Origin of the sequence: Proteus hauseri ATCC 700826 (assembly GCF_001654965.1) — a bacterium.
GTDB classification, from domain to species: Bacteria; Pseudomonadota; Gammaproteobacteria; order Enterobacterales; family Enterobacteriaceae; genus Proteus; species Proteus hauseri.
In genome coordinates this window covers 1-115,343 of the sequence record NZ_LXEV01000011.1, presented here as the reverse complement: position 1 = coordinate 115,343, position 115,343 = coordinate 1, and the positions used below count along the sequence as shown (strand labels likewise).

Annotated in this window: 100 protein-coding genes, 8 tRNA genes and 1 pseudogene (1 of these 109 running past the window's edge); 32 read left to right on the top strand and 77 right to left on the bottom strand. The window is 39.3% G+C overall.

Annotated elements, in window-relative coordinates:
• The 3 genes from cgtA to rplU form a co-directional block, all read right to left on the bottom strand.
• Positions 1–676 carry the 5' portion of an Obg family GTPase CgtA gene (cgtA, locus tag M997_RS03010; protein WP_064718624.1) on the bottom strand. The gene continues 497 nt to the left of window position 1, outside the view, so the window shows 676 of its 1,173 coding nt (coding positions 1–676); it begins with the start codon at positions 674–676; its stop codon lies beyond the left edge, outside the window.
• Positions 677–807: 131 nt separating this feature from the next.
• Complete coding sequence (rpmA, locus tag M997_RS03005) at positions 808–1,065, bottom strand: 50S ribosomal protein L27 (protein ID WP_064718623.1); 258 nt, start codon at positions 1,063–1,065, stop codon at positions 808–810.
• Between the two features lie 19 nt (positions 1,066–1,084).
• On the bottom strand, positions 1,085–1,393 hold the full coding sequence (gene rplU / locus M997_RS03000; protein WP_064718622.1) for a 50S ribosomal protein L21: 309 nt from the start codon (positions 1,391–1,393) through the stop codon (positions 1,085–1,087).
• A gap of 262 nt (positions 1,394–1,655) precedes the next feature.
• On the opposite strand from rplU, the gene ispB reads away from it, so the two are divergent.
• Positions 1,656–2,627: an octaprenyl diphosphate synthase gene (ispB, locus tag M997_RS02995; RefSeq protein WP_064718621.1), complete on the top strand. Its 972-nt coding sequence runs from the start codon at positions 1,656–1,658 to the stop codon at positions 2,625–2,627.
• Between the two features lie 47 nt (positions 2,628–2,674).
• Here the strand turns inward: ispB and M997_RS02990 are convergent, their stop codons facing one another.
• The gene (locus M997_RS02990) at positions 2,675–3,091 is read right to left on the bottom strand and encodes a DNA-binding protein (protein ID WP_064718620.1); all 417 of its coding nucleotides are present in this window, start codon (positions 3,089–3,091) and stop codon (positions 2,675–2,677) included.
• A 77-nt stretch (positions 3,092–3,168) separates the two neighbouring features.
• A complete protein-coding gene (locus tag M997_RS02985; protein WP_064718619.1) occupies positions 3,169–3,519 on the bottom strand; it encodes a DNA-binding protein in 351 nt (116 codons plus the stop codon).
• Between the two features lie 186 nt (positions 3,520–3,705).
• Here M997_RS02985 and M997_RS02980 point away from each other — a divergent pair, with 186 nt between their 5' ends.
• Positions 3,706–3,972, top strand: a complete 267-nt coding sequence (locus tag M997_RS02980) for a helix-turn-helix domain-containing protein (RefSeq protein ID WP_064718618.1) — start codon at positions 3,706–3,708, stop codon at positions 3,970–3,972.
• 101 nt (positions 3,973–4,073) lie between these two features.
• Here the strand turns inward: M997_RS02980 and mdh are convergent, their stop codons facing one another.
• Complete coding sequence (mdh, locus tag M997_RS02975; protein WP_064718617.1) at positions 4,074–5,012, bottom strand: malate dehydrogenase; 939 nt, start codon at positions 5,010–5,012, stop codon at positions 4,074–4,076.
• Between the two features lie 448 nt (positions 5,013–5,460).
• On the opposite strand from mdh, the gene argR reads away from it, so the two are divergent.
• The gene (argR, locus tag M997_RS02970) at positions 5,461–5,931 is read left to right on the top strand and encodes a transcriptional regulator ArgR (protein WP_064718616.1); all 471 of its coding nucleotides are present in this window, start codon (positions 5,461–5,463) and stop codon (positions 5,929–5,931) included.
• Positions 5,932–6,002: 71 nt separating this feature from the next.
• On the opposite strand, the gene mpl is transcribed toward argR, so the two are convergent.
• On the bottom strand, positions 6,003–7,382 hold the full coding sequence (gene mpl / locus M997_RS02965; protein WP_064718615.1) for a UDP-N-acetylmuramate:L-alanyl-gamma-D-glutamyl-meso-diaminopimelate ligase: 1,380 nt from the start codon (positions 7,380–7,382) through the stop codon (positions 6,003–6,005).
• A gap of 164 nt (positions 7,383–7,546) precedes the next feature.
• On the opposite strand from mpl, the gene fbp reads away from it, so the two are divergent.
• The gene (fbp, locus tag M997_RS02960; protein WP_064718614.1) at positions 7,547–8,554 is read left to right on the top strand and encodes a class 1 fructose-bisphosphatase; all 1,008 of its coding nucleotides are present in this window, start codon (positions 7,547–7,549) and stop codon (positions 8,552–8,554) included.
• Positions 8,555–8,753: 199 nt separating this feature from the next.
• A complete protein-coding gene (gene ppa / locus M997_RS02955) occupies positions 8,754–9,281 on the top strand; it encodes an inorganic diphosphatase (protein ID WP_064718613.1) in 528 nt (175 codons plus the stop codon).
• Between the two features lie 354 nt (positions 9,282–9,635).
• Here the strand turns inward: ppa and M997_RS02950 are convergent, their stop codons facing one another.
• The 3 genes from M997_RS02950 to tamA are packed head-to-tail and all read right to left on the bottom strand — an operon-like array spanning position 9,636 to position 15,551.
• A complete protein-coding gene (locus tag M997_RS02950; RefSeq protein ID WP_064718612.1) occupies positions 9,636–9,983 on the bottom strand; it encodes a gamma-glutamylcyclotransferase family protein in 348 nt (115 codons plus the stop codon).
• A 4-nt stretch (positions 9,984–9,987) separates the two neighbouring features.
• Positions 9,988–13,812, bottom strand: a complete 3,825-nt coding sequence (gene tamB, locus M997_RS02945) for an autotransporter assembly complex protein TamB (protein WP_064718611.1) — start codon at positions 13,810–13,812, stop codon at positions 9,988–9,990.
• Positions 13,809–15,551, bottom strand: coding sequence for an autotransporter assembly complex protein TamA (gene tamA, locus M997_RS02940; protein ID WP_064718610.1), 1,743 nt, complete (start codon positions 15,549–15,551; stop codon positions 13,809–13,811). Before tamA ends, tamB begins: the two co-directional genes overlap by 4 nt.
• A gap of 126 nt (positions 15,552–15,677) precedes the next feature.
• Between tamA and msrA the strand changes: the two genes are divergently transcribed.
• The gene (msrA, locus tag M997_RS02935; RefSeq protein ID WP_064718609.1) at positions 15,678–16,316 is read left to right on the top strand and encodes a peptide-methionine (S)-S-oxide reductase MsrA; all 639 of its coding nucleotides are present in this window, start codon (positions 15,678–15,680) and stop codon (positions 16,314–16,316) included.
• A 162-nt stretch (positions 16,317–16,478) separates the two neighbouring features.
• A pseudogene (gene paeA / locus M997_RS02930) lies at positions 16,479–17,849 on the top strand (polyamine export protein PaeA); the annotation flags it as partial.
• Between the two features lie 183 nt (positions 17,850–18,032).
• Here paeA and M997_RS02925 read toward each other — a convergent pair.
• Positions 18,033–18,239 (bottom strand): DUF1107 domain-containing protein, encoded by a 207-nt coding sequence (locus M997_RS02925; protein WP_036939412.1) that lies wholly within the window; start codon positions 18,237–18,239, stop codon positions 18,033–18,035.
• A gap of 283 nt (positions 18,240–18,522) precedes the next feature.
• Between M997_RS02925 and M997_RS02920 the strand changes: the two genes are divergently transcribed.
• Positions 18,523–19,083 carry a YtfJ family protein gene (locus tag M997_RS02920; RefSeq protein WP_064718608.1) on the top strand — a complete coding sequence of 187 codons (561 nt, stop codon included), beginning with the start codon at positions 18,523–18,525 and terminating at the stop codon, positions 19,081–19,083.
• 58 nt (positions 19,084–19,141) lie between these two features.
• On the opposite strand, the gene cysQ is transcribed toward M997_RS02920, so the two are convergent.
• Both cysQ and bamJ read right to left on the bottom strand, forming a co-directional pair.
• Positions 19,142–19,882 (bottom strand): 3'(2'),5'-bisphosphate nucleotidase CysQ, encoded by a 741-nt coding sequence (cysQ, locus tag M997_RS02915; protein WP_064718607.1) that lies wholly within the window; start codon positions 19,880–19,882, stop codon positions 19,142–19,144.
• Positions 19,883–20,032: 150 nt separating this feature from the next.
• On the bottom strand, positions 20,033–20,653 hold the full coding sequence (gene bamJ, locus M997_RS02910; RefSeq protein ID WP_064718606.1) for a BamJ family beta-barrel-assembly machinery protein: 621 nt from the start codon (positions 20,651–20,653) through the stop codon (positions 20,033–20,035).
• A gap of 272 nt (positions 20,654–20,925) precedes the next feature.
• Here bamJ and M997_RS02905 point away from each other — a divergent pair, with 272 nt between their 5' ends.
• Positions 20,926–22,374, top strand: coding sequence for an NAD-dependent succinate-semialdehyde dehydrogenase (locus M997_RS02905; protein WP_064718605.1), 1,449 nt, complete (start codon positions 20,926–20,928; stop codon positions 22,372–22,374).
• Positions 22,375–22,474: 100 nt separating this feature from the next.
• Here the strand turns inward: M997_RS02905 and zinT are convergent, their stop codons facing one another.
• From zinT to M997_RS02890, 3 genes are read right to left on the bottom strand one after another with little or no spacing between them, the layout of a single operon-like run.
• On the bottom strand, positions 22,475–23,122 hold the full coding sequence (gene zinT / locus M997_RS02900; RefSeq protein WP_082918378.1) for a metal-binding protein ZinT: 648 nt from the start codon (positions 23,120–23,122) through the stop codon (positions 22,475–22,477).
• Between the two features lie 4 nt (positions 23,123–23,126).
• A complete protein-coding gene (gene ykgO, locus M997_RS02895) occupies positions 23,127–23,252 on the bottom strand; it encodes a type B 50S ribosomal protein L36 (RefSeq protein WP_064718603.1) in 126 nt (41 codons plus the stop codon).
• 18 nt (positions 23,253–23,270) lie between these two features.
• Positions 23,271–23,519, bottom strand: coding sequence for a type B 50S ribosomal protein L31 (locus tag M997_RS02890; RefSeq protein WP_064718602.1), 249 nt, complete (start codon positions 23,517–23,519; stop codon positions 23,271–23,273).
• Between the two features lie 239 nt (positions 23,520–23,758).
• Here M997_RS02890 and M997_RS02885 point away from each other — a divergent pair, with 239 nt between their 5' ends.
• Both M997_RS02885 and M997_RS02880 read left to right on the top strand, forming a co-directional pair.
• Complete coding sequence (locus tag M997_RS02885) at positions 23,759–25,447, top strand: hypothetical protein (RefSeq protein WP_064718601.1); 1,689 nt, start codon at positions 23,759–23,761, stop codon at positions 25,445–25,447.
• Positions 25,448–25,507: 60 nt separating this feature from the next.
• Entirely contained in the window at positions 25,508–26,170 is a 663-nt protein-coding gene (locus tag M997_RS02880) for a LysM-like peptidoglycan-binding domain-containing protein (RefSeq protein ID WP_064718600.1), read from the top strand.
• A gap of 87 nt (positions 26,171–26,257) precedes the next feature.
• Here the strand turns inward: M997_RS02880 and rplI are convergent, their stop codons facing one another.
• The 16 genes from rplI to tsaE all read right to left on the bottom strand — a co-directional run bounded on the left by rplI (position 26,258) and on the right by tsaE (position 42,801).
• Positions 26,258–26,707, bottom strand: coding sequence for a 50S ribosomal protein L9 (gene rplI / locus M997_RS02875; protein WP_023583606.1), 450 nt, complete (start codon positions 26,705–26,707; stop codon positions 26,258–26,260).
• A gap of 40 nt (positions 26,708–26,747) precedes the next feature.
• On the bottom strand, positions 26,748–26,975 hold the full coding sequence (rpsR, locus tag M997_RS02870; RefSeq protein WP_000135199.1) for a 30S ribosomal protein S18: 228 nt from the start codon (positions 26,973–26,975) through the stop codon (positions 26,748–26,750).
• Positions 26,976–26,979: 4 nt separating this feature from the next.
• Positions 26,980–27,297, bottom strand: coding sequence for a primosomal replication protein N (gene priB, locus M997_RS02865; protein WP_064718599.1), 318 nt, complete (start codon positions 27,295–27,297; stop codon positions 26,980–26,982).
• An 8-nt stretch (positions 27,298–27,305) separates the two neighbouring features.
• The gene (gene rpsF, locus M997_RS02860) at positions 27,306–27,701 is read right to left on the bottom strand and encodes a 30S ribosomal protein S6 (protein WP_064718598.1); all 396 of its coding nucleotides are present in this window, start codon (positions 27,699–27,701) and stop codon (positions 27,306–27,308) included.
• Between the two features lie 163 nt (positions 27,702–27,864).
• Positions 27,865–28,608, bottom strand: coding sequence for a 23S rRNA (guanosine(2251)-2'-O)-methyltransferase RlmB (gene rlmB / locus M997_RS02855; RefSeq protein WP_064718597.1), 744 nt, complete (start codon positions 28,606–28,608; stop codon positions 27,865–27,867).
• 102 nt (positions 28,609–28,710) lie between these two features.
• Positions 28,711–31,242 carry a ribonuclease R gene (gene rnr, locus M997_RS02850; protein ID WP_064718596.1) on the bottom strand — a complete coding sequence of 844 codons (2,532 nt, stop codon included), beginning with the start codon at positions 31,240–31,242 and terminating at the stop codon, positions 28,711–28,713.
• Between the two features lie 39 nt (positions 31,243–31,281).
• The gene (gene nsrR, locus M997_RS02845; RefSeq protein ID WP_064718595.1) at positions 31,282–31,710 is read right to left on the bottom strand and encodes a nitric oxide-sensing transcriptional repressor NsrR; all 429 of its coding nucleotides are present in this window, start codon (positions 31,708–31,710) and stop codon (positions 31,282–31,284) included.
• A gap of 418 nt (positions 31,711–32,128) precedes the next feature.
• Positions 32,129–33,427 (bottom strand): adenylosuccinate synthase, encoded by a 1,299-nt coding sequence (locus M997_RS02840; protein WP_064718750.1) that lies wholly within the window; start codon positions 33,425–33,427, stop codon positions 32,129–32,131.
• 457 nt (positions 33,428–33,884) lie between these two features.
• Entirely contained in the window at positions 33,885–34,892 is a 1,008-nt protein-coding gene (hflC, locus tag M997_RS02835; RefSeq protein WP_064718594.1) for a protease modulator HflC, read from the bottom strand.
• Between the two features lie 2 nt (positions 34,893–34,894).
• Positions 34,895–36,181, bottom strand: a complete 1,287-nt coding sequence (hflK, locus tag M997_RS02830; RefSeq protein ID WP_064718593.1) for an FtsH protease activity modulator HflK — start codon at positions 36,179–36,181, stop codon at positions 34,895–34,897.
• Between the two features lie 91 nt (positions 36,182–36,272).
• Complete coding sequence (gene hflX, locus M997_RS02825; RefSeq protein ID WP_064718592.1) at positions 36,273–37,562, bottom strand: ribosome rescue GTPase HflX; 1,290 nt, start codon at positions 37,560–37,562, stop codon at positions 36,273–36,275.
• A gap of 94 nt (positions 37,563–37,656) precedes the next feature.
• Entirely contained in the window at positions 37,657–37,947 is a 291-nt protein-coding gene (hfq, locus tag M997_RS02820) for an RNA chaperone Hfq (protein WP_064718591.1), read from the bottom strand.
• Positions 37,948–38,056: 109 nt separating this feature from the next.
• Positions 38,057–38,998 carry a tRNA (adenosine(37)-N6)-dimethylallyltransferase MiaA gene (gene miaA, locus M997_RS02815; protein ID WP_064718590.1) on the bottom strand — a complete coding sequence of 314 codons (942 nt, stop codon included), beginning with the start codon at positions 38,996–38,998 and terminating at the stop codon, positions 38,057–38,059.
• Positions 38,967–40,991, bottom strand: coding sequence for a DNA mismatch repair endonuclease MutL (mutL, locus tag M997_RS02810; protein WP_064718589.1), 2,025 nt, complete (start codon positions 40,989–40,991; stop codon positions 38,967–38,969). Before mutL ends, miaA begins: the two co-directional genes overlap by 32 nt.
• A gap of 15 nt (positions 40,992–41,006) precedes the next feature.
• Positions 41,007–42,320, bottom strand: a complete 1,314-nt coding sequence (locus tag M997_RS02805; protein WP_064718588.1) for an N-acetylmuramoyl-L-alanine amidase — start codon at positions 42,318–42,320, stop codon at positions 41,007–41,009.
• Positions 42,321–42,333: 13 nt separating this feature from the next.
• Positions 42,334–42,801: a tRNA (adenosine(37)-N6)-threonylcarbamoyltransferase complex ATPase subunit type 1 TsaE gene (tsaE, locus tag M997_RS02800; RefSeq protein ID WP_064718749.1), complete on the bottom strand. Its 468-nt coding sequence runs from the start codon at positions 42,799–42,801 to the stop codon at positions 42,334–42,336.
• A gap of 223 nt (positions 42,802–43,024) precedes the next feature.
• Between tsaE and queG the strand changes: the two genes are divergently transcribed.
• Positions 43,025–44,179: a tRNA epoxyqueuosine(34) reductase QueG gene (gene queG / locus M997_RS02795; protein WP_064718587.1), complete on the top strand. Its 1,155-nt coding sequence runs from the start codon at positions 43,025–43,027 to the stop codon at positions 44,177–44,179.
• 718 nt (positions 44,180–44,897) lie between these two features.
• Here the strand turns inward: queG and M997_RS02790 are convergent.
• The 4 genes from M997_RS02790 to orn form a co-directional block, all read right to left on the bottom strand.
• Positions 44,898–44,973: transfer RNA gene (locus M997_RS02790), tRNA-Gly, on the bottom strand.
• Between the two features lie 38 nt (positions 44,974–45,011).
• Positions 45,012–45,087, bottom strand: a tRNA-Gly gene (locus tag M997_RS02785).
• A gap of 33 nt (positions 45,088–45,120) precedes the next feature.
• Positions 45,121–45,196, bottom strand: a tRNA-Gly gene (locus M997_RS02780).
• A 166-nt stretch (positions 45,197–45,362) separates the two neighbouring features.
• Positions 45,363–45,908 (bottom strand): oligoribonuclease, encoded by a 546-nt coding sequence (orn, locus tag M997_RS02775; RefSeq protein WP_064718586.1) that lies wholly within the window; start codon positions 45,906–45,908, stop codon positions 45,363–45,365.
• Positions 45,909–46,022: 114 nt separating this feature from the next.
• On the opposite strand from orn, the gene rsgA reads away from it, so the two are divergent.
• From rsgA to M997_RS02735, 8 genes are all read left to right on the top strand, one after another.
• Positions 46,023–47,081, top strand: a complete 1,059-nt coding sequence (gene rsgA / locus M997_RS02770) for a small ribosomal subunit biogenesis GTPase RsgA (RefSeq protein WP_064718585.1) — start codon at positions 46,023–46,025, stop codon at positions 47,079–47,081.
• Between the two features lie 85 nt (positions 47,082–47,166).
• Entirely contained in the window at positions 47,167–48,066 is a 900-nt protein-coding gene (gene asd / locus M997_RS02765; RefSeq protein ID WP_064718584.1) for an archaetidylserine decarboxylase, read from the top strand.
• A gap of 23 nt (positions 48,067–48,089) precedes the next feature.
• The gene (mscM, locus tag M997_RS02760; protein WP_064718583.1) at positions 48,090–51,428 is read left to right on the top strand and encodes a miniconductance mechanosensitive channel MscM; all 3,339 of its coding nucleotides are present in this window, start codon (positions 48,090–48,092) and stop codon (positions 51,426–51,428) included.
• Positions 51,429–52,742: 1,314 nt separating this feature from the next.
• Positions 52,743–53,603 carry a LysR family transcriptional regulator gene (locus M997_RS02755; RefSeq protein ID WP_064718582.1) on the top strand — a complete coding sequence of 287 codons (861 nt, stop codon included), beginning with the start codon at positions 52,743–52,745 and terminating at the stop codon, positions 53,601–53,603.
• A 217-nt stretch (positions 53,604–53,820) separates the two neighbouring features.
• Positions 53,821–54,342, top strand: a complete 522-nt coding sequence (locus tag M997_RS02750) for a fimbrial protein (RefSeq protein ID WP_064718581.1) — start codon at positions 53,821–53,823, stop codon at positions 54,340–54,342.
• A 61-nt stretch (positions 54,343–54,403) separates the two neighbouring features.
• A complete protein-coding gene (locus tag M997_RS02745) occupies positions 54,404–55,063 on the top strand; it encodes a fimbrial biogenesis chaperone (protein WP_064718580.1) in 660 nt (219 codons plus the stop codon).
• A gap of 27 nt (positions 55,064–55,090) precedes the next feature.
• Positions 55,091–57,595: a fimbria/pilus outer membrane usher protein gene (locus M997_RS02740; RefSeq protein WP_420874846.1), complete on the top strand. Its 2,505-nt coding sequence runs from the start codon at positions 55,091–55,093 to the stop codon at positions 57,593–57,595.
• Positions 57,596–57,604: 9 nt separating this feature from the next.
• Positions 57,605–58,624, top strand: a complete 1,020-nt coding sequence (locus tag M997_RS02735; protein ID WP_064718578.1) for a fimbrial protein — start codon at positions 57,605–57,607, stop codon at positions 58,622–58,624.
• An 87-nt stretch (positions 58,625–58,711) separates the two neighbouring features.
• On the opposite strand, the gene yigL is transcribed toward M997_RS02735, so the two are convergent.
• From yigL to pldA, 4 genes are all read right to left on the bottom strand, one after another.
• Positions 58,712–59,512 (bottom strand): sugar/pyridoxal phosphate phosphatase YigL, encoded by an 801-nt coding sequence (gene yigL, locus M997_RS02730; protein WP_064718577.1) that lies wholly within the window; start codon positions 59,510–59,512, stop codon positions 58,712–58,714.
• A gap of 12 nt (positions 59,513–59,524) precedes the next feature.
• A complete protein-coding gene (gene pldB, locus M997_RS02725; RefSeq protein ID WP_064718576.1) occupies positions 59,525–60,529 on the bottom strand; it encodes a lysophospholipase L2 in 1,005 nt (334 codons plus the stop codon).
• Positions 60,530–60,546: 17 nt separating this feature from the next.
• On the bottom strand, positions 60,547–62,376 hold the full coding sequence (gene recQ, locus M997_RS02720; RefSeq protein WP_064718575.1) for an ATP-dependent DNA helicase RecQ: 1,830 nt from the start codon (positions 62,374–62,376) through the stop codon (positions 60,547–60,549).
• A gap of 107 nt (positions 62,377–62,483) precedes the next feature.
• Positions 62,484–63,356, bottom strand: coding sequence for a phospholipase A (gene pldA / locus M997_RS02715; protein WP_064718574.1), 873 nt, complete (start codon positions 63,354–63,356; stop codon positions 62,484–62,486).
• 233 nt (positions 63,357–63,589) lie between these two features.
• Here pldA and M997_RS02710 point away from each other — a divergent pair, with 233 nt between their 5' ends.
• Positions 63,590–64,057, top strand: a complete 468-nt coding sequence (locus tag M997_RS02710; RefSeq protein ID WP_064718573.1) for a thioesterase family protein — start codon at positions 63,590–63,592, stop codon at positions 64,055–64,057.
• A 145-nt stretch (positions 64,058–64,202) separates the two neighbouring features.
• Positions 64,203–65,096 carry an EamA family transporter RarD gene (gene rarD / locus M997_RS02705; protein ID WP_064718572.1) on the top strand — a complete coding sequence of 298 codons (894 nt, stop codon included), beginning with the start codon at positions 64,203–64,205 and terminating at the stop codon, positions 65,094–65,096.
• A gap of 11 nt (positions 65,097–65,107) precedes the next feature.
• Here the strand turns inward: rarD and M997_RS02700 are convergent, their stop codons facing one another.
• From M997_RS02700 to lptM, 7 genes are all read right to left on the bottom strand, one after another.
• Positions 65,108–65,521, bottom strand: coding sequence for a hypothetical protein (locus M997_RS02700; protein ID WP_064718571.1), 414 nt, complete (start codon positions 65,519–65,521; stop codon positions 65,108–65,110).
• Between the two features lie 144 nt (positions 65,522–65,665).
• Positions 65,666–67,822, bottom strand: a complete 2,157-nt coding sequence (uvrD, locus tag M997_RS02695; protein WP_064718570.1) for a DNA helicase II — start codon at positions 67,820–67,822, stop codon at positions 65,666–65,668.
• Between the two features lie 144 nt (positions 67,823–67,966).
• Complete coding sequence (gene yigB / locus M997_RS02690) at positions 67,967–68,683, bottom strand: 5-amino-6-(5-phospho-D-ribitylamino)uracil phosphatase YigB (protein WP_064718569.1); 717 nt, start codon at positions 68,681–68,683, stop codon at positions 67,967–67,969.
• On the bottom strand, positions 68,683–69,606 hold the full coding sequence (xerC, locus tag M997_RS02685; protein ID WP_064718568.1) for a tyrosine recombinase XerC: 924 nt from the start codon (positions 69,604–69,606) through the stop codon (positions 68,683–68,685). The genes yigB and xerC overlap by 1 nt, the downstream gene beginning before the upstream one ends.
• Positions 69,603–70,313, bottom strand: coding sequence for a DUF484 domain-containing protein (locus M997_RS02680; RefSeq protein ID WP_064718567.1), 711 nt, complete (start codon positions 70,311–70,313; stop codon positions 69,603–69,605). Before M997_RS02680 ends, xerC begins: the two co-directional genes overlap by 4 nt.
• 25 nt (positions 70,314–70,338) lie before the next feature.
• Positions 70,339–71,163 (bottom strand): diaminopimelate epimerase, encoded by an 825-nt coding sequence (gene dapF, locus M997_RS02675; RefSeq protein ID WP_064718566.1) that lies wholly within the window; start codon positions 71,161–71,163, stop codon positions 70,339–70,341.
• A gap of 40 nt (positions 71,164–71,203) precedes the next feature.
• Positions 71,204–71,371 (bottom strand): LPS translocon maturation chaperone LptM, encoded by a 168-nt coding sequence (gene lptM, locus M997_RS17120; protein WP_074379330.1) that lies wholly within the window; start codon positions 71,369–71,371, stop codon positions 71,204–71,206.
• A 79-nt stretch (positions 71,372–71,450) separates the two neighbouring features.
• Between lptM and cyaY the strand changes: the two genes are divergently transcribed.
• On the top strand, positions 71,451–71,768 hold the full coding sequence (cyaY, locus tag M997_RS02670) for an iron donor protein CyaY (RefSeq protein ID WP_064718565.1): 318 nt from the start codon (positions 71,451–71,453) through the stop codon (positions 71,766–71,768).
• Positions 71,769–71,845: 77 nt separating this feature from the next.
• On the opposite strand, the gene M997_RS02665 is transcribed toward cyaY, so the two are convergent.
• Entirely contained in the window at positions 71,846–74,446 is a 2,601-nt protein-coding gene (locus tag M997_RS02665; protein WP_064718564.1) for a class I adenylate cyclase, read from the bottom strand.
• Positions 74,447–75,451: 1,005 nt separating this feature from the next.
• On the opposite strand from M997_RS02665, the gene hemC reads away from it, so the two are divergent.
• From hemC to hemY, 4 genes are read left to right on the top strand one after another with little or no spacing between them, the layout of a single operon-like run.
• The gene (gene hemC, locus M997_RS02660) at positions 75,452–76,393 is read left to right on the top strand and encodes a hydroxymethylbilane synthase (protein ID WP_064718563.1); all 942 of its coding nucleotides are present in this window, start codon (positions 75,452–75,454) and stop codon (positions 76,391–76,393) included.
• Positions 76,390–77,127 carry a uroporphyrinogen-III synthase gene (hemD, locus tag M997_RS02655; protein WP_064718562.1) on the top strand — a complete coding sequence of 246 codons (738 nt, stop codon included), beginning with the start codon at positions 76,390–76,392 and terminating at the stop codon, positions 77,125–77,127. Before hemC ends, hemD begins: the two co-directional genes overlap by 4 nt.
• Before the next feature lie 20 nt (positions 77,128–77,147).
• Entirely contained in the window at positions 77,148–78,398 is a 1,251-nt protein-coding gene (gene hemX, locus M997_RS02650) for a uroporphyrinogen-III C-methyltransferase (RefSeq protein WP_064718561.1), read from the top strand.
• Between the two features lie 4 nt (positions 78,399–78,402).
• On the top strand, positions 78,403–79,623 hold the full coding sequence (hemY, locus tag M997_RS02645) for a protoheme IX biogenesis protein HemY (protein WP_064718560.1): 1,221 nt from the start codon (positions 78,403–78,405) through the stop codon (positions 79,621–79,623).
• Positions 79,624–79,689: 66 nt separating this feature from the next.
• Here hemY and M997_RS17665 read toward each other — a convergent pair whose 3' ends face one another.
• The 19 genes from M997_RS17665 to trxA all read right to left on the bottom strand — a co-directional run bounded on the left by M997_RS17665 (position 79,690) and on the right by trxA (position 97,186).
• Positions 79,690–79,881, bottom strand: a complete 192-nt coding sequence (locus tag M997_RS17665) for a hypothetical protein (protein ID WP_239994691.1) — start codon at positions 79,879–79,881, stop codon at positions 79,690–79,692.
• A gap of 1,182 nt (positions 79,882–81,063) precedes the next feature.
• Positions 81,064–81,140, bottom strand: a tRNA-Pro gene (locus M997_RS02635).
• 27 nt (positions 81,141–81,167) lie between these two features.
• Positions 81,168–81,254: transfer RNA gene (locus M997_RS02630), tRNA-Leu, on the bottom strand.
• Between the two features lie 22 nt (positions 81,255–81,276).
• Positions 81,277–81,352 (bottom strand) — tRNA-His (locus M997_RS02625).
• Between the two features lie 66 nt (positions 81,353–81,418).
• Positions 81,419–81,495, bottom strand: a tRNA-Arg gene (locus M997_RS02620).
• A 226-nt stretch (positions 81,496–81,721) separates the two neighbouring features.
• Positions 81,722–82,459 carry a lipopolysaccharide N-acetylmannosaminouronosyltransferase gene (gene wecG, locus M997_RS02615; protein WP_064718559.1) on the bottom strand — a complete coding sequence of 246 codons (738 nt, stop codon included), beginning with the start codon at positions 82,457–82,459 and terminating at the stop codon, positions 81,722–81,724.
• Positions 82,459–83,823 (bottom strand): ECA oligosaccharide polymerase, encoded by a 1,365-nt coding sequence (wzyE, locus tag M997_RS02610; protein WP_064718558.1) that lies wholly within the window; start codon positions 83,821–83,823, stop codon positions 82,459–82,461. Before wzyE ends, wecG begins: the two co-directional genes overlap by 1 nt.
• Positions 83,820–84,905 carry a TDP-N-acetylfucosamine:lipid II N-acetylfucosaminyltransferase gene (locus tag M997_RS02605; protein ID WP_064718557.1) on the bottom strand — a complete coding sequence of 362 codons (1,086 nt, stop codon included), beginning with the start codon at positions 84,903–84,905 and terminating at the stop codon, positions 83,820–83,822. The genes wzyE and M997_RS02605 overlap by 4 nt, the downstream gene beginning before the upstream one ends.
• Positions 84,902–86,158 carry a lipid III flippase WzxE gene (wzxE, locus tag M997_RS02600; protein WP_064718556.1) on the bottom strand — a complete coding sequence of 419 codons (1,257 nt, stop codon included), beginning with the start codon at positions 86,156–86,158 and terminating at the stop codon, positions 84,902–84,904. The genes M997_RS02605 and wzxE overlap by 4 nt, the downstream gene beginning before the upstream one ends.
• Position 86,159: 1 nt before the next feature.
• Positions 86,160–87,290, bottom strand: coding sequence for a dTDP-4-amino-4,6-dideoxygalactose transaminase (gene rffA, locus M997_RS02595; RefSeq protein WP_064718555.1), 1,131 nt, complete (start codon positions 87,288–87,290; stop codon positions 86,160–86,162).
• A gap of 1 nt (position 87,291) precedes the next feature.
• Positions 87,292–88,023 (bottom strand): dTDP-4-amino-4,6-dideoxy-D-galactose acyltransferase, encoded by a 732-nt coding sequence (gene rffC, locus M997_RS02590; RefSeq protein WP_064718554.1) that lies wholly within the window; start codon positions 88,021–88,023, stop codon positions 87,292–87,294.
• Entirely contained in the window at positions 88,001–88,882 is an 882-nt protein-coding gene (gene rfbA, locus M997_RS02585; protein WP_064718553.1) for a glucose-1-phosphate thymidylyltransferase RfbA, read from the bottom strand. The genes rffC and rfbA overlap by 23 nt, the downstream gene beginning before the upstream one ends.
• Positions 88,883–88,902: 20 nt before the next feature.
• A complete protein-coding gene (gene rffG / locus M997_RS02580; protein WP_192876373.1) occupies positions 88,903–89,976 on the bottom strand; it encodes a dTDP-glucose 4,6-dehydratase in 1,074 nt (357 codons plus the stop codon).
• On the bottom strand, positions 89,967–91,229 hold the full coding sequence (gene wecC, locus M997_RS02575) for a UDP-N-acetyl-D-mannosamine dehydrogenase (RefSeq protein ID WP_064718551.1): 1,263 nt from the start codon (positions 91,227–91,229) through the stop codon (positions 89,967–89,969). The genes rffG and wecC overlap by 10 nt, the downstream gene beginning before the upstream one ends.
• Positions 91,226–92,356, bottom strand: a complete 1,131-nt coding sequence (gene wecB / locus M997_RS02570) for a non-hydrolyzing UDP-N-acetylglucosamine 2-epimerase (protein WP_064718550.1) — start codon at positions 92,354–92,356, stop codon at positions 91,226–91,228. Before wecB ends, wecC begins: the two co-directional genes overlap by 4 nt.
• 117 nt (positions 92,357–92,473) lie before the next feature.
• Positions 92,474–93,538, bottom strand: coding sequence for an ECA polysaccharide chain length modulation protein (gene wzzE, locus M997_RS02565; protein ID WP_082918370.1), 1,065 nt, complete (start codon positions 93,536–93,538; stop codon positions 92,474–92,476).
• Between the two features lie 22 nt (positions 93,539–93,560).
• Positions 93,561–94,652, bottom strand: coding sequence for a UDP-N-acetylglucosamine--undecaprenyl-phosphate N-acetylglucosaminephosphotransferase (gene wecA / locus M997_RS02560; RefSeq protein ID WP_064718548.1), 1,092 nt, complete (start codon positions 94,650–94,652; stop codon positions 93,561–93,563).
• Positions 94,653–95,049: 397 nt separating this feature from the next.
• Positions 95,050–96,309 carry a transcription termination factor Rho gene (gene rho / locus M997_RS02555; RefSeq protein ID WP_064718547.1) on the bottom strand — a complete coding sequence of 420 codons (1,260 nt, stop codon included), beginning with the start codon at positions 96,307–96,309 and terminating at the stop codon, positions 95,050–95,052.
• A 550-nt stretch (positions 96,310–96,859) separates the two neighbouring features.
• The gene (gene trxA / locus M997_RS02550; protein ID WP_064718546.1) at positions 96,860–97,186 is read right to left on the bottom strand and encodes a thioredoxin TrxA; all 327 of its coding nucleotides are present in this window, start codon (positions 97,184–97,186) and stop codon (positions 96,860–96,862) included.
• A 119-nt stretch (positions 97,187–97,305) separates the two neighbouring features.
• On the opposite strand from trxA, the gene rhlB reads away from it, so the two are divergent.
• Complete coding sequence (gene rhlB, locus M997_RS02545) at positions 97,306–98,604, top strand: ATP-dependent RNA helicase RhlB (protein ID WP_064718545.1); 1,299 nt, start codon at positions 97,306–97,308, stop codon at positions 98,602–98,604.
• A 3-nt stretch (positions 98,605–98,607) separates the two neighbouring features.
• Positions 98,608–100,116, top strand: coding sequence for a guanosine-5'-triphosphate,3'-diphosphate diphosphatase (gene gppA, locus M997_RS02540; RefSeq protein ID WP_064718544.1), 1,509 nt, complete (start codon positions 98,608–98,610; stop codon positions 100,114–100,116).
• Between the two features lie 129 nt (positions 100,117–100,245).
• Here gppA and rep read toward each other — a convergent pair whose 3' ends face one another.
• Entirely contained in the window at positions 100,246–102,267 is a 2,022-nt protein-coding gene (gene rep, locus M997_RS02535; RefSeq protein WP_064718543.1) for a DNA helicase Rep, read from the bottom strand.
• A 296-nt stretch (positions 102,268–102,563) separates the two neighbouring features.
• Entirely contained in the window at positions 102,564–104,039 is a 1,476-nt protein-coding gene (gene ilvC / locus M997_RS02530) for a ketol-acid reductoisomerase (protein ID WP_064718542.1), read from the bottom strand.
• Between the two features lie 172 nt (positions 104,040–104,211).
• On the opposite strand from ilvC, the gene ilvY reads away from it, so the two are divergent.
• On the top strand, positions 104,212–105,099 hold the full coding sequence (gene ilvY, locus M997_RS02525; RefSeq protein ID WP_064718541.1) for an HTH-type transcriptional activator IlvY: 888 nt from the start codon (positions 104,212–104,214) through the stop codon (positions 105,097–105,099).
• Here the strand turns inward: ilvY and ilvA are convergent.
• The 6 genes from ilvA to ilvL form a co-directional block, all read right to left on the bottom strand.
• Complete coding sequence (ilvA, locus tag M997_RS02520; RefSeq protein ID WP_064718540.1) at positions 105,085–106,659, bottom strand: threonine ammonia-lyase, biosynthetic; 1,575 nt, start codon at positions 106,657–106,659, stop codon at positions 105,085–105,087. The genes ilvY and ilvA overlap by 15 nt on opposite strands.
• 2 nt (positions 106,660–106,661) lie before the next feature.
• Entirely contained in the window at positions 106,662–108,512 is a 1,851-nt protein-coding gene (gene ilvD, locus M997_RS02515; RefSeq protein ID WP_064718539.1) for a dihydroxy-acid dehydratase, read from the bottom strand.
• A 73-nt stretch (positions 108,513–108,585) separates the two neighbouring features.
• Positions 108,586–109,512 (bottom strand): branched-chain-amino-acid transaminase, encoded by a 927-nt coding sequence (ilvE, locus tag M997_RS02510; protein ID WP_064718538.1) that lies wholly within the window; start codon positions 109,510–109,512, stop codon positions 108,586–108,588.
• Positions 109,513–109,522: 10 nt separating this feature from the next.
• Entirely contained in the window at positions 109,523–109,804 is a 282-nt protein-coding gene (gene ilvM / locus M997_RS02505) for an acetolactate synthase 2 small subunit (RefSeq protein ID WP_064718537.1), read from the bottom strand.
• Entirely contained in the window at positions 109,801–111,450 is a 1,650-nt protein-coding gene (gene ilvG / locus M997_RS02500) for an acetolactate synthase 2 catalytic subunit (RefSeq protein WP_064718536.1), read from the bottom strand. Before ilvG ends, ilvM begins: the two co-directional genes overlap by 4 nt.
• A gap of 127 nt (positions 111,451–111,577) precedes the next feature.
• Positions 111,578–111,679, bottom strand: a complete 102-nt coding sequence (gene ilvL / locus M997_RS17115) for an ilv operon leader peptide (protein ID WP_074379329.1) — start codon at positions 111,677–111,679, stop codon at positions 111,578–111,580.
• A gap of 451 nt (positions 111,680–112,130) precedes the next feature.
• Between ilvL and M997_RS02495 the strand changes: the two genes are divergently transcribed.
• Positions 112,131–113,663 carry a YifB family Mg chelatase-like AAA ATPase gene (locus M997_RS02495; RefSeq protein WP_064718535.1) on the top strand — a complete coding sequence of 511 codons (1,533 nt, stop codon included), beginning with the start codon at positions 112,131–112,133 and terminating at the stop codon, positions 113,661–113,663.
• Between the two features lie 45 nt (positions 113,664–113,708).
• Here the strand turns inward: M997_RS02495 and M997_RS02490 are convergent, their stop codons facing one another.
• On the bottom strand, positions 113,709–114,047 hold the full coding sequence (locus M997_RS02490) for a MaoP family protein (protein ID WP_064718534.1): 339 nt from the start codon (positions 114,045–114,047) through the stop codon (positions 113,709–113,711).
• Positions 114,048–114,162: 115 nt separating this feature from the next.
• On the opposite strand from M997_RS02490, the gene hdfR reads away from it, so the two are divergent.
• A complete protein-coding gene (gene hdfR / locus M997_RS02485) occupies positions 114,163–114,984 on the top strand; it encodes an HTH-type transcriptional regulator HdfR (RefSeq protein WP_064718533.1) in 822 nt (273 codons plus the stop codon).
• A 278-nt stretch (positions 114,985–115,262) separates the two neighbouring features.
• Here hdfR and M997_RS02480 read toward each other — a convergent pair.
• A tRNA-Trp gene (locus M997_RS02480) sits at positions 115,263–115,338 on the bottom strand.
• Positions 115,339–115,343: the final 5 nt, after the last annotated feature.

The following is a 115,343-nucleotide window of genomic DNA, read 5'->3' as shown; positions in this document are numbered from 1 at the left end:
CAGCACCATCAGCAGCACCTTCAATAAGACCTGGAATGTCTGCAACTACAAAGCTCTGATGATTGTCCATACGCACAACACCTAAGCTAGGTACTAATGTGGTAAATGGATAATCAGCGACTTTTGGTTTTGCTGCTGAAACAGCGCGAATAAAGGTTGATTTACCCGCATTTGGCATGCCTAACATGCCAACATCCGCTAATAACATAAGCTCGAGCAGTACTTCACGTTCTTCACCAGGTGTTCCCATTGTGCGCTGACGTGGCGCTCGGTTAACTGATGATTTAAAACGTGTATTACCTAAGCCATGGAAACCGCCTTTAGCGACCATTTGCTTTTGACCATGAACCGTTAAGTCGGCAATGATCTCATTAGTTGCCAGATCACGAACTCGAGTTCCGACGGGTACGCTAATGGTAATATCTTGACCACGCTTACCAGTACAATCACGGCTATGGCCGTTTTCGCCTCGTTCAGCACGATAAGATTTAGTAAAACGGTAATCGATAAGGGTATTGAGGTTTTCGTCCGCAATCATGTAGACATCACCACCATCACCACCATCACCACCGTCAGGTCCTCCATTAGGGATATATTTTTCGCGACGAAAGCTTACACAGCCATTACCACCATCGCCAGCGACGATTAGGATCTTGGCCTCATCAACAAATTTCATGATTTTACTCCGTATGATAGCCATTAACGTGCTGGATGGCCGAAATTACCCAGAGATGGCCTTTTTTAAATATAAAAAGCCCCGCAACAGACTGTGCAGGGCTTTTAACTCGGTATTTAAAGGACCGGTAATTATTCAGCGTCGATGCTGATAAATTTACGGTTGTTTGGACCTTTAATTTCGAATTTAACTTTTCCGTCAGCTAATGCAAACAGTGTGTGGTCACGACCACAACCAACGTTAGTACCTGCATGGAATTTAGTACCACGTTGACGAACGATGATGCTACCTGCTAATACAGCTTCACCACCGAAACGTTTTACACCTAGACGTTTTGCTTCGGAATCACGACCGTTACGAGTCGAGCCGCCAGCCTTTTTATGTGCCATTGAACTACTCTCCTAAACCTTAAGCGATACCAGTGATTTTAACATCAGTAAACCACTGACGGTGGCCCTGTTGTTTACGGCTGTGTTTACGACGACGGAACTTAACAATCTTAACTTTCTCGCCGCGACCGTGAGCAACCACTTCCGCTTTAACTTTAACGCCCGCAATGATAGGAGCGCCAATTTGAATGTTGTCGCCATCAGCGACCATCATAACGGTGTCAAACTCAATAGTTTCGCCAGTTGCTACTTCGAGCTTCTCTAAACGAATAGTTTGACCTTCGCTGACTCGGTGTTGTTTACCACCACTTTGGAAAACCGCGTACATATAAACTCCGCTTTCCGTGCACTCTCAATATGATAATCTGAGCGCACAATTAAAATATTCACATAGGGCGCGAATTCTACGCAACTTTAATGTCGATGACAAGTACAGATCGCAAACTACCGTTAAAAAAAAGAGTTTTTTACACGATATTTATTTCAGCAATTTTTAAAGTACAATCTAAATTATAAGAGAGTAAAATCTGTGGCATGATAATTTTTTATTAATAATAACGCGCTCATTGGCGAGCCAAAGTCGAAAAAACATGAATTTAGAATCTATTATAAAACTGACATCCACTGATATGACGGCGGTAAATGAGGCAATTCTTTACCAACTGAATTCAGATGTTTCTCTGATAAACCAGCTCGGCTACTACATCATTAGCGGTGGAGGAAAAAGGATCCGCCCAATGATCGCAGTACTTACTGGCAGAGCTTTAGGTTATCAAGGGGACAAACATATCTCGGTTGCTGCACTTATCGAGTTCATTCACACCGCAACATTATTACATGACGATGTTGTTGATGAATCAGATATGCGTCGAGGAAAACAAACGGCAAATGCGGTATTTGGTAACGCTGCCAGCGTATTAGTCGGTGATTTTATCTATACACGATCCTTTCAGATGATGACGGATCTCGATTCAATGCGTGTATTAAGATTAATGTCTAGCGCAACAAACGTGATTGCTGAAGGTGAAGTTTTACAATTAATGAATTGTAACGATCCTGATATTACTGAAGAAGACTATATGCAGGTTATCTACAGTAAAACAGCCCGTTTATTTGAAGCCGCATCTCATGCATCGGCTATACTTTCGGGCGCAACGCCTGAGCAAGAAAAAGCATTCCAAGATTATGGTCGTTATCTTGGTACCGCTTTTCAGCTCATTGACGATCTGCTTGATTATGATGCAGATAATAGTCAGTTAGGTAAAAATACGGGTGATGATCTTGATGAAGGGAAACCAACATTACCACTGTTACATGCAATGCATAATGGCAATGAAGAAGAATCTCTACTCATTCGCCAAGCAATTGAACAAGGCAATGGTCGTCATCTGCTCGATACTGTTTTAGCTACCATGAAACAGTGTGGCTCTTTGGAATATACCCGCCAAAAAGCAGAAGAAGAAGCTGACAAAGCCATTGAGGCCTTATCTATTATTCCTGACTCATCTTATAAAGATGCGCTAATTGGGCTTGCACACGTTGCTGTACAACGCCAATCTTAATCGTAATGAAAGAGTATTAAGCATTACTTAGAAGCCCTCCAGAGCGACTATGTCGATTCTGGAGGACTTTTTAATTTTCGCAGCACTTCTTCATTTTCACGTTCTATCGCGTCTTGATTATCGGCATCGATATAACTAATCAATTTTGACAGCCCTTCGCGTAAAACAAACTTTACAATTTTCTCACGCTCAGATTTTGTTAACTGGTAATAGGCTTCAACCCAAATAAGAAAAGCATCCTGTCGCTTAGATAAATATTCTGCAGGAGGTTCATGAGCTGCTAAGACACCAATAACCTCATCAGGTAGGCTTTTTATCGAGTATTCGACGGCTTTACCCTGCACCCCACGTTTGCGACGATTTTCCCATCCTTCACGGCGAGCCATCAAGTTAACCCCTTGCGGTGAATTGGGTAATCCCGCAAGCCCCACTAATTCTTTTGCTGTATACCATTCTTTTTTCATGATCTCATCTCACATTCAACTAAGAGGTTAGTCAGATATCTGTTGCGGATAACGCAATAATCATTCTTTAAAATCGCTCAATCATTGACGACTTTTTCTAAAAAACTCCTAATACCATCTCGCAATATCAGCTCTGTTAATGTTTTTTGTTCACCATCATTTAGTTGTTGGAATGCTTTCACCCAGATAACGAGTGGCTCCTCTTTATTTAGTTTGTAATGTGCTAATGGTTCATAAAGTTCCAAAGCAATTAAAGTTTTTTCTGGGAAACAAGAATAATGATATTCAACTCCACTACCTTGTTTATTATTCACTTTCTTTTGTTTCAACCAAGACTCACGTTTTGCTTTCGCATTAACACCCTGTGGCGATTTAGGTAATCCACCTATACCCGTCAATTCCATTGCCGTATACCACTCTTTTTTCATTACGTTTCTCTAAAATTGTTATCAACTTCAAAAAAGAAATTATTAAGAAAAAAATCAGAAATCTTTTTAGAAAAATAATGTTATTTTATTTTCTAAATAATCAGTTTAAATGCTTTTAGGCATTTCTAATAAACTGTTATTTATACCACTAACACAGCATTCAATTTTATAGAAAAAGGATTAAAAATGATTTCAAGGAAATCTGATTGGCATCCTGCCGATATTATTGCCGCACTCAGAAAAAGAGGAACAACACTTGCAGCCATCTCTCGCCAAGCTGGGCTAAGCTCATCAACACTGGCTAATGCTCTGTCACGACCTTGGCCAAAAGGTGAAAAAATTATTGCTGATTATTTAGGTATAGAACCTTCCGAAATTTGGCCAAGCCGTTATTTCCATCCTGAAACGGGAGAATTACTTGAACGAAAGATTCGTGACAAAACTAATAATTAACTAATAATTACATACATTATAATTAATAAAAAAAACCGCTGATATAGTACCAGCGGTTTTTATTTAATTTTGCATTATTTTTATAGCAAAAAAAGTATTTCTTATTTATTAATAAATTCTTCGCCGAGGATTATATCTTTTTTCAATACATCCAACATGCCATTAAGAGCTTGTTTTTCAAAATCGCTTAATTTACCAATAGATAAATATTCTTCTACACCATTTTTACCTAAAAGAATAGGTTGAGCAAAGAAACGGGCATATTCCCCATCACCTTCAGTGTAAGTACATTCAATAACATTTTTTTCGCCATTTAATGCACGAATTAATGAAAGACCAAAACGTGCTGCTGCTTGTCCCATTGATAATGTCGCGGATCCGCCACCAGCTTTAGCCTCTACAACTTCGGTTCCTGCATTTTGGATACGATGTGTTAATGCTGCAATTTCATCATTGGTCAATGAGACATCAGCAACTTGTGACAACAGAGGAAGGATAGTAACACCAGAGTGTCCGCCAATAACAGGAACATTGGTTTTCTGAGGATCTTTACCTTTTAGCTCAGCAACAAAGGTATTTGCACGAATAATATCAAGAGTGGTGATACCAAACAGGCGTCGTTTATCGTAAACACCTGCTTTTTTGAGAACTTCAGCAGCAATAGCGACAGTAGTATTGACAGGATTAGTAATGATACCGATTAATGCCTTAGGACAATTTTGTGCAACTTTCTCAATCAGATTACGCACAATTCCCGCATTCACATTGAATAGATCTGAACGATCCATACCAGGCTTACGAGCAACACCAGCAGAAATCAGCACAACATCTGCGCCCTTTAGAGCCGGTGAAGGATCTTCGCCCGCAAAACCTTTTACAGTGACTTGAGTCGGGATATGACTTAAGTCTGCTGCAACACCCGGTGTGACCGGAGCGATATCATATAAAGAGAGTTCACTACCAGCTGGAAGCTGATTTTTAAGAAGAAGTGCCAGTGCCTGACCAATACCACCTGCTGCACCGAGAACTGCTACTTTCATTCTGATACTCCTTAGTTACGAGATAGTGGAACGCCTTTGATGTATTCACTATTACGCAATCCGCCTTGAAAAAAAACAATTATTTAACAGCAATATTGCATAATAAGGCATTTACATTAAAAAATAATACTTCGGTTATTTTAAACAAATTGCTTATCTGTTAATGAGATAGCGGGCACTCTTTTGATAAATAATTCCAATAAATATAGTAAAGTGTTAAGTGTACCACTCTACTTACTCAAATCATTTAAGATTATCATTTGGTTAACAAATGTTTTACCTCATCTGAATTATCGCATTCAGCCCAAATAAATAAAACTCTTTTGTAAGGCATCACATTGTGAAAATATTTAGAGATAAATCATCTTTCTAACGCGATGTTATGTTGCATAAAAATTCACTCCTCTGCATAATGCAGGAGTTATTGATAACTCACTAAAGGTGAACTATGCGCGTTCCTTCTAAGCAAGAAGACTTGGTTAAAGCGTTTAAAGCCCTACTGAAAGAAGAAAAATTCAGTTCACAAGGCGAGATCGTGACAGCATTACAAGAAGCTGGTTTTGATAATATCAACCAATCTAAAATTTCTCGTATGCTAACAAAATTTGGGGCAGTAAGAACTCGCAATGCCAAAATGGAAATGGTTTATTGTCTTCCTACAGAAATGGGCGTTCCTACCGCAAGTAGCCCACTCAAAAACTTGGTGCTAGATATTGACCATAACCATTCTGTTGTGGTGATAAGAACCAGCCCAGGCGCCGCACAGCTTATTGCTCGCCTATTAGATTCATTAGGAAAAGCCGAAGGAATACTTGGGAGTATTGCGGGTGATGATACTATTTTTTCAACCCCCGCACCGGGTTTCTCTACTGAAGAACTTCGTGATGCAATTTTAAACCTGTTTGATCAGGAATTATAATCCTACACTAACGAAGTTAAAAATGATAAGCCACTGAAATTGTATTATTTTTTCAGTGGCTTTTTTTTATTCTAGTACTGATTTTCAGTCTGCTTAGGTTTAGCGAGTTCTGTTAATAATTTTTCGTGTATCCCGCCAAAACCACCATTACTCATCACCAATATATGATCTCCGGGTTGCGCTTCTTTCACTATCATATCAACTAACGTATCTAAATCTGTACTCCAGCGAGCTGGCTGTACACAGCGTTCCGCAATTTCGCTCACTAACCATTGGATATTCGGTGGCTGAAATAAAAATACTTCATCCGCGCGACCTAATGCCGGTGCGATATCGTCTTTACTAATCCCCATCTTCATCGTATTTGAACGTGGTTCTAATACTGCAATAATCCTCGCTGTTCCGCCAACTTTGCTGCGTAACGCTTCAAGTGTTGCTAAAATTGCAGTTGGATGATGCGCAAAATCGTCATATACACTGATATTGTTGACTTCACCGCGTAACTCTAAACGACGTCGCGCATTAACAAATTTATTAAGCGCTTCACAAGCGTCTGCGGGTAATACGCCTACATGATGAGCAGCCACAATAGCCATCAAGCCATTTTGCATATTATGTTCACCAGAAAGCCCCCAGCAAACTTCACCAACACACTCACCTTTGTGATAAACCTCAAAATGACTACTGTCATTATTGAGTTTTTTGGCCTGCCAATTACCCGTTTCGCCTGTATATTCTTGCTCACTCCAACATCCCATGCCAATAGTATGTTTTAGATTCATATCATTATCAGGCATGATAATTTTGCCACTTGCTGGCACGATGCGAACTAAGTGATGGAACTGTTTTTGGATAGCAGCAAGATCTTCAAAAATATCCGCGTGATCAAACTCTAAATTATTAAGGATTAATGTGCGTGGCGAGTAGTGAACGAATTTAGAACGCTTATCAAAAAACGCACTGTCGTATTCATCTGCTTCAATAACGAAGAAAGGACTTTCTCCTAATTGCGCGGACACCTGAAAGTTTCCGGGCACACCACCAATTAAAAAGCCTGGCTTATAACCACAATCTTCTAAAACCCAAGCCAACATACCTGCTGTTGTTGTTTTACCATGAGTACCTGCAACCGCTAAAACCCAGCGTTCTGGTAAAATATAATCGTGTAACCACTGAGGGCCTGAAGTGTAAGGTAATCCTTTTTCAAGCACAGCTTCAACACAAGGGTTGCCCCGTGTCATTGCATTGCCAATAATCACCATATCAGGAGCAGGTTCTAATTGTTTTGGATCATACCCCTCAATAAGTTCTATGCCTTGGTTTTCCAGCAATGTGCTCATTGGTGGATAAACGTTAGCATCCGAGCCTGTAACTTTATATCCCTGAGCTCTAGCAAGGATAGCAAGGCTTCCCATAAAGGTGCCGCAAATACCAAGAATATGAATGTGCATGAATTTCTGTCCAATAGCATGAAGTTGGTCACTATTCTAACCATCAAAAAGCAGATTAGGAACGGATTAACCTTTGAATCATCCGATTCTTTGGCTAAACTTGCCACCACCAAGGGGATTTTTCTCCTTTTTTACTTTACCCACTCACATTCAGGACCTGCGTCATGAAAACATTAGGCGAATTTATCGTCGAGAAACAACAAGATTTTCCCCATGCTACTGGCGAATTAACAGCACTGCTTTCGGCAATTAAGTTAGGGGCAAAAATTATTCATCGTGATATTAACAAAGCAGGGTTAGTCGATATCCTTGGTACCAATGGTGTTTCTAATGTTCAGGGCGAAGCCCAGATGAAACTGGATCTTTACGCCAATGAGAAGCTAAAAGCGGCGCTTAAGGCTCGAGGAGAAGTTGCTGGTATCGGTTCAGAAGAAGAAGATGATATTGTTATCTTTGAAGGTGACCGTGCAGAGAACGCTAAGTATGTTGTGCTAATGGATCCTTTAGACGGTTCTTCGAATATTGATGTAAACGTTTCCGTCGGTACAATTTTCTCTATTTATCACAGAATTACCCCTGTTGGGCAATCTGTCACTCTTGATGACTTTTTACAACCAGGTAATCGTCAAGTGGCTGCAGGTTATGTCGTTTATGGTTCATCAACCATGTTAGTTTATACAACAGGTTGTGGTGTTCATGCCTTTACTTACGATCCCTCTTTGGGTGTTTTCTGTTTATCTCATGAAAGCGTACATTTTCCACCAACAGGAAACATGTACTCAATCAACGAAGGCAACTATATTAAATTCCCATTAGGGGTTAAAAAATATATTAAGTATTGCCAAGAACAAGATACTGCAACTAACCGCCCTTACACGACTCGTTACATTGGTTCTTTAGTTGCCGATTTCCACCGTAATTTATTAAAAGGTGGTATTTATATTTACCCAAGTACAGCAAGCCATCCAACAGGTAAATTACGTTTACTGTATGAGTGCAATCCAATGGCATTTTTAGCGGAACAAGCTGGCGGTAAAGCAAGTAACGGTAAAGATCGTATTCTTGATATTGAGCCTAAAGAACTTCATCAGCGTATGCCTTTCTTTGTTGGTACCAAATCGATGGTCGAACAAGCAGAAAGCTTTATGGCGCAATATCCAGACGAAGAATAATTCATTGATCTAACATCAATATAGATAAACCGGGCTTGCGACTCGTCCGGTTTTTTCATCTTTTAAAATCGCCCTTCTATTTATGTACTGCTTATTTTTACATCAGAACACAACAGCTTCGGCAAAAAACGGGTATTGTTAAAAACTTTTCGCTATACTACAGGCCACGTAAAATTAATTTTTTAATAGGAAATTTTTTATGAGCCTGAATCATGTTCCTGCTGGTAAAGAACTGCCAGAAGATATCTATGTTGTTATTGAAATCCCAGCAAATGCTGATCCAATTAAATACGAAGTTGACAAAGAAAGTGGCGCTCTGTTCGTTGACCGTTTTATGTCAACAGCAATGTTCTACCCATGCAACTACGGTTACATCAATAACACCTTATCTTTAGATGGTGACCCAGTAGACGTTCTGGTTCCAACTCCATACCCATTACAACCTGGTTCAGTTATTCGTTGCCGTCCCGTTGGCGTACTGAAAATGACTGACGAATCAGGTGAAGATGCGAAACTGGTTGCTGTTCCTCATACTAAACTAAGCAAAGAATATGATCACATTAAAGATGTGACAGACTTGCCAGAACTGTTAAAAGCACAGATCAAACACTTCTTTGAACACTACAAAGATTTAGAATCTGGTAAATGGGTGAAAGTTGACGGTTGGGAAGGCGTAGAAGCAGCTAAAGCTGAAATTCTGTCTTCTTTCGAACGCGCTAAAAAATAATTCTGAGTTAATCAGAGTTCATAAGGTAAGTTGTTTATAAACAAATAATTCATCTTAAAAATATAAGCCCTTTATCTTTATTGAAGGGCTTATATTAATAATCCAGCCTATAAATTTTAATCTACTGTTTTATCTTCTTTTTCTTTCTATCTCTCATGAATAAAATAATAAAAATAAGCAAAGCAGTAATAATATCTATCTCTATAAATAGGTAAAACCGGCTTATTATTAATAATAAAAAATAAATCTAGAGAATAAATAAGTAAATGTTTTTATATAGCTTTATGCGTAAAAAAGGCCCGATATCACTATCGAGCCGTTTTATATAACTTGCAGTAAGGAGTAAATAACCTTTTACTCTTCTTCGTGACGTTTTAGCCAATCACCGCATTTTATCTCGCGCAAACCATCAACAGACTTTTGATAAAGATAGATCCAAGCACTGCCATAAGGTGTCGAAATCAGTTGTCGCTTGTAATCTTGATCATTCTTTTTCAATTCATCAAGTTCTGTCAATATAGAAGGTGTTATTCGATAGACTTCACATTCTATTTCGCCATCACCTTCAACAACCGCAGGGTAAAACCCCAAATCATAGAGTTTATACCCAACTAATTTATGCTCACCTAATAGTTGTGCATAGGTCATCCAGTGATGGTTACCTTGATTTTGCCGTAAACTACCATAAACAATAATTCGCATATAATTAAAACTCAAATTGATAAAGCAGATCTATTGCCTGATTCATACCAGACACGGCTTGTAAATACAACCTAGGCATCAAGCGATAACGTAGAGTTAACGTCGCTAGCGAATCAAAGATACCCACACCATATTTCACTTGTAGATCATTGGTTATCCTACCACTGACCACAACTTGTGAGTTGTCACCCACACCTTGTGTATCCAGCGCTAAATCTGAAACACCAAAGGTTTCACCAATGCGCCCGACAAGTTGACCACTTTGACCAACACCTAATCCTATCAGCATTGCTGTCATTTGTGCTGAATCTGCATCACCACTTTTATCTAATCCTTCACCTCTTAACAAGTAAGATAATGCCTCTTGTTGAGTAAATGCAGGTTCAGAGAAAATTTCAACCTTGGGTTTATCAGCAAGCCCTGTTACTCGAACTCCAGCAATAACATTATTTGCGGTATTCTCAGGATTACGAATAGCTTCAATATTTAAGTAAGGCTGATCAACAGGCCCAGAGAATAAGATTTGCCCCTTACGTACTTGTAAATCTTGTCCATAAGCTTTGAATTCCCCTTTAGGAATATCAATTTGGCCATTCAAACCAAGCCCTTGTTTACTTTGATCGACTTTAAGTATACCTGTCAATCTAGCTTTAAGTCCAAATGCGTCCAATGTCACATCATCACCAATATTAATCGCTAAATTGCTTTGAATTGGAATCGATGTTTCTTTGGGTGCAATAGGTTGTAAATCATCATTTAGCATGACTTCGTCTGAAGAAGCCGATACTGCAGATTCAGGTAGGTCTTGAACAACAATTCTAGCCCAAGGGATATCAATACGACCGTCTAGTTTAAGTAAATGTGGACCTGCTTCAAAAACTAAATCAGGATTCACATCAATACGTACCATAGGTGGTAGCGATACTCGTAATTTATTGCCATTAGCAGCAACAACCGCTCGCCATTCATCTAATTTACGCCAGTCAGCATTACCAGTAAGGTTTAAGTAACCTTCAGGTGTTTCAATTCTACCGCCTAAATCAGAGGTTGCACCATTAAAGCTGATATCAACATTTCCTTTAGTGATATCAAACGGGATCCAGTGCCCAGCTACTTTCAATTGATTGATGCCAAATTGGCCAAATAATAATGGTGATTGTGCACTACCACCTAAACGTAATTGAGCACCAATACTTCCTTGTGCAATTTCACCTTTACCTAAGAAAGGCTTAATTAAGTCTAAAGTTAAGTTATCAATATCTACATTACCGGATAACTGGCGTTTATGTTCAAGGTCTGAGACATGCACATTCCCTTTAAAATCACCATTGCCCACAATACTAATAAGCCACTGGAGTGATGCTTTACCATTATTAATGTCAGCATTAAGTGTGATTGCATCAAAATCTATTGGTAAAATAGTCCCTTCTAGATTTTGCTTTAATGCAACACCTTGCCCTTTAAGATTGACAGAGGCTTTAGGTAACCCACCTTTAGAATTCCACGTTGCCGTTGCATCTCCCGTAAACACACCTTTAAGTGATGTTTCTGGCGGTAAGAAGGGTTTTATCATGGCTAAATCAAAGCGTGTTAGCGTGATTGCAGCAGAGCCACTTTCGCCAACAGTAATCGCTTTAGGTACACACAACTGTGCATTTGGATTAACCCAGCAATGAGAACCAATGGTGACTTCTTGTTTTTCAGCTAACAAGTTAAGAGCCATTGCTTTATTTAAACGCCATTCACCTACGGGTGTATCAAATGCCGTGTTGTTTAAAGTTCCTTTCCATTGCTGTTTTTCTTTATCAAATGAACCTGCCAGTGTCAGCCCACCAGAAACGGGTTCACCTTCTACTTTTAGCGTTAATTTATGCTGTTTTTCAGTACCTGATGCGTTTAAAGCTAAATTTCTTATAATTAAATCAGCCTGTCTTAGCTGGCGAGCTGTAATAGCAAGTTTGCCACCAATCTCTTTATCAGAGGTGACATCACCTTTTATTGTGACTGATTCAACGCTAACTTGGTCTTGCCATTGAATGCCTTGTGCATTTATGTCAGCAATAATTTTAGGTGTATTAATATCACCACGAATATTCACTTTACCTTTGATAACACCCGCTAAACCCGGAACTAAGCCATTTAAACCGGGTGCGTTGATATTAGCGTCTAACGCCCATTTATCCCCTAAATGCCCTTCAATATCGAGGTTATTTTTACCTAAAATAAGTTTTAATTGGGGGATATTCCACTGACCAGAGTCATTACCATAAGCATTACCTCGAGCTTTAATTATGTTATTTTTAACACTGCCATCTAAGGTAATTTCAGGAACTCGTAGTTGCCAACTTCCACCATACAGGCTTCCAGTTGTTGCTATACGACCATCGAGCTTAGCGGGAATATCTGGGTATTGTTTTACTGTATTAATTCCTGAAATGGTTAATAACGCATTCCAGCTAATGGCTTTGCTCCAATCCGCAACCCCGGTGATATCGGCATGGCCTTGCAAGGCAGCTAAACGTAGGCGTGTTAACTCTATTTTCTCTTCATTACCTTTCGCATCCAGTGTTAATTTGGCTGGCGGTATATCTTGTCCTTGAATATCCGAACGTAATGAAAGATCGTAATTATCTGTCTGACCATTAAGACGTAGCCTTGTGCCATCAAGTTGATATTGCACATCACCTGTTAATGGCCAGCGTACCTTTTCACTTTCAAGGGTAAGTTTTAATGGTAAATGAGGCTTGGCTAATTCAGCTTGAGCATCAAGCGTTGCCGTCACTACGCCCGTTAATGAAAGAGCCAGTTTTAATTCGTCTAGAATAGCACCTTGTAAAGATAAGGTGATTTTCTGATCTTTAAAATCTTCAAGTCCAGCCACATCACGAATAGCACCATTAATATCAAGATTAACAGGCCACTGCTTATCCAATGTAATACCACCAGATAAAGTGATTTCACCCTCTGGAGCATCAACCGTAAATTGAGTAAGAGATATGTGTTTGTCTTGAGTCTCAGCTTGCAGAACCAACTGATTAATAGTAACCGGTGTATCACCTGTAACTTGAAGTTGTTTTCCTTCAATACCTTCAATTTTCACATCAACAGGGATAATAATTTCAGGTAATTCAGCGAGTAATGGTTTTGCGAAAATCTCTTTAATCGTGTCTGCTAAGGCTTTTTCTTTCTCTTCTTGTGTCGTTGGTTCAGCTTTAGGTTCAGCGGTTGCTACCTGTTTTACCTCTTGTGCTACCGCCTCTATACTGCCTTCTTCTGGCGTTTTAGGTAACGCCACCAGCAAATTGTCAATAAGGGTAGATTTTAAGGTAACTTGGCGCCCTTCCCACTGAGCTGCGGTTTTAAAATCGCTCAACGATATCGCCATATCGTCAATTTTAACGTGGGTATTTTCTAATGAAAGTGAATTTAAGAAAATCGGTAGGGGTGCATTAAGCTCCGTTAAAGGTTCTGATGGCGGCGTTTCTTCAGAAGGAGGAAATGCACTGGTATCGACATTCACCACAACATCTTTTGTGCCTAAATTATCAATACAAACCTGTTTATCAGTTAGACACGCTAAACGTAACCCAAGTGATAATTCGCCGACATTAACGTTAATGCCCGGCATTTGGTATTCAACACCCGTTAAGTGCAGATCTTTCCAACCACCATTAACATCTTGAATTTCTAAACCTGGAACCCAACGAGCTGCGCTGTTAATTGCAAAGTGTAAGCCTGACTGTGTGCCTAAAATCCACGCTATAGCGCCGAAAGTAAGCAGAATAATGATAAGGAGTGTAAGCGCAATCCATTTCAACCACTTCATCATAACTCTGCCCCTAATCCGATATAAAACTGGAGTCTACGTTTATCCACATCACTAACAGGTAATGCTAAATCAAATTTAATTGGACCAACAGGCGATGCCCAGCGAACACCCGCACCCGCACCTGTTTTAAAATCGCTTCGTGTGAAATCATTAACAGCTTCACCACTATCAATAAATACCGCACTCCACCAGTTTCCAGTAACGTTATATTGATATTCCACTGAGCCGACTAACATTCTTGATGCACCCGTTAAATTACCTTTACCATCTTCAGGTGAAATACTTTGATATTTAAAGCCACGAACGCTTCTATCCCCCCCGGCGAAGAAACGTAATTCAGGAGGAACTCGCTCAAAAGCATTGGTTTCAATCCAACCGAAGTGACCTCGGACTACAAAACGATGTCCTTCCCACGGTGTGCGGATCCAAACTTGTTGTGCTTGAAATGCAGCGAATTCAACATCAGAACCCCAAATTTTATTTGAGTAATCAAGCGAATAACGTTGGCTATCCCCCCAATATGGCATCATACCACCTCGTTGACGAACCCGACTGGCATTAACGCCTGGATATAACAGCATGGTGGTATTAGTAACGTCACCTTGAGTAAAGTGGCTCAGGCTCCAACGCGTATTAATGCTGTATTGCCATCCTGTAGACATATCCCAGTTACGAGAAACATTCAGCGTTGTGGTATCAGAACGAGTATCGTTCAAATCAGTACGTTTAAAACCACCTTGAACACCATAATATTGTTCTAATGGGTTTACTTTAAGTGGGATCTTATAATTTGCACCAATAGATTGCTCAGGTTGAGACAGGCTAATATTGGATGTCAGACTATGGCCGCGAGAATTCATCCACGGTTTATCCCACTGCATATTAAGTCGAGGACCAACATCAGTTGCAAAACCACCACCAAGTTCAACATAGTTTCGAGAACGTGGTGTGACTGTGGCATTCATGGGTAAAAGGTATGAACCTTCGCTCCGTGCTTTAGCGATATCTGGCGTTACCATTGCAGAATTAAACCAGCCAGTTGCAGCTAAGCGTCGATTGAACTCAGCTAATTCTTCAGAAGAGTAATAATCACCTTCTTTAAAAGGGACGATATTTTGTAAGTAGTCTTCTCGTATTTGAGATCCGGTATAGTTCACTGTGCCAAAACGATAACGTTCACCGCTATTAAAAACGAAATCCCAATAAGAGGCATGTTGACCTAAAGAGACACCTAATTGGCTTTTTTCCATTTCTGCATCGAAATAACCACGACGAATAGCAAGTCCCGTCAATGAGCCTTTTAGCTTTTCATAATCACCGTGATTTAACACACTATCTAAAGGTGGTGTATTTTCTTTAATAACTTTAGCGTATTGCTCGTCTGTTTTTGCACCACCTTCAAGTACAATATCAACACCTTTTAGTAAAACAGGGATCCCTGGATTAACCTTCGCTGTTAACACCGAGCGTGCAGGAGGTGTATTTTCTTGGTAATCAAAAGTGATAGTAGGCTGATAGTAACCTAAAGGCCGAAGCCCTTCTTGAATTGCTTTTTCAACACGCGCACGAAAACGCCCATCTGGTGCAACTTCTTCTGTTGTTATGTTTGATAGCTGCACTCGTGCATTCTTTTCGAGTTGCCCTTCTAAACCTTCCACTTTTAAACGCAAATTTGCCCCATAGGCAACAGGTGCAGCGAAAGACAGACAGAGAACGTAGATAACGGAGTATCTCGGCACGCTTTCTCCTCAATAGTATTTAGTCGATTTGATGATTTGACGACGGTCTATTATTAGCTTTATTGTAGATTTAGTTTATAACAATATTAAACCTTTACCATACTAAAGCGTTTACAAATATAAAAAATGGAGTCTACCTTGCAACATCGAGCTTACCAACCAGAGAATGCCTTCAAAGGTAATCTGACACCATTAGACATTTCTGCTTATCATGCAGTTAATGGACATCCCATCAAGACTTCCCCTCCAAATATGGAAACCGCTTATTTTGCTATGGGCTGTTTTTGGGGTGTAGAACGTCTTTTTTGGCAACAGCCTGGAATTTATACCACTAGTGCAGGATATAGCGGCGGCGTGACCGAAAACCCAACTTATGAACAAGTTTGCCAAGGTCGTACGGGTCATGCTGAAGTGGTAAAAATCGTTTTTGATCCCAACATTATTAGCTACCAACAATTGCTCACTCTCTTTTGGGAAAATCACAATCCTGCACAAGGAATGCGTCAAGGTAATGATATTGGTAGCCAGTACCGTTCGGCAATTTATACCTGTACGGCATCTCAATATCAGCAAGCAATAGAATCAAAAAAACGTTATCAACAAGCGATGCAACAACAAGACAATCATCAAGAAATCACGACAGAAATACAACCCACAGGCCCTTTCTATTTTGCTGAGGATTACCACCAGCAATACTTATATAAGAATCCACAAGGTTATTGTGGTTTAGGGGGGATTGGTATTTGTTTACCACCTGAAAACTAAAACTAGCAGAAAATAGCAGGGCGATGATATAATCGCGCCCTCTTATCTGTCTTTGTGTCTATTTTTATTAAATAGTCTATCACAATATATTGATTTATCTTCTATTGTTAACACTCTGGTATTGCCCTTTAAATAAAATACTCCGGGTGATGTGAGCCTTATATGCTTAATAGTTTACTCATTGTGCTTTTGCTTTGTGCCATCAGCGCCTTTTTTTCGCTGTCTGAAATCTCTCTTGCAGCTTCTCGTCGTATTAAACTCAAACAACTGGTTGATGAAGGAAATATCAACGCAGCTCGCGTATTAAAAATGCAAGAAATGCCTGGTATGTTTTTTACTGTGGTACAAATTGGCCTTAATGCCGTTGCCATTTTAGCGGGTATTGTTGGTGAATCCGCATTTTCACCATCATTAAAAAGCTTTTTCTTACAATTTTTCGAAGAACCTCTTGCCCAACAATTAGGATCAATCTTCTCGTTTATTATCGTTACTTCAATGTTTATTCTTTTGGCAGACCTTACACCAAAACGAATTGGAATGATTAAACCTGAAGTTATTGCATTAAAAATTGTTAACCCAATGCGTTTTTGTCTCGCCTTCTTTCGTCCTCTTGTTTGGCTATTTAATGGTATTGCTGATCTTATCTTCAAATTATTTAAAATACCGATGGTGAGAAATGAAGATATTACTTCTGATGATATTTTTGCCATTGTAGAAGCCGGTGCTGTTGCGGGTGTTTTACGTAAACAAGAACATGAGTTAATTGAAAATGTATTTGAATTAGAGTCACGTACTGTTCCGTCAGCCATGACCCCTCGAGAAGACGTTGTCTATTTTGATCGTGAAGAAACAGAAGACGATATTAAGCATAAGATTGCGACTCAGCCTCACTCTAAATTTTTAGTTTGTGAAGGTGATATCGACCATATTATTGGTTATGTCGATTCTAAAGAGCTACTTAATCGCGTTATTAATGGACAAAGTTTAAACTTAAACGAAGGTGTTCATATTCGCAAAGCGCTAATTATTCCCGATACTTTAACACTCTCAGATATGCTAGAGAGCTTTAAAACCTCTGGTGAAGACTTTGCTATCATTCTTAATGAATATGCGATGGTAATGGGCGTCATTACACTAAATGATGTGATGACAACACTGATGGGCGATTTAATTGGCCCAGGGCAAGAAGAACAAATTGTCAGTCGTGATGAGCATTCATGGTTAGTTGAAGGCGGAACACCTATTGACGATGTGATGCGAGCACTGGATATCGATGATTTCCCTGATTCCAGCAATTACGAAACCATTGCCGGATTTATGATGTATCGCTTACGTAAAATTCCAAAACGTACAGACTATGTGAAATTCTCTGGTTATAAATTTGAAGTTGTCGATATTGATAATTATAAAATCGACCAATTGTTAGTAACTAGGGTAGACGATACTCCACCGGTTAAAGCTGTTTTACAAGGACAGATGCCTGTAACTCAAACAACCACAACAGAAGTTGAAATGAGAACAGATAAAAATAAAACAGAGCAAGGTGATGTAAGAGAAAACAGTCTCAATAAAAACAATGCAGGTGAGAACAAAGCGGAACATTAAACGCGGATAATATAAAACTAGACTTACCAAAAAGAAATAACTGAAGAAATTAATAACTGAGTCTTATCAAATTCACCCAAGATAAAGACTCAGTTATCTATCAGATAAAAGTTAGCCCATCTCTGCTTTAAGCAAAATAACCTGTTGGTTAACTTCACTCATCACATTAAAATGTAGCTTATCTTTTATTTTGGGTAGCAATATTTTGCCGTAATCGAATTCAAATGCGCCCATTCCTTTGATGTAAAACCGTCCACGAAATAATGTCTTAACGTAGAGAGCAATTTTTTCTGGGTTATAGCGGTTGAAGATTTTCATCTTTCAGTTAGTCTCCCATGCTCAGTTGTGAGTTTAATCAGTCATAAAGACCTATCAATATATATCAAATCTAAAGACCTAATTATAAGTACTAGGTTCCACTTATTTAGTTTTCTTATCTATTTTTACATTTATTGACACTAAAGCAGATAAATAGAAATAACTCTGACTCTATATTACACCTTATATGTTAAAAAAATGTATCTATAATCAGGTATTATTCGACACTACCTTCTATAATTAAATAGAAAGTAAAATCGATTTCAATAATAGGACAACGGCTATGCACAAGATAACTTTAGCTGCACTCTTACTCAGTGCATCAACATGGGCGTTTGCTCATAATATTACTGAAAACACTCAGCTTCCTGCTGTTACAGTCAGTGATAAAGGTGAATTACTTTATGACACTGCAACCGATAAGTTTAGCTACCAAAACTGGAATAGTGGTCTGCTCAGTGGAAAAGTTCGTACGGTGCAGCATATTGCTGGACGCAGCAAAGCTAAAGAAATGAATACCCCTCTTATTGATGCGATAAAACAAGCTAAATTCCCACAAGGCAGCTATCAAACCACCACCATTATTAATACTGATGATGCTGTTTTTGGTACTGGCCCTTTTGTACGAGGCAGCGTTGAAGACAGTAAAAAAGAGTTTCCTTGGTCGCAGTTTATTGTCGACGCTGATGGCGTGGCATTAAAAAACTGGGGATTACAAAAAGAGAGCTCAGCAATTGTTGTTCTTGATAAACAAGGTAAAGTGCGTTTTGTAAAAGAAGGCGTATTAAGTGGCGCTGAAATAACAACAGCAATCAATCTTATCAATGATTTAATTAAAGAATAATCGCTATTGTCATATCAGAGCCCGAATAAATTAAGGGCTCCGATTTAATCTAATAAACTCAAAAAATAGAGACTCTAAAGCCTGGATTTATCAGTGACTCTTTCGGAGAATAATCTAGCGTTACTCCTTTCCAATCAGTAACATGTGCACCAGCCGCGATGGCAACTGCATGTCCTGCAGCTGTATCCCAAGTGTGAGTAGGCCCAAAGCGAGGATAGAGCTGAGCTTTACCTTCAGCCACCAGACAAAATTTTAACGATGATCCTACTGCCACAGTTTGATGAGAGCCCAATTGAGATAAATACTCTTTTAATTCATCATCTTGATGCGAGCGGCTAATCACAATAACAGGGGGTTCAGCACGACTGGCATGAATAGGGAGCCGCTGCCCGCACACTTCTTTCCAAGCTTGTTTATTCGCGGCTGCATAAAGTACGTTTTGTACAGGCGCATAAACTACACCTAAAACAGGTATGCCATTTTCAATCAATGCAATATTGACGGTAAATTCACCATTTTTACTGATAAATTCTTTTGTTCCATCAAGTGGGTCGATAAGCCAATAACGTTGCCAATGGCGTCTAATTTCCCACTCTGGTGGATCTTCTTCAGATAACTGAGGGATCTCAGGCGCAATTATTGCAAGTCCTTGTTTAATAATTTGATGAGCAGCGAGGTCAGCTTCAGTGACAGGTGAATTATCACTTTTTTCCTCTACTTTTATTGGTGCTGACTGCTGATAAATATGCATTATTGCTACACCCGCTTGACGAGCTAATTCGCTGACTTGTTCTAACATGATGCACCTCTCTTGTTTCTATAAGAGTTAAAGTCTCCCTTATAAGAATCAATCACGCTAAATCTCTATTACCATTGTTTACTACAGTATAGAGACAAAAATAGCCGGAAAAACCGGCTATTTCTATTTGTTTTATCGTGAAAGATGAAATTATAAAATTTCGAGTAATTCCACTTCAAAAACTAATGTTGCGAATGGAGGAATAGCCGCACCAGCACCGCGTTCGCCATAAGCTAATTGGTAAGGAATATATAATTCCCATTTTGAACCTACTGGCATTAAAGTTAATGCTTCAATCCAGCCAGCAATAACGCCATTTACTGGGAATTCAGCGGGTTGGCCACGTTGTACTGAACTATCGAACACTGTGCCATCAATTAAACGACCGGTGTAATGAACACGAACGTGATCAGTTTTTGCAGGAATTGCACCTTCTCCCGCGTTCAGTACTTTATACTGTAAACCTGATTCCGTTACGTTAACACCTTCGTTTTTCACATTTTCTTCTAAGAAAATTTTACCTGCATCAGCAAGTTCTGCTTGGCGTTCTTGACGAACAGCTTCGGCACGCTCATGCATAGTACGTAATGCGTTATGTAGCGTTTCAACAGGTACAGAAGGTGCATTCCCTTCTAATGCATCGGTCAAGCCAGCTAACAGCGCTGCAGGCTCTAATCCTTGAAGACCTGACTCAGTTAGTTGTTGCCCAACTTGCAGACCAATACCGTAACTTGCTTGTGATTCAATAGAATCAAATGATGGTTTTGACATGAAAAATACCTGTTTTTTATGGATGTTAATGCCAAGAATAACAGTGGGAAGGTACAGCGTAAACCGCCAGCCTAAACTTATAACGGTTATTCATCGAAAACAGGGGTATTTTCTTCGCTTTATCACGTTTTTTAATACTTTTAGCCGAAAAATTTCACTCTTTTTTTCACAACATTAAAACACCGGCATATAATTACAAGCAGGCATAAAACTACGTAGTCCTGTTAATTCAGTGCTAAATATCAATATATAAGTGTTCAAAGAGGTATTAAGTGAAGATAACTGCAAATCCCTATTTCCGTGAACAAGGTTATATTGATGGTCTTTGGTGTGATGCCAACAATAAAGACAAGGTAAATGTTATTGACCCTGCAACAGGTGCTCTTCTTGGTACTGTGCCAAATATGGCAACAGAAGAAGCAAAAGCCGCTGTCGATGCTGCACAAAAAGCATTACCTAAATGGCGCGCATTAACTGCTCATCAACGAGCAATCTTGTTGCAAAATTGGTTTAGATTAATCAGTGAAAATAAACGCACACTAGCTGAACTAATGACTTTTGAGCAAGGTAAACCCGTTTCTGAAGCAGAAGGTGAAATCACCTATGCCGCTTCTTTTATTGAATGGTTTGCAGAACAAGGTAAAAGAACAAACGGTGAGATAATTCCATCACCTTCTGCGGATAAGCGTTTAATGGTGATAAAACAAGGCATTGGTGTTTGTGCAGCTATCACACCGTGGAACTTCCCTGCGGCCATGATCACCAGAAAAGCAGCTCCAGCATTAGCGGCAGGTTGTACTATGGTGATAAAACCTGCCAACGAAACTCCCTATACCGCATTAGCATTAGCAGAATTAGCCTCTCAAGCAGGTATTCCTGCTGGGGTAATTAATATTGTTACAGGTGATGCCGTTAAAATTGGTGAAATATTCACCTCTGATAATCGTGTTCGCAAATTAAGCTTTACAGGTTCAACTGGGGTTGGTCGCTTATTAATGCGTCAATGTTCTGATAGCGTAAAAAAAGTTTCTCTTGAATTAGGTGGCAACGCACCTTTTATCGTTTTTGACGACGCGGATATTGATAAAGCCGTTGAAGGTGCGATGGGAGCTAAATTCCGTAATGCAGGGCAAACCTGCGTTTGTGCTAATCGTTTTTATATTCATAAAGATGTATATGCCCAATTCAGTGAACGCCTTGTCGCGGCCGTTAAAAAGCTCAAAGTTGGTAATGGCTTTGAAGATGGCGTGACTATTGGACCTTTAATTAATCGTAAAGCAGTTGAAAAATCACGATCTTTACTTGCTGATACCTTAAAACGTGGTGCAACATTACTTTGTGGTGGTGAAGCGCATGCTGCGGGTGAAAATTTCTTTCAACCAACGGTTGTAGGCAATGTTCCTGCCGATAGTCACATTCTTGAAGAAGAGATTTTTGGGCCTGTTGCACCCTTAGTTATTTTTGAACATGAAGATGAAGTGGTGCATTTAGCCAATAATACTATTTATGGTCTCGCCGCTTATTTTTATAGTGAAAATCCACAACGTATTTGGCGTGTAGCTGAAAATTTAGAATATGGTATGGTTGGTATAAATACCGGATTAATTTCCAATGAAGTTGCCCCTTTTGGTGGAATTAAACAATCAGGTTTAGGCCGCGAAGGCTCAGAACACGGAATTGAAGATTACATGGAAATGAAATATCTTTGCCAAGGGCTATAACTCGTTTTTACTAAAAAATCCCTCGATATTTTCATCGAGGGATTGAATATTAGCCCATCCCTTTTTAAATGCTTCACAATACTATAATCATCATATTTTATTAATGATGTAGCATTTCATGCACAATATCGTCCCCTTTCATTGAATAAGGATAATACGTTGGCCAATGAGTCAGCTCTTTGAGTAATTCATCTTGTGAGATATTCCCCATATAAAGATGAAAATGTTCTGCTTTTTCAGGCGCGATAATATGGTCGCTAAATTGAATAAACTTAGGTGCTTGGCTTTTCGAGTCATCACATCTAAAGAGATAACGTACCCCTTTTTTACCTGATGTATAATTTAAAATACGATAACCATCATAATGATATTCACAACTTGCGACATTTTCACCACGATGAAACTCAATGATGTTATTTTCAATACCAATCATATCTACATCTGATTTATAACCTTGTGCATAATAAGCACGATACTCTTCTACAGTTTTATCCTTTTTAGCTTCGGCTTTAGCTTGTAAAACAACATCTAGTTCGCCGCTACGTAAATAAGGCTCAACAGATTGCCATACACCTTCCCAATCACTTAATTGGCGATCAAGAACATCCTTGTCCTCAAAAATTCCATTAGCAGCATCACGTTGAGCTTGAGTTTTTTGCTTTTCATGATGATGTCCATGAGCCAACACCGACATTGTCGAACCCAGTAATCCCATAATTAATACACAAGAAAGAAATGGTTTTTGCATCATCTCACCCCTGAACGGCTTTAAAACGAGGATTAGATTTACAAATGACATAAATACGACCACGACGGCGTACTACTTTGCAATCCGGATGACGCTGCTTAGCACTTCTTAGTGAACTTAATACCTGCATGTTTTTTCCCTGCTCTAATTAATTAATAAAACGACCAAAACGCTTGTTAAAGCGAGCCACATTACCCTCTTGAGAATGTGTTTTTTGTTTTCCGGTATAAAACGGATGTGATTGAGAAGAGACATCAAGCGTAATGTAAGGGTAAGTTTGCCCTTCATATTCAATAGTTTTTTCCGTTTTAATCGTTGAGCCCACTTTAAAATAAGCGTCAGCGCTTGTGTCATGAAAGATGACAGTACGATATTGTGGATGGATACCTGATTTCATTATCAATCTCTCTTATATTTTATGTAATGTTATAATATAACAATATGGAGTTGCGATAATGTAGCGCTTTTTTATTTTGATGACTAGTTTTTTTGAAGAAATTTTTATATCTCATCTCTATGATGATCTTTTTTGATGTTATTTTTTAGCGATGCTCTACTTTTTCTGCCTTATTTTTATCCATCTTGTCTATTTTCCACTAAAGTTATACTAAGAGGACGAAATGAATAGGACATATTATGGCTAATTGGCTCGATAAAATTTTTGGTAACTCATCTGTGCCAATTGCGTTTACTCTCGATTTTCCTGAGATCTCCTCATTATTAGTTCCTTCGCTTTTCTCGCGTTTACAACCTTATGAAATAGGCGATTCACCATTGCCCGATGCGTTAAATTTATTATCAGAAGCACCAAAAAAGCCTGATAAATACAACGCTTCTGTTGCTTTTAGTTGGTCGGCAGGTGCAAGAGAAGGTCTTATTTTGCATCAGCGTATTGGCCGCTCAATAGAACAGTACCCTTCTGATAAGCATTGTGAAGAATTTGCCGATCTGATTTATAACGCAATTAAACAAGCGATTGTTTTACCTGATAAAGATAATCTCTCATTTTTTTATACTATGCTTTGCCAAGATAAATTAGCACCTATCACTTATCTTCCTCTACTCATACTCAAACTAGAACAAGACAATAATATTGCTAAAAACGATATTTATTATCAATTATTCTTGTGGATCTTAACTAAAAGCCCAGATCAAAATCCGATTAAAATTGCCCTTGCACTATTAAGTCATTTTTCTGATAGCCTTTCTCAACGCCTATTAATGCTTTTTATGCTACATCCTGAATTTACGCTTTACTCAATTATCTCACTGAAAAAGCGTCTTTCTTATGATGAATTTCACCCATTTTTATTACCTATTGGACAACGTACAAAGGGATGGGGAAGAATTCAATATATCGAGCATTTACCTCAAGCTCTTACTGTTGAACATTGTTACTGGATACTAACTCAAGGCTATAAAAACAATGTGATGACAGAGTATGTTGCTTATGATTGCGCAGTAAAAGGGACAATGTTAGCAATGCTCAACACACAACCTTTAAATACAGCGTTACTATTAGGTTGTAGTGATATTTTGCGTGCCTTACTAAATGGTGGGCCGGCAAAAGATATTTATGATTACCAGCAAGGTGCAGAAACATGTAAAGTCTTTATTTCACAAGTCAATGCTATGCCAGCAAAAGAATTAAAACTGCTCTATTGTGTCTGTGAAATAACTGATTTTGTACAAAATAGTGGTGAAGACTGGATATTGTTAGAAACATTAGGGTGGAATGATCGTTGCCAACAACAAATTATGGCATTGTCACAACAGGTTATTCAAAAGCCAGAATGGGCGAACCTGATTATTGGCGCATTACAAAGCACTTCGCGTCATCAAAATTATCAAGCAAGTCTTGTCGCAAAATCCCTTCGCCTTGATATCTGGGAGCTTCTCTTTTCATTACAAAAAGATAAACCTCATTCAGATTGGTGGTATCAATTAATGCAAACAGACTCTTCTCATAAAATAGAACGAGTAGTCAAACTTGCAGAGCAACAAATTGATTTAACAGCATTAAACAGCAGAGATGAACCATTAATAACACCCCCCCCTGAATATAAACTCCATCATGCCGTTGAATATATAATGCAAGATCTTGGTGGTTTTCCTGGTATAGGTTGGTCGCTGATAAAAAGACAGTTACGCAGTTCAACACTACGTGACAGAAATATGGCTCTTAACGCGCTTTCCTCTTGGTCTGAGGTGTTATTGCCTCATGATTTCTATAGTGAATTGAGTAATGCATTAACCATAGAAACCAATAACGATACCTATCAGCGTATTAAGCAATTTTTAGTTCATTATCAGGATGGTAAATAATATAGTCAGTCAAAAATGGATAGATAATTCTGAAAAGAAATCAGGGAGCGAGTTAGGATCATGGTTCGTGCTAGTATGGCTACAAGAAATAAAACAGAAGTTACAACAAATAATACCAATGTGCAGTCTAGTCATGAGGTGAATATGGGCAAATTCCCTGGTTTACATCGTAAAGCAATACTTGCTATTGCTGCTATTTTGCTGGTCGTATACTTCTTACCGACAAGTGAAGATAACAATTCGACACCTCAAACACCGTCTTTAACACAGGATCTTCCTGTTCCTATTGCTCCTTCAGTGAACAATCTTAACGATCAAACCACATTACCCACAGCTCCAGATAGCTTAAATGAGGATCAAGGTTCAGCCAATATTAATGTTCCATCCACTAGTGATAACAATACAGCCAATGATGTGACAACGCCACCAACACAGCCATCTGAAGAGCCAACCACTGTTGAACCATGGAAAACCTATACCATTCGAGAAGGACAAACACTGGCTCAATTGTTTAGAGATAACCAACTTCCCGTAAATGATGCGTTTGCAATGGCGAAATCAGAAGATCAACAAAAATCACTTAGCCAACTGCGTGCTGGTCAAACAATTCGTTTACAACGTAATCCACAGGGAGATATCAGCATGTTAGAAGTAACAAATAGTGCAGGTACAGCGATTACATTTACACGTTTAAGTGATGGTAGCTATTACCGTACACCATAGATATTAATTAGTTAAGTTTGCACCAAAAGAAAAACGCCAGCTAAGCTGGCGTTTTTTCTATCAACATCAAACTCAATAATCTAAAGATTATTCAGCAACGATGATGACATTCAGTTCAGCGAATACATCACTGTGAACTTGGAAGTGAACTTCGTGGTCACCAGTAGTACGCAGAACGCCATTTGGTAGGCGAACTTCGCTCTTACACATTTCAACGCCAGCTGCAGTTACTGCATCAGCAATGTCACGTGTACCGATAGAACCAAACAGTTTACCTTCGTCACCCGCTTTAGAGCTGATGGTGACTGAACCCAGTGCATTGATTTTCGCTGCACGAGCTTCAGCTGCTGCTAAAGTTTCAGCTAATTTAGCTTCTAACTCAGCACGACGCGCTTCGAAAAACTCAATGTTTTTCTTAGTCGCAGAAACAGCTTTACCTTGTGGGATTAAATAGTTACGAGCATAGCCCGATTTTACGTTAACCTGATCACCCAGGCTACCCAGATTCGCTACTTTATCAAGCAGAATAATTTGCATTACCTTATCCTCTATAAGTCATTAATGGACTATATACCTATTACTGATGACGATCAGTATAAGGTAATAAAGACAGGTAGCGCGCGCGCTTGATAGCACGAGCCAGCTGACGCTGGTATTTTGCGCGAGTACCGGTGATACGGCTAGGTACAATTTTACCACTTTCAGTGATATAGTTTTTCAGCGTAGCGATGTCTTTATAATCGATCTCTTGTACGCCTTCCGCTGTGAAACGGCAGAACTTACGACGACGGAAATAACGTGCCATATGGCTAGTCTCCAGAATCTATCAATTCAATCTGTTCGGCATGAAGCACCAGTTTAAACAATCCATTTCGCGCCTGATGGCTACTAATGAATCCTGAAACGGTGATTGTGCTGCCGACCGTTATACTGTGAGTATCAGCTTGTAACGCTTTCCCGCTGGCAATTATGGGCATTCGACACCATGATTGTCTTTTTAATCCCGCCTCTTCTTGTATCGAACGATGTTCAATAACAAATTGACAATGCGGGATCCCAGCAGGGCTAACTTTTCGTATTAATGCTTTGCACACTGTGCCAGTAAGCACCAATCGATTAGCCGTCACAGCACTAATTACTCTTCAGAATCCTCTGCTACATCATCAACTTCTTCTTCATCGAGGTCATCAGCGATATCACGACGGCGTTCGTCTTTTGCTTTAACCATTGGTGAAGCTTCAGTTACTGCGTGTTTAGTACGCATAATCATGTTGCGGAGAACGGCATCGTTGAAACGGAAAGTAGTTTCCAGTTCATCAATCACTTCCTGCGGAGCTTCAACGTTCATCAGAACGTAGTGTGCTTTGTGCAGTTTGTTGATTGGATAAGCCAGTTGGCGACGACCCCAGTCTTCGAGACGGTGGATCTGACCATTTGCATTAGTGATAGCGGTTTTATAACGTTCGATCATACCAGGAACTTGTTCGCTCTGGTCTGGGTGAACCATAAAAACGATTTCGTAATGACGCATTTGATATTGCTCCTTACGGATTTATCAGCCTCCTGTCAGGGTCAGTCACCACCCATGGAGGCAAGGAACTTGTTTAAGTTGTGACTGAAAAAATTGACGCGTAACTATACCCCCGCTGCTAATAAAACTCAAGGGAGTATAGTGAATAAAACGCGCTAATAATTTATTTCACTGCGATTCGTTGGCGCATGGCTTCAAATAAGCAAACACCTGTCGCGACAGAGACGTTTAATGAAGAAACTGAACCTGCCATTGGAATACTAATCAGCTCATCACAATGCTCGCGAGTTAAACGACGCATACCTTCACCTTCGGCACCCATCACCAATGCCAAAGGACCTGTCAGTTTACTTTGATATAAGGTGTGATCGGCTTCACCCGCAGTGCCCACAATCCACACATTCTCTTCTTGTAGAAAACGTAATGTACGTGCAAGGTTAGTCACTTTAATTAGAGGTACGCTTTCAGCTGCACCACATGCCACTTTTTTTGCTGTGGCATTTAATTGTGCAGAACGGTCTTTAGGAACAATTACCGCATGAACACCAGCAGCATCTGCGCTACGTAAACATGCGCCTAAATTATGCGGATCTGTTACACCATCTAATATCAGTAAAAAAGGTGTTTCTACTTTTGCTAATAAATCAGGTAAGTCTTGTTCTTGATACTGACGACCTTGTTTTACTTTAGCAATAATACCTTGGTGTACAGCCCCTTCCGTTTGGCTATCAAGCCACTGACGGTTTGCGATTTGAACTAAAATACCTTGCGCTTCTAGTTCATGAATAACCGGCGTTAAACGACGATCTTCACGCCCTTTTAATACATAAACTTCTTTGAAACGCGTAGGATCACTCTCTAATAATGCTTTTACAGCATGGATCCCATAAATAATTTCTTCGCTCATAGCGTTTTCTACTCGTAAAAAATAAAAGGCACAATAACAGATAAAAGGCGGAGTTCCCGCCTTTTTTATAGATAACAACTTTCGCTAAATAGCTTACTAAACTTATTCTTTATCGCGTTTAGCCGCTCGTTTAGCTTTTAATTTTGCTTCAATCTTTTTGGTTTGTGATGAAGTCTTTTTGCGCTTACTGCTCGCTTTATCTTTAGCAACTTGGTCTTTTACTGCTTGATCTTTACCAACTGCTTTATCTTTACCAGCTGTTTTTCCTCTACCGGTAGCTTTTCCTTTATTGCCTGACGCACCTTTTTTAAATGCGCTATCAGGTTCAAAGTTTTTATCTTTGCTTGTATCACGGCGGCGTGACTTGCTACTGCTGGCATTTTTCTTGTCTTTATCCCCTTTTAACGCACGAGTTCGTGCCGTTTTTCCAGGGTTACGTGCTGTACGAGTTGTTGAAATTAACGAGAAGTCGATAGTACGTTCATCCATACTTACCGCTTCAACTTTCACTTCAACTTCATCGCCAAGACGATAGACTTGACCTGATGATTCACCAATTAAACGCTGACCAACATTATCATATTGATAATAATCATTATTTAATGTTGATACATGCACCAGGCCATCAATAAACAGATCGTTTAGTCGAACAAAGAAACCAAATCCCGTTACGCTGGTGATAATACCTGTAAATTGCTGGCCAATTTGATCCAACATAAAGTCGCATTTCAGCCAATCCGCTACATCACGAGTCGCTTCATCAGCACGACGTTCCGTCAATGAACAGTGCTCACCTAGCTGTAACATGGTATCCATATCACTATGGTAGCCACCTGTTGGTGTCCAACGTTGTGACCCATGCCCTTCTTGTTTTGCAATTTGATATTTAATTGCACGGTGTAACGCTAAATCAGGGTAACGACGAATTGGCGAGGTAAAGTGTGCATAAGATTTTAGTGCCAAGCCAAAATGACCACGATTTTCAGGATCATAAATGGCTTGTTTCATCGAACGTAAAATCATGGTTTGTAGCATTTCATGATCAGGACGCTCTTCCACTTCTTTCATAACACGAGCGTAATCAGCGGGTTCTGGCGTTAAACCACCAGGTAATGTTAAGCCTAGCTCGCTAAAGACAGAGCGTAGATTCATTACACTCTCTTCTTTTGGCTTATCATGAATACGATAAAGCGCAGGCTCTTCATTTTTCTCAACAAAACGCGCAGCCGCAATATTAGCGAGGATCATGCATTCTTCAATTAATTTATGTGCATCATTACGAACAACAGGCTCAATACGTTCAATACGACGTTCAGCATTGAAGATAAATTTCGCTTCTTCAGACTCAAAGCCTATCGCACCACGCTGTTGGCGTGCGATATCTAATGCCTGATATAACTCATACAGATGCTCAATATCTTGTACGATAGGTTTATAATGTTCACGTAACTCTTCATCACCTTGAAGGATTTTCCACACTTTGGTGTAGGTCATCCGAGCATGAGAGCTCATTACCGCTTCATAGAATTTATAAGAAGATAAACGCCCTTGCTCAGAAATCGTCATCTCACAAACCATACAGAGACGGTCAACTTGTGGATTAAGTGAACACAGACCGTTAGAAAGAACTTCTGGCAGCATCGGGACGACTTGAGAAGGGAAATAAACAGAGTTTCCTCGGCTACGCGCTTCAGTATCTAACGCCGTTTGCGGGCGAACATAATAGCTCACATCTGCAATGGCAACCCATAAACGCCAGCCGCCGCCTTTTTTGCGTTCACAATAAACCGCATCATCGAAATCGCGGGCATCTTCACCATCAATAGTAATTAATGGCAACTTACGTAAATCGACACGACCTTCTTTGGCTGATTCAGGTACTTCTTCTTTTAAATCAGCAATTTCTTTTGTTACGTGTGCTGGCCAAGTATATGGTATTTCATGGGTACGCAGGGCAATTTCTACCGCAATACCCGTTCCCATTGTTTCGCCTAAAATTTCAACGATACGCCCCACGGCCTGAGTGCGACGAGTGGGTCTTGTTGTGACTTCAACAACGACCACATTACCCATGCGCGCACCCATGATATCTTCTTTAGGGATAAGAATATCAAAGCTTAAACGACTATCATCAGGCACAACAAATCCCATACCTGACTCAATAAAATATCGACCTACAATTTGGTTGTTTCTTGGCTCAATAACACGAACTACACGACCTTCACGACGGCCTTTTCTATCCATCCCCAAAGGCTGGGCAAGAATAACATCACCGTGCATGGTTTTTTTCATTTCATCTTGTGAAAGATAAAGATCATCTTTTTGACCTTCGGCACGTAAAAAACCATATCCATCACGATGACCAATTACTTTGCCTTTCCAAAGATCAAGGCGCTCTGGTAAGGCGTAACATTGACGTCGAGTAAAGACTAACTGGCCATCACGCTCCATTGCTCTAAGACGACGACGTAAGGCTTCAAGATCTTCTTCGCCTGAAAGTTTCAACGCCTGAGCCAAGTCATCACGACTCATTGGCGCAGTACGTTTCTTCATTTCTTCTAAAATATATTCGCGACTTGCAATTGGAGAGGCGTATTTTTCTGCTTCTCTATCCTGAAAAGGATCTTTTGACATCATGACCTCCGAGCTATCAGAATCGATGAAATAGTTGACTCAAACATCTTCTAATAACAATTTATATAGTGGGCTGTTATTTTCAACTAACTCAGCCAATGTGTGACGATCCAACTCTTTCAAAAATTGTTCAATTGCCTGATTTAATACCAATTTTAATCGACAAGCAGGGGTGATATGGCAAAACTCAGCACTACAGTTAACTAATGAAAGAGGCTCTAAAGCACGAACAACATCACCAACAATAATTTGCGATGCAGGTTTCCCTAAACGGATCCCACCATTTTTTCCGCGTATCGCATCGACAAAACCAAGATGACTCAGTTGATTGATAATTTTGACCATATGATTACGTGAGACACCATAGACCTGCGTCACTTCAGTGATGCTTGTCATTTTGCCTTCAGGCAATGAAGCCATATATATCAATGCCCTCAATCCATAATCTGTAAAACTGGTTAATTGCACAATGACCTCTGAAAAGTAGGTTTCCCTATTAAATATATTAAGGGATAAATAATTAATAATGAGAATATCATTTTATTAAGCAATATTATGTTTAATGTTTGGGCATTTAGCAAAGATATACTCAAAAGTGAGCAATTCCTCACTCTCACGAAGTTATTAATAAAATAATAGCGATATCACAGACAAAGAAAAAGCGATACTGCCGTTTTTTCAACAGATCGCTTCTCTTTATGGCTTATCAAACAATAATAACGTTGTATTTTTATCTTTTGCCAAAGGCAATAAAACAGAACCGAGTGTAAACCATTTTATTGCACCTATTATTGGCATTTTTTGAACAAACTACTGACTAACAGATATGAAAAAATCGCCCCTGTCATTTTCAGGGACGATTTTCGCATCAAACCATTAATACAAATTATGCATCAAATGGATGACGGAGAATAATTGTTTCTGAACGATCTGGGCCTGTAGAAACGATATCAACAGGTACACCGGTTAACTCTTCAACACGTTTGATGTAGTTCAATGCTGCTTGTGGTAACAGTGCTCTATCTTTCACACCGAAGGTCACTTCGTTCCAACCAGGCATTGATTCATAGATAGGCTCGATACCTTCCCAATCATCAGCGGCTAAAGGTGTTGTTTCAATCACTTCACCATTCGGTAAACGGTAACCTACACACACTTTCACTTCTTTCAGACCATCTAAAACATCAAGTTTGGTCATGCAAAAGCCAGATAGTGAGTTGATTTGAACAGCGCGACGGATAGCAATAATATCTAACCAACCAGTACGACGGCTACGGCCTGTAGTAGCACCAAATTCTTGGCCTTTTTCACGTAGAAAATCACCCGTTTCGTCGAATAATTCAGTTGGGAATGGACCCGCACCAACACGTGTAGAATAAGCTTTGATGATACCCAAAACATAACCAACGTAACGAGGACCTAAGCCAGAACCTGTCGCAACACCACCTGCTGTTGTGTTAGAAGAGGTTACATATGGATAAGTACCGTGGTCGATATCTAATAAAGTGCCTTGTGCACCTTCAAACATCACCAGCTCATTATTTTGAGTTGCTTTATAAAGTAAATCAGAAACATCAACAACCATACCGGTCAGGATATCTGCTATCGCCATGATATCGTCTAAGGTTTTTTGGTAGTCTACAGGCTCAACTTTGTAGTAGTTCACCAACTGGAAGTTATGGTATTCAATAATTTCTTTCAGTTTTTGTGCGAATGCTTTTTTATCGAATAGATCGCCAACGCGCAATCCACGACGAGCAACTTTATCTTCGTAAGCAGGACCAATACCACGACCTGTTGTACCGATAGCTTTCTCGCCACGTGCTTTTTCACGCGCGTTATCTAATGCGATGTGATAAGGAAGAATTAACGGACAGGCTTCAGACAGAAGTAAACGCTCGCGAACAGGAATACCACGCGCTTCAAGCTGAGTCATTTCCTTCATCAGGGCTTCTGGCGATAAAACGACACCGTTTGCTATGATACTAATCACATTTTCACGGAGAATGCCTGATGGGATTAAATGGAGAACGGTTTTTTCACCGTCTATGACTAGAGTGTGACCTGCGTTATGGCCACCTTGATAGCGAACAACATATTTAGCGCGTTCTGTTAGCAAGTCAACAATCTTGCCCTTGCCTTCGTCACCCCACTGGGTGCCCAATACGACAACGTTATTACTCATTTCAAAATACACTCGGTTGCTTAAAAAAGGATTCTACCATCTCAGTTCAAGAGTTACAGTAGATTTTATCTAATTATGCCATCACCGCTTTTAAGCAATAGAAAATCTTGCCATAGTCAATATTTTCGCCCTAAAAACCCACAATATAAGCTAGTTGTGATTTTTATCGACAGTTCTGAATGTAAAACCAGAAAGCAGAGTGGCATAAAAGTGAAAATGGCTCAGAAGACGCCTCGGAATAGTCGAAGGATTATCTTGAAATGCAATTTTCGCTTTATACTATCTCAGCTAAAGACAATTTGGAAATCATTGTGAGTAATTTTTCAGCTTAATCGTCATATTTGGATTTTTTTCACCTATTTTTATGCAATATCCCCATGATAATAAACTAAAAAAAATCCCCTGTTTTTTATCACAGAGGATTTTATTATTTTTTGTAGCTTAAAATAACGACGACTTAATCGTCAATCATCGCTCTCGCTTTAGTTGGTGCTTTCATATAGCGTAAGAAATCGCTATCTGGGCTTAACACCATGACGTCATTGCCGTCTTTATTAAAGCTATTTTCGTAAGCACGTAAGCTACGAATGAATGCATAGAAATCAGGATCTTGGTTGAACGCATCAGCAAACAATTTAGTTGCTTGTGCATCACCTTCACCACGAAGACGCAGAGATTCACGCTCAGATTCAGCTAAGGTTTCAGTTACTGTTTTATCCGCTGCTGCGCGGATCTTCACAGCTTGTTCTTGACCTTGTGAACGGTGACGACGAGCTACAGCTTCACGTTCTGCACGCATACGTTGATAAATTGCTTCAGATACTTCCATTGGCAGGTTGATTTGCTTGATACGAACATCAATCACTTCAATCCCTAATGCCGCCATACTATTCATATTGATAGCTGGAGCTTGCCCTTTAGTTTCTTCTGCTACTTTTTTCGCAGCAATGGCAATTGCATCATCTGCAGCGCTTGTATCACGAGATGGTGTACCTTCATTCAGTGCATTACGCACATCAATGGTTAAACGACCACGTGAGTCAGTAATAATTTGGTTGACACTCATACGACCAATTTCAGAACGTAAACGGTCACTGAATTTACGACGAAGCAATGTTTCGGCTTGCGTTGTATTACCACCACCTGTCGCCAGATAGTAAGTACTGAAATCACTGATACGCCATTTCAAGTAAGAATCAACCAATAAGTCTTTATTCTCACCTGATAAGAAACGGTCTTGCTGAATATTCATTGTTTGAATACGTGCATCGAGTTTCTTAACATTCTCAATAAATGGTATTTTGAAGTGAAGACCTGGTTCGTACACAACCGGTTTATTTTCACCATCACGAACAACTTTTGCGAAGCGTAAAATAATGCCACGCTCATATTGTTGAACGACAAATACTGAAGAGTACAGTAACGCTAAAATAATAACTGCAACAACAGCGATAACTTTACGCATGATTATTGTCCTCCTTGATTAGAGCTATAAGGCTGACCATAACCGCCATAATTATTATTGTTGCTATTATTACCATACCCACCATTACCATAACCGGTTGCAGGTTTTTGAGCAGGTGCCGTGTTTGAATTCGGCGTTGGTGCTGGCATACGAGCAGGCGCTTCCATCGTACTATTTGACGATGTTGACGACTGTGGCTGCTGGCGTAACATCTGCTCTAAAGGTAGTACTAACATACTGTTACCTTTATCATTAGCAATAACTTTACGGGTTTTCGAAAGCACTTTTTCCATGGTTTCAATGTAAAGACGCTCACGAGTAATCTCCGGTGCAGCACGATACTCAGGTAAGATTTTGGCGAAACTCGCCACCTCACCTTCTGCTCTCATTACCACACTGGTTTTATAAGCAGTTGCTTCTTCAATCATGCGCTGTGCGTTACCTTTAGCTAAAGGTAAAACTTCGTTCTTGTAAGCCTCAGCTTGACGAATGGTTTTTTGCTCTTCCTCACGGGCGGCAATTACATCATCAAATGCAGCTTTTACAGCTTCTGGTGGGCGAGCAACTTGGAAGTTGACGTCCACAATAGAGATACCCATGTTATACGGTCGGATAGTCTCTTCTAATTCTTGACGCGTTTGGTCACGAATTTCTGAACGATTAGAAGTCAGAATTTTTTCCATTTCTGAACGACCAATAACACCACGAACAGCACTGTCAGTCGCCTGACCTAAACTGTTAATTGGTGTTGTTAGGTTAAACAGAAATGTTTCTGGATCTGAGACAACATACTGCACGTTTATCTCAACTTGAACCATGTTTTCATCCGACGTCAACATCATGCCACCCGTGGTTAAATCACGAATAGTTTTCACGTTGACAGGCTGAACTTCATCAACAAAAGTCGGTTTCCAGTTCAAACCAGGTTCGACGATTTGATAAAATTTACCAAAACGAGTGACAACACCTTGCTCAGCTTCTTTAATGGTATAAAAACCACTGGCAGCCCAAACAACGATAACCGCACCTAATGCGAGAGAAACCAGCAGATTTCCAGCATTACTACGAGGCCCGCCATTTTGTCCTGAAGAGGAATTACCCCCTTTTTTACCGCCGAAACCGCCAAGCTTTTCACTCAGTTTACGGAACATATCATCGAGATCTGATGCCCCGCGATTCCGACCTCCTTGATTGCCGTTGGAGTTACCATCGCCGTTATTATTACCGCCGTTCCGGTTACCCCACGGGTCGCGGTCTTGTCCGTTGTTACCGGGCTGATTCCACGCCATGTTCTAGCTCCATTATTATGATTAGATTTATCAGGCTTAAGAGCCGATTTCGTCGCCAGCTCTCAGTTTATGTTCTTTATTATGGCCGTTATCAGACCACGTAATCCAATAAATTTGGTTCCTGCTTGCAAAGGCGGAGCCAGTCTACCATAGGCATACGTATGATAAGTCCGACTTTACCGTCTTTTTCAATCCACTCTCGCTCTATTGATTGTGATTGATAAAAACGGCTACGTAAGCGCCCTGCGTCTCCATCTTCTGGCGGTAAACGTAATTCAACGTGTGCGATCTCACCTGAAAGACGCTCTGTCAACGCTTGGTATAACAGAGGAATACCTTCACCTGTTTGTGCAGAAACCCAAACCCTAACAGGTAGATTATCTTCATTTCGATCAATTCTTGGAGTGAAGTCTTCAAGAAGATCAACTTTGTTCATAACATGCAGTGTCGGTATTTCTTGAGCATCAATCTCTTCTAATACACTTTCTACTGCATGAATATTATCTTCAAAACGGCTATCCGCTGCATCAATAACATGAAGAAGTAAGGTCGCTTCTCGTGTTTCTTGCAATGTCGCTTTAAACGCTGCAACAAGATCATGAGGCAAATGTCGGATAAAACCAACAGTATCCGCTAAAACAACTGTACCCACATCATCAACTTTAATACGCCTTAATGTTGGATCTAGCGTTGCGAATAACTGATCCGCAGCATACACATCTGAACAGGTAAGGTAGTTAAATAAACTCGATTTTCCTGCGTTTGTGTAGCCAACGAGAGATAATGTTGGAATATCAGCTTTACTTCGCGCTTGTCGTCCTTGTTCACGCTGACGTTCAACTTTACCCAGTCGCATAAGTATTTGACTAATTTTACCTCTGAGTAAGCGTCGGTCTGTTTCTAGCTGAGTCTCACCTGGGCCACGCAATCCAATCCCCCCTTTTTGTCTTTCTAGGTGTGTCCACCCTCGGACTAAACGAGTTGATAAATGGCGTAACTGAGCGAGTTCAACCTGTAGTTTACCTTCATGTGTTCTTGCTCGTTGAGCAAAAATATCAAGGATAACCCCCGTGCGATCTACCACACGGCATTCACAAAGTCTTTCCAGATTTCGTTCTTGTGCAGGTGTGAGTGCATGGTTAAAAAGCACAACATCAGCACCACTTGCTTTTACAGCCTCAGCAATCTCCTCAGCTTTTCCTTCACCCACATAATATTTAGGGTGAGGTGCCTTACGATTCCCTGTAATAATTTGAACTGGTTTTACACCCGCAGATGTCACCAGTGATTCAAACTCTTGCAAATCATCAACGTCTTTTTCCTGAGAAAAAAAGACGTGCACTAAAACGGCTAACTCGCCACCTTCATAACGATCAAACAAAGGCGAAACCTCTTGGACTTTATAAAGACAGGAAAAAACATAGGTAAAGTCTCCCTACCTATGTTTTTATTATTTAAAGAATAATAAGTAATAATTATTCTGCAACATCATCCTGCTGAGTCGTGCTACCGCCATTATAGCCAGTACCTGTTTGGTTCGTGCCTGTGTTGCTATGATGAGAAACAGGACGAGAAGGTACCACGGTAGAGATAGCATGTTTATATACCATCTGACTTACTGTGTTTTTCAGCAAAATAACAAATTGGTCAAAAGATTCGATCTGACCTTGCAATTTAATGCCGTTTACCAAATAGATAGAAACGGGAACCCTTTCACGACGTAATGCGTTCAAGAAAGGATCTTGCAAAGATTGCCCCTTAGCCATTCTATGTTTTCCTTATTTTGTTGTTTTATACTAGAACCCAATTGGTCCGAAAAATGAACTACTCAAAAATTGCGCTTTGGCAACTATCAATTTTACACAAACCTACCATCTATGCACTAATAACCTGCAAAACAGTATTAAGAGAAAGGTCAGGATCTTCACTATCAAGCCAATGAATATCTTTCCAACCTCTTAACCAAGTGATTTGTCGCTTTGCTAATTGCCGGGTAGCGCAGATCCCTCGATAAACCATCTCATCATAATCGATTTCACCAGATAAATATGACCACATCTGGCGATAGCCGACACAACGTACAGAAGGTAAATCTTCATGCAGATCACCCCGCTCATATAATGTTTTTACTTCATCTTCAAATCCACAAGTCAGCATTTGCTTAAAACGAGTTTCAATACGTTGATGAAGTACATTTCTGTCTTTCGGAGCTATCGCAAACTGATAAACCGTATAAGGCAATGATTCACCGGATATTTTTGTTAATTCTGTCATTGTTTTACCTGATATCAGGTAAACTTCAAGCGCACGCGATAATCGTTGAGGATCATTAGGATGGATCCGCTGTGCAGCGACAGGGTCAACCAAAGATAACTCTCTATGAATCGCTTCCCAACCCTGTTTCATTGCTTTTTTTTCTATTTCAGCACGAATTTCAGGGTCTGCGCTGGGTAAAGGTGATAAGCCTTCAAGTAACGCTTTAAAATATAGCATAGTCCCGCCCACTAATAGTGGAATTCTCCCAGCAGAACTAATTTCATCCATTGCTTTTAATGCATCACGACGAAAATCAGCGGCTGAATAGGGTAATGCAGGATCTAAAATATCAATCAATCGATGTGGTGCAAGCGATTGCTCTTTCTCATCTGGCTTTGCCGTTCCAATATCCATACCACGATAAATCAGAGCAGAATCAACACTAATAATATCAACAGGTAATTTTTGTCTTAGCGCAATCGCCAGTGCAGTTTTACCAGAGGCAGTAGGCCCCATTAGGAAAATAGCTTTAGGTTTTTTTTGCGTGTTTACTTCGCTCATTATTTAGTGCCGCTACCACAGGTTGTAATTCTATTAATTGTAATAAGTTTTCTGGTGGCTGTCTGACATATTGAGGGCAAAGCCTTTCAATATCAGCCAATAATCCAACTGCTTGAGCTTGTGACCACGGAGCCGACTCATAGATTATTTGTTTAGCAAACCAATGTCCGAGTTGCTGTTTTGTGCATGACTTTTCAGAGGAAAGATAAGTCAGCAATGTTGTCAGCAATACTGGTAAATTTTGCTTACGCAACGGCAACGATACGGCATGTATTGTCGCTTTACCGTGGGATACCTCGATAATAATCCCAAAATCACTAATTAATGCCTGAAACTGATTAAAGGTATTTATTTCTTCTTTATTCAACACCACTTTTAATGGAACCAATAGTGGCTGAGGTTTCAATGTTTCATTTTCAGGCAATAACTGAGCACATTTTAACAGAAAATCAGCTTCTTCCAACGCTAATAGCCCAAGACCTTGAGAAGATTCAATTAACGCATATTTCTGTTGATAAATTGCCAATACTCGCCCAAAAGTATAATCATTTTGCTGTTCAGATACATTGGCAGAACGAGGCACGACAGAAACACGATTTTCTATATCACTAGTAGTATGAACGCTTTCACCTAAATTCAATGGGGTACGCTCAGGAAATAGCGGTATTTTTTCTGTTTTTTCAACCGAACTAGCACTTTCTTGCATCATTTTTTGATAAAGCATGCCCTGAGTTCGCTGGTAGCTATCACCAAATTGGCGATTACCACCACCTGAAGGCATCGATTTAGCCGTGTTTTCTCTCTCTTTACTCTGTTTTGGCTCATCTAACGATGATAAAACATTTGATGAAGTGTGATTATTACTTTGATGATCAACCGTGGTTTGGTAAGGCTGAGAAAATACATTTTCTCCTGCTACTTGGCGATTTTCAGGAAAACTAGGCGGCGTAATGAGCTCAACATCATCATAAGTTGAAAGAGATAAACTATCTTGCGTTGCTTGGCTTAAAACACTCAGTACACCTTGATAGATAAAATCATGCACTAATCGTGATTCATGAAAACGTACTTCGTGTTTTGCAGGATGTACATTCACATCAACTTGATGAGGATCAACCGTTAAATAAAGTACATATGAAGGTTGTTGTTCTCCTTGCAAATAGCCTTCATAAGCTTGGCGAATAGCGTGATTAATTAGCCTATCGCGCATCATTCTGCCATTAACATAACAATACTGAATGTCACTACTGTGTGTAGGTGAAGATGGGTGTTCAATCCAGCCTTTTATTGCTAAATCGCCGTGTTCCCATGACAACTGCATAGATTGCTCAACAAAATTATTACCACAAATAGCACTTAAGCGGCGGGTATACTGATGCTCTTCTTTTGCTGCCCGATATTGACGCATACGTTTACCGTTATGCGTTAAACTTATCGAAACATCAAAACGCGATAACGCGATACGTCGTACTACTTCATCAATATGACCAAATTCTGTTTTTTCAGTGCGCAAAAACTTACGCCTTGCAGGGGTATTATAAAATAAGTCGAGTACCTCGACGGTACTTCCCACTGGATGCGCAGCCGGTTTAACCGTCACTGCCATGTCGCGTCCTTCAGCATATGCCTGCCAAGCTTCTTCTTGAGAAGCTGTGCGTGAAGTCAACGTAAGACGAGAAACAGAGCTAATACTGGCTAATGCCTCACCACGAAATCCCATACTAATGATGGCCTCAAGATCATCAAGGCTTGATATTTTGCTTGTTGCGTGGCGAGCAAGCGCTAACTTCAAGTCGGCTTGATTAATTCCGCATCCATTATCACGAATACGAATAAGCTTAGCGCCGCCTTTATCGATATCAATATCAATCGTTGTTGCACCGGCATCTAGGCTATTTTCCAGCAACTCTTTAACGACAGATGCGGGTCTTTCAACAACCTCCCCAGCAGCTATCTGATTCGCTAACTGAGGAGGCAATAAATTTATTGCCATCACCTTGATTCCGTTTTAATTATTTGGTGCATTTTGCAATGGGTGAGCCAGAAAATATTGACGCAACCCTGCATGAATTGCAGCTGCGAGTTTTTCTTGATAAGCATCAGAGGTCAATAATTGCTCTTCAGAAGCGTGACTAATAAACCCCGTTTCAACCAAAATAGAGGGAATATCGGGTGAACGAAGTACACCTAAGCTGGCGTGTTCAGGTGTCTTTTTATGGAGTGAGCCGACTTTTCTTAATTCTGATAACACCGCAACAGCAACGTCATAGCCAACACGTTGTGAATTACCAAATTGTAAATCCAATACAGTCTGACTTAAATAAGGGTCTGCACCTTCGGCCAAAGCATCGCCAGCACCACCTAACAATTCAGATTGTTTCTCACTTTGTTCAAGCCATTTACCTAATTCACTATTTGCACGACGATTTGAAAGCACCCAGACAGAAGCGCCTCTAGCACTATGATTAGGTGCAGAATCTGCATGAATAGAAACCAACATATTTGCCCCTTGTTTACGGGCTACTTCTGAACGTCCAGCGACAGAAATAAAGTAATCGCCATTGCGGGTTAATACGGGTTTAAACATTGGGTCATTACGTAAACGTACTTCTAGTTTTTTAGCCACACTTAAAGTGACATCTTTTTCACGCATCCCTTTTTGCCCTATAGCACCGGGATCTTGCCCCCCATGCCCAGCATCAATAGCAATAATAATTTGGCGAGAACCCGTAGTAGGTTTAGAAGGTATTGAACGAGGCTCAATTTTAGCTGTTGGCGTTACAGTTTGCACTGTTGTTGGCTTGATAGGCGTCATCGGTGCCATATTCATATTTACGGCAGATGACGATAATACCACCGTGTTTACTGAAGTTTGATTACTTGAGCTTTGGCGTGAATTTAATCCTTTGAGAGTAAGTACTAACTTATAATTACTCCCCTGAGCACTAAGACTTTCTGTTACCGCAATTGGCTGAGCAAGCTCTAAAACAATACGCTGATATTGACTATCTTGCGATTGACTTGTCCGTATTTTAGTCACTAACTGACTTGCACTTAACGACATTGGTAATCCAGTAATATTAGCACTCTGCTTAAAATCGATAACTAAACGATCTGGCTTTTTAAGCGAAAAATATTTATAACCCGGCTTCCCATCACTAAAAGTAAATGTGAGGGTTGTTAATGATGCACTATTTTCCACTTTAACTTCTGTTACTGTTGCAGCCTGTGCTGATTGCACAAAGAAAAGCGAAATAAGAAACAACAAAAAGCCAACGAAATAACGCTGACTTTGGCTCACCATAGTGACGAGATTTGACATAATCAATATTCCTTTATACAGACTGAATACGGGATAAAACTGTATTCCCTCTTTGAGAAAGGGCAACAAAACGAGCCGTTCTGCCTTCATTTTCATAACTTAAATGAAGTTCTAAATCTGCACTTGGTAAAAACCCTTCGCCTTGAGAAGGCCATTCAATTAAACACAGTGCATCTTGTTCAAAATAGTCACGTATTCCCATAAATTCGAGTTCTTCAGCAGATGCTAGGCGATATAAATCAAAATGATAAACAGGATTTGGTGACAGCATATATGGCTCAACTAGCGTATACGTTGGGCTTTTAACATGTCCTTGGTGACCAAGAGCCTGCAAAAATCCTCGGCTAAAGGTTGTTTTTCCAGCGCCAAGATCACCGTATAAATAGATGATCAACCCAGCATGATCAGCGGCAATAGCAACAGAACGCCCCAGTTCTACTGTTGCAGCTTCATCTTTTAATGTAACAACCCATTCTTTCATATTCATATAATCTACTATTAGGTAATAACGGCTAAAAAAACCAGATCTTTGGTTAAAATCAAATACCAAGCTTTTTGTATTCTCTTAAGGCAAATAGCTATCTAAATCAGTGTTCAAATAACCATACCATAAATCTATTTATCACGAGGATTTTTCCTAATGCCTCTCTATGATACACTGCGCGCTCTTAGGACTCACCTCTTACCTATTTATTTGGTTTATCATGCCATTACTTGACCTCAATCTCCTCGCCCATAACATCAAATTATGGGGCACTGAACTCGGTTTTCAACAAACGGGAATATGTGATACCGACTTATCTTTAGAAGAGCCTCGCTTACAAGCATGGTTAGATAAGCAATATCATGGAGAAATGGCATGGATGGCAAAATATGGAATGACTCGCGCCAGACCTCATGAACTCGTCCCCGGCACTTTGCGCGTAATTAGTGTCAGAATGAATTATCTTCCTACTGATGCCGCTTTTGCACGAACACTTAATAATCCTGAGCAAGGCTATATCAGCCGTTATGCGCTTGGCAGAGATTATCATAAAGTTTTAAGACAACGTCTTAAAAAATTAGGGGAAAAAATTACACAATACTGCCAAGAATATGAATATCAAGATATCGTCAATTTTCGCCCATTTGTTGACTCAGCACCGATTATGGAACGCCCTTTAGCCGTTAAAGCTGGACTTGGTTGGGTTGGTAAACACTCACTAGTGCTCAACAATAAAGCGGGATCTTGGTTTTTTTTAGGTGAGTTGTTAATTGATTTACCATTGCCTGTTGATTCACCCGTTGAAGAACAATGCGGCAAATGTGTTGCTTGTATGACAACCTGCCCAACAGGTGCCATTGTTGAACCTTATACGATTGATGCTCGCCGCTGTATTTCTTATCTCACAATAGAGCTTGATGGTGCGATCCCTGAAGAATTTCGCCCTTTAATGGGTAATCGTATTTATGGATGTGATGATTGCCAACTTATTTGTCCTTGGAACCGTTTTTCATCATTAACTGATGAAGATGATTTTTCTCCTAGACGAGCACTTCACACGCCTGAACTACTGGATCTTTTCCATTGGACAGAAGAGAAATTTCTTCGTATTACGGAAGGTTCACCCATTCGCAGAATAGGCTATTTACGTTGGCTTAGGAATATTAGTGTGGCGTTAGGAAATGCACCTTATCAAGATAAAATCATACTTGCTCTACAAGAACGCTTTGGTTTGAGTGAAGTTTTAGATGAACATTTACATTGGGCAATATCACAGCAGACCGCCAAACGTAACGAAAAAGAGATAAAAATACAGACTTCGCAGCAAAAGCGTCTAGTAAGAGCTATAACCAAAGGCTTACCTAGAGATGCTTAATTTTTAATAGATTAAACCAATCTGCAACTATAGATAGTTTCGTCTGTGAATAAAATAAAAATCCCTTGCCTATCAACATGAAGAAAAAATTCAAGCGAACCAAGACACAATTTTTAAAAAAATAAAATAGACTTAAATATCAAATAGATATAAACGAACGCGATTAGAGAGTAAAAGCGAATAATATTATCGTTTTATGATAATGCCCTGTGGATAACTCTGTGCAGTAAAAAAATGAAAATGACTTAGAAGCGGTGGTTACCAGAATCTGACTGTGGATAATTCAATTTGGGAATATATTAAGAATAGTAGAATATATATCACATTTTTTTAAAGAAAAGCCCTAAAAACACTTTCCTTTACTCAAAACATTATTCAACCTGTTCTTAACAGAATAAAGACCTAAAATATAAAAATACAACTAACAACGAACACTTCCCTGAATAAGGAAAGGCGCACATTCTAGTGCTGTAAAAATAGAAAAGCAAGGAAAGATCGAAGATAGATCACAAAAAAATAGCTTGATCTTACTGAGAGTTACAATATTGATCCTTTCATATCAAAATAGCTAATCCTCTTTTCTAAAACACTAAGTAAAATCCACTAAACAAACACCATACACAGTGTAGTCGATATTTTAAAAAGCGAGAGAAAAAAGAAATTTTTTTGATGAATATTTTAAGAATTGAAATTTGATAAAAGCAGAAGAGGAAAAATTTGGAGCGGGAAACGAGACTCGAACTCGCGACCCCAACCTTGGCAAGGTTGTGCTCTACCAACTGAGCTATTCCCGCATATTTGGTAAGGTTTAGATAATTATCAAAGAAAAATTTGGAGCGGGAAACGAGACTCGAACTCGCGACCCCAACCTTGGCAAGGTTGTGCTCTACCAACTGAGCTATTCCCGCGTCGCATAATACTGATAACTATCAAAGAAAGATTGGAGCGGGAAACGAGACTCGAACTCGCGACCCCAACCTTGGCAAGGTTGTGCTCTACCAACTGAGCTATTCCCGCATCTTTCTTACACCCGTACTAACGAAATTCTTCATCGGTACGGGAAGCGCATTATACGAGAAAAATGATTAACCGCAAGCCCTTATCACCAAAAAAATACGTTTTTTTGATTACATGCCGATAAAATCAGCATAATGCTGCAAGAACAATCATCAATGCTTATTTTTTATTCTTTAATAAAAGTTTTACGATAATACGCAAGTTCAGCAATGGATTCACGAATATCGTCTAAAGCTTGATGCGTATTTTTCTTAGTAAAACCCGCTAAAACTTCTGGTTTCCAGCGACGAGCCAATTCTTTTAACGTACTCACATCAAGATAACGATAATGGAAGTATTGCTCTAACTCTGGCATATAACGGAAAAGAAAGCGCCGGTCTTGCCCCACACTATTACCACAAATAGGTGATACCCCTTGCGGTACCCACTTTTCTAAAAATTCGATAGTGGCTTTTTGTGCGGCTGCATCATCATATTCACTCGCTTTTACACGCTCAACTAAACCGCTACCTGTATGAGTACGTGTATTCCAATCATCCATTAATTCCAACTGTTCATTTGATTGATGTACAGCAATAACAGGGCCTTCTGCTAAAATATTAAGTTGAGGATCTGTCACGATAGTGGCAATTTCAATAATACGATCACGTTCAGGATCAAGCCCAGTCATTTCCAGATCTATCCAGATAAGATTGTTCTCGCTTTTTGACATAATATTTCCTAGCTGTTTCTAAGAGTGAGACATGATATTTTAACGCTATCATAACGCGTTTACTCAATAAGCACGACTGAAGAACATCTAACCGAATAACACAAGTGAGGATCGGTGACAAAACGTAAATTATCTAAGGGCCAGCAACGCCGAGTACAAGAAAATCATAAAAAGCGTTTGCACAGCAAAGAGAAAAAAAACCACGTTGAATTAGACGATACACAATTAGGTGAAGCCACTGAAGGCCTAGTTATCAGCCGTTTTGGTCAACATGCAGATATCGAAGCTGCAGACGGCACAATAACGCGATGCAATATTCGACGGACTATCTCATCATTAGTGACTGGCGATAAAGTTGTCTGGCGCCCTGCATTACAAACTCAAGAAGGTGTACGTGTTAATGGGATTGTAGAAGCAGTACATGAACGAACCTCTGTACTGACTCGCCCTGACTATTATGATGGCATAAAACCTATTGCCGCTAATATTGATCAAATCATTGTTGTTTCAGCTATTTTGCCTGAACTCTCACTCAATATTATCGACCGCTATCTTGTGGCATGTGAAACATTAGATGTCGAGCCATTAATTGTGCTCAATAAAATTGATATGTTAGATGCTGACAGTAGAAAAACAGTAAGTGAGTGGATGCAAACTTACAAAAATATTGGTTATCGTGTTATTGAAGTATCGAGTCACTCGAAAGAAGGTTTAGATGATCTGACAAAAGAGCTTATTGGCAGGATCTCTATTTTTGCGGGTCAATCGGGTGTGGGCAAATCAAGCTTACTCAATGCGCTACTGCCACCAACTGAAGAGAGCATTGTTGTCAACCAAGTTTCTGATAACTCTGGTTTAGGCCAACATACAACGACAGCATCACGCCTATATCACTTTCCTCAAGGCGGTGATGTTATTGATTCTCCCGGCGTTCGTGAGTTTGGCTTATGGCATTTAACACCCGATCAAGTTACTAAAGGTTTTATTGAATTTAGGCCTTATCTGGGTGGTTGTAAGTTCCGAGATTGCAAACATTTAGATGATCCGGGTTGTCTGATTAACGAAGCCGTTGAAAAAGGCGAAATCGATGAAACTCGTTTTGAAAATTATCATCGAATTCTAGAAAGTATGAGTCAGGTGAAAGTTCGCAAAAACTTTAATTCAGACTCTTAATAACAGATTCACTGACAACCCTATCAAGGGTAGGTACAATAGACCCCTTTTGTCTATTTTTTATCGTTCAATCCTAGAGGTTGCCATGTTGGACAAGCTAAAAATTAAACTACAGTATTTATTGCCTAAATTATGGCTAACACAGCTTGCAGGTTGGTTTGCAAATAAGAAAGCCGGTAGCATTACTCAATTTGTTATCAAGACTTTTGCCAAAACGTATAAAGTTGATATGAATGAAGCTAAAGACAGCCAATTTCAGGCTTACGCTACATTCAATGACTTTTTTATTCGTGCCCTAAAAGAAGGTGCTCGCCCTATCGTTGAAGGTGACAACCAGCTTGCTTTACCTGCCGATGGTGCAGTAAGCCAATTAGGTCTAATAAAAGATGATCAAATATTACAGGCAAAAGGACATCACTACACATTAGAAGCGCTGCTAGCAGGTAATTTTATGCTGGCAGATATGTTCCGTAATGGTCAATTTATTACAACATATCTTTCTCCACGTGATTATCACCGAGTGCATATGCCATGCAACGGTTTACTAAAAGAGATGATCTATGTACCCGGCGATCTTTTTTCTGTCAATCCATTAACCGCAGCTAATGTGCCTAACTTATTTGCTCGCAATGAACGCATTATTTGCGTTTTTGAAACTGCATTTGGCCCGATGGTACAAATTCTAGTTGGTGCAACAATAGTGGGTAGTATTGAAACTGTTTGGTGTGGCATGGTTACACCACCTCGCGAAGGTATTATTAAACGCTGGACGTATCCTCAAGCGGATAAGGCAGGCGCAATCTTCTTGAAAAAAGGCGAGGAAATGGGGCGCTTTAAACTTGGCTCAACGGTTATCAACCTTTTCCCTGAAAACAGTGTCCAATTAAATAAAGATTTAGTAAATGGCTCCGTTACATTAATGGGGGAACAATTAGGTTCCATTATTAATGTCGTTGACAATGAAAATTCCACTATCAACAAATAACATGTAATTCGGAGTATACCTTTGTGCGCCTGATAATCAGTCTGCTCTTCACGCTTTTTCTGACTGTTTCAATGACGACATCAGCATTATCCGCTGATGTAGAGAAATTACGTCAAGACATTAAACAACTTGAAGGAAGTACTAATCCTCAAGATATCGAGACGGTTCAGGCGCTACAAGGGACTATAAATTGGATTAATGATGGTGAAAAAGCACAAGCAAGTGCTGATAATTACCAAAAAGCAATTGATGATTACCCTCAAATGACACAAGAGCTTAGAACTAAGCTACTTGAAGAGAGTAATTCACTGCCCTCTATTCCTGAAAAAATCAGCATCCCTGATCTTGAACAAAAAATTATTCAAGTCAGTAGTCAGTTAATGGAGCAAGCAAGGCTCCAACAACAAGAACAAGATAAAAGTAGAGAAATAAGCGAATCATTAAACTTACTTCCTCAGCAATTATCTGAAGCGCGTCGCCTACTTAGCGATGCAACGGCACGACTTGCCTCAGCCAGCACATCAGCCACCTCACTTGCAGAGGCTCAAAACAAGTTGACGCAAGCTGAAGTGAATGCGCGCAAAGCAATGGTAAATGAACTAGAAATTGCTCAACTTTCGGCTAATAACCGTCAAGAAATTGTTCGACTTCGCCTTGAGCTATTTAAAAAACGCTACCAACGACTTGATGTACAATTACAACAACTGCGCAGTTTATTGAATATTAAACGTCAAGAAGTCGCCGATCTCGCCTTAGAAAAAACAGAAATGTTAGCAGTTCAAGGCGGTGAATTACCTGAATTTTTACGTAAACAGATTCAAACTAACCGTGAGTTATCTCAAATCCTCAATAAGCAAACGCAGGAAATGAGCCAACTAGCAGAAAAACAACGTATTACCAACCAGCAAACTCAACAAGTTCGCCAAACACTGACTACGATTAGAGAACAAGCACAATGGTTGAGTGGTTCAACAGCCTTAGGTGAAGCATTGCGAACGCAACTTGCACGCTTACCTGAAATGCCTCGTTCACAAGAATTAGATAGGGATATCATTCAATTACGTGTTGAGCGCCTTGGCTATGAAGATATGCTGGAAAACCTCAATAAAGTCCAGCCACCAGAACAAGCGACCAATGGTGCAAAACTACCAGAAGCTCAGCAGTATATTTTTGATTCTTTAATTCAAGCACGACATGAGTTACTTAACTCACTGCTATCAGGTTACGATACACAAATCCTTGAATTAACAAAACTTAAGGTCGCCACAACTCAGCTATCAGACGCATTAAGAGAAACTAAAGACGCAACAAATCGGTATATGTTCTGGGTTGCAGATGTAAGCCCGATCAAATTTAATTACCCAGTTCTATTAATTAAAGATATCACTCGCTTACTTTCATTAGATACTTTCTCACAGCTTGGTCATGCGGCAATTAACATGCTCAAAAATCAAGATACCTTCTTATACCTATTTGTGACGTTATCTATTGTTGGCTTTAGTATTCGGACAAGAAAACACTACAACGCCTTTCTTGAAAGAGTCAGTAACCGTATTGGCAAAGTGACTCAAGACCATTTTTCACTTACTGTTCGCACCGTTTTCTGGTCCATTTTAATCGCGCTTCCCTTACCACTTTTATGGTCAGCAGTGGGTTATGGTTTACAAAGTGTTGAGTGGCGTTACCCGATGGCGGGTGCTATTGGTTATGGCGTAACCGCAGCCGCACCAGTGCTATGGCTATTTATGATCAGTGCGACATTTGCTCGTCCTAATGGCCTATTTATTTCACAATTTAAATGGAAAGAGAGCCGTGTTAAAAAAGCGATGCGCTTTTATCAGCTCTCTATTTTTGTCATTGTCCCATTGATGATGTCACTTATCACTTTTGAATATTATAGTGACCGAGAATTTGCGCCTACAGTCGGACGCTTTTGCTTTTTATTACTCTGTATTGCGCTAAGTTTTATTACCTCAAGTCTGAAAAAAGCGCATGTTCCTCTCTATTTAGATAGACATGGCTCTGGCGATAACCTCATTAACAGTATTTTATGGTGGTTCTTGCTTATGGCCCCCGTTATCGCGGGATTAGCTGCCGTTTTAGGTTATCTCTCTACGTCTATTATTTTACTTGGTCGATTAGAGATGTCCGTGGCAATTTGGTTTGCCTTGCTAATTATCTACCATATTATTCAGCGTTGGATGCTTATTCAGCGCCGTAAACTGGCCTTCGAAAGGGCGAAACAAAAACGTGCTGAAATTTTAGCTCAGCGAGCAAAAGGCGAAGACGAAAATACGATAGTAAGTAGTAGTGGTGAAGGCTTAGCAGGATTAGAAATTGAAGATCAAGCTATCGACCTTGATGCAATCAGTGCACAGTCTATCGACTTAGTTCGTTCAATACTCACGATGCTCGCATTAGTTTCAATGATATTACTGTGGTCTGAATTAAATACTGCATTCTCATTCGTTGGCAATATTCGGCTGTGGGACGTCACCTCTTCGATTAATGGTGTAAACACCATTCAACCGATCACTATGGGTTCTATTCTGGTTGCAGTACTTGTCATTATTATTACCGCACAGTTAGTCAGGAACCTGCCTGCGCTGCTTGAATTAGCTATTTTACAGCACCTCGACCTGACACCAGGTACAGGCTATGCCATCACCACAATGACCAAATACAGCATCACTTTAATAGGTAGCATTGTTGGTTTCTCTTTATTAGGTATTGAGTGGTCGAAATTACAGTGGCTAGTGGCGGCTATGGGGGTTGGACTGGGTTTTGGTTTACAAGAAATTTTTGCCAACATCATTTCAGGGCTAATGATACTCTTTGAAAAACCAATTCGTATTGGCGATACCGTGACAATTCGTAATCTCACAGGGAAAATTAGTAAAATTAATACCCGAGCAACAACATTATCTGACTGGGATAGAAAAGAGATCATTGTTCCTAACAAAGCATTTATTACAGAACAGTTTATCAACTGGTCATTGTCAGATTCAATAACTCGTATTGTAATGACAATACCCGCACCAGCGGAATGCAACAGTGAACAAGTCACTAACGTGCTATTAGAAGCGGCTCAGCGTTCTACGCTTATTTTAGATAATCCAGCAGCAGAGGTTTACCTTGTCGATCTACAACAGGGTATTCAAATATTTGAATTGCGAGTATATGCCGCAGAAATGGGGCATAGAATGCCAGCTCGTCATGAGATACACCAAAACATTCTTGCTGCATTTGCGGAGCATGGTATTGCACTGCCTTTCCCACCATTCCAAGCCAGAGTTGATATGATGGGAAACACTATTCGTAGTACAACTCGAAACTCTCAACGAGAAGTGGGTGGTTTATAAACTATCCACATCGATTGTTCTGATAAAAAGCCACTATGACTTTTTAGGAAAATAAAGTTAAATAGTGGCTTTTTCTTTCATATTTCATTTTTATGCTCTCAATTTAATCTTCATATCAGCCTACCCACTTTATCGTTACCTATATCTAACTGATCTACTCTGTACAATTTAAGTACAATTTGTTTGTAAATCACTCAGATGATTATAACCAGATACACGCTTTTTTCTTTTTTTTGTTAAACAAAACTAATAGATAGTAACACGTGAAACTATTTAACTTATGTAAAAATAAGATAGTAATAAAGAGAGCATCATAAATAAATAGTTCTTGTTTTACATTTTTCCTACCAATATCTCTTTACTCAATTTATTTCACTAATAAAACGTCAATCCAAAGAAAATGAATATTGATTTACTAATGTGATTATTTCTGTTTATTGAGTTGAGTCTAGTTATAGCATCGAGATTCCACTTCCTCTTTTATTTCGCTTTAATTGGCACTCATATAAAAAAATCACTTCATTTATTGATTAAGATCATTACTGTTACGTTCTTGTACTTATTGAGCACTCATAAAATGAGTGACAATATGCTATTTTTAGAACTTAATTTTATAAATTAGAATTAAAATCACACTTTAAAACCCCTAAGCCAAATACATTACAACCTAAACTAAATATATTTAGCCTTTTCCTAACAGTCACCAACATAGCTTTACATAGCAAATTAATCCTACAAGACGAGATATAACACCTAAAACATTCTAAATTAGACTTGTTTTTTACTCTTTTACTGTTTTTATTTTTTGTCATCACCACCATGATCATTTATAAAAACAATATAACAGCAAATTTTAATGCTATTTTTATTTAAATCTATTTATTTTATTTTTATATAGCACTAATGAAAAATAAAAAAAATCGATAATAACAATAAAAATAAAAATAATTCATCACAACTTTAAAAATTAATTAAAAATAAATAAAAACCCAATAAAGATAAAAAAATATAAAAATAAAAAATAAAAAATAAAAAAACCGTCTTATTTTCTTATAATCAAAAGAAAAAAAATTAATTAAAATAAAAGAAAAACACTATTTAAAATTAATCAAATATTATAAAAAAACAAAAAATAAAAAAATAAATATTAAGCAAAAAAAAGCACATAATTAAAAAGTAGTAACACTTCTTATAATGTTAATATTTATTAAACTCAATATAAAAACCAGTATTACTACCTATTAACAATGCTAAGATATATTGCTAGCTTCATTTGTAGCGAGTAATTAATAAACAATAATAAAAGGCTCCATTATGGAAAAATCACGTACAACACTCGACCAATGGATTACCTTACAAGCCGTCGTTGATTACGGTGGATTTGCTCAAGCTGCTGAAATACTGCATAGAACCCAGTCATCAGTGAGCTATACTATTAATAAATTAGAGCAAATACTGGGAATTGAAATTCTCTCATTAGAAAAAAGGCGAGCCGTATTAACTCATGAAGGTGAGTTATTGCTTGAGCTATCAAGAGAAATCACTGAGAAAGCAATATCTCTAGAAAATAGAGCTAAAAAAATAAAACAAAACAATAAGTTAAAAATAAATTTACTTATCGACCCATTATATACATCTGACTATCTTTTAAACAAAATATCTGTTTTTATTCGAGATAATAGACACTATGATCTGAATATTAATAAGGTTTCACTCAATAAATCAGATATTTTTTCTCAAAAAGAAAACGATATTATTATTACTCATCATTATATTAAATCACTGCAACCTATTGTATTAGAAAGAATTAAAACTGTACTAGTCACACATCCAGAGCATCCACTACAACAGTATGCGGGTGATGAAATTTCTCAACAATTACAAAAGCATACCTTTGTTTCACTCTTACCTGATACTTCAGAAAATAGTAATAGTATACAAAACGTTAGCGTCGGCTCTGTGGAAACAGCGCTTAATTTAATTCAGCATAGTATTGGTTATTCACGTTTACCGTTACCACTTATTCAAGATGAACTGAATAAAAAAACAATAAAACAATTAAATATGCAACAAGAAGAAAAAGAATATAAATTCTATCTCTATATGAATAAAAATTCATTTCCAACGGAGGATATTAAAATTTTATTATCAACAATAGGTAATAAAAACGCATAGTTAATTATTAAATAACATCCAAATATATTTAATTAAAAAAACGAACATTAAATAAATTGATAGTAAAACAAAAAAACTCATGTAAATGTTTATTAACTTAACAAATAAGCAATGTTATATTTTATTCGCATACCTTCTATGCAAATAAATCTATTCTTATAAATTAATTATTAAAGACTAAAAAGTAAATTTCTTTACTTTTTATATAGGACCGACCATGAGCAAATTAAATAAATCTCTCTATTTATTAGGGATGAGTCTCTCTCTGCTTTCTGCTCCTGCTGCATTTGCTTCAGGCACAATTAACTTTACCGGAGAAATAACCGATCAAGCTTGTACTGTTGATAGTACATCTAAAAATCTAACCGTAGATTTAGGAAAAGTATCATCAAAAAGCTTAGCAACTAAAGGGGAAGTTGCTGGACTTAAAGATTTCACCATTAAACTTGTCGATTGCCCAGTAGATACAACTGTTGCAGTGCGTTTTGGTGGTACTCGTGATGCAATTGATAGCGATATTTTAGCCATTGACACTGTTGCTGGCGGCGCATCTAACGTTGGTATCGCACTGTTTGAAAAAGACGCTGTTTCTCAAATCAACCTGTATGCTGACTCAAAAGAAGTCATCATTCCTGGCACTGAAATCAATTTAGATTATGTTGCTCGTTATAAAGCAACCGCAAAAGCCACACCAGGCCCAGCTAACAGCTCTGCTGTATATAGCATCCAATACAAATAATAAAAATGGAGGGTAATCGTTATTACCCTCTTCCCCCATTTTCTCAACCTTATGGCCTCTTATGAAAAAGCATATTTTCTTAATTCTATTTTTGTTTTTTTCTCTCATAACGGTAAGCCATGCTGCTGGAATAAGTGTGGGAGGAACGCGTTTTGTTTATAACGATAGCAAACGTGAAATTAGTATTCCTATTATGAATACCGATAAAGAAAAGCCTTATTTAATTCAGAGCTGGGTTTCAGCGTATCAAGGCACAGAAAAATCGCCTTTTATTGCAACTCCGCCGCTGTTTCGTATTGAACCTGATAGCACAGGTACTGCACGAATTTCTTATACGGGAGAGCCTTTAGGCTCAAACCAAGAAGTCGTTTATTGGTTAAATATTAAATCAATTCCACCTGTTGAAAAAAGTCCTGAGAATCAACTGCAATTAGTTATTAATTCTCAGTTTAAACTTTTCTTACGTTCAAATGATATTGAACCTATGGATTTTAATAACGTTAAATTATCACAAAAATCCCAAGGTCTTATTATCAACAACAACACACCTTATCACCTGACGATTAAGCATATTTTAATTGGTGATAAACGCTATCCATTTGATGATTTTATTAATCCTCACCAAGAAACTGTATTGCTTAAAGAAAGCAATATTCACCAGAAAGTGACCGTGCAATTTATTAATGATTACGGCGCAACTGTAGATAAAGTATTAAATTAAGAGCGCATCGCTATGTCTTCATCAATAATGACTTTATCAAAAAAACAGTCTATTCCTGCGACTGAACATTACCGCTACTGCATAATTGCTATGGCTATTAGTGCAGTACTATTTCCTTATACAACACAAGCAGCACAAACCTTTAACCCAGAAGCACTCAATTTAGGTGTCGAAAATCAGGTTGCGGATATTAATAATCTTGACTACTTCTCTTATGCCGGTGGTCAACTTCCAGGTGTCTACTCTGTTGATATTTATTTAAATGAAAAATTAATCGATAACCGCCAAATTAGTTTTATCTTTGATGATGATAAAAAGGCTTTAGTTCCTGAGATCACGAAGCAAGATTTACTTAATTGGGGCGTTAAAGAAACGACAACGCCAACACTAAACCAGCTCAATAGCACTGCAACAATTACCGATATTGCAAGTGTTATTCCTAATGCCACGCATAAATATGATTTCTCACGGGCGCGTTTATCGTTTTCTATTCCTCAAATTGCTTTATACAATTATGGACAGGGCTATATTTCCCCTACAGAGTGGAACGATGGTATTAACGCCGCCTTTGTTAACTATACCTATCGCCAAAATAAATATTGGTATCAAGAGCAAAAAGATAGCAATAGTATCTTCTTGGGGCTTCGTAGTGGCGTGAATGTCGGTGCATGGCGGTTACGTAACCATAGTACTTACAATAAAAATAGCGATAATGCGTCGGAATGGAATAACCTACAAACCTACGTTGAACGTGATATTCGTAGCTTAAAAAGCCGTTTAACTATTGGGGAAACCGCATCTGATGACGGCATTCTTGAAAGTACACCTTATCGTGGTATTAAATTAGCCTCTGATGAAAGTATGCTGCCCCAAAGCCAGCGCGGTTTTGCCCCAGTAGTCAGAGGTATTGCACAAAGCAATGCCGTTGTAACCGTTCGCCAAAATAACAGCGTGATTTATCAAACATCGGTTCCTCCAGGAGAATTTGCTATATCAGACCTTTATCCCACCTCTTATAGCGGTGATTTACAGGTCACAATAGAAGAAGCAGATGGCACAACCAGAACTTTTTCTCAGCCATTTTCTGCAGTTCCCATGATGCAACGAGCGGGTAGCTTAAAATACAGTTTCGATATTGGTAAATATAACGCTGATAATGCAGCCAGAAAGCCCACTTTTTTACAAACCACGGCTATTTATGGCCTGCCTTATAATCTCTCTATTTATGGTGGTACGCTATTATCAAGCGATTACCAAGCTTATGTATTAGGTACTGGTATAAATTTAGGTTATATAGGCGCGGTATCAACAGATATCACTTATGCTCGCACTACGCTACTTGATGATACCGATGCTCAAGGGCAATCTTATCGCATACAATATTCAAAATATCTGCCAGAGACAAAAACCGGCTTTTCATTAGCATCTTATCGTTATTCAACCAAAGATTACTATGATTTTTCATCGACTAACGAACAGCTTTCACATCTAAACCATAAGAAAAAACAATTTCAGGTTTCTATTTCTCAATCATTAGGTGACATCGGTTATCTCTCGTTAAATGGTTATCAACAATATTATTGGGATAGAGACAGAGTTGATCGCAATGCGACATTAAGTTTTAACTCAAATTATCGTTCTCTCAGCTATAGCGTTTCTTATGCGTACAACAAACGCCAAGATAATGAATTAACAGATCAAATTCTATCGATAAACTTCAGCCTTACTTTTGATATTACTAATAATAACAATTGGTTAAGCTATCGCTATAATACCAGTAAGCAAGGTGATTCCATTAGTTCAGTTAGTTTAAGTGGAACCCAATTAGAAGATAACAATCTTCAATATGATATTTCACAAAACTATAATCACACCCGACAAGAATATAGTGGTTCAGTAAATAGCAACTACACCGCTTCTGGTGGAGAATTAAGCGCGGGCTATAGCTATGACAAACGCTATCAATCAGTTAATTGGAGCGCAACAGGAGCATTATTAGTCCACCAAGGTGGTGTTACACCTTCTCGTACTATTTATGATTCTGCCATTTTAATTAAAGCCGAAGATGTTGATCATTTAAAAGTCAGCAGTACGCAGAGTTTATATACCAACTCTCAAGGTTATGCCGTGATCCCAAATGTTTCACGCTATGAACGCAATAAAGTAACTGTAGATCCTGCATCTTTAACAGGTAATAACGATGTTGAATTAACATCAACAACAGTTATACCAACCAAAGGTGCCATTGTTTTAGCCGATTTCAAAGCAAGAAAAGGTGCCAGAGTACTCGTCAGTTTGCATTATAACGACGCAGTATTGCCATTTGGTACTCAAGTCGAGATTTACCAAGATGACCGCGTAATTTCTAGTGGGATCATCGCCAATGAGGGTGAAGTTTTCCTTAATGGCGTACCTGAACAGAGCCTATTACGTGCTAAATGGGGTAATAGCCAAACTGAGCAGTGCCAAGCCACATTAAAAGCGGATCTTTCATTAGAAAAAATTCAATTTTTACAACTGGATTGCAGATAGGTGATAAATATGAATAAGTATATAACGCTAGGTTGTCTGTCTGCTCTTTTGTATACATCAACCGGCTTGGCAGAATATCGAGCTGATATGACAACAAAAACAGTGACTTACTCGACACCTATTTATGTATCCAGAACCGCACCAATATTAACTGAACTTGCGACGATAGACTTAGGCTCGATGAATGCATGGACATGGTGGAATACCACCGGCACTGTTAGACCTGGGATATATTTACCAGGCAGTTTATCAGCCTCTAGCCCCAAAGTCGGTGGGGCTTATGTTAAAGAACTTGGTTCTAGCGGTGTCGGTTATACATTATATGGGTCAATCAGTGGTGGTTGCAGTGGAGCCGCTTATGTTGATGGTTTGCAGAATGTTGATGGTAACTATAGTAACCGTCTTATTTGCTCGACAGCCTCAAGCAGCAGTAATTATGCAGTATCATTAAAAATGACTCTGTACAAACTACGCAACGATGTTAAATCACAGACAATACCGACTACATGGGTCGCAATGTTGATTTTGTATAATAATGGCTTTATCACCAGTGATACTTATGGAAAGGTTGAACCTAAAATTAATCTCGCGCCATTAACTATTATTTCAAGTGGTTGTGATGTCGTGAATAATAATATTAATGTGCCGATGGGATCAGTCGCGAAGTCCAGCTTTAATGGTGTTGGCTCCGTTAGCCCTGATAGTATTAATGACTTTAATATTGATTTGAGTTGTGACCCAGTATCACCAATTAAAATTAAATTTGATGGCGTTGCGGATAGTAGCCAAACCGCAGGAACAATAACCTTAAATAATGCCAACGACACCAACACGGCAAAAGGCTATGGCATACAAGTTAAGTATCAAAATCAGCCGATAAAACTGGGTCAATTAATGACGATTAGTGAAAAAAATAACGGCGCTGGTAATTATTCTATTCCGTTAGAGGCCGGTTATATTCAGATTTCGGATACAACAACAGCAGGAAAAGCCGACGGTACATTACAATTTACGATGCAATATCACTAAATTAATTAAGTACGGCTGTCATTATCAAAAAAGGCAGAACATAAGTTCTGCCTTTTAACGTTATAGCGGGAAAACATAAATGAGTGCTTAAACCTGATATAACTTACGTAAATAATGAGGAACTGCATCATCGACATTAGAACCAATGACTTCCATATGAGGTAACAGATCTTTTAGCATTTGATGCGCATTTTGCATAATGCAGCCCTTACCTGCCATTTTCAGCATCTCTTTATCATTCATACCATCGCCAAACGCGATAGCATCATGAATTGTGTGTTGCATCAGCTCTGCTACTTTTTCAAGAGCTTCACCTTTTGATACTCCACCAGCCATTACTTCTAAGCAACTACGTAGTGAAAAACTCACATTAACCTTATTGCCCCAACGTTGGTTAATTTCACTTTCTAGTTTTAATAACAATTCATGATTTTCTGAAGTAAAGAAGACCTTACAAACATCTGTTGTCGGAAATCCTGTTTTACCAAATAATTTATAATTAAACTCAGACTCTTGAAAAAACTCACAAAATTCAGGTGTTTCTTTGTTGATATACCAGTAATCACCACAGTAGATGTTAGTTTCAACTTCAGGATGATCAAATACCATTAATGAAAGATCGTAAGCTATCTCAGGCTCAAGGTCTTGACTAAAAATCAGGTCACCATGAGTATTGTGAACTCTTGCCCCATTGGACGTTATCATATAAGCGTTAATGCCTAATCCATCACGGATTTGCGCAACATCAATATGATGACGTCCTGTTGCAAAAACAAAGTGAATGCCTTTATTAATAAGTAAATGCAAAGTTTCTTGAGTATAGGGAGTTAATAAATGATCGGGTGATAGCAGCGTGCCATCAAGATCTGAAGCGACTATCGAATACATACACGTTCCTGATTAAAATAAATGCTTATCATAAAACTCACAAATTTTACTTAATGCTTGTGAGCGTAGCTTATCTATTTCGAACAAGATTTCGTGATGTGCCCCTTCAATCACCAAGGGCAGTTTTTGCTTTTTTTCTCTTGTTCTGGACTGACTATATTGTTCACAGAAAGCCCTTAACTCCCGATTATCTACCACTTTATCTTGTTCAGCCTCTAACACCAATAAAGGGGTATCAATCTCTCCCGCATGTTCTATCAACCAATTTCCTGCTTGTAAGCTTTCCCCCATCCAATGATAGGTAGGACCACCTAATCGTAACTCAGGAAAATCAGCGTAATAACGTAAATAACGACGGTATCGTTCATGGCTATGGGTTAGCACATTAAGAATAAATGGCAATGGAAACCACTTACCTGTTGATGCCGCATAGTTATTTCTATCTGATAAATTTTGCTCTGCTCGGCTAACTAAAAAATTAGCAACCCATCGAGGTATAGGTAAATTAATACCAAACATCGGAGCGCAGAGTGCTGCTGCTTTAAAGATATGGGGTTGTCGTAGAAGATATCCTGCTAATATTGCGCCTCCCATTGAGTGCGCTAAAGCAAAGTGATGTTGATACTGATAGGGTAATACTACGCTATCAATAAAAGTTGAAAAGTCATCAATATAATCACTAAATTTTTCTACGTGTCCTTTTTGTGGATCATCAAGCATACGACCCGAAAGTCCTTGTCCTCGATGATCAAGGAGAAAAATATCATACCCCATATGGAAAAAATCAAAGGCAACTTCTGGATACTTTACATAACTTTCGCTACGACCCGAAGCAATAACTAAGGCTTTATTGTGCGAAGGTGAACGCCAGTACACATAGCGGATCATAATGCCATCGACACCAATAAATTCCCCTTCTTGCCGCTGATTCCAAAAATCTAATAAGGTGCCATTCGTAAAAGCGGCAAATTGCTTTTCACGAGATAACCACATGTATTTTAAAAGAGTGGTTGTCATTGGCTCTCCTTACTTCGTTATTCAAAGCCCTCTATATGATCGCGGATCAGCGTCATAAAAGCGGGACCAAAACGTTCAAGCTTTCGTTGCCCTACGCCATTAATTAATAACAGTTCATTGGGATAAACTGGGCACTGTTGTGCCATTTCAATCAACGTGACGTCATTAAACACAACAAATGGCGGGATATTCTCTTCATCAGCAATAGATTTACGTAATTTGCGCAATTTCGCAAATAGTTTTCTATCATACTGTCTATGGCTATGTTTTGTTTGTTGATTACGGCTTTTTGTTGGGCTAAGTAATCTTGGTACCGCTAACTGCAACGCAATTTCGCCTCGTAAAATAGGTCTTGCCGTCTCAGTTAACTGTAACGCCGAGCGATGAATAATATTTTGTGTCACCATACCTAAATGGATTAATTGGCGAATAACACTTACCCAATGCTCGTGGCTTTGCTCTTTGCCAATACCATAAACGGGTAATGTGTCATGAGCTGTATCTCTAATACGTTGATTATTAGCACCACGTAATACCTCAACAATATACCCAATGCCAAAATGTTGTCCTGTTCGATAGATACAAGATAACGCTTTTTGCGCATCAACTAAGCCATCATATTGTTTAGGTGGATCAAGACAAATATCACAGTTTCCACATGCATCTTGGCGATGCTCACCAAAATAGTTCAATAACACTAAACGTCGGCAAGTTTGCGCTTCAGCAAAAGCGCCCATTGCATTTAATTTATGAGTTTCTATTGCTTTTTGGTCGCTTTCTGGCTTTTCATCTAAGCAACGACGTAACCACGCCATATCTGCCGGATCATAAAATAATACGGCTTCAGCAGGTAATCCATCTCGTCCTGCTCGCCCTGTTTCTTGGTAATAAGATTCAATATTACGAGGGATATCAAAATGTACAACAAAACGTACATTGGGTTTATTAATTCCCATACCAAAAGCGACCGTTGCCACCACAATTTGTAAATCATCGCGTTGAAAAGCATCTTGCACTTTAGCTCGTTCAACGATTTCCATTCCTGCATGATATGCCGCAACACTTAAGCCACGTTTACCTAGCCGTTCTGCGGTTTCTTCAACCTTACTACGGCTATTGCAGTAAATAATACCTGATTTACCTTTTTGGCCGCGAATAAACAGCCAAAGTTGATCTAAAGGTTTGTACTTTTCTACTAAAGTGTAGCGGATATTTGGCCTATCGAAACTACTGACATGAATTAAAGGATCACGTAATACTAGCTGATTAATTATATCGTAACGTGTTGTGTTATCAGCCGTTGCAGTTAGTGCAATGATAGGAACATCAGGGAGATACTGACGTAATAGTCCAATACCGCGATATTCAGGCCGGAAATCATGCCCCCACTGTGAAATACAATGAGCTTCATCCACTGCTAATAATGCAGGCTGCCACTGAACTAAGTTATGAAGAAAGCTCTCCATCATTAAACGTTCAGGAGCAATATAGAGCAGTTTTATTTCACCTTGTTGACAACGCTTTTGTACATTAAATTGTTCTTCACGTGTTTGGGTCGAATTAAGATAGGCCGCTTCAATACCATGAAGACAAAGCTGGTCTACCTGATCTTTCATCAGTGAAATTAAAGGAGAAACAACGACAGTGAGTCCATCGAGCAAAAGTGCTGGAATTTGATAACAAAGAGATTTTCCACCTCCCGTTGGCATAACCACTAAACAGTCACGGCCTGTTGTAATGGTATGAATAATCTCTTGCTGACCCGGGCGAAATTGTTGATAACCAAAGGTATCACGCAAAATAACCTGAGCTGATGGCATTGAGTTAAGAACTTCTGCTGTGGACACTCGTTCCTCTGAAAAACGGATTAAAACTATAATGAAGAGCGAAAGAAAAGGCACCTGCTGGGTGCCATCATCATTTATATAACTATGCTACCCCAGAACGAGGAAAATTACAGCATATCATTAAGCATCACGCCAACACCAAAACGCGTCTGGCGGAAATCATAATCAATCATTGATTCGCCATAGCCACTAAATAATTGAGTGTAGAAACGCACATGTTTAGTTATTGGATAACTCCAGCCTAATTCGGCGGCGCCGTAACCACTATTCCAGTTATATCGCCCTGTTGCTGTTATAACACTATCCCCTAATTGGTAACCCGCTTTTAAACGGTAATAACCCATATAACGGTTAATTTCTGGATTATCATCATTATGAGCACTTTCACTAAAACGATACCAAGGTTTTAAATCGAGCTGAAAGTTACCTTTTTGCGCCATAAAACGGGCATAAACACGGTTCCAGCTGCGAGAAGTTGGGTCAGAACGACCATTTGATTCGTGGTTAAAACCCGTTTCGATTTCGCGTAATGTCCAACCCGCAAAACGGTAATCCGTGACCCAACCTAAAAAGAGTTGTGGTTCATAGTTAGTTTCACGAAAAGGTGCAGATTCTTTCTTGTTACTTAATTGCCACCAAGAACGTTGGGTATAAGAAGCAGCTAATACTGAGTTTTCGCCAGCGATGCCACGCCAAAGAGGGAACGCAAGGCTTAACTGAAATTTCACTTCATCTTTTTTAGCTTTATCACCCCAATCATAACTAGCGATAGCCTCTTTATTCATATCAGAGGTTTTCGTATAAATAATATAGTTTGATTCATAAGGATAAAGTACAAAAGGTGAGTCATATTCTTGCAATAAACCAGAAATAATACTGCCCTGAACAAGCGGTGCCGGAGAAGAAGTCAATGTTTCTGACGCTGTACCCCATGCTGGATAGAATAAAATCACCGCTAGCAAAGAACGGATGTAACGCATAGTTAATTATCCTGTATTATTGATGAATAAGAAAAAGAGTTAGCGCCAAATAGCTAATTAATTCTTTTAAATACGACTTATTACACTTAAGGCTCCATATTTTACACGTAATTTCCATTAAATCTCGTATATTTTCTCATCATTATATTTATAGCACGAATAGAAAATTACGATTTCGTCATGCATTATTAACATTATATTAACTTTAATGATGTAATATTAGAGGATTAAAAATGGAAAAGCAGTTAACGCTAGAAGAAGCACAAGCTTTAATCGGTCATGTTTTTGTGTATCAGATGCCATTTAATCAGCTTATTGGTTTAGAGCTTCTTCGTTTTGAACAAGATTACGCTGAAATTCAATTTCGCTATCAGGAAAAACTTGTTGGTAATATTGCTCAACGTATATTACATGGCGGAATGATCGCCACGGTTTTAGATGTCAGTGCAGGGCTTGTTTGTGTAGGCAATGCCTTAACTCGTTTAGCACCGATATCCCAAGAGCACCTCCAACAAAAACTCGCGAAAATGGGTACTATTGATTTACGCGTCGATTATTTACGCCCTGGCCGTGGAGAGATTTTTACTGCCAGTAGCCATATTTTGCGCAGTGGTAACAAAGTGTCCGTTGCTCGCGTTGAATTACATAACGAAAAACAAATTCATATCGCAAGTGGTACAGCAACTTATATTGTTGGCTAAATTGTTGGCTAAAACTGAGCGTGCGCTGAGATGTTTAGAATGTTATTAATTACTTGTAAAAATGCATACCTGATGACACATTAGAGATGTCATTGGGTATGATAGCCCCGTCACAATTTTCCTTTCCATCAATTCCAGAGATAGCATGAGCCAGAAAAACACGATGAAAGGCGTCTTATGTGCCTTAGGCGCCTATTTTATCTGGGGTATTGCCCCTGTCTATTTTAAAAGCATTCAAGAAGTGCCCGCCGAAGAGATCCTAACGCACCGTATCTTATGGTCTTTCTTTTTTATGTTGATTCTAATGACAGTAAGCCGTCATTGGCCTTATTTACGTCAACTTATCCGTCAACCAAAGAAAATACTCCTTTTAGCCTTAACGGCGGTGATTATCGCCAGTAACTGGCTAATTTATATTTGGGCGGTGAACCACGGATTTATGTTAGAAGCCAGCCTCGGTTATTTTATTAATCCACTGGTTAACGTACTCTTTGGGATGCTCTTTTTAGGTGAACGCTTTCGCCGTATGCAATGGATTGCTGTTGGATTAGCCTTTACTGGTGTCCTAATTCAATTATGGCAATTTGGTTCTGTTCCCGTTATTGGGCTAAGTCTTGCAGTAACATTTGGTCTTTATGGGTTATTACGTAAAAAATTAGGTGTTGATGCACAAACAGGTATGACCATTGAAACGCTTTGGTTATTCCCTATTGCGTTAATCTACATCCTATTTTTCACCCATTCTTCAACCAGCAATATGATGGAAAATAGCTGGTCATTAAATACATTGCTGATTGCAGCGGGTATTATCACCACCATCCCACTACTGTTATTTACAGAGGCGGCACAACACTTGCGCTTATCTACACTGGGTTTTTTCCAATATATTGGCCCAACGTTGATGTTTATTCTTGCCACGATGGTTTATGGCGAAAACATTGATGCCGAGCGTTTAGTCACTTTTGGTTTTATTTGGGTTGCACTTATTCTGTTCACATTAGATGCGTTATACACACAACGCCGACTAAGACGTTCTTAATTACCTCGTCTTTACTCTTCCGCCAAATTAGTTATTGCGACAAAGGCGGAAGAGGATCGTTTTCTTTTATCAGATTTTAATAATGAGCTACGCGCAATATTTTCTACATACCGATAAGCTCTTTTCATTACAAATACCGGTGAATTAAAAATACGGATGCTACGTTGCCAAGCAACATAAAATAAATTTACGTGAGGTATAAAATTACGTTGGCGCTGTAATAGTTTGATATAGGAGTCTTCGTCATTGTTTAGCTCAGAAGGACGATAAAAATCCTGTTCAATAACAGGTGGCGATAAAGTCGCTACCGGTATTGGCTCCTCCTCCAAATCAAAAGTAACATATTGATACTTATTTATTTTATTTAACGAAGTAGCCGTTTCTAAACTGGGGATGTAATAACACGCTATAGGAGCTATTTTCATAAATTAATATCCGAAATAAAATTTTATTTCGTGATTATTCAGAACTCACCCATAGCTCACAGTAAAAAAAAGCCCCTATTAGTCATTTACGCTAATAGAGGCTTATTTTTGATACTTATGCTCATCACATAACGTGAAAACGGCTTATTCTAACCGAGCAAACGCAGCCACCAGCCATTTAATTCCTTCACCTTGAAATGCAATTTGTAAGCGGCAATGTTCACCACTTCCTTCAATATTAATAATTGTACCTGCACCAAATTTAGGGTGTTTTACACGCTGACCTAAAGAATAACCTGAATCGTTACTGATAATAGGTGTACCCAATCGTTGGTGATTAACCGGGCGTGAAACCGTCGCTCTTAAGCGCACCTCTTCAACACACTCTTTAGGTAACTCACCAATAAAACGAGAAGGCCGATGGCTGACTTCTTTACCATATAAACGCCGATTTTCAGCATAAGTTAGCGTTAGCTTTTTCATCGCTCTAGTTAAACCAACGTAAGCAAGGCGGCGTTCTTCTTCTAAACGTCCCCCTTCATCCAGTGACATTTGGCTAGGGAACATTCCTTCTTCAACACCCACAATAAAGACTTGTGAAAACTCTAACCCTTTTGCTGAGTGCAATGTCATCAATTGAACTGCATCTTGATAAGCATCTGCTTGGCTTTCCCCTGATTCAAGTGCTGCATGTGAAAGGAAGGCTTGTAGCGGCATTAAATCTTCGTCTTCATCTTGATAGCTAAATTGGCGTGTTGCAGTAACGAGCTCTTCAAGGTTTTCAATACGTGCTTGGGCTTTTTCACCTTTTTCTTGCTCATACATCGCTTTTAAACCAGAATCACGAATAATACGGTCGGTTTGAACATGTAGAGGCATTTCTGAGGTTTCAGACGCTAAGGTTTCAATCAACTCTAAAAAGCGCTGTATTGCTGCGGTTGCTCTACCCGCTAGCATTTTGTGTTCAATAACCTGTAATGAACTTTCCCACAACGTGATTTGGTTATCTCTTGCGACTTGGCGAACAATATCTAATGTTCTATCGCCAATACCTCGCGTTGGGGTATTCACAACACGTTCAAAAGAAGCATCGTCATGGCGGTTGGCAGTTAATCGCATATAAGAAAGCGCATCTTTAATTTCTTGGCGTTCGAAGAAGCGCTGACCACCATAAATACGATAAGGCATAGCAGCTTGTAATAAGGCTTCTTCCATTATACGAGACTGAGCATTACTACGATAAAGGATAGCGCAATCAGAAAGTGCACCGCCCTCTTCTTGCCAACGCTTGATTCGCCCGACGACATAACGGGCTTCATCTAAATCGTTAAATGCGCAATAAAGCGAAATAGGCTCGCCTTCAACACCATCAGTCCACAGATTTTTACCTAACCTGTCACTGTTATTCGAAATTAACGCATTAGCCGCTTTCAGAATATTGCTGGTCGAACGATAGTTTTGCTCTAAACGTATAGTTTCAGCACCAGGAAATTCATTTAAGAAGTTTTGGATGTTTTCAACTTGTGCGCCGCGCCAACCATAAATGGATTGATCATCATCTCCGACAATCATCACTTTGCCGGTTTGACCCGCTAGCATTCTTATCCATGCATATTGAATGCGGTTGGTATCCTGAAACTCATCAACTAATACATTTGTAAATCGGTTTTGATAGTGTTCTAGAATTTGTGGTTTGTTTAACCAAAGCTCATGAGCTCGTAATAAAAGCTCGGCAAAATCGACTAATCCGGCACGATCACAAGCTTCTTGATAAGCCTGATAAACTTTTAACCATGTCGCTTCAACAGGATTACCATAGGTTTGAATATGTTGAGGGCGTAATCCTTCATCTTTTTTACCATTGATGTACCACGTTCCTTGCCGCGCTGGCCACTGTTTATCGTCAAGATTCATTGATTTCACAATGCGTCGAATTAAACGATATTGGTCATCGCTATCAATAATTTGAAAATCTTGAGGTAATCCTGCATCCAGGTAATGGGCGCGTAATAATCGATGTGCAAGACTATGAAAAGTACCTATCCACATACCGCCTTGGCTTGTACCAATTAAGTCTTCAATACGATGGCGCATTTCTGCTGCCGCTTTATTGGTAAAGGTCACCGCCATAATTGAGAATGGAGACGCCTGTTCAACTGATAATAACCAAGCAATACGATGTACCAGTACTCGGGTTTTACCACTACCCGCACCTGCCAGCACCAACATATTTGTTCGAGGTGCCGCAACAGCTTCACGCTGTTTATCGTTAAGGCCTTCTAGCAGAGATGAGACGTCCATAATTACCAATCATTGAGTGAAGAGAAAATACTGTGGATATATACAGAAACAATTAATCTGTAACAAACTAACAGGATTTTACGCCCTGTGCAAAGTAAAGCCTATCTTAAAGGTCTTATTAGGTTATTTTAACTTAGCGTTTATCTAGATTAACTCTGTCAGCTTGCTTAAATCTGTGATTTCAACATGTGGCATCACTCTTGTTTCACCATCTTGAAATAAACTACGGTTATCAAGATTAATCCAACAAGCTTGTAATCCACTGCGAACAGCACCTTCAACATCAGTGACAAGATGATCGCCGACATGCAAAATTTTCTGATGAGGTAAATTCAGCAAAGATGCCGCTTTATCAAACATATCAGGGTAAGGCTTAGAGCGGCCATCAGGCCCGGCTTTCAAAATATAAGAAAAATATTGTCCTAAACCACAACTTAGAGGATTTGCATTACCGTTTGTTATCGCCACTAGCGGCATTTTTTGCGCTAACTCACTGAGTACTTGATGAGTATTATTCGGCACCATAATGCGGCTACGCCAATAAGCAAAATGCGCCATTATTTCGTCGGCACCTTGCTGTGCTTTTGCTTCACTGTAGTTGTAATCTAACAACATATTTCTTGCTGCAAGCCAACGCCATTGAGTGATGTCATGAAAAATATCAGGATCTTTTTCTATCAGAGGCGTTTTATAGGCATTTACATCTTGTTCTGTAAAATGATTAAAACGCTGATCATATTGACGAATAAATGCCAGTGTTTCTTGTTCAGTTTTATCCATCACAGGGACGTTGTCATACAACGTATCATCAAGATCGAAAGTCATTGCTGCAATGGGCATCAGTGTTCGATAAAAGTGCATTATGATTTTTCTCTCTTAGCTCTAGGATGAGCAGCATCGTACACTTTAGATAAATGTTGAAAATCTAAGTGCGTATAAACTTGTGTAGTCGATAAATTAGCGTGACCTAATAATTCTTGCACTGCCCGTAAATCACCACTGGACTCCAGTAAATGGGTCGCAAAAGAATGACGTAATTTATGTGGGTTAACATGACTGCTTAAGCCTTGGCGAACACCCCAAAGTTCAAACCGTTTTTGCACACTGCGCACTGATAACCGCTTACCACTTTTGGTCGAAATAAACACCGCTTTATCTTCTGGTGCATACAATTCTCGCATGGGATACCAATGTTGTAGCCACTCAATCGCCATTCGCCCCAACGGCACTTTTCGTTCTTTACTTCCCTTACCTAATACACGAACTTCACCTTCTTTAAGGTCGATATCGGTAATATTTAACCCCGTTAATTCTGATAAACGTAATCCTGCACCATACATCACTTCTAGCATGGTTCTATCTCTTACAGAGAGAGGATCTTTCAAGTCAATATTCATCAGCTGATTTACTTCATCAACATCCATATTTTTAGGAAGGTGGCGACCTGATTTCGGCGTACGAATTCCTTTGGCGGGGTTAACCTCTAACATTCCTTGAGCAACTTGCCAATCAAGAAAACTGCGTAGCGCAGAAAAACGTAAAGCCAAACTTGTTGCTTGTAATCCACTGCGGTGACTTTTTGCTAGGAGCATACGCACATGTTGGCTTTCAAGCGATGACCATTGAATAATATTCATCGCGACCATCATTTGCGCTAATGCAGAAAGTTGGCGCTGATAATTTTCAACAGTAACAGGACTTAATCGACGTTCAACTTGGATATAACGCAAAAATTGCTCATAAGGTAATGAAAGCGTTTCGGGTATCGCCACTAAATGACTCATTGCCTTGCTACCCAACGCATTAATAATTCGGGTAATAAATGAGCGAGTTTATCAAGCATGACGGTTCCCATTCCTTGCTGGAAATGTTGATTATCTCGGCTATTAAAAATAATCACACCTAAGTCACCATAATGCCCCAATAAAGAGAGCGCAACAGAACCAGAGCGACGCACATTAGGCATTAACAGCATCATTTCTTGCCCATTTAAAGTGCCCAAATAGTGATTTTTTTCACCCATATGCTGAATTCGAAAATGCTCAAAAGACTGGCGAGATAATGCTAAATCTTGTGCATCTAAAGGGGGATTTAATTGCCAGCGGTCGGTAAATAAGCGCAACTGTACAGAGTAAAGTCCTAAACCTTTAGCCCAAAGATTTAAGCGCTCTAACATATCATTAAGCGAAGTACTGCTTGATAACTCAGAAATAAGTAGCAACAATTGACTAAATAGTGACTCATTCTCTGACGCTTGCTCTATTAGTAATCGCATATCTTCTTCAAGATAATGAATACGATTACGCTGACGAGACATAATCCATTCCACCAATGAAACAGTGCCTCTTACTGGGTGAGGAACCTGCATTTGCTCAATATAACTGGCATTGCGGATAAAAAAACCAGGGTGTTCCCTAAGATAACGAATGACCTGTTGATCATTTAACTCGTTTTTTTCTGGGTAACAAAACTGCTCATTTTTATCCGTCATACAGATAACCTCTTAAAAAGTAATATTATAGCTGAATGATCCCATCATAAATATGTGTCGCAGGGCCTGTCATATAAAGTGGGTGACCAGCACCTCGCCACTCAATGAGCAATGAACCACCAGGTAACGTCACTTTTACTTGTTTATCGAGTAAGCCTTGTGAAATACCTATCGCAACAGCAGCACAAGCCCCACTTCCACAGGCATTGGTTTCACCTGCACCGCGTTCAAAAACACGCAAATGAAGGGTATTTCTATCCACAACTTGCATAAACCCTATATTAGCACGCTCAGGAAAACGTTCATGTTGTTCTAATACTGGCCCTAATAATTCAACTTCTGCAGTTTGAATATCATCGACCTGAATAACACAATGTGGATTTCCCATAGAAACGACACCACATAATACGGTACGTTCCATCGCTCTGATAATATAGGTCTTTTCTGCCTTTTGCGCACGAAAAGGTACTTTTTGTGGATCAAACTCCGGTTCGCCCATATTGACGCAAACATCGTCATTGTCCATAACGTGCAGTGTCATTCTGCCAGATTGTGTACTCACTTTTATTTCTCTTTTATTTGTGAGCCCTTTTAATCGAACAAAGCGAGCAAAACAACGCGCACCATTACCACATTGTGCAACTTCACTTCCATCCGCATTAAAGATGCGATAATGAAAATCAAGCTCAGGATCATAAGGCGCTTCAACGACTAAGAATTGATCAAAACCCACACCTGTATGTCGATTAGCTAATCGACAAATCAGCTCTGGTGAAAAATAAACATTTTGAGTCACGGCATCAACCACCATAAAGTCGTTGCCAAGACCATGCATTTTTGAAAATTGCATTTTGCCCCTGCCTGAAACGGTGTCCCGTTCCTAATATTGACTAATTACTCTGAGTCGAGGTGCTCTCAACTTGCTGGGTTGGCTGGGATGACTGAGTCATTTTTGCCTGAGTATCTTCAGGAGGGAAATAAAGAGGGCCTTTCAAGCCACAACCAGAAAGAGAAATCAGTGTTATTATAGCAAGAGTGCAACGTAAATACGTTTTCATTCGAAATCTGCCTGTCATTAATTTGATTAATATCCTCTATAATCGCAGTTAGATCTCGAAAAGCAAATAGGAAATGAAGATGAACGACAGTGAATTTCACCAATTAGCTGATGAATTGATGTCAGCAATAGAACAAACTATCGACAACTATGAAGGTGATGCGGATATTGATTGTGAAATCAATGGTGGCGTTATGACATTAACCTTTGAAAATAATAGTAAAATTATTATCAATCGCCAAGAAGCCTTTCATCAAGTTTGGTTAGCAACGCGTTCTGGTGGCTATCATTTTGATTGGAAAAATAACCAATGGATTTGTGATAGAAGTGGCGGCGAATTCTTAACCATGTTGGCAACAGCAATAACTGAACAAAGTGGTGAAGCATTTTCATTTTAGTTAATGTATTCATGCAACAAAAACAGGAGCCTTAATTAGCTCCTGTTAATTTTTATACACTTCATTACGATACAAAATTAAGAGTGTTGAACGGCCTGATAATCAGTATAGGCACGAGATTCAACTGAGATCATATCTTGTAGCGAATCATCCCCTTTCCCCAACTCGCTTAATCGACCAAAAGATCCACCCGCAAAAGGCAACACTTGTGTTAATCCCTCTACTTTCACGATTTGATAAAATTGAGGCAAATTAAAGTTGATAAAACTTGAGCCGTAAGTAAATCGATCATGGGACGATGAATAGAAACGGCTAACATCTTTAACCAAATCTTCTTTACTTCCCTCACAATGAGAATAAATTTCTACTCGATTTGCTTCATCTAAGATATAGATATTAAAGACATTGTTATCTTCAGTGGTTTCAAAGAAGAACTGAATAATCCCTTCACAAGCGAAACCATCGATAACCGCAGGTAAATAACGCGCATCTTTGTCTAATTTAACCGGCAATCCATGTAATTTGTTGTAGGAGATAGCGCCATAAAACTCGATAGCATTCTCTAATTTTTGCACTGACACATTAAGGCGCTCAAAAAACAATCCCCATGTTTGTCCCGCAATACGCAACGCTTTAAAACGACCTGGCTCTAAACGGTTAGTTGATAAACGTAGCTCAACACATTCTGATACTAACTGTTGAACACGTGTACGAATTAGGCCACGTAAATGTTGGCTATAGCAGAATACTTCAACAGAGGCTGGAGGTGCAGCATCTTGATGCATCTTACCTAAAATCGTTTTTAACGACTCCAACATCGATTGAGTGCCACTAAAATGTAGCGTTCTGACTTCATTCCATGAATTACGATAGAGCAAATCAATGCTACCAATTAAACATTGCTCTTTTTCACCGAAACTAAATACATCAAGTTTTCTAAAATCAAAGTGAACCACTTGATCAGAAAAGCTTTCTGTAGGGTCCGTTTCTAAATTAACAATAATGGCTAAATGTCGAATTTCACAAGGACTATACAACGCTTTAGGTGTTGGTGCTGGCAAGCGTAATGGAAAGTGCCCAGACATATCTCTAACTAATTCATGCAGCTTAATTTCATCACAAGAAGATTCACCCTGATGAATATAAACCTGAGAATGACTAGTCAACAGGCCATTAAAATAAGACCATGCCACCAATTTATTTAAGTAACGGTTATATTCTAAAGGTTGATGCCCGACGATATTGGCAAAATCTGGTGCCCGATTATACAGATACCAACCACTGCGATTAGCGCGGCCTTGTGGAACATAAATAAAGGTTAAATGAGGCTCTGATAAATCAGGAGAAATTTGCGGATTAACTAACGTCACCTTACCCGGTAATGCTTCAAATGCAGCATAAAGTTTACGTGTTAATACACCAATATCCTGAGGACTCGCGCTTACGCTTAAATTATTGCGGCGAGCGAAACGAATAAGGTTACGATAACTTTGCATCATCGTATCTAATAGCTCGTTATGTGCATCACGCACACGCTCTATTTTCCAGCTGTCTCGGTTATCTAATACGGTTAAGCGCTCGTTATCCCACTGCCATTGAGTGACTAATTGAGATAATACTTGTCGCCTCCAACCGATAGGCTCACTTTCTGTGTTTTCGTTAGATAATTTTTCACAGACTTTGAGGTAGAAACAACGACGGATAAGATCAAGACGAGTTAAGTCATTTATAGAAAGCAAATAGCGAGTGACTCGCTCAAGCATCATGCAATAGGCATCTAAACCGTAGTTCACAATTTCACCACGATGTAAATGTTGTTTCATTTCTAATGCTAGCAATTTGCCATTCGGATAATCAGCAGAATAGGCTTCTAATAAAATACTCTTTAATACGGCTTTATACGGTGAATCGACGCTTTTATAAAGCTGCCATAAGCTTGCACCGAAATATTCTTCAGCAGAAAGCTCACCTAATCCCCCTAAATCTAACCACTCATTCGGTGTTAAAACACCTTGAGAATAAAGAGAGATAACATATTCATCATAATGATGTTCTTCTTCTACTGGCACCATAGTCCACAGCAAGCGTTTACCTGCTAGGCGAACCGCAGTACGGTAAAATTCGTCAAGCAAAAGGATATGCTGAGTCGAACCGCAATCTTCTCCACCCAGGCTGCCACTTGCATGATGACGAAATCTATTTTCATCGATAAGAAAAAACGTAACATCAATCCCCAGCTTACCTGCCCATTGCTCAATCAGCAGACATTTACGTTGCAAAAGTGCACGCTCATCCTGATCCAGCCAAGATTGATGACAGACCCAAATATCAATATCGGAGCTGTGACTTTGCCCAATAGAAGAAGTACTCCCCATCGAATAGATGCCAGTAATTGGCAGTTCTCCGCTGGCGTATCCATCCATTGGCTCATCACATAATGCGTTAACCAGTTTGGTTGTCCATTGACGTTGCACATCATCAGGTTCAAAGAAACATGTCCCATGAGGCACATTCCCCTGAATATAACCAGGTAACTCAGGATGGTGATAATGCAGTAAAACAGGGATCAAACCATAGACCTGTTTAAAAACATCACCCATCGATGCAAAAGCTCGTTCCAGTCTGAGTTGATTAATCGCATCCAGCCGTTGCTTCAGTGTTTCAATATAAAGATACAAGAGTTTCGCCTGAACAATACTAAGAAGATAGTAGAATCTGAGTTTATAAGTTACCGAGCTTGAATTATTCATTTATTAATAGATAAAACTTTACTAACAAAATCTCGGAAACGTGATCAATTTAACACCTTGCAAGCAAAGCGTAAAGAGGAACTAAAAATATAGCACCAAGATCTAAAAAATATATTTAGCAGCTAAATCGTTTAAAGCTACGCCTATAATGTCTTTATAATCAAAATGATATAGCATTTAATTTATAAAAATAAACCATGGAATTTAACCTCAATCCGCCGTTAACCCTGTAAAAAAGCACTGTTTCCCCATGATGAAGGGCTAAAAAAATTCTGATAAAATCTAAAAAAGTGAAAATAAACGAAAATAAACACAACTCATTGATAATAATAAATAATATTTTATAAATGCTGTTTTTTATTTTTATACCTAATAATATAAGATTATTTTTAATGAATATTAAAGATATAATTAGAGAAAAAATAAATTTAATTTATTAATTATTTTAAAAATAAATAAATATATATTTTGTTTTTTATAATATTTTTAATTATTAATTAAAATACTTTTTTGTTAAATTTTATAATGCCTTTATATTTAATCAAAAAACAAAAAACAAAATCATATAATAAAATTATTATTGCTTTATCAATACGTTCAGTGATATTCATCTCATTTATTCTTTGCATTTAAAAATAAGGTTAATGGTTATAACTAAATGTTTAAATTTTGTAAATAACCACATTCTTTATATAGGTATAAAAAGAGCAAAATATGAAATAAGAAAAATGATAAGTACTTTCTTTATTTTTTTCTTATTATTTGTTTTTTTTCTCTCAACTTTCTTTTTATTTCTCGCAATAAAAGTCCTCGTTTTTTGTATCAAAACGCTCATCTCAGATCCCTTAACTGGAAAAATGCGCGCTAAAATGTTAAAACAAAGCCTTATTTATAAACAAAAATATCGCTAATCGCTCGGAAGATAATACTATTATGTCAAAAAGTACCATCCGTATTGCAACCCGCCAGAGCCCCCTAGCTATGTGGCAGGCTCTGTATGTAAAAGAACAACTACAGCTTGCTTACCCAAGCTTAGCGGTCGAACTGGTACCGATGGTCACAAAAGGTGACATCATTTTAGATACCCCATTGGCAAAGGTTGGAGGTAAAGGACTATTCGTTAAAGAATTAGAATTAGCTTTACTAGAATCTCGTGCTGATATCGCAGTTCACTCTATGAAAGATGTGCCTATCGATTTCCCTGAAGGCTTAGGGCTAGTTACTATTTGTGAACGAGAAGACCCACGCGATGCCTTTGTTTCTAACCATTATGATTCTCTAGATGCACTGCCAGAAGGCAGCATCGTTGGAACCTCAAGTCTGCGCCGCCAATGCCAATTAAAAGCACAGCGCCCAGACCTTATTATCCGAGACTTACGTGGTAACGTAGGTACACGATTAAGTAAATTAGATAACGGCGACTATGATGCGATTATTCTTGCTGTAGCGGGACTCAAACGTCTTAACCTTGCGCAGCGTATCCGCTCACCATTGTCTGCAGAACAATCTTTACCAGCCGTAGGACAAGGTGCTGTGGGCATTGAATGTCGATTAAATGATCATGAAACGCGTAAATTATTAGATGCGCTAAACCATACTCGTACCGATATCTGTGTAAGAGCAGAACGCGCTATGAACACTCGACTCGAAGGCGGTTGTCAGGTACCTATTGGTAGTTATGCCATTTGGCAAGATGATAAAATCTGGCTACGTGCGCTTGTTGGTTCACCTGATGGTGAAACTATTTTACGAGGCGAGCGTTTAATCACACCAGAAGAAGCTGAAAAAGCAGGAATTTCCCTTGCTGAAGAGTTATTAGATAAAGGCGCTCGAGAAATTTTAACTGCTGTCTACCAAGGCAATGCACCTAAATGAGTATTCTTATCACGCGTCCAAATCCCGCAGGACAAGCACTAGTACAACGCTTAAATAATGCAGGAAAACAAGCCTTTCTAGCTCCTTTAATAAAGATAGCCGCTGGTCGAGAGCTACCTTTATTAAAAACTAAGCTAGATGAGCTTCGGCCGAGTGATTGCCTTTTTCTTCTTTCTAAAAATGCGGTGTCGTACGCAAACTGGCAGTTAAATCAATTACAACAATCATGGCCAGATACGCTATTCTATTATGGAATAGGTTCGAGTACTGCAAAAGAATTTCAAAGTTTAAGTGGTCTTACTATCAGTTACCCTGAGTATGGAGAAACGAGTGAAGACTTACTCACACTCCCTGAACTCAATCAGGTAGCAAAGAAACGAGTTTTACTACTTAGAGGGAATGGTGGCAGAGATTTACTTGCCGCCACACTACGCCAACGCGGCGCGATAGTTGATGAGTGTGAGTGCTATCAACGTCTATTTATTGATTACTCGCCAGAGACATTTAGCGCTCAGTGGCAAAACGCACAGATTGAAACACTGGTGGTGACGAGCGGCGAAATGTTGCAACAACTTTTTGATCTGGTCACTGAACCTAAAAAAGCATGGCTGTTACACTGCCGTTTGATTGTTGTAAGTAAACGATTAGCAACAATAGCAGAAACACTAGGGTGGAAAAATATCACCGTTGCTGATAGTGCCAATAATGATGCTTTATTTCGTGCATTAATATAGAACCTAAATGAGACACCGATATGACGGAACAGAAAAATATCAATGAAAATGACTTGCAAAAAGGTGCATCGAAAGCTGATGAAGATGTCCGCTATCAGGAAGTTAAACCTGTTAATAATAAACGTTCAGGTCTAATTGCTAGTGCTGTTGCGATTATCGTTATCTTAGCAATTGGTGGTGGGCTTTACTCTTACACCAACCAGCAAACATTACGTTTAAGTGATGAAAACCAATCGCTTAAAACAGATCTAGCGCAACTACAGCAATTACAAGACTCTTATCAACAGCGTTTTGATAATATCGATAGTATGTTTAATTCACAAAAGCTGACTATTGATAAGCTACAAAATGAACGCCAAATTACAGAGCGCCAACTTCAAGATCTTCAAGCTCGATTTGCCGCCATTTCAAGTGCTGACGTAAAAAGCTGGCTACTTGCTCAAGCTGATTTTATGGTAAAAATGGCAGGTCGTAAGCTTTGGAATGACCAAGATGTTGTTACTGCAGTAAGCTTATTAAAAGGCGCTGACAGCAGCTTAGCTGAAATGAATGATCCAAGTTTATTGGAAATTCGTCGTGCTATTAATGAAGATATCGGCAACCTTTCTGCATTAGCTAAAATTGATAACGATGGTATTATTTTACAGCTTAATCAATTAGCGAATCAGGTTGATAATTTACGTTTATCTGGTTTTGAACGTAATGGTGCGCCAATGGATAAAAATGATGAAGCCATTTCAGGTTCACTTTCTGACTGGAAAGAAAACCTCAGTAAGAGCTGGAAAAGCTTTATGGATGACTTTATTACCATTCGTCGCCGTGATACAGCTGCCGTTCCTTTATTAGCACCAAACCAAGATATTTATTTACGTGAAAATATTCGCTCGCGTCTATTAATTGCGTCTCAAGCTGTTCCGCGTCATCAAACTGAGATTTATCAACAATCACTTGAAGCGGTGTCTACCTGGGTTCGTTCTTATTTTGATACGACTGATCCGAATACAACGGCATTTTTAGATATGGTATCTGCCCTTGAGAAACAACCTATTACCCTAGCAATGCCTGCCGAACTAAAAAGTCCCACACTGTTAGAAAAACGTGTTGAAAAGCAAATTCGTAATTTACTCACTCAAAGTGAATATACGCAACCTGAGGCTGTTGAAGCTCAAGGTGCTCAAGTTACTGAAGCTGAAAACCCAGTTGCAGATGCTACAACGAATACGGTTACTGACAGTGCAACAACAGAAACTGTAACACCACAGGGAGAATAATCGCATGTTAAAAGTATTGCTCCTTTTTGTGGTACTGATTGCTGGCGTTATTTTTGGCCCAGTGCTAGCGGGTCATCAGGGTTATGTTCTTATACAAACCGACGATTGGGATATCGAAACCAGTGTTACCAGTGTCGTTATCATGTTTATTTTACTTCAACTGGCTTTGTTACTTATTGGTTGGGGCTATCGTCGCTTTATTGGAACGGGATCAAAAGCTTACAGCTGGTTTTCTTTTCGTCGACGCAACCGCGCACGTAAACAAACTAGTCTAGCGCTAATGAAATTAGCTGAAGGTGATTTTAAACAAGTTGAAAAACTGATGAGTCGCAATGCCGATTATGCAGAGCAACCTGTCGTGAACTACCTTCTTGCCGCAGAGGCAGCGCAACAACGGGGTGATGAATTCCGCGTTCAGCAATATCTTGAACGTGCGAGTGAACTGGCGGATACCAACCAACTCCCTGTTGATATTACCCGAGTGCGTATTTTATTAGACCAAAATGAAAATTACGCTGCTCGTACGGGTGTCGATGAGTTGTTAAATCAAGCACCTCGTCACCCTGAAGTACTGCGTTTAGCTGAAACAGCTTACACCCGCACGGCTGCATGGCAGGCATTGTTAGATATTATTCCTTCAATGCAAAAAGTTGAATTACATAGCGATGATGAATTAAACCAACTGCGCCAAAATGCTTATATCGGTATTATGGGTCAGAAAATGTCTGAAAGCGGTTGCGATGGACTGAAAAATTGGTGGAAAGCACAACCACGTAAAATTCAGCACGATAATGCATTACGCGTTGTACTCGCTGAACATCTTATTGAATGTAATGATCCTGATACCGCCCAAACGATCATTTTAGAGGGTATTAAACGTCACTATGATGAACGTCTGATCTTATTGCTTCCGCGCCTGAAAAATACAGATGCAACAGCGGTTTTAAAAGTACTCAATACACTGATAAAGCAACATGGACCAACACCTTTGTTAAACAGTACATTGGGGCAAATTTCAATGCAACAAGGCAAATGGACTGAAGCAGAAAACGCTTTTCGTAATGCATTAAAACAGCGACCTGATGTACATGATTTTGCATGGCTTGCTGATGCATTAGATAAACAGAAAAAACCAGAAGAGTCTGCGAAAGTGCGTAAAGATGCGCTATTAATGACCTTGAAAAAAGACTCTGTTATTTTTGAAGAGCCTAAAAAAAGTAAATAGCCATTTAAACCCAAATCTCCATGCCCCTCCCTAGCGAGGGGTTTTTTATTTTTAATAACAACTAAACTACGGTAGCCAAATCAAAAATAGCAAAACAATTTCAACACAAACCGCCAATAAGATATATCCCCACGCAATACGATAAAAACGACTCGGAACCTCTTTAGCATTTTCTTGCTGATAGGCTAGATAGCGTTTTCTGGCTTGATAAAAAACGCCAATATAAACTATCGCAATTCCCTGACAAACAAATAACACATTGTGAGTCCCCCTCTTTTCCACCAACGATCAAAATAATCAATGGGATCAAAAAAAATAGCAGAGGGCCAAATTTCTCAATAAGAAACAACCGTTCTTCTGCAAGGCGTGCATTTTGTTTATCGTTCATTGTGTTATGCTCTCTTCAGCAATATATCGCCGAAGGATAATAGCCTGATAATTCTATGAATACAAAAAAGGTAACTTAGTATTTGAAATGGGCAGGAATATTGCGATACACAGATTCAAAAAAACATCTATCACAAAAAAGAAGCAAAAAAAAACACCTGTATACAAAATACAGGTGCATAAATATACAATCAGGTCTACAGACGGATGGTGCCTCACTCAACGTTTCGTCCTGTTGATGATGAATGATGTTCATCGATAACGTGGACGTAGGCACCGAATAATCGGCTCTGCATCATTCCTAGGTTTATGAAGCCAATGCTGTCATAAGGAGTGGAATGAGCATCTACGAACTAATTAATGCATTTAGTGTGCCAAGTTTTCTTTGTCTGATACACAAAATAGATGCCTCAACTTATAAAAGCTAACCTACTGAATTTTGGTTACCCTATTTGCCTTTACTCATTTTTAATAACAAAAGAAGTGCTATTCATGGTTTCATTATTCTATTGCTAAATGGGAAATAAAAAATAAGGCTACCTATTCGTCTCTTTTTCACGACAACAAATGGCACTTGAATATTTAATTCTTTAAAATCATAAAGTTAAATGTCACCTATTGGAGACATAAAAATAGCCCACTGTTGGCATTTGCCGACAAATCAAATAAAATTATTATTATTCATATAGTTATAACCTTTAATTTAATATTGAGTATTCATCTTTATTTGAAGTGCGATATATGGCGGTAAAGTAAATTATCAATAACGCTTAAGTGAGAACAGTAATAAGACGCGGAAAGGTATCTTTCTCATCAATAAATAGCAATGAAGAGAGAGAGGATAAAAAATGAAAATAGCCGCTTTACTCACGTGAAAGAGGGTTCAACGAACCTAATATATAACCCACAGATTTTGTCGCTAACGTTAGCATAAATAATTTATAGATAATGGATATGGATATGGATATGGATATGCAGGACAAATCGCACAATGGCAAAATGTAAACGACAGATGCGAAAAAGCCCCGATAAAATCGGGGCTTTTTCTTAATATGGTCGGCGAGAGAGGATTCGAACCTCCGACCCACTGGTCCCAAACCAGTTGCGCTACCAGGCTGCGCTACTCGCCGTTTGAATCACTGTTCTTATCTTGTTTATGGTGCGAAGGGGGGGACTTGAACCCCCACGTCCGTTAGGACACTAACACCTGAAGCTAGCGCGTCTACCAATTCCGCCACCCTCGCATAAACAAAAACTAAGATAAGATGGGGTGGCTAATGGGACTCGAACCCACGACAACTGGAATCACAATCCAGGGCTCTACCAACTGAGCTATAGCCACCATAACAGCTATCTTATTTACTTCTACAACAACGTTCTTCACCGTAACTCTTAGCACGCTTTTTATTGGCGCGCCCGACAGGATTCGAACCTGAGACCTCTGCCTCCGGAGGGCAGCGCTCTATCCAGCTGAGCTACGGGCGCTTCACGCCGTTGCGGGAGAGGATAGTACGGATTTACGCACTGTCTGTCTAGTGCTTTTTGAAAAAAAAAATCTGTTTGACGATAGTTTGTGCATTTCGTCGATAAATGGAGCGTTTTTACGCATCTAACGCCCCATCAGTATAATATTCGAACAATCAATATACTTGTTAAATACTATTATTTCTACATTAATACATTAAACCTAATAAAAACGGGTTCTCTAGCCTTATAATTTATTGGAATAGTAGTAACCGACAAATTTTAATAGCTTAAATTGACGTTTAATCCTGCTTGGTTGTGACAATAAACGGTATAACCACTCTAAACCAAGGTTCTGCCACGCCTTAGGCGCTCTTTTAACGTGCCCAGTAAAAACATCATAAGTGCCACCAACACCCATATATAACGCATCTGGGAGAGTTTCACGACATGCGCGAATAAATAACTCTTGTTTAGGTGAACCCATCGCAATAGTAATAATTTTCGCACCAGACGCTTTTATACGCTCAAACAAAGCATCTCTATCTTGTGGTGTAAAATAACCATCCTGGCTCCCTACTATATTAACGTTCCATTGCGATTTCAGTTTATCTTCTGTTTGAGATAAAACCTCAGGCTTACCACCCACTAAAAAGACAGGCGTTCCTTCTTTACCTGCTCTTTCCATTAATGCTTCCCATAAGTCAGCACCAGCAATACGCGAAACTTGGGCTTCTGGGTATTTACGGCGAATACCTCGCACGACACTAATTCCATCAGCATAGAGATAATCAGCTTCTTTTAACTGCTCATTCAAAGAACTATTCGTCTCAGCATTAAGAATTTTTTCAGCATTAAGCGCAATGAGTGAACCAGTCTTAATTTGCGTATCCTCATAAAGATAATCCAGAAAATGTTTCATATCTCGAAATCCCCAGATGCTATGTCCGCGGATTGAATACTTCGGAATTGAATTCGATTCCATTATTTTTCCTTTTTCTCTAAACGAGGTTTATTACTCATTTGGCTTGTTACATAGTGACGGATTAATCCCGCACTCTCAAATAACCAATAGAGTAGTTTTGCAATAACTAAACATAAACCAAAAATAAGACAGAAGAAGACAACACGAGAGACAAAAGAATCAACACCTTCTCGCGCCAGCACTATCATGTTAAAAATAGCACCAAAACAAAATGCTTGTAATATGGCTGATTTGTAGCGATTGGATTCATTTACACCCTGCTGATAAAGCCAATCAAACCATTTAATGATAAGCCCAACCACAACCGCACCTAATGGAATAAATACAACCCCTCCCATCACAACGAGTGATCCGATTAAAGTCGGAGAAATCGCTAGCCCAGCATGATAATTCAACACTTCCCACGTAAAGTAGTTTGCTGAATTAAGAACAACATCAGGACGTTCTGGCCATACCCAAGAAGGAATAAAGACATAAAAATCACGAATGATAGGAGCCAAACCTTGGAACTCTATTTTGTCGTAATTATTCAGTAATAGTGCGAGGTTTTCCCAAGGTGAGAACGTATCACGCGTTAAATATAAAAAGGTATAAAATGCTTCAGCACCGCTGACATCAAGCCCATAGCGCTTTAATGCCAGCCAAAACATGCCTACAATACTCATAACACCCGCGGCAATCAGCATCCATAACGTTATCCAGCCACGAACAATGCCAATAAATAAAAACAGCGCAAAAGCGATAATAATATTAGCGCGTGTTCCACCTACAATAATGTAAGTCAGAATACCAAAACCAACGGTGGCGCATAAAAAGAAAATCCAGCGCTGTTGCGTTGGTTTTAAGAAATAGACCACCAGCATTGCAGGGATAAAGAAGTAAAAGAACCGCTTAAGCGCAACACCAGAAACCTGACTAGAAAAAATTTGGCTATAGGTTTTTAACTTAAACAGTAAGAAACCATTTTGTAAAAAGAAAATTCCTACCGTCACAAAGGCAATAAGCGCTAACAGGATCCAGGTTAGATTGGTTTCTACTCGATTCATCGTAAATAGCGGCCTAGATGGGCCACTAGTAGGTTTTCTTAGCCTAACCTTATAAGTGACATAATAAATCGCATAGAAGCTTGTAGAGGCTAATAACGCATGTAGTAACGCATCAACGGGAACAACCGCCACATCAAACTGAAAGACCAACATACAGGTAAGAGGAAAACCAAAATAGAAGGTCAATAAATAGAGCATGGAAAAAAAGACATTAAAATTAAAGCGAACCCGACGAAACTCTTGATAAGTCAGCAATAAAATAAAACCCAAGGAGATAAAATAGACAAGCGTGAGTCCGCCTAATTCCGCCAATGTCATTGCGGCTCTCCTGTGCTCATCTCAATTAATTGTTTCCAACCCTGCGTAAAATTAGGGGCGAAGAAGGTAATCTCATCACGATTTAACATTAATAATTGACGTTGGGCTTCTTCAATTAATGGCACATCAAGCTTATCACCAGAGAAAAATACGGGCACACTCTGCTCCGTTAAATCTTGCCAGAATGGGTTTTGTCTGCTGATAACAAAAGGAATGGCGAATTGGATAAGCAAACACAACGTACCAATGCCTTGCTGACGATGGAAAATAAAATAACCCAAATTACAGGTTTTCAGTAAAGCCAGGTAATCATCAAAGGCCAGTTTTTCACGTAATATCTCTACGTTACCTGTTACAAACAATTCATCAGCGGCTTGAGAAACTTCTTGGATATAGGCATCGTTATTTTCAGGATATCCCATTGGAATAATCACTTTAGCTCGTTGACCAAATTGTTCCGCTATCGCATTTAGTGCATCAATATGACGGTTAGATTTATCCCCAGAATTACCGAGCAAGATAGTCATTTGCTGCTCATCAATTCCCTTTTTCTCTGTAACCGTAAGTTTAGGATCCATTCGGGTTGGGAAATAGAGCAAACTTGCAGGAATATTCACGTTAGATTGCGCAAAATAGTTAAGGTCACCCCGTGTACCAAACACGCGCCCTACACGCTTTTGTGCCAATTTACGCAAAAGATAAAACAACTTAAATTTTAATTGTTTTGAATCTTGATAAAGATCAGCGCCCCAAATATGCCACCAAAATTGGTAGCGTTTAATTTTACCCATTAGCAACGCCATCCAAATAGGCGCATTGAATTGCCCTAAAAAGAGAAATCGCTGGGTTCTATCTGCTTTAGCTAGGGCAATGACGCGCTGTGCCACCTGCTGTTTATCTGCTAAGCATTCAATTTCTAAAGCAGGATAGTGCGCTTGAAGAGCACTATCTTTACTGGCAACGATAAAACGAGGTTTATACGTTAACGCCGCCTCAGTCACGAGGTGATCATTAAAAAAACGTAGCATTGTGCTGTTATGATGCACAATGTCTGAGCCTAGTACGTAAATCAAAGTTGTCATTTGCGCCTGCAATAAATAACGAAAACAGAACTACAGAGAAAGAAGTAAATAATGTATGTCGCCATATAGGCTTGAGCAGCGCCTAATGCACCATGCTCAGGAATTAGCCAACGGGAAAATAGCGTTAGCAAAGCAAATTGGCTTACTTCAGTGAGAATATAAAAACGCAAAGCTGCCTTTGCGATAACTAAATAACCAAATACATAGGAACCGACTTTTAAAACATCCCCAACTAATTGCCATGCAAAAAGATCACTCATTGCAGTAAATTTATCTGAAAACAGCAACCAAATAGCAAAATCGCGCAGTAACCACACCATAAAACTAGCAACAGCAACGGCAGGAAGAACAAACTTCAATGATTTAATGATTTCTTTTGCAATATCACTTTTTTGCGTTAAACGAGAAAGAGTAGGTAGCAAATAAACCGAAAAAGAAGCTGTTATAAATTGTAGATAAGCATCTGAAATACTGCTCACCCCTTGCCAAATACCGACTTCATCCCAGCTATAATTTTCAGCTAAAAGATTACGCATCATGATATAAGCAACAGGTAAGGTAATTGAGGTTAGTATTGCCATAATGGTGAATTTACCAAGATGGCTCGCTATCGCTTTATCCCAGCGTGGCCTAAGCTCACTCAACGCAAAACGCTTACGTTTTAATAATATAGCAGTAGCAGGAAAGAGTATTAACGCAGGGACTAGCGCAAGCCCAATTAACGCACCATGATAACCAGCAAAGAGATAACATAAATAGTATGCAACAACACCAATTAAACTTCCGGCGATAATCGCCAATGCATTACCCGATGCATCACGATAACCTTTTAAAATTGCTAAAAAATAGTTGGTGTAAGCAATACCCATTTGAATAAAAGCCACTGCTCTTACAATATTTTGATATTGCTGATAATCATCACCAAATAAAACTCGACTAATTGGTACTGTAAAAAGAAGAAATAAGATGGCTAAAAGCGTTGAAAACAGCAAAATCATTGATGATGAAGTACCCAACACATTTTTACGTTGAATTGCATCATCTTGATATTGTGCTATTAATTTTGTAACGCCATTAAAGATCCCCGCACCTGATAACACACCAAGTACAGTAATTAACTGACGAAAGTTACCCGCAAGCCCAACCCCTGAAGGGCCATAAGAAACCGCAAGTAATTTTACGACAAGCAGACCAACCCCAATCTTTATTAGGGTTGATCCAGCAGTCCAAATAGATGCTTTAGCTAATGACATATTAGGCAAAGAAGTCGCGAATATGACCAATAACAGTCTGCTGTTCTTCTTCTGTCATATTGTAGAACATCGGCAAACGGACTAAACGCTCACTTTCTTTTGTAGTGAAAATATCTTCACCATCAAAACGACCAAACTCCATACCTGCGGGGCTGGTATGTAATGAAACATAGTGGAATACGGTTAATACGCCATGTTCTTTCATATATTCATTAAATTCAGTACGTTGTTCGATATCTTTCAGTTTGATATAGAACATATGTGCATTGTGCTCTAATCCTTCTGGAACCACTGGCAGCGTTAATAAACCTTTGGCTGCTAATGGCGTTAATGCATCATAATAAATCTGCCAAAATGCAAGGCGGCGTTCATTAATTTTCTCGGCTTCTTCAAGTTGTGCCCATAAATAAGCTGCTTGTAAATCAGACATTAAATAACTCGAGCCAATATCGCGCCATGTGTATTTATCTACCTGACCGCGGAAAAATTGACTACGGTTAGTCCCTTTTTCACGAATAACCTCGGCACGATTAATTAAGGCTGGATCATTAATCAGGGTTGCACCACCCTCACCACCGGATGAGTAGTTTTTAGTTTCATGAAAACTATAGCAACCGATATGACCAATAGTGCCAAGTGCCTTACCTTTATAGGTAGACATCACACCCTGTGCCGCATCTTCAATCACAAACAAGTTATGTTTTTTAGCTATCGCCATAATAGTGTCCATTTCACACGCTACACCAGCATAGTGAACAGGAACTATCGCACGAGTTTTATTGGTAATTGCCGCTTCAATTTTTGTTTCATCAATATTCATGGTATCTGGACGAATATCGACAAAAACGATAGTAGCACCGCGTAATACAAAAGCATTAGAGGTCGAAACAAAGGTAAAACTAGGCATAATGACTTCATCGCCAGGCTTGATATCCAATAAGATAGCAGCCATTTCTAACGATGCAGTGCAAGATGGCGTTAACAGTGTTTTATGACAATGAAATTGTTCTTCTAACCACTTTTCACATTTTTTTGTGAAGTTGCCATCGCCACAGAGTTTGCCACTTTCCATAGCTTGTTTCATATATTCTAATTCTGTGCCGACAACGGGTGGTTTATTAAACGGAATCATATTATCCCCTGTATAACCAATAGGTGGTGCTCTCTATTAAAGCACCACTGTGTGTGTATAAACGCGAAGCTGCAATATTGCTGATCTGTGTTGCAACATACAGGGTTGATAATGCCTGCTGTTGACACCAAAACTTCGCTGCCGACATCAGTTGCTTACCGATGCCTTGTCCTGTTCTATTGGGCATTACAGCAAGTAAGCCCACTCTTGCTTCACTCTCTGAAACTCGGCGCAAAGTAACAAAACCACTGACTCTGTTATTGCTATCAATCGTCAATAAGCAGGTGTTATCAAAAGTGCCTAAAACGGCTTTTTTCACCCATAGCGCATAAAAACGACCGCTATCATCAGGTTGATACCAAGGGGTTCTAAAACGGCTTTGTACAAAAACTTCGCGAGCAGTTGTCATCAATAAATCGATATCGCTTTCATTTGCTCCTCGAAATTGTGATGTTTGCGCCGTTACTTGTTTGCAACTATTTTCTGTAGCATTTTCTGTGCCAACTGAGAGTTTGAAATCGATTTCACCTTCAGCAAATCGAAAGCCAAAGTGACCCAATTCATCAATTAGAGATAACTCATGTGATGCAACTTTGGCATGAACCACACCGAACTCATCAAGTTGTTTATGTGTTAAAACAGGCGCCTGAGGACTAAATTCAAGACGCCCAGTTTTAAGGGAAAAAAACTCACTTTCCCACTCTAAATGATTAATATTGGCGAGGACGGACATGTAATAAATCCAGTAGATAACGGCCATAGCCCGTTTTAGACAGTGATTTAGCGCTTTCTCTTACTTGCTCGTCAGTTAGCCAACCATTACGCCAAGCAATCTCTTCAAGGCAAGCCACTTTGAATCCTTGACGTTTTTCTACAGTTTGAACAAAGGTGCTAGCTTCAATTAGGCTGTCATGAGTACCTGTATCAAGCCATGCAAAACCACGGCCTAAAAGTTCAACATTTAACTCGCCACATTCCAGATACATTTGATTGATAGAGGTAATTTCAAGCTCTCCACGAATAGAGGGTTTTACTTGTTTTGCAAAATCCACCACTCGATTATCGTAGAAATAAAGCCCAGTAACAGCCCAGTTAGATTTAGGCTTTTCGGGTTTTTCTTCTATCGATAACACGCGAAAATCATCATCAAATTCAACAACACCAAATCGTTCAGGATCCATCACTTGGTAACCAAAGACCGTAGCACCGCGTTCACGCTGAGCAACTTGTTTTAGTTTTGGACTAAATCCTTGGCCAAAATAGATATTATCACCCAACACTAAACAGCAATGGTCATCACCAATGAATTCGTCACCTAAAATAAAGGCTTGGGCTAATCCATCAGGTGAAGGTTGAACTTTATAATGAAGATGAACCCCAAAAGCAGAACCATCACCCAATAAACGTTGGAATGAAGTGAGATCATCAGGTGTGGTGATAATTAAAATATCTCGAATACCTGCTAACATCAGCACAGATAATGGGTAATAGATCATTGGCTTATCATAGATAGGCAACAACTGCTTCGACACCCCTTTCGTTATTGGATGTAATCGCGTACCAGAGCCACCAGCCAGAATAATACCTTTCATCATCTATCCTTTTTACTCAATCAGTTTCCAAGCCCTAAACGTTCACCCGCATAAGAGCCATCGAGAACGCGTTGCCACCATGTCTGGTTATTTAAATACCACAGCACTGTTTTACGAATACCTGATTCAAAGGTTTCTTGTGGAACCCAACCTAATTCGGCTTCAATTTTTGCAGCATCAATGGCATAACGCAGGTCATGACCAGGTCTGTCTTTCACATATGTGATTAAATCCACGTATTTTTCAACGCCTGCGGGTTTTGTTGGATACAACTCTTCCAATAGATCACAAATTGTTTTAACCACATCAATATTACGGCGTTCGTTATGTCCGCCAATATTGTAAGTTTTACCCGGTTGTGCTGTTGTTGCGACTAAATACAGCGCACGAGCATGATCTTCAACATAGAGCCAATCACGGATCTGTTCACCTTTACCATAAACAGGTAATGGCTTGCCTGAAATCGCATTTAAAATAATTAATGGGATTAATTTTTCAGGAAAATGGTAAGGACCATAGTTATTCGAGCAGTTCGTAATGACGGTTGGTAAGCCATAAGTACGTAACCACGCACGAACTAAATGATCACTAGAGGCCTTAGATGCAGAATAAGGGCTACTTGGTGCATAAGGTGTAGTTTCAGTAAAGAAATCATCCGTGCCGTCTAAATCGCCATACACTTCATCTGTTGAGATATGGTGAAAACGGAATGCACTCTTTTTTTCTTCTGGCAAAACTTGCCAAAAGTGGCGAGCCGCTTCCAATAACGTGTAAGTACCCACAATATTGGTTTCAATAAATGCCGCAGGGCCATCAATAGAGCGATCAACATGACTTTCGGCGGCTAAATGCATCACTACATCCGGCTGATATTGCGCAAATACACGATCCAGTGCTGCTCTGTCGCAGATATCTACCTGTTCAAAAGCATAACGATCACTGGTTGCAACCGTTGTTAATGATTCAAGATTACCGGCATAAGTCAGTTTATCTACAACAACAACACTATCTGTGGTGTCATCAATAATATGTCGAACAACAGCAGAGCCGATAAAACCGGCTCCACCTGTAACTAGAATGCGTTTCAACGCCATACTCCTTTGGTATCTACAATCCATTTTTGCGTTACTTTGCTGCCCGGAATTGCTTTAAACTGTTGATGGTCGACCAGCATTAGCACAATATCAGCTTCTTTTAATGCTTGTTCAGTAGACACTAATTCTGTAATACCTTTCAGTTTAGTCGGCAATTCGTGAATATTCGGTTCAACAGCATAAGTCGTTCCACTGTGCCAATTTGCCACTTGTTGAGTAATATTCATCGCTGGGCTTTCACGTAAATCATCGATATTGGGTTTAAATGCCAAACCAAAACATGCGATTTTAATTTCGTTAGCACGTTTTCCAGTTTCAGTTAGGCAATCAGCAACCGCCGCTTTTACCTGATCAATAACCCACACTGGTTTACCGTCGTTAACTAAACGTGCAGTGTGAATTAAGCGAGATTGTTTTGGATTTTGTGACACGATAAACCAAGGGTCAACAGCGATACAGTGTCCGCCTACGCCTGGACCTGGTTGTAAAATATTTACGCGAGGATGACGGTTTGCCAAACTAACCAGTTCCCAAACATTAATATCTTGGTCAGCACAAATGAGTGATAATTCATTGGCAAATGCGATATTAACATCGCGGAAGCTATTTTCAGTTAGCTTACACATCTCTGCGGTACGCGCATTAGTGATAACACACTCACCTTCAAGGAAAATTTTATATAATTCTCTAGCCCGTTCTGACGATTTACGGTTCATACCTCCCACAACACGGTCATTACGGATAAGCTCAATCATTACTTGTCCCGGTAATACACGCTCTGGGCAATAAGCGATATCAATATCAGCATCTTCACCTTGTTGGTGTGGGAAAGTTAAATCAGGACGCGCCTGCGCTAACCATTCTGCCATTTGTTCTGTTGTGCCCACAGGTGATGTGGATTCTAAAATAATTAAATCACCTTTTTTAAGCACAGGAGCCACAGAACGCGCGGCAGATTCTACATAAGCTAAATCTGGCTCGTGATCACCTTTAAACGGGGTTGGAACCGCAATAAGATAAGCGTCCGCAGGTTGTGGTGTGGTGTAGGCTTTTAAATGACCTTCTTCCACGGCTTGTTTTACCACTTTATCAAGATCAGGCTCAACAATGTGAATTTGACCTTTGTTGATGGTATCAACAGCATGCTGATTAACATCAACACCGATGACGTTTTTCTTGCGAGAGGCAAAAGCTGCCGCAGTAGGTAAACCAATGTAGCCGAGGCCGATAACAGAAATAGTTTCAAAACTCATAATGTCACCTGATTTTTTTTCAATGCTTCAAGAATACGTTGGCAGGCATGACCATCACCATAAGGGTTTGTTGCCTTACCCATTTGGTGATACGCGTTTTCGTCTGTCAATAAAGTAGTTACTTCACTTACTATCCGTTTAGTATCAGTTCCAACTAAACGAACTGAACCTGCTTCAACTGCCTCTGGGCGTTCTGTGGTATCTCTCATCACAAGAACGGGTTTGCCTAATGAAGGTGCTTCTTCTTGGATCCCACCTGAGTCAGTTAAAATAAGATAGGCATGATTCATTAAATAAACAAATGGCAGATAATCCTGTGGCTTAATTAATTTAATATTTTCAATGCCATGCAAGATTCGTTCAACCGGTTCACTGACATTAGGGTTAAGATGGACAGGATAAACCACTTCAACATCAGGATGTGCCAACGCAATTTCAGCTAATGCTTGGCAAATACGTTCAAATCCACCACCAAAACTCTCTCTACGGTGACCCGTGACTAGGATCATTTTTTTATCTGGCTGAATAAATGGATAGTGAACCGCAAGCTCATCACGTAGCACTTGGTTTCCCATGACTCGATTACTCACCCAAAAGAGTGCATCAATCACAGTATTTCCTGTAACAAAAATATTCTTATCAGCAACGGCTTCACGAATAAGATTTTGTTTTGCTGTGTCTGTAGGAGCAAAGTGATACATTGCAAGATGTCCTGCAATTGTCCGATTTGCCTCTTCAGGCCAAGGTGAGTAAAGATTACCAGTGCGTAACCCAGCTTCAACATGACCAACTGGAATTCGTTGATAGAACGCCGCTAAGCTCGCAGCCATCGTCGTTGTTGTATCACCATGTACCAAAACAACATCGGGTTTAAATGAAGCTAAAACAGGTTTTAGCCCTTCTAAGATACGGCAAGTAATATCAGTTAAATCTTGTCCTGGTTTCATAATATTGAGATCATAATCTGGCTGGATCTCAAAAAGATTTAATACCTGATCAAGCATTTCTCGATGTTGGGCCGTAACACATACCTTTGCTTCAAACGAATTATCATTTGCTAAAGCGTGCACTAAAGGTGCCATTTTTATCGCTTCAGGGCGTGTGCCAAAAACAGTCAACACTTTCACAGTGGCTCTCTTTTTTCATTGTTATATTGCTTATTTTTGGGAAAGCAATATGCCCTTATTCTCAGCACATCAGGTGCAGATACACCTGATGCCTCGTTATTGTCATAACAGATAAAATTAATTATTATTTTTTAATGACTTACGTCTTGTCAGTGCAACACCGGCTCCGACTAAAACACCAATAGCACCCCAAAGTACCATTATAAAGGCACGACGCGGGCTATCTCGTTTCACCGGATCTTCAGGTGTACGTAAAAAACGGTAAGTTTGGAAGTTATCTTGTAATTTTGCACCAACAGCGAGGGTCGCTAACATTGCCGTATTCTGATCATAATCGCTATCAAAATCTGGCCCCGTAGCAATCAAGGTTTCTAGTTGCGACTGTAAAAGCGGAACACCTAACATAAATAACTTAGAATCAGGTAACTCATCCATAGCAATCGATGTCTGTTTTTGAGAAATTCCTTGTTTCTCAGCAATTTTCATTGATTGCTCTAATAAATTAATCTGACGTTGATAAGCAGCACGAGCTGCCATTTCTTGACGTTTAACCAATGCTTTCATCGATTGTGTTCTGGTTGCCCAAGCCGCAATCACCTCTTCATTAAGATGAGTTGAAGCGCGTTTATTAGCGAAAGCAATGTATTCGTTTAATAGTTGGCTAGCTTCTTTCGAGGTTTCAGCAATTAATTTTAGTTGATCATTAACCAACTTTTTCTCATCTGCTGGTATAAATTGAATATTGTTAATCAACTCGTCCAATAGCGCTGCATTTGCCTGCTCATCACTCTCTTTACGTTGCTTGTAGTAATCTGTTTGCAACCAAAATTCACGACGAGTATCAAAAGCGGCTATTTGAGTAATAAACTCTTGGTAAGCTTCATCTGAAATACTCAATGATGAATTAAACGTTGAAGGATTAATTTGTGTATCAAGATTACGTAAAAATTGAGACTGAGAGTAATAACTACCTAAGTTATTAACTGTCGGTTTCTCTGTCATTGCGAGAGCACTCCATTTCGGTTGCATCAAATAAGATGCACCGAGAGCCACAACAGCAAAAAGCAGAGCGAACCCTATAATCCAAATTTTTCCTGACCAAAGTGTGCAACAAAGACCCCGAATATCGAGTTCATTATCAGGTGAAACACCTTGTCGGGAAGCGTTATTTTCCGAGTTCATCACGTTACAAAACCTCTGCTTATTAATGCTTAAGTTGTGTTGCTTTACGTAGGCGACGCTTATGTCGTTTAATAAAACGAGCGACTCGCCACGCGCGTTTAATGCAGTAACCATACATTACAAATGCAAGCAAGAATAATGCCAACATTACCCATTCAGGCACAAATGATAGGTTTTCGCCAATAATACCAATTGCCGCTAATAAGGCCGCCGCTACCGTAATTAGAATGAAGGCTTGATGAGGAGTAAAACCGGCTCTCATAATAAGATGGTGTATATGTTGACGGTCTGGTGAGAAAGGGCTCATTCCTTTACGTAAACGCCGATACATAATTGCCACCATATCCATAAGAGGAATAGCAATTATCCATAACGCAGTAACCGCATTAATCGGATGAGGTTCAACTTGTGTTGATGAAACCAATAGCCAAATAATGGTAAAGCCAATAAGTGTACTACCCGCATCACCCATAAAGACTTTGAATTTTTTACCACACACGCCTAAATTTAATAAAATATAAGGTAAGATCGCGGTAATAAAGGAGAAACACCAGAATGAGAGGGCTGAGTTACCGCTTTGATATAACAAAATACCTAAAGCACCAAAAGAGACACAAGAAAGGCCTCCTAAGAGTCCATCAATACCATCAACCATATTGAAAGCATTAATTGCAGCCCAAACAGCGAAGAGAGTAACAATATAGCCAAAAGGCCCTAAATGCATATCCCAAGGACCAAACGCATGACCGAGAGAATCTAATTTCAACCCTCCCCACACCATCATGGCAATCCCCACAAATGCTTGAATTGTCGCTCTTATTTTTACACTAATATCAAAACGGTCATCTAAGGCACCAACAAAAACTAAAAGTCCCGCACATGCCAGATAAAGTTCCTTATTAGGAATATATAAATCTGAAATATAGAATGCGAAAACAATACCAAAATAGACTGATATCCCGCCTACAAGAGGGATCAATCCATGATGCCGTTTACGATAGTTAGGTTTATCCACGAGTCCAATTTTCTTTGCGATTTTACGTGCAACAAATAAAAATGCGAAAGAAAATAAGAACACATATAAAACACTTGTGCTCATTTTTAGTATATCCACAGTACTGTTCTCTATAATAAATATAGCTGGTTATTTACTCATCCATTGTTTTTTTATTCTTTTCCAGCCTGTACCACGACGAGTTAACTCAGTAACCCACCACCCTTCATCAATAATAAGTTTTCCTTAACTATTTGCATTGATGCCATCGCTATTTTTATCAAAAATAATAAACAGGCAATATATGTACCAAGTTCGAGATCTCATCTATTGCAATCAATAAATAATCCATATAAAAAAACGCCACAAAAATTTGTGGCGTTTTTATCATATCGTTATTCACACAAAGTAAACGAGCTTAACAGCATATAAATTGAGGTGATATTACTTATTTTTGTAATAGCGCACACTGTTCCATCATTTTTTCTTTATGATGATCTCGTTTTCTATATGAATATTATGAACGTTTCATAAAGTCGAAGAACTCTTCATTCGTTTTTGTCATAGCTAATTTATTAATGAGGAACTCCATTGCATCAATCTCACCCATTGGATGAATAATTTTACGCAGGATCCACATTTTTTGTAGCTCGTCTTGTGATGTGAGTAATTCTTCTTTACGCGTACCTGAGCGGTTGTAATCTATCGCTGGGAAAACACGTTTTTCAGCAATCTTACGCGACAGGTGTAACTCCATATTACCTGTGCCTTTAAACTCTTCGTAGATAACTTCATCCATTTTAGAGCCCGTATCAACCAGCGCAGTTGCAATAATGGTCAGGCTTCCACCTTCTTCAACATTACGTGCCGCGCCAAAGAAACGCTTAGGACGATGTAATGCGTTAGCATCCACACCCCCCGTTAACACTTTTCCTGAAGAAGGAACAACGGTGTTATAAGCACGCGCTAAACGCGTAATGGAGTCTAATAAAATGATAACGTCTTTTTTATGCTCAACTAAACGTTTTGCTTTTTCAATTACCATTTCAGCAACTTGCACATGACGAGAAGCAGGTTCGTCAAAGGTCGATGCAATAACTTCACCTTTAACTAAGCGCTGCATTTCTGTTACTTCTTCAGGACGTTCGTCAATAAGAAGAACCATCAATACGCAATCAGGATAGTTATGAGCGATGTTGGCTGCAATATTTTGCAGTAACATTGTTTTACCCGCTTTAGGCGGTGCAACGATAAGACCACGTTGTCCACGACCAATTGGTGCGGCTAAATCAAGCACTCGCGCGGTTAAGTCTTCTGTAGAACCATTACCACGTTCCATGCGTAAGCGATTATTAGCATGTAAAGGTGTTAAGTTTTCAAAGAGGATTTTACTGCGGGCATTTTCTGGTTTATCAAAGTTAACTTCATTAACTTTTAGGAGGGCAAAATATCGTTCACCTTCTTTAGGAGGACGAATTTTCCCTGCGATGGTATCACCAGTGCGAAGGTTAAAACGGCGAATTTGACTAGGAGAAACGTAGATATCATCGGGGCCTGCAAGGTAGGAACTGTCTCCTGAACGTAGGAAACCAAAGCCATCTTGTAGTATTTCCAGCACACCGTCACCGAAAATATCTTCTCCACTTTTAGCATGCTGCTTCAAAATAGAGAAAATAATATCCTGCTTTCTCATTCGAGCCAGATTCTCTAGCCCCATATTTTCGCCAAGTGCTATCAGTTCTGATACCGGCGTATTTTTTAATTCGGTAAGATTCATAATGGTGGGTTCTTAATAACTCGGGGTAACTCTCGAACTATGAACGTGAATAGTATAACAGCGAATCGCTGTCAGTTTCGTCATGTGTAAAATTACAGATTACTACTTTCTAACATTGGTATATAACATAAATGATAATGCTAGAGTGTATGATGATACTTTTATATAGACCAGTCAGCATCATATCCAGAAAAGTGACATCCATTGTAATAATGAAATGATTGTACTTTCAACATATGGGTTAGGAACATATTGGAAAAATTTTATATTCCTTGAATACTATAGATTATTCTAAGGCAACTTGACTGGTTAGATGAATTCAGATTGCTTATATACAGATTACTTATATTCAAATACTTGTTCAATATTTGAGATACTCAGTATTTCAGACTTATTTAATTGTGTCTAATCAAATAAACAAGAAAATCCGATGTATTATGTAAGCAAGTGGCGCTAACTTATCATGCTTCTAAGCGGACGTCTAGCGGTCAATAACAGAAATACCGACAACATCTAAACGTCCTACTTTATTTTTGTTATCTAAATCAAATTAGATATTTTCGTCTAAAAACTCTTTCAGTTGAGTTTTTGACAGTGCGCCCACTTTAGTTGCAGCAACTGCACCGTTTTTGAATAAAATCAGTGTAGGAATGCCACGAATACCGTATTTTGGTGCAGTAGCAGGGTTTTCATCGATATTTAATTTCGCTACTGTTAATTTACCTGCGTATTCTGTTGCAACTTCATCTAGAATAGGAGCAATCATTTTACACGGGCCGCACCATTCAGCCCAGAAATCAACGAGCACGGGGCCGGTTGCTTGTAATACATCAGCATCGAATTTGCTGTCAGATAAGTGAAGGATTTTATCGCTCATTGTTCTACTCCAAAGAATAATATTGACCGTACCAGTGTAACATTAAACAACAAAAGTCTGCCTGCATTTCAGCGGATAAACTTTTGTAATGCAACCCATAACTGATATTCTATTACATTATGAGCAAAACATATTTGACAGAAAAGAAGTTTTCCGACTTCGCCTTGCATCCAAAAGTGATAGAAGCCCTTGAGAAAAAAGGGTTCTCTAATTGTACACAAATTCAGGCATTGACGTTACCTATCACTGTGAAAGGTCAAGACATTGCCGGGCAAGCCCAAACAGGAACAGGAAAAACGTTGGCGTTTTTAACTTCAACGTTTCATTATCTTTTAACGCATCCAGCAAAAGAAGGTCACGTAACTAATCAACCTCGTGCCTTAATTATGGCTCCAACACGTGAGCTAGCAGTACAAATTTACTCTGATGCACAAGCGCTTGCGCAATGCACAGGCATTAAAATGGGTCTAGCCTATGGTGGTGATGGCTATGACGAACAACTTAAAGTCTTAAGTAGTGGCGTTGATATCGTTATTGGTACAACAGGCCGCCTAATTGATTATGTAAAGCAGGGCCACATCAATCTAAGTGCAATTCAAGTTGTAGTACTTGATGAAGCAGATAGAATGTATGACCTTGGTTTTATTAAAGATATTCGTTGGATTTTTCGTCGTATGCCTATCGCGGCAGAACGAATGAACATGCTATTTTCAGCGACACTCTCTTACCGTGTAAGAGAATTAGCATTTGAGCAAATGAATAATCCAGAATATGTTGAAGTTGAACCAGAACAAAAAACGGGCTTTAGCATTAAAGAAGAGCTGTTTTATCCATCAAATGAAGAAAAAATGCGTCTTCTTCAGACTCTTATTGAAGAAGAGTGGCCTGAACGCTGTATTATTTTCGCCAATACCAAGCACCGTTGTGATGATATTTGGGCGCACCTTGCAGCCGATGGACACCGCGTTGGCTTATTAACAGGTGATGTTCCACAGAAAAAACGGCTACGTATTTTAGAAGACTTTACACAAGGTAATCTTGATATTTTGGTTGCAACCGATGTTGCAGCGCGAGGATTACATATTCCTTCAGTAACTCATGTCTTCAACTATGATTTACCTGATGATTGTGAAGATTATGTTCACCGCATCGGAAGAACAGGACGCGCAGGTAACAGCGGTAATTCCATTAGCTTAGCTTGTGAAGAATATGCCCTGAATTTACCTTCGATAGAAGAGTATATTCAACACTCAATTCCTGTGAGTAAATATAACAGTGACGCGTTGTTAACCGAATTACCGGAACCTAAACGTCGTCATCGTCCTCGCCAAGGTCAGCCTCGTCGTAATAATGCGGCACCTCGTAGAGGAAATAATACTCAACGTAATAACCGACCTAAACGCCAGAGTCACTCATAAATTATGCTGAAATCCTCATCACTTTATGCTGCTATCGATTTAGGCTCAAATAGCTTTCATATGCTAGTTGTTCGTGAAATCGCAGGTTCAATACAGGTTCTTTATCGTGTTAAACGTAAAGTTCGCCTTGCAGCAGGTCTAAATGAAGAGAATGAATTGTCAGAGCAAGCAATGGAGCGTGGCTGGCAATGTCTAAAACTTTTTTCAGAATATCTACGTGATATTCCTACAGACCAAATCAGAGTTGTTGCAACTGCAACACTGCGTATCGCCAAAAATGCAGAAACTTTTGTCACTAAAGCATCTGAAATTTTAGGTAATACCATTCATGTTATTAGTGGTGAGGAAGAAGCTCGTCTTATTTATCGTGGTGTAGCACATACCACAGGCGGAGCAGAACAACGCTTAGTTGTTGATATTGGTGGTGGTAGTACCGAGCTGGTTACAGGAACAGGGGCTAAAACCACGCAGTTAATGAGCCTTGGTATGGGCTGCGTAACTTGGTTAGAGCGCTATTTTAGTGATCGCTCTTTAACACAAGAAAATTTCAAACAAGCTCAAGATGCCGCTAAAGCAATCCTTGCACCTGTTGCTGATAAATTAATTCAGCAAGGGTGGCAAGTGTGTGTCGGTGCATCAGGTACCGTTCAAGCACTGCAAGAGATAATGATTGCACAAGGTATGGATGAACTTATCACCTTACCTAAATTAGAGCATCTTAAACATAAAGCGATTGAATGTGGAAAACTAGAAGAGCTTGAAATTGAAGGTTTAACCTTTGAAAGGGCACTAGTTTTTCCTAGCGGCCTTGCGATTTTAATCGCTATTTTTGAAACGCTTCATATTGAAAACATGATCCTTGCCGGTGGTGCACTACGCGAAGGTTTGGTTTATGGCATGTTACATTTGCCTATTGAACAAGATATTCGTCAACGCACATTGCGTAATGTTCAACGCCGTTTTCAAATTGATATCGAACAAGCTCATCGCGTTCAACAACTTGCCGAACACTTTTTTATTCAGGTAAGTAAAAGCTGGCAATTGGATAATCGTTGTCGTGAATTACTTAATAGCGCTAGCGCACTACATGAAATTGGTCTTAGTGTAGATTTTCGCCAAGCACCATCACATGCTAGTTATCTAATTTCTCACTTAGATTTACCGGGCTATACGCCAGCACAACGACGTTTATTAGCTTCTCTATTGAGAAACCAAACGGGTATTATCGATTTAGCGCCACTTAATCACCAAAATGCGTTACCAATCAATCAGGCATACCGATTAGTCCGCTTATTACGACTAGCTATTATTTTTGCTAGCCGGCGCCGTGATGACACACTGCCAGCACTTCGTTTACGAACAGAAGATGAAAAATTAGTAATTACACTGCCTCATCAATGGCTTATAGAGCATCCTTTACGTGCTGAAAATCTTCAAGAAGAGATACAATTACAAAGCTATATCCATTGGCCTCTTATTATTGAAGAACAAAATAGTTCACGTATGGATTAATGCGTTTTAATTGGTGTTGAAGCAAAAAATTTAAAACGAAACCCCTTATCTATTAATCGATAAAGGGGTTTTGTCTTTTAAGGTATCACGCGATGTAATTAGATTGATGGTAACACCGATATAAAAAATTTAAGACTTATGCCTTGCTAACATAGCTCTTAATCCTGCTACACCTACCTGCCCTTTTTCTTGTTTCTCTTCGGCACTTAACACTTTCTTTTTATTGGTATCCCAATTTAAATCATCTTGTGGTAGTTCATAAAGAAAGCGGCTAGGATCTGGACGAATTAGCTCACCATATTGACGTCGTTCTTTGCACAATGTGAAGGTTAATGTTTTCTGTGCACGGGTGATCCCCACATATGCAAGTCGTCTCTCTTCTTCTACATTATCTTCATCGATACTACTTTGGTGAGGCAATATCCCCTCTTCCATTCCCACTAAAAAAACATGTGGAAATTCAAGCCCTTTAGAAGCATGTAATGTCATTAATTGAACTTGATCCAGATCTTCATCTGCCTCACCTCGTTCCATCATATCGCGTAACGTAAAACGGTTTACAACTTGAGAAAGAGTCATAGGTTCGTGAAGATCATTACCTTCTAACATTTCACTCATCCATGAAAATAATTGGTTAATATTTTTCATTCGCATCTCAGCAGCTTTAGCACTGCTAGAGGTTTCATATAACCAACTTTCATAATCCATTTCATGAAGCAAATCACGCACAGCTAATAACGGCACTTGCTCTGATTTTTGTACAATACGAGACATCCATTGTGAAAAAGCTTGTAGTGAATTTAAACCACGCCCTGTTAAAGTTTGGCTTAAGCCAAGGTCAAAACAAGCGTTAAATAGGCTTTTATCACGTATTTTTGCCCATTCACCAAGTTTTTGAATCGTCATTGGCCCAATTTCACGGCGTGGTTTATTCACTATACGTAAAAAAGCAGAATCATCATCAGGATTTGTTATTACTCGCAGATAAGCCAAAATATCTTTGATTTCTTCACGTGAAAAGAACGAGGTTTCACCTGAAATCCGATAAGGAATGCGATTTTGCATTAAATATTTTTCAAAAACACGAGATTGGTGATTACCACGATAAAGTATCGCGTAATCTTTATAGTTCGTTTTATTAATAAAGTGATGAGCAATTAATTCACCAGCAACTCGCTCAGCCTCATGTTCTTCATTATTTGCCGTTAATACACGAAGTTCATCGCCATAACCCAACTCTGAAAAAAGTTTTTTCTCAAAAACATGAGGATTATTCTCAATCAAAATATTAGCTGATTTTAAAATACGTCCTGAAGAACGGTAATTTTGCTCTAACTTAACCACATTTAATTGTGGGAAATCTTTTTGTAGTAAGACCAAGTTTTGAGGACGAGCCCCACGCCATGAATAAATGGATTGGTCATCGTCACCAACAACCGTAAAACGTGCTCTTTCGCCCACTAACCATTTTACTAATTCATATTGGCTGGTATTGGTATCTTGATATTCATCCACCAGCAAATAGCGAATACGTTGTTGCCAACGCTCTCTAACGTCTTCATTTGAGCGTAAAAGCTGTGTAGGTCGACTAATTAAATCGTCAAAATCCAACACATTACAGCTACGCAGATGTTGCTCATAACGACGGAAACATTCAGAAAAAGTATGTTCTTGTTGCGACCTCGCCATACCCACGGCTTGCTCTGGTGTGAGCATGTCATTTTTCCAGTTAGAAATTTGGCTCTTTAACTGTGATAACAAATCTTTATCTTCTTCTAATAAATCTACCGTTAATTCTTTTAGTAATGCGGATTGGTCTTGATCATCAAATAATGAAAAATTAGATTTAATGCCTAGCGCTTTATATTCCCGTTTAATAATTTCTAAACCCAAAGTATGAAACGTTGAGATCATTAATCCTTTTGCTTCTTGCTTACCTAACGTTTGAGCAACACGCTCTTTCATTTCACGCGCGGCTTTATTCGTAAAGGTCACGGCTGCAATTTGTTTTGCAGGATATCGGCATTGACGAATAAGATGAGCAATTTTATTGGTAATAACGCGCGTTTTACCCGAACCTGCACCCGCCAAGACCAAACAAGGGCCTGACACATATTCCACTGCTTTTTGCTGACCGGGGTTTAATCGCATACTTTTTCCAAACTTCATTAACCAAGAACATAACGGGGGATAATTGTAGCAGAAACCAACCAAAGTCTTGAGTCATTCCCTCTTTCAATTTCCCTCAAACTGTAAAAAAAAACCGTATTTCATTAAGAAACACGGTTTTCAACAAATTTGGATCTTACGCTTATTTTTCTAAGCTATTTGCGAGAGAAGAAGGCGGCAAAGGAGGTTATCCCAAGGAGCATACATTAGTATGTGACTTGGGTAACCGAGTGTAGCCAACGCACTTATCGCGTAAAGAGCGACGAAAAATTGAAAAATTAGTTGCCGACAGCAATCTTCTTCATATCGGTCATATAGCCGCGTAAAGTTTTACCTACAGTTTCGATAGGATGCTGACGAATCGCTTCATTAATCTCACGTAACTGCGCATTATCAGTGCCATTATCTTGAACATTCTTCGCTAAATCACCGCTCTGTAATGTTGTCATAAACTCTTTCAACATTGGCACAGCTGCAAATGAGAACAAATAGTTACCGTATTCTGCGGTATCAGAGATAACCACGTTCATTTCATACAGACGTTTACGCGCAATAGTATTCGCAATTAATGGGAGTTCATGCAGCGATTCATAATAAGCTGACTCTGCGATAATACCGGCCTCAATCATGGTATCAAACGCTAACTCAACTCCAGCTTTAACCATCGCAACCATTAATACTCCGTGATCAAAGTACTCTTGTTCACTGATTGTACCGCTATAATCTGGGTAATTTTCAAATGCACTAGCACCCGTTTCTTCGCGCCATGTCAGCAAGTTTTTATCGTCATTAGCCCAATCTGCCATCATTGTTTCAGAGAATTTACCTGAAATGATATCATCCATATGTTTTTCAAACAGTGGAGCCATGATCTCTTTCAGTTGTTCTGATAATGCATAAGCACGTATTTTCGCAGGATTAGATAATCGGTCCATCATTAAGGTGATACCACCTTGTTTCAGAGCCTCGGTGATGGTTTCCCAACCGAATTGGATCAGTTTTCCTGCATAGCCCGGTTCAACACCATCAGCCACCATTTTGTCATAACATAACAGTGAACCTGCTTGTAACATACCGCACAAAATAGTTTGCTCACCCATTAAGTCTGATTTTACTTCAGCAACAAAAGAAGACTCTAAAACACCGGCACGATGACCACCTGTTGCCGCAGCCCAAGCTTTAGCAATTGCCATGCCTTCGCCTTTTGCATCATTCTCAGGATGAACTGCAATCAGAGTCGGAACACCAAAACCACGTTTATATTCTTCACGAACCTCAGTACCAGGGCATTTTGGTGCAACCATCACAACGGTGATGTCATCGCGAATTTTCTCACCCACTTCAACGATATTAAAGCCATGTGAATAACCTAATGCCGCACCTGATTTCATCAAAGGTTGAACAGCTTGAACAACGACTGAGTGTTGTTTGTCTGGTGTTAAGTTAACAACTAAATCTGCTTGAGGGATCAGCGCTTCATAAGTTCCTACTTCAAAACCATTTTCAGTTGCACGACGCCATGATGCGCGTTTTTCATCGATAGCTTCTTGGCGTAACGCATAGGCAATGTTTAAACCTGAATCACGCATATTTAAACCTTGGTTCAGGCCTTGTGCGCCACAGCCCACGATAACGACTTTTTTGCCTTTCAGATAATTTGCTTCATCAGCAAATTCGTCACGCGACATAAAGCGGCATTTACCCAATTGCGATAACTGCTGACGCAGATTTAATGTATTAAAATAGTTTGTCATAAGTGACTCCAAAATCGTTGTGTATGTGTTTGCTATTTTTATCCCCACTCTCAGTGAGGTGTTGCATAACTTCACTATAAGTGATGAAAGCCATTGCTTAAATTGATATATTTACAAGATGATGTTGCAGAATATGCAACGTACTTTTTTTCATTAAAATAGGTGGCTGACAATGGATATTCGCGATCTCAAGCTGTTCTTGCATCTCGCTGAAAGCTGTCATTTTACAAAGACCGCGCAAGCGATGCATGTCAGCCCTTCTACGCTTTCTCGGCAAATTCAGCGCCTAGAAGAGGGCCTTGGTCATCCACTTTTTTTACGTGATAATCGGCAAGTTACTCTCACCACAGCGGGTGAACAACTTAAGCGCTATGCACAACAAACATTATTACAATATAAACAACTTAAGCACACGCTAAACCAAAATGGTCCAACACTTTCAGGCGAACTCCGATTATTTTGTTCTGTCACTGCGGCTTATAGTCATTTACCATCGATTCTTGACCGTTTTCGTGCTGAAAATCCTCTGGTTGAGATAAAACTAACCACGGGAGATGCCGCTGATGCCGTTGATAAAGTACTGTCTGATGAGGCTGACCTCGGTATTGCGGGTAAACCAGAAAAACTACCAGAGAATATCTGTTTTGAAAAAATAGGTGAGATCCCTCTGGTTCTTATTGCCCCCGCCTTACCTTGCAATGTGCAACATCTTGCTACACAGGAACATCCAGATTGGCTGAATATTCCCTTTATCATTCCAGAGCATGGTCCTTCTCGGCAACGTATTGCCTTATGGTTTAAACGCCACCGTATTCATAATCCTTCAATTTATGCGACTGTTTCAGGACATGAAGCCATAGTTTCAATGGTCGCATTAGGCTGTGGCATTGCGCTTATTCCGCAAGTAGTGGTTGATAATTGCCCTGAGCCTGTCCGCAATCGCATCTCATTGCTAGATAATATTTCGCTAGTAGAACCATTTGAATTAGGCGTTTGTGGGTTAAACAAACGCCTTCAAGAGCCTGTAATCAAAGCGTTTTGGCGATTACTCCACCGCTAAATTTGTTGTTTGAGGAGATAGGAATAACTGAAAAGAGGGATTTCCTGTCTCGTCATGATATTCATAGCCTAACGCATCTAAATGTCTTTCAAAGCGTCCTTCTGTTTCTGGTAATTCAAACGCTACTAGCACTCGGCCATAATCAGTGCCATGGCTACGATAATGAAACAGCGTAATATTCCAGTAAGTCCCTAATGTTTTTAGAAACTTCATTAAAGCGCCGGGTGATTCCGGGAATTCAAAGCTAAAGAGGCGTTCTTTTAATGGCTTATTTGGACGACCACCAACCATATAGCGCACATGCAATTTAGCCATTTCATCATCTGAAAGATCAGCAACTTGATAACCCGCAGCAGTTAATTCACGTAAAATATCTTTACGCTCTTGTGAGCCTTGGCTTAAACGTACACCGACAAAAATACGCGCATTATCCGCATCTGCATCGCTATAACGATAATTGAACTCAGTCACCACTCGCTGACCTAAAATTTGACAGAAACGTAAAAAACTACCTTTTTGCTCAGGGATCGTCACTGCAAATAGTGCTTCTCGTTTCTCACCTAATTCACATCGTTCTGAAACATAACGTAAACCATGAAAATTAACATTAGCGCCAGAAAGCACATGTGCTAAGCGTTCACCTTTAATTTGATGCTCTTCAACGTATTTTTTAAGCCCCGCTAACGCTAACGCCCCAGAAGGCTCTGCAATTGCACGAACATCTTCAAATAAGTCTTTCACTGCCGCACAAATCGCATCGCTATCGACAGTGATAACATCATCGACATATTTTTGACATAAACGGAATGTTTCATCACCAATACGTTTAACTGCAACACCTTCGGCAAATAGCCCAACTTTAGGTAACTCAACAGGATGCCCCGCTTCTAACGCTGCTTTTAAACATGCAGCCTCTTCTGCTTCAACGCCAATCACTTTTATCTCAGGCATTAATTGTTTAATTAATACAGCGACACCCGCAATTAAACCACCACCACCAACAGGGACAAAAATTCGGTCTAAGTGAACATCTTGCTGCAAAAGCTCCATAGCTAATGTCGCTTGCCCCGCAATGACAGCGGGATGATCAAAAGGCGGCACGAAGGTGTAACCCATCTCTTGCGATAGCGCGATAGCTTTGGCTTTGGCCTCATCAAAGTTAGCGCCATAAAGCAGAGCCTCACCGCCAAACTGACGTACTGCATCAACTTTGATATCGGCCGTTGTCACTGGCATAACAATTAACGCTTTTACACCCATTTTATTGGCTGATAATGCAACACCTTGTGCATGGTTTCCGGCTGATGCGGTTACTACACCTTTCACTTTCTGCTCTGGTGTTAAGCCTGCGATCATCGCGTAAGCACCGCGTAATTTAAAACTGTGTACGGGTTGTCTATCTTCGCGTTTAACTAAAATGGTATTTTCTAAGCGCTCAGAAATTTTAACCATTTCTTGTAATGGTGTGACAACCGCAACTTCATAAACAGGCGCACTTAACGCCGCTTTTAAATACTCAGCACTACTTGGTGCCGAGTTTAAAGGTCTAAAGGCAGCCATTCTTAGCCCCCAAGTTTCGATTTATCACGTACCGCACCTTTGTCTGCACTTGTTGCCAAAGAGGCGTAAGCACGTAAAGCAAAGGAGACTTGGCGTTCTCTATTTTTTGGCGTCCATGCTTTATCACCACGTGCATTTTGTGCATCTCGGCGAGCAGCTAAGGTTTTATCATCAACTTTTAACGTAATTTCACGAGTAGGAATATTGATAGCAACCATATCGCCATCTTCAACTAAACCGATAATCCCGCCATTAGCCGCTTCTGGTGAAACATGACCGATAGATAATCCTGAAGTGCCACCAGAAAAACGTCCATCGGTTATTAATGCACAAGCTTTGCCTAATCCCATCGATTTTAAATAAGAAGTTGGATACAACATTTCTTGCATACCCGGACCACCTTTAGGCCCCTCATAACGAATAATAACAACATCACCAGCGACCACTTTGCTGCTTAATATGGCTTCAACCGCATCATCTTGGCTTTCAAAAACTTTAGCTGGGCCATTAAAAACTAAGTTATCTTCATCAACGCCCGCCGTTTTAACGATACAACCATCTTGCGCCAAATTGCCAGCAAGCACGGCAAGTCCACCATCTTGACTATAAGCGTGCTCTTTACTACGAATACAACCATTTTCACGATCCGTATCTAATGTTGGCCAACGACAATTTTGAGAAAATGCTTTAGTGGTACGAATACCCGCAGGCCCTGCTTGGAACATAGATTTAACTTGTTCATCTTGCGTTAACATTACGTCGTATTGAGCTAACGTTTCTGGCAAAGTTAACCCTAAGATATTGTTAACATTGCGATTAAGTAAGTTTGCTCTGTCTAGTTCACCCAAAATACCCATAACACCACCAGCACGGTGAACATCTTCCATATGATATTTTTGGGTACTTGGTGCAACTTTACATAAGTGTGGAACTTGGCGAGAAAGTCTGTCGATATCTTCCATCGTGAAATCAACATCACCCTCTTGGGCTGCCGCTAACAAATGCAATACGGTATTAGTCGAGCCACCCATCGCAATATCTAAAATCATCGCATTTTCAAACGCTTCTTTTTTCGCAATATTACGAGGTAATGCTGATTCATCGTCTTGCTCATAATAACGCTTGGTTAATTCAACAATGCGCTTACCCGCATTGATAAACAGCGTTTCACGATCAGCATGAGTAGCCAGTAATGAGCCATTTCCCGGTTGAGATAATCCCAATGCTTCGGTTAAACAGTTCATCGAGTTTGCCGTAAACATTCCCGAACATGAGCCGCAAGTCGGGCAAGCAGAACGCTCGATCTGTTCGCTATCGGCATCACTCACATTAGGATTTGCACCTTGGATCATCGCATCAACTAAATCGAGTTTGATGATTTGGTCTGAAAGCTTCGTTTTACCTGCTTCCATTGGCCCACCAGAAACAAAAATAACGGGAATATTTAAGCGTAACGATGCCATCAACATGCCCGGAGTGATTTTATCGCAGTTAGAGATACACACCATGGCATCAGCACAGTGTGCATTCACCATATATTCTACTGAGTCAGCAATTAGCTCGCGAGATGGCAGAGAATAAAGCATTCCGCCATGTCCCATTGCAATTCCATCATCAACGGCAATAGTATTAAACTCTTTAGCAACACCACCTGCAGCCTCAATTTGCTCTGCAACCAATTTTCCTAAATCCCGTAGATGCACATGACCCGGTACAAATTGAGTAAATGAGTTCACAACTGCGATAATGGGTTTTCCAAAATCAGCATCAGTCATTCCTGTTGCGCGCCATAAAGCACGTGCTCCAGCCATATTGCGACCATGAGTCGTTGTCGCTGAACGGTATTTAGGCATTTTTAACACTCCTGCGATAATGAAAGCGAGTAGCGAACAAACCACCCGCTAAACAAATTTATTTAATTTATGATTATTGATTAACAGGATCTAACCAGCCGTATTTATCTTCTGTTTCGCCTGTAAATAGACCAAAAAACGCTTTTTGGATAGCTTTAGTTACGGGTCCACAGCGACCAATACCGACTTGAATACCATCAACACTACGAACTGGCGTAATTTCAGCGGCCGTACCTGACATAAAGACTTCATCAGCAAGATAAAGTGACTCACGAGAAAGTACTTGTTCGCGGATTTCAAAGCCTAAATCTTTTGCTAATTTAATAATGGCATCACGGGTGATCCCCGGTAGTGCAGACGATGTAAAGGGTGGTGTAAAAATAATGCCATCTTTTACTTCAAACAGATTCTCACCAGCACCTTCAGAAAGATAACCATGAACATCTAAGGCAATACCTTCTTGGTAACCATGACGGCGCGCTTCACTACCGACTAATAACGAAGAAAGATAGTTACCCCCAGCTTTAGCTGCGGTAGGGATCGTATTTGGTGCTGCGCGATGCCAAGACGAAACCATCGCATCGATACCCTTATCTAGCGCCTCTTCACCTAAATAAGCACCCCAAGGAAATGCCGCAATAATGATATCTGTTTTATAACCGTCCGGTGGGTTAACCCCCATACCCACATCACCAATAAAAACTAATGGGCGAATATAAGCGCTGACTAAATTATTTTTGCGTAAAGTTTCACGGCAGGCTTCCATTAACTCATCGACACTTTGTGCAACAGGCATACGATAAATTTTGGCAGAATCATGTAAACGCTGCATATGCTCACGATGACGAAAAACAACCGGCCCTTTATGTGAGTTATAACAACGAACGCCTTCAAAAACAGAAGTTCCATAATGCAATGCATGAGACATTACATGAACCTTGGCATCAGCCCATGGAACCATTTCACCGTTAAACCAAATATAATCAGCTTGCTTTGTCATTCTTCTATCCTTACATGGCACCAAATGCGCTCATGAATTGTAATTTTTCTTTTTGTTGATGTTGTTGTAAGACCTGAATTCCTGCAACATCAGCTAACTTAGTTAACTGGCTACATAAAAGGTCTAAAGGTCGTTGGCTACTCACAGTCAGAGCAAGATTGATATTATTACTCTCCGTGATATTCATATTCATTGAGCATATATGAAAACCACGATGGCGGATAACTCTCAAGATACGTTCTAAGATCTCTGGACAAAAACGGGCTTCAATTGTGATATTGTGTTGGTTCATTTTGATTTCTCCATCATCTCATCATTACTTGCGCCCGGCGGAACTAAAGGCCAGACATTCTCTGCATCATCGATAGATACCTGTAATAAATAAGCACCATCACTCTCTAATAAGTTTTTGATTGCACCGACAACCTGTGATTTTTCTGTAATGCGCTGTCCCGGAATATCAAATGCTTTTGCTAAAGCAACAAAATCAGGATTGTCAGTTAAAATCGTCTCGCTATAACGCTGTTCAAAAAACAACTCTTGCCATTGACGCACCATGCCAAGACGTTGGTTATCTAATAACACTAATTTGATTGGTAATTGCTTACGTTTGATTGTGCCCAATTCCTGCACATTCATCATAAAAGAGCCATCGCCAGAGACACAGATAACACAAGCATCTGGCCTTGCGATTTGCGCGCCAACAGCAGCAGGAATGCCAAATCCCATGGTGCCAAGCCCGCTAGAGGTAATAAAATTTTCAGGTGCATCAAAGATCATATGTTGCGCTGACCACATTTGATGTTGACCTACATCTGTCGTGACAACCGTATTTTCAGGTTTAGCATCCGAAAGTTGTTTTAATAACAATGGCGCATAGATTGCAGAACCAGGATGGTCATAACGCCAAGCATGTTCCGTTTTTAAGTACTGAACTTCTTCTCTCCAAGGCGTGATATCTAATGTCTGTGATAAAACAGGTAATAAAACCTTAACATCACCTAACAAAGCAACATGTGCCTGTTTGAGTTTATTCAGTTCCGCATGATCAATATCGATATGAATAACTTTGGCATTAGGCGCAAACGTATTTAATCGCCCCGTAACGCGATCATCAAAACGAGCACCAACAGCAATCAATAAATCACTGCGCTGAACTGCATAGTTAGCTGCTTTGGTACCATGCATACCTAACATACCTAAATAGTTAGCATCTAATGCATCAGCACAACCTAAACCTTTCAACGTTGAAACAACAGGGATCTGCGTTTGTGTAACAAAGGCTCTTAAAGCATTAACAGCACTTCCCATCGCCACACCACCACCCACATACAAAATAGGTTTTTGTGCCTGCGCCAACATTTGCAAAGCTTGCGCTAACTCTTGTGTTGGATAAGGAAATTCCTGCTCTTGAGGTAATTCATAACTGGATAAATGTGAAGCATCAGCTAATTGCACATCTTTAGGGATATCAACCAATACAGGGCCAGGCCTTCCTTGTGATGCAATAGAAAAAGCTTCGGATAAAATTCTTGGTAACTCATCAACGGTAGAGACTAAAAAACTATGTTTTGTACAGGCCAATGAAAGCCCTAACACATCAATTTCTTGAAATGCATCTGTACCGATTAAATTTGAAGCGACCTGACCCGTGATAGCGACAACAGGAACAGAATCTAATAATGCATCTGCCAGTCCAGTAATCACATTTGTGGCACCGGGTCCTGAGGTTGCAATACAAACCCCTGTTGTCCCTGTAGAACGAGCAAAGCCAATAGCAGCAATGGCAGCACCTTGTTCGTGGCGACATAAAACATGTTCAACACCACCATCATAAAGTGCGTCATAAACAGGCATGATTGCGCCGCCAGGATAACCAAATACGGTTTCAACCTGATGCTTTCGCAATGCCTCTACTAACCACTGTGCTCCATTCATTTTATCACCCGTCTATTTAACTCATTGTTTAATATTGGTTTATTCTGCTTTTACTTTATTTCTCAAACTTAGGCTCAAAAAAAACCCCCGCGCCTTTCGGTGCGGGGGTTTTAAGCGATCCGGCTAATTACTTAGCCATTCTTCGTCCTAGTGCAGCCCCGCACGGTGGGATAATAATCACCACCACGCTGACAATAATTAGGCTAATCACTAGGACGATATTATTCATAGTTTTATGACTTCTTTTTTATTTAAAATGTATGTTTGTAATGTTGTATTGTGTTTTATTTCACTCTGTCCTTTTAGAGTTACCATGATATTTTAGCCTTGACAACGATTATTTTAAAAATAAACGCAACACATTGTAATTTATAGTTATTTTTTACCCCCTCAACCATCAAAGAATAATAAACCAAGAAATAAATAATAATAAGAATTATATACTAGCTAATAACTGTTTATTTAACTTTTTAAGCTACTATTGAGATATATTTATTTTAAAAGATGAAAAATATATAAATATAATTAAATACCTATTAATAAAATTTAAAATAATATTAATTTATTTATATTTTTCATGCAATTAGAATATTTACGAGCCTACTCTCATTTATTTAAATAACCATTTAACAAAAAAATGAAAATAAATTAAAAAGAATAAAAATAATGGAGAATAATAAATGGCATTAGCAGTAATATATACACGAGCGTCGTTAGGAATATCTGCGCCACTTGTTACTATTGAGGCTCATATAAGCCAAGGACTCCCCGGGTTAACTTTAGTGGGGTTACCTGAAACTGTGGTAAAAGAAGCAAAAGATAGAGTAAGAAGTGCATTAATTAATAGTGGATATATCTACCCAGCAAAAAGAATAACAATTAATCTTTCTCCCGCTGATTTACCAAAAGAAGGCGCACGTTATGATTTACCGATAGCTCTTGCAATTTTAATTGCCTCTGAACAATTAAAATCAGATAAATTAAATAGTTATGAGTTTATTGGTGAGCTTGCCTTATCAGGAAAATTACAAAGAGTTAATGCCGTTATTCCCTCCATTATTAGTGCATCTCAAAATAAACGTACATGTATTGTTTCAATAGAACATGACTCTGAAGTTTCATTATTACCAAATAAATCTGTTTTATTAGCTTCTCATATTTTAGATATTTGCCATTACTTAGAAAATAACACACCATTAATTGAAGCTGAGCAATTTAATATTAATCACGCAATTGAAAACCAAAATAATAAAGATATGAGTGATATTATTGGTCAAAATAATGCAAAAAGGGCGGCAGAAATCACAGCAGCAGGAAATCACAATATTTTATTTCTTGGCCCACCTGGAACAGGGAAGACAATGTTAGCAAAAAGGGTTGGCACACTACTACCCCCTCTAACCCCTCAAGAAGCACTAGATGTTTTAATCATCAATAGTTTAAGAGGCGTAATATTTACAGAAGGGAAGTGGCCATCAAGGCCTTTTAGAGCGCCTCATCACACATCATCTGCAATAGCTTTAACGGGTGGTGGCTCAATTCCTAAACCCGGAGAAATAACGCTAGCACATCATGGTATTTTATTTTTAGATGAGTTACCTGAGTTTGAGCGCCGAGTATTAGATGCATTACGCGAGCCTCTTGATGCGAGAAAAATTGTTATTTCACGGGCAAAAGCCAAAATAAGTTATCCTGCCAATGTACTACTTATTGGAGCACTAAATCCTAGTCCAACAGGGCATTATCAAGGCACACACAATCGAGCACCAGTAAGACAAATATTACGTTATTTAAACCGAATATCAGGTCCCTTTTTGGATAGATTTGATCTCTCTGTAGAAATGCCATTATTACCTCAGGGTGCTCTTATCAATCCAACGCATTCAAATGAAAGCAGTGAAGAAATAAGACAGCGAGTATTAAAAGCAAGAGAACGACAATTAAAGCGGTGCGGAAAAATTAATACTTATCTGACAGGAAAAGAAATTGAACAGCATTGTGTGCTAAATACAGCTGACGCAACCTTTTTAGAAAACACTCTGAATAAGCTTGGGTTATCTATACGTGCATGGCATAAAATCCTTCGAGTATCGAGAACAATTGCCGATTTGCAAAACGAAGAAAATATACAACGAAATCATTTAATTGAGGCGCTGAGTTTTCGTGCAATGGATAGATTAATGATACATCTTCAAAAACAGTTTGGTGAATAAACAAAAAGGAGCGAAAAACGCTCCTTTTAACTAAAACTAATGATATTAATCATCAGAGTCGGTATAGTCATCAGATGGATCGAGCTGTGGCTTTCCACCCGACAATGTATGAAAACGTTTTGGACGACTTATACGACTGGTATATTTTTTCCAAATTTTTTCTTCAATAGTTGCTGCTTCTCGTTCGCCACGACACATGGCAACAAATAATTTTTCCGTTTCGGTTGTAGGCTCTCGTTTGCCCAAATCAAGCTCATTAAATGCTTGACCATGACGTTCCAATATCTGAGCTTCCTTGATAGTGAAATCGCCATGACGAGAAAAACCACGCGGATAATGTTTATTGTCAAAAAAACGATTAGTCGTGATAAAACTTTCTGCCATCTGACACACTCCTAATTCTCTATCGTCATACTTATGGCGCGGAGTATTAGGTAGTCATGCAGTTCTGTAAAACAAAATATTTAAATCGTAACGACAAATTTTTTTGGAGATAGATGTGGATACCGAATTACTGAAAACCTTTTTGGAAGTCAGTAAGACAAGACACTTTGGACGAGCCGCCGAATCTCTTTATTTAACGCAGTCTGCGGTGAGTTTTAGAATACGACAATTAGAGACGCAATTAGGCACAAACTTATTCACTCGCCATCGCAATAATATTCGCTTAACAGTGGCCGGTGAAAGGCTCATACCTTATGCTGAATCGTTGATGAATACGTGGTTGCTTGCTAAAAAAGAAATTAGTCATGCATCTCAACATTCTGAGCTTTCAATTGGCGCAACAGCATCACTCTGGGAAGCTTATTTAACCTCTTGGCTACAAGAATCCTATCTAGATAAAAAAGAGCTCAGGATCGAATCTAGAGTCTCTACGAGACAATCTCTTGTAAAACAACTTCATGCCAGAGAGCTTGATCTTCTTTTCACGACAGAAGCCCCTAAAATGGATGAGTTGGAAAGTAAGATTATCGGTAATATTGCATTTCAGCTGATGAAAATATCATCAAGTAATACTGACAAAGTCACCCAATTTATCAAAATAGAATGGAGTGCTGATTTTTATCCATCATTACAAAATGATATAGATAAAAAAACTGATCCTATTTTAACTACTAATTCAGCTGTAATTGCCTATCAGTTAATGAAAACAACACATGCAGTTGCTTTCTTGCCTGTACATTGGCTTGATCTTTACTCTGATTTATCTGCAGCTTCAGCTGATATTATTCAAAAACCTCTCTTTGCCGTCTGGTTAAACACCAGCGATCAGCAAGCATTAATACAACAATTACTAAAACAACCAGTCACTCATCAATAATAATAAGCTTCAATTTGTTGTATTTACATAAAATAAAAATTGAAGCTTATTATTTTATTGCCTATTTTCAACAAAAGTAGCATTAATTTTGCATCTCATATTAAGTCATTATTTTGGAATTCTAGATTTTTCTGAGGAATAGGCTTGATTTGAATGGAATAATTGAAGAGAAATCTTATTGTTAATAAGAATATATTTGGATTTTAAATAACAAAAAGCCCAGTTAATTAACTGGGCTACAAATATAGTATAAATTTTGTTATTACTTAATTGGTAACTGGCAGGGGCGGAGAGACTCGAACTCCCAACACCCGGTTTTGGAGACCGGTGCTCTACCAATTGAACTACGCCCCTAAATA

Excerpts from the sequence above, each read along its gene's own strand:
- rpmA (WP_064718623.1), bottom strand. The coding sequence starts at position 1,065 with ATGGCACATAAAAAGGCTGGCGGCTCGACTCGTAACGGTCGTGATTCC.
- rplU (WP_064718622.1), bottom strand. The coding sequence starts at position 1,393 with ATGTACGCGGTTTTCCAAAGTGGTGGTAAACAACACCGAGTCAGCGAA.
- ispB (WP_064718621.1), top strand. The coding sequence starts at position 1,656 with ATGAATTTAGAATCTATTATAAAACTGACATCCACTGATATGACGGCG.
- M997_RS02990 (WP_064718620.1), bottom strand. The coding sequence starts at position 3,091 with ATGAAAAAAGAATGGTATACAGCAAAAGAATTAGTGGGGCTTGCGGGA.
- M997_RS02985 (WP_064718619.1), bottom strand. The coding sequence starts at position 3,519 with ATGAAAAAAGAGTGGTATACGGCAATGGAATTGACGGGTATAGGTGGA.
- M997_RS02980 (WP_064718618.1), top strand. The coding sequence starts at position 3,706 with ATGATTTCAAGGAAATCTGATTGGCATCCTGCCGATATTATTGCCGCA.
- mdh (WP_064718617.1), bottom strand. The coding sequence starts at position 5,012 with ATGAAAGTAGCAGTTCTCGGTGCAGCAGGTGGTATTGGTCAGGCACTG.
- argR (WP_064718616.1), top strand. The coding sequence starts at position 5,461 with ATGCGCGTTCCTTCTAAGCAAGAAGACTTGGTTAAAGCGTTTAAAGCC.
- mpl (WP_064718615.1), bottom strand. The coding sequence starts at position 7,382 with ATGCACATTCATATTCTTGGTATTTGCGGCACCTTTATGGGAAGCCTT.
- fbp (WP_064718614.1), top strand. The coding sequence starts at position 7,547 with ATGAAAACATTAGGCGAATTTATCGTCGAGAAACAACAAGATTTTCCC.
- ppa (WP_064718613.1), top strand. The coding sequence starts at position 8,754 with ATGAGCCTGAATCATGTTCCTGCTGGTAAAGAACTGCCAGAAGATATC.
- M997_RS02950 (WP_064718612.1), bottom strand. The coding sequence starts at position 9,983 with ATGCGAATTATTGTTTATGGTAGTTTACGGCAAAATCAAGGTAACCAT.
- tamB (WP_064718611.1), bottom strand. The coding sequence starts at position 13,812 with ATGATGAAGTGGTTGAAATGGATTGCGCTTACACTCCTTATCATTATT.
- msrA (WP_064718609.1), top strand. The coding sequence starts at position 15,678 with ATGGAGTCTACCTTGCAACATCGAGCTTACCAACCAGAGAATGCCTTC.
- M997_RS02925 (WP_036939412.1), bottom strand. The coding sequence starts at position 18,239 with ATGAAAATCTTCAACCGCTATAACCCAGAAAAAATTGCTCTCTACGTT.
- M997_RS02920 (WP_064718608.1), top strand. The coding sequence starts at position 18,523 with ATGCACAAGATAACTTTAGCTGCACTCTTACTCAGTGCATCAACATGG.
- cysQ (WP_064718607.1), bottom strand. The coding sequence starts at position 19,882 with ATGTTAGAACAAGTCAGCGAATTAGCTCGTCAAGCGGGTGTAGCAATA.
- bamJ (WP_064718606.1), bottom strand. The coding sequence starts at position 20,653 with ATGTCAAAACCATCATTTGATTCTATTGAATCACAAGCAAGTTACGGT.
- zinT (WP_082918378.1), bottom strand. The coding sequence starts at position 23,122 with ATGCAAAAACCATTTCTTTCTTGTGTATTAATTATGGGATTACTGGGT.
- ykgO (WP_064718603.1), bottom strand. The coding sequence starts at position 23,252 with ATGCAGGTATTAAGTTCACTAAGAAGTGCTAAGCAGCGTCATCCGGAT.
- M997_RS02890 (WP_064718602.1), bottom strand. The coding sequence starts at position 23,519 with ATGAAATCAGGTATCCATCCACAATATCGTACTGTCATCTTTCATGAC.
- M997_RS02885 (WP_064718601.1), top strand. The coding sequence starts at position 23,759 with ATGGCTAATTGGCTCGATAAAATTTTTGGTAACTCATCTGTGCCAATT.
- M997_RS02880 (WP_064718600.1), top strand. The coding sequence starts at position 25,508 with ATGGTTCGTGCTAGTATGGCTACAAGAAATAAAACAGAAGTTACAACA.
- rplI (WP_023583606.1), bottom strand. The coding sequence starts at position 26,707 with ATGCAAATTATTCTGCTTGATAAAGTAGCGAATCTGGGTAGCCTGGGT.
- rpsR (WP_000135199.1), bottom strand. The coding sequence starts at position 26,975 with ATGGCACGTTATTTCCGTCGTCGTAAGTTCTGCCGTTTCACAGCGGAA.
- rpsF (WP_064718598.1), bottom strand. The coding sequence starts at position 27,701 with ATGCGTCATTACGAAATCGTTTTTATGGTTCACCCAGACCAGAGCGAA.
- rlmB (WP_064718597.1), bottom strand. The coding sequence starts at position 28,608 with ATGAGCGAAGAAATTATTTATGGGATCCATGCTGTAAAAGCATTATTA.
- rnr (WP_064718596.1), bottom strand. The coding sequence starts at position 31,242 with ATGTCAAAAGATCCTTTTCAGGATAGAGAAGCAGAAAAATACGCCTCT.
- M997_RS02840 (WP_064718750.1), bottom strand. The coding sequence starts at position 33,427 with ATGAGTAATAACGTTGTCGTATTGGGCACCCAGTGGGGTGACGAAGGC.
- hflC (WP_064718594.1), bottom strand. The coding sequence starts at position 34,892 with ATGCGTAAAGTTATCGCTGTTGTTGCAGTTATTATTTTAGCGTTACTG.
- hflK (WP_064718593.1), bottom strand. The coding sequence starts at position 36,181 with ATGGCGTGGAATCAGCCCGGTAACAACGGACAAGACCGCGACCCGTGG.
- hfq (WP_064718591.1), bottom strand. The coding sequence starts at position 37,947 with ATGGCTAAGGGGCAATCTTTGCAAGATCCTTTCTTGAACGCATTACGT.
- miaA (WP_064718590.1), bottom strand. The coding sequence starts at position 38,998 with ATGAGCGAAGTAAACACGCAAAAAAAACCTAAAGCTATTTTCCTAATG.
- mutL (WP_064718589.1), bottom strand. The coding sequence starts at position 40,991 with ATGGCAATAAATTTATTGCCTCCTCAGTTAGCGAATCAGATAGCTGCT.
- M997_RS02805 (WP_064718588.1), bottom strand. The coding sequence starts at position 42,320 with ATGTCAAATCTCGTCACTATGGTGAGCCAAAGTCAGCGTTATTTCGTT.
- tsaE (WP_064718749.1), bottom strand. The coding sequence starts at position 42,801 with ATGAAAGAATGGGTTGTTACATTAAAAGATGAAGCTGCAACAGTAGAA.
- queG (WP_064718587.1), top strand. The coding sequence starts at position 43,025 with ATGCCATTACTTGACCTCAATCTCCTCGCCCATAACATCAAATTATGG.
- orn (WP_064718586.1), bottom strand. The coding sequence starts at position 45,908 with ATGTCAAAAAGCGAGAACAATCTTATCTGGATAGATCTGGAAATGACT.
- asd (WP_064718584.1), top strand. The coding sequence starts at position 47,167 with ATGTTGGACAAGCTAAAAATTAAACTACAGTATTTATTGCCTAAATTA.
- M997_RS02755 (WP_064718582.1), top strand. The coding sequence starts at position 52,743 with ATGGAAAAATCACGTACAACACTCGACCAATGGATTACCTTACAAGCC.
- M997_RS02750 (WP_064718581.1), top strand. The coding sequence starts at position 53,821 with ATGAGCAAATTAAATAAATCTCTCTATTTATTAGGGATGAGTCTCTCT.
- M997_RS02745 (WP_064718580.1), top strand. The coding sequence starts at position 54,404 with ATGAAAAAGCATATTTTCTTAATTCTATTTTTGTTTTTTTCTCTCATA.
- M997_RS02740 (WP_420874846.1), top strand. The coding sequence starts at position 55,091 with ATGACTTTATCAAAAAAACAGTCTATTCCTGCGACTGAACATTACCGC.
- M997_RS02735 (WP_064718578.1), top strand. The coding sequence starts at position 57,605 with ATGAATAAGTATATAACGCTAGGTTGTCTGTCTGCTCTTTTGTATACA.
- yigL (WP_064718577.1), bottom strand. The coding sequence starts at position 59,512 with ATGTATTCGATAGTCGCTTCAGATCTTGATGGCACGCTGCTATCACCC.
- pldB (WP_064718576.1), bottom strand. The coding sequence starts at position 60,529 with ATGACAACCACTCTTTTAAAATACATGTGGTTATCTCGTGAAAAGCAA.
- pldA (WP_064718574.1), bottom strand. The coding sequence starts at position 63,356 with ATGCGTTACATCCGTTCTTTGCTAGCGGTGATTTTATTCTATCCAGCA.
- M997_RS02710 (WP_064718573.1), top strand. The coding sequence starts at position 63,590 with ATGGAAAAGCAGTTAACGCTAGAAGAAGCACAAGCTTTAATCGGTCAT.
- rarD (WP_064718572.1), top strand. The coding sequence starts at position 64,203 with ATGAGCCAGAAAAACACGATGAAAGGCGTCTTATGTGCCTTAGGCGCC.
- M997_RS02700 (WP_064718571.1), bottom strand. The coding sequence starts at position 65,521 with ATGAAAATAGCTCCTATAGCGTGTTATTACATCCCCAGTTTAGAAACG.
- uvrD (WP_064718570.1), bottom strand. The coding sequence starts at position 67,822 with ATGGACGTCTCATCTCTGCTAGAAGGCCTTAACGATAAACAGCGTGAA.
- yigB (WP_064718569.1), bottom strand. The coding sequence starts at position 68,683 with ATGCACTTTTATCGAACACTGATGCCCATTGCAGCAATGACTTTCGAT.
- xerC (WP_064718568.1), bottom strand. The coding sequence starts at position 69,606 with ATGAGTCATTTAGTGGCGATACCCGAAACGCTTTCATTACCTTATGAG.
- M997_RS02680 (WP_064718567.1), bottom strand. The coding sequence starts at position 70,313 with ATGACGGATAAAAATGAGCAGTTTTGTTACCCAGAAAAAAACGAGTTA.
- dapF (WP_064718566.1), bottom strand. The coding sequence starts at position 71,163 with ATGCAATTTTCAAAAATGCATGGTCTTGGCAACGACTTTATGGTGGTT.
- lptM (WP_074379330.1), bottom strand. The coding sequence starts at position 71,371 with ATGAAAACGTATTTACGTTGCACTCTTGCTATAATAACACTGATTTCT.
- cyaY (WP_064718565.1), top strand. The coding sequence starts at position 71,451 with ATGAACGACAGTGAATTTCACCAATTAGCTGATGAATTGATGTCAGCA.
- hemC (WP_064718563.1), top strand. The coding sequence starts at position 75,452 with ATGTCAAAAAGTACCATCCGTATTGCAACCCGCCAGAGCCCCCTAGCT.
- hemD (WP_064718562.1), top strand. The coding sequence starts at position 76,390 with ATGAGTATTCTTATCACGCGTCCAAATCCCGCAGGACAAGCACTAGTA.
- hemX (WP_064718561.1), top strand. The coding sequence starts at position 77,148 with ATGACGGAACAGAAAAATATCAATGAAAATGACTTGCAAAAAGGTGCA.
- hemY (WP_064718560.1), top strand. The coding sequence starts at position 78,403 with ATGTTAAAAGTATTGCTCCTTTTTGTGGTACTGATTGCTGGCGTTATT.
- wecG (WP_064718559.1), bottom strand. The coding sequence starts at position 82,459 with ATGGAATCGAATTCAATTCCGAAGTATTCAATCCGCGGACATAGCATC.
- wzyE (WP_064718558.1), bottom strand. The coding sequence starts at position 83,823 with ATGACATTGGCGGAATTAGGCGGACTCACGCTTGTCTATTTTATCTCC.
- M997_RS02605 (WP_064718557.1), bottom strand. The coding sequence starts at position 84,905 with ATGACAACTTTGATTTACGTACTAGGCTCAGACATTGTGCATCATAAC.
- wzxE (WP_064718556.1), bottom strand. The coding sequence starts at position 86,158 with ATGTCATTAGCTAAAGCATCTATTTGGACTGCTGGATCAACCCTAATA.
- rffA (WP_064718555.1), bottom strand. The coding sequence starts at position 87,290 with ATGATTCCGTTTAATAAACCACCCGTTGTCGGCACAGAATTAGAATAT.
- rffC (WP_064718554.1), bottom strand. The coding sequence starts at position 88,023 with ATGTCCGTCCTCGCCAATATTAATCATTTAGAGTGGGAAAGTGAGTTT.
- rfbA (WP_064718553.1), bottom strand. The coding sequence starts at position 88,882 with ATGAAAGGTATTATTCTGGCTGGTGGCTCTGGTACGCGATTACATCCA.
- rffG (WP_192876373.1), bottom strand. The coding sequence starts at position 89,976 with ATGGCGTTGAAACGCATTCTAGTTACAGGTGGAGCCGGTTTTATCGGC.
- wecC (WP_064718551.1), bottom strand. The coding sequence starts at position 91,229 with ATGAGTTTTGAAACTATTTCTGTTATCGGCCTCGGCTACATTGGTTTA.
- wzzE (WP_082918370.1), bottom strand. The coding sequence starts at position 93,538 with ATGAACTCGGAAAATAACGCTTCCCGACAAGGTGTTTCACCTGATAAT.
- rho (WP_064718547.1), bottom strand. The coding sequence starts at position 96,309 with ATGAATCTTACCGAATTAAAAAATACGCCGGTATCAGAACTGATAGCA.
- trxA (WP_064718546.1), bottom strand. The coding sequence starts at position 97,186 with ATGAGCGATAAAATCCTTCACTTATCTGACAGCAAATTCGATGCTGAT.
- rhlB (WP_064718545.1), top strand. The coding sequence starts at position 97,306 with ATGAGCAAAACATATTTGACAGAAAAGAAGTTTTCCGACTTCGCCTTG.
- gppA (WP_064718544.1), top strand. The coding sequence starts at position 98,608 with ATGCTGAAATCCTCATCACTTTATGCTGCTATCGATTTAGGCTCAAAT.
- rep (WP_064718543.1), bottom strand. The coding sequence starts at position 102,267 with ATGCGATTAAACCCCGGTCAGCAAAAAGCAGTGGAATATGTGTCAGGC.
- ilvC (WP_064718542.1), bottom strand. The coding sequence starts at position 104,039 with ATGACAAACTATTTTAATACATTAAATCTGCGTCAGCAGTTATCGCAA.
- ilvY (WP_064718541.1), top strand. The coding sequence starts at position 104,212 with ATGGATATTCGCGATCTCAAGCTGTTCTTGCATCTCGCTGAAAGCTGT.
- ilvA (WP_064718540.1), bottom strand. The coding sequence starts at position 106,659 with ATGGCTGCCTTTAGACCTTTAAACTCGGCACCAAGTAGTGCTGAGTAT.
- ilvD (WP_064718539.1), bottom strand. The coding sequence starts at position 108,512 with ATGCCTAAATACCGTTCAGCGACAACGACTCATGGTCGCAATATGGCT.
- ilvE (WP_064718538.1), bottom strand. The coding sequence starts at position 109,512 with ATGACAAAGCAAGCTGATTATATTTGGTTTAACGGTGAAATGGTTCCA.
- ilvM (WP_064718537.1), bottom strand. The coding sequence starts at position 109,804 with ATGAACCAACACAATATCACAATTGAAGCCCGTTTTTGTCCAGAGATC.
- ilvG (WP_064718536.1), bottom strand. The coding sequence starts at position 111,450 with ATGAATGGAGCACAGTGGTTAGTAGAGGCATTGCGAAAGCATCAGGTT.
- ilvL (WP_074379329.1), bottom strand. The coding sequence starts at position 111,679 with ATGAATAATATCGTCCTAGTGATTAGCCTAATTATTGTCAGCGTGGTG.
- M997_RS02495 (WP_064718535.1), top strand. The coding sequence starts at position 112,131 with ATGGCATTAGCAGTAATATATACACGAGCGTCGTTAGGAATATCTGCG.
- M997_RS02490 (WP_064718534.1), bottom strand. The coding sequence starts at position 114,047 with ATGGCAGAAAGTTTTATCACGACTAATCGTTTTTTTGACAATAAACAT.